This is a genomic window from Sunxiuqinia indica (assembly GCF_009847015.1).
Classification (GTDB): domain Bacteria; phylum Bacteroidota; class Bacteroidia; order Bacteroidales; family Prolixibacteraceae; genus Sunxiuqinia; species Sunxiuqinia indica.
In genome coordinates this window covers 230,687-346,029 of sequence record NZ_WVEM01000003.1, presented here as the reverse complement: position 1 = coordinate 346,029, position 115,343 = coordinate 230,687, and the positions used below count along the sequence as shown (strand labels likewise).

Below are 115,343 nucleotides of genomic sequence, written 5' to 3'. Positions count from 1 at the left end.
GTCAATGGCTTTGTACCAACTTGGTGTCCACCATTTCAATTCAGGATCATACGCTTTCGTTCTCAATTCCTGAGAATAATCCATTGGCCATTGCTGAGCATTCGGGCGCAATGACTTAACAAATGTGTATGGACCGACAGCATTGTCGCTCACTGCCAAAGCTGTTCTTGCAGCGCCGTAGCCCTGGCCCTTCAACTCAAGGTGAAACCACATCACAAACTTACCCGTCTTCTCATTGTAAATCACTTTCGGACGTTCAATCACACTTCCCTTCTCAATATCAGATCCGGCTTCATTAGAGACAGGTAAAACAATACCTTCATTCTCCCAATTATACAGGTCGGTTGATGAATAGCAGCTTACACCTACCTGTGCCGAGTTTCCATCAGGCCCGGCAGTCTTAAACTCTCCGAACCAATAGTAGGTATTGTCATAATACAAAATACCTCCACCATGGGCATTAATGTGAAGACTGTCTGTGTCAACCCAAATCTTGCCAGGCTTGAAACTATGGTTGTATTTCGCTTCCTGTTCTTTGAATTTACAACTAGCTAGTGCAACTATGGCTAATAGTGACAGTGACAGATATAATTTCTTTGATGTTACTGCTGGTTTCTTCTTCATCTTCGTTCTATCTCTTTTTTTGTTTGACTTAAGGGAGAATATTGCTTGATGTGATTTTCGATCAACTAAATATTCTCTTCGCTCTCTTTCAGAACAAACATAGTATCAAAAGAGGAAGTATGGCTTGCCGAAATTCGAAACTTGCTTGCACAAATTCGATTAAAAAACAACAAACACGCTTATCAAGGCTGGAAGTGCGCATTTTTTTAAATGCAAAAGCTAGCTTCATTATTAAAACCTTAACCCTTTTCGGAGTTTTTATCAATATATTCTTTGGGTGTACAGCCGTAGAATTCTTTAAAACATCTTGTGAAGTAGGACGGACTGGTAAAACCAACCATGTAAATTACCTCCGAAATAGATCTCTTACGTTGCACAAGCATATTTGCCGCAATTTTGAGACGTTGACTCCGAATAAATTCTTTTGCTGTTTGACCTGTTAGTGCTTTTATTTTTCGGTAAACCTGATTTGCACTCATTTTCAAATCATTGCTAAAAGCTTCAACATCAAAATTAGAATTATCTAAGTTTTTTTGTACCGAATCAACAGCCTCTTTCAAGAAGATTTCGTCTAATGACGATAATTGAATCTTCTCGGGTTGGAGAATCTGGTCTTTACGAATACGCTCCCGTATCTGTTTTTGAGCCGAAAGAATATTTTGAATTTTCAGTTTTAAGGAAACCAGGTTAAACGGTTTATAGATATAATCTACAGCTCCCAGTCTAAGTCCTCTAATTTCATCTTCCTGCATCGTTTTCGCAGTCAGAAAGACTACCGGAATATGTGAGATATTGATATCATTGCGCATGATTTTGCAAAACTCAAAACCATCCATTTCTGGCATCATAATATCTGACAGAATCAAATCAGGATTCTCGCTTCTTGCTTTTTCCAATGCTTCCTTTCCGTTAAACGCTCGGTTAACCTTAAAATCAGAAATCAAGCCAGACACCAAAAAATCGTTCAATTCGCCATCGTCTTCGACAATCAGAACGCTTGTTTTCTTGGCATCACTCTGCGGACTTTCAATCTCCTTTTTTATCGCTTCCGATAAATTCGTATTAACCATTCGTTCTTCAGTCGCATCCAGAGCTTTTATACTTGTTGATGCATTTTTTAGCAGACTTGGATTTATAGGGATGGTTACCTTAAAACAACTACCTCTCCCCACTGTGCTTTCAACAGCTATCGTCCCACCGTGCTGTTCAACCAGAGCTTTCGCCATATAAAGGCCAATTCCTCCGGTACTTTGAGTCCTAATTTGATTGACTTGATAAAAGCGTTCAAATATTTTATCCATGTGCTCTTCAGCAATCCCGATACCACTGTCTTCTACTTCAATAACAACCGACTTATTACTGCCATCGGGTTCCAATTTAGTACGAACGCTTATTGTACTATTGTCTTTGTTGTATTTAAAAGCATTCGAAACGAGGTTGAACATAACTTTCTCCAGTTTATCAGGATCTACATAAGCAACAATAGGCTCCTCGCTTGCTTCCATAGAAAGATTGACGTTTTGGGACTCGGCCATCGGCTTAAAGAAACGAAACACTTCTTGAATCATTTGGTTAATGTCGCAGCGTTGCACAAAAAAATCATCCATGATACCTTTCTCAATTTTTCGGAATTCCATGAGCTGATTGACCAGCCTAAGCAGCTTGTAAGCACTGTTTTTGATTAATTCCACTTGTTTCACCGCATAAGAACTTAGCTCCTTATTGGTTGCCAAATCCTGAGCCGGACCAAGAATAAGAGTTAAAGGAGTTTTTAGCTCGTGCGTAATGTCTGTAAAAAAGAAGGAGCGGAGTTCATTTAATCGGGTCATCTCCTCTGTTTTCAATTTTTCAAACTCAAGGTTACTCTTTTCCTGAGCTTTGATGAACGAGTACTTATTAAAAAAGAAAAGTATCCCGGCAACAAAAATACCATAAAACAAATAAGCCCAAATAGTTTTCCACCAGGGTGGCGAAATGGATAAGTTGAGTTGTGCTTCCTCTTTGCTCCAGAATCCATCACTGTTTCGAGCTTTAACCTTGAAAATATAATCCCCCGGAGGTAGATTGGTATAGGTGGCAGAATTTCTCGCTCCAATATCGTTCCATTGATCGTCAAAGCCTTCCAGTTTATAGAAATAGGAATTTTTGTTAGGATTTTTATAATCCATTGCAGAAAAGACAAATGTTATCATTTTATCTCTATAAGATAAGGCTAGTCTATCGGAAAAGGGAATGGTCTTGGTCAGTTTATTCTTTGAAAAGACTGCCGACTTATCACTTATACTTTCGTTGAAAATCTGAAAGTCCGTAATCACAACTTTCGGGGCGATAGAGGTTTTTAAGATACTGTCCGGGAAAAAAGTCAGGAATCCGGTTTGGCCATCAAGAACAAATTGACCGCTGTTAAGTTTTAATGCTGAATTTCGTTCGAAACGAATGTTTTCGTAATCTTTAGTAAAATATTTTCCTAAAATACTATCGGTTTCGATATTGAGTTTTACAAATCCGCGATACAAACGAACCCACAGGTGACCAGCTCCGTCTTCGAGCAGGTTTGTGACAATTTCATTACTTAAGTGATTGACATCTGGGTAACCTACAAATGCGCTTCTTTGCTTTCCATTTTGAGTTGCAATTGTTATTCTTTTGTTGAGTCCGGAATTCGTGCCAACCCATATATTTCCATAGCTATCCTGGCTAATTGTATTGATTACATTGTCATTAATAGAACTGGCGTTCGAAGAAGAATAGAAATAGTGTTCGAACAGGTGGCTGTCAGGATCAAAGCGATTGAGGCCGTGTTGTGTTCCAATCCAAACTTTTCCCGAATGATCCTCGAAAATCGCACGAATATTATTGTCAGTACTATATTGGGGTGAATTTCCAGAATAGTAAATTTCAGTACTATAATTTCCATCTTCTTTTTGAAACAGCTTGGCAAAACCGCTTTGCAAAGTTCCTAACCAAACGACTCCCGGATATTTATCTGAAACAGAGAGACTCGATACTTTATTTCCAGGAATTGCCGGCGTTGTTTGTTGGTTAAAAAATAACTTTTTGTTTTGATCAAGCAAGTAATCCGAGGTAAAAGAATAGCGAATCACCCCGGCATCTTCGGTACCTATCCATAAGCCCGTTGAATCAGCAGCTAAATCAAGAATGGAATTCGGGAAATAAGTTATCTGGTCGATTTTATATTCGAGACGACCATATTTTTTTCGGAGAACGTATTCCCCCTTTATAAGCTCATATTGAAACAGCGTGCTGTTTGCTCCAATCCAGAGCTGATTGCCAAATTCCGCAAAAGCTTTTACAAATAATTTTGTTGACGAATCATCTTGATCGGTCGGAAGTGAATAACGGCTAATCCCCGTTTCAACAATTGGCGTCAGGTCAATGGTTGATGCCCCCACCCATAAAATACCACCTCGGTCGACAAAGATTGATGAAATGCCATCACCGGACAAACTTGTTGGATTGTCCGGCTCTTCCATGTAACTTATGAAATGAGCCCGTTCCGGAGCTAAGTTTTGTTGATCTGCTTTTAGTAAGCGTAATCCATCGTTCCACGTGCCAATCCAAAGGTTATCAAATTGATCGTAGTAAAGTTTTGAAATGACGTTTGCATCGGGACTCCCCTCTCCGATCCGGGTCGGATAGCGGGTAATATGAATTTCATTCCCGTCATCAGAAACATCTAACCTATTGAGCCCGCCTCCCCAGGTACCCACCCAAAGTTGCCCTGAATGTGACTCCGTGATTTGTGTGATTGTTGAATTACTTAGCGAATTTGCGGATGCACCGGGCAAATAGCGCTGGAAAGCTCCATTCTCACGGTTCACCGTTACCAGACCATAGTAGGTCGCTGCCCACAAAATTCCGCGGGAGTCAACATGAACATCGCTAACAATATCGCTTGCTAAATAGTGTTTCGTTTCGCCGGTCGAAGGAATTAGGTTGAACAATCCCCCATTCCATGTCCCAATCCAAATACTGTTGTCAAGATCTTCACACAATGAAAGAATACGGCTTCCAAATGGAAAATTTCTCAAATGCCCTGTTTTCGGATTCAGGCAATTTAAGCCGCTTGAAGTTCCAATCCAGATATTACCCTTTGAATCTTCCATTAATTCCACAATCTCCCGATTTGAAATCGCAGTTGAATCGTGAAAAATTGGTTGAAAAGTGGTACAGGTGTATCCATCGTACCGATTCAATCCATTCCATGTTCCAACCCAAATAAAGCCTTTTCTATCTTGAATAATTGTATTTGCTTTGCTGTTGGTGAAACCGTCCTCCATCCCCAGATGCGAAAAATGGACTTGGTTTTGCGCAACCAACAGGCTAGGAACAACAACTAACAATAATAATAACAGGATATTAACTCGCATCGTCAAAGCTTTTATCTGATTCTTGTTTATTTATTCCTTCATCAAAGTAACAAATCCTTTTCTAACATTACATATGGCTAACAATTTTCAGATCTGCTCGCTTTCGTGGTTCATTTCCTCCTCAATACCTATTACACACTCACCTACAGCAATTTATCACAAATCCATAGATTTACAATCTACTATCTCTTGAAATAAAATTTTGAATTTGTGCTACTATTTTTCAAGTGTGTACTAGTCATTGTGATTTATTAACAGTCAAAATCGAATTTATTCAAGCGTCTCAACTTAATGTAAGTCAAATTTGTATTGTGCCTTTCTTATATAAAACGTACACTTGAACTCCGATTCCAAAACAAACTAAGTTTATGCAAAAAAACGCTGGTCTATACCGATTCCAGAAACTGGATTTCTTCCTTTGCCGATTTCTTCTGGTTTTCTGTTTTGTTCTCCTATTAGGGCACCGAAATATCCGGGCAATGAGCATTAGCCACAAAAAAAGCTTCAAGTCAGAACAAATAGTTCCTCAGAAGAAAAAGGGGCTTGTTCTGATTTGGAATGATGAATTTTCAGAAGATGGTGCCCCAAACGCTGAAAATTGGAATTACGAATATGGCTTTGTCCGAAATCAGGAGTTACAGTGGTACCAATCTCAAAACGCCATTTGTAAAAACGGACGACTGATTATTGAAGGGAAACGGGAGACCGTTGAGAACCCAAACTATAGTCCCGCGAGTTCCGATTGGCGAAATATACGAGAGGTTGCATCCTATACTTCTTCTTGTTTAATCACAAGAGGCTTGCAGGAGTGGTCCACCGGAGGCTACTATGAAGTTCGTGCCCGAATTGATGTAACCAAAGGAGCCTGGCCAGCTATCTGGCTATTAGGAACAGAAGGATCGTGGCCGGAAAATGGAGAAATTGATATGATGGAATATTACCCAATCGACGACGAACCATACTTATTGGCAAACGTTGCCTGGGGGACAGCGAAGAAACATAACGCAGCCTGGGATGGTGCAAAGAAATTATACTCAGATCTCACCTCTCAAGATCCTGATTGGTCAAACAAATTTCATCTCTGGTCGATGATGTGGAATGAAGACTATATACGACTTTATGTCGATGATGAATTATTGAACGAAGTTGACCTCCGTAAAACCTTGAATGCAGACAAGCACAATCCGTTTGTCGGTTCTCAAAAGTTTTATCTTCTCTTAAATCTGGCGATTGGTTCGAATGGCGGAATCCCATATGATCCTGATTTCCCAATCACTTTCGAAGTTGATTATGTCAGGATATACCAATAACAAAACATAATAACAACAGCTATCGCGAAGCTCTTTACCTGAGAGCTAATCTGTGAAATTGTAAACATAAAAACAAATTTAATCTATGAAAGAAAAATGCACAAGGAAGTGCTTTCCGCCGGAAAGCTTTGCTAAGTCCTTATTGCGCATGACCTTGCTTTGCCTGTTTGTCATGAGCAATATGGTTACATCTTGGGCTTCTGAAGATTTGCCCGGGAGTAAGATGACCGAAAATCAGCTCGATGCTGTTAACCTCAAAAGTTCAGAACCTAATCAAATTCAACAAAAAAGAACTATTAACGGGAAGGTTACTGATCAAACAGGCATGGGAATTCCAGGAGCAACGGTTGTGATTAAAGGTGTCAATGCCGGGACAGTGACCGACATTGACGGAAACTACTCCCTTTCGGCCCCCATCGATGCAGAAGCTTTATTGTTTTCATTTGTGGGATTAGGAACAAAAGAAGTTCCAATTGATGACCAAACAGTGATTAATGTCGTTCTTGAAGAATCATCTATCGGTCTGGATGAGATCGTAGCGGTGGCATATGGAGCTCAAAAGAAGGTGACAGTTACCGGAGCGATTTCTTCCATCGGTGGTGATGAATTATTGAAAACACCAACCGGTTCCATCTCGAACGCTCTGTCGGGAGCTGTATCCGGATTATCATCAGTACAATATTCGGGAGAGCCCGGAGCCGATGCTGCAAACATTTATATTCGTGGTATGGCTTCTTTAAATAGCACTTCTCCGCTGATTCAGGTTGATGGTGTTGAACGGGACTTCACTCAAATCGATCCCAATGAAATTGAAAGTGTTACCATATTAAAGGATGCCTCGGCTACAGCAGTTTTCGGGGTTCGAGGGGCTAACGGTGTCATCTTAATTACGACAAAACGAGGAAAAGAAGGTCAGGCTAAAATTTCAGCTTCAACTTCTTTCGGCGTGCAGGTGCCGACTAAACTGTTGGAATTTGCCGACAGCTACCAGTATGCCTCCTTCTACAACGAGTCGCAAGCCAACGATGGCGTCGATGCCTCAAGTTACAAATTTAAGCCAGAGGTTTTAGAAGCCTTTAGAACGCATTCGAATCCGATCTTATACCCAGACGTAGACTGGATGGACTATCTGTTGAAGAATGGTGCCAAGCAAACCCAGCATAACGTGAATATTTCCGGGGGTGTTGAAAAGATTCGGTATTTCGTCTCTTTAGGTGTTTATACACAGGAGGGGCTTTTTAAAACATTTTAATGCAGGTTACGATTTTAACTTTAACTACAATCGTTATAATTACCGTTCGAATCTTGATTTTGATGTTTCAGAATCAACTTTACTATCGATTAATCTAGGTGGACGTATTGAAGCCAAAAATACTCCGATTTCAAACGAAGACCAAAACCAGCTTTTCCGTCAGCTTTATTGGGCCACTCCTTTTGGTGGTGCAGGTATTATTGATGGAAATCGGGTTGTAACAAATCCTGAAGATATTAACGATCCAGGGGTTGATGGACTTTATCCTTTTTACGGAAAAGGTTATAATGCAAGATCTACGAATGTGTTAAACCTTGACCTGATCCTAAACCAAAAACTGGATTTTGTGACAGAGGGATTATCGTTTAAAATAAAAGGTTCGTACAATAGTAGCTATGACCATACGAAAACACGAAGTTCAACCCTACCTTATTACACTCCAATTTTAACAGGCTCAGGCGCAATTGAGTATCGGAAAAGTGGTGATGACTCCCAACTAGGATATGGCGAAAGCTACGGTAGAGGCCGTAACTGGTATGCGGAAGCAAGTTTTAACTACGGTCGCAAATTTGGAGATCATACCATTGGTGGTTTAGCATTGTACACCCAGTCCAAAACGTATTATCCGAAACAATATACTGATATTCCATCAGGGTATGTGGGAATGGTCGGACGTATTACCTATGATTATAAGACACGTTATATGGCCGAGTTCAACATGGGATACAACGGATCTGAAAACTTTGCTCCGGGAAAACGATATGGCTTTTTCCCGGCGGGGTCTTTGGGATGGGTTATTTCTGAAGAACCGTTCATGGCTAATCTGAAAAATGTGATTAATTACATGAAGGTAAGAGTCTCTTATGGTGTGGTTGGAAATGACAAATATGGAGACTCACGTTTCTTGTATTTACCGGATTCATATGTTCTGGGAGGATCCGGCTATAACTTCGGCACCAATGTCGGATCTGATCAACCAGGAGCTTATGAAAGCGCTAAATCAAACCCAAATGTGACCTGGGAAAAAGCTTACAAACAAAATTACGGTGTCGATTTTGCCTTTTTGAGGGAACGTTTCAAATTGACTGTGGATGTGTTTAAAGAACATCGTGAAGATATCTTAGTCCAGTCCAAAACCGTCCCCGCAATTGTTGGCGCGAGCCTCCCGGTAATTAATCTTGGTGTTGTAGACAACCACGGTTACGAATTCTCAATGGAGTGGAATGAACAGCTGACCGATGAGTTTAGATACTGGGTTAAAGGAAACTTCTCTTTTGCACGAAACAAAATTGTGGAAATGGGAGAGGTTGCTCCAAACGAAGATTATATGTGGCAAACTGGTCGTCCGATTGGTTCTCGAATTATCAGCCAGTTTTGGGGATTCTATGACGAAACAGCGAATGACAGATACAAGGCACAGTACGGTCAGGATATTGCTGAACATGCCGGGGGACTTTTACCTGGGGATGCAGTTTATGTCGACTTGAATAAAGATGGGGTAATCGACAATGACGATGTTACCAAGTCTGGATTTACCGACACCCCCGAATATGTGGTCGGAGCAAACATGGGATTGTCATGGAAAAACCTCGACTTCAGCATGCAATGGACCGGTGCATGGAATACTTCCCGCTTGCTCGAAGAAACCTTCAGAGAGCCAATGGGCGATACCTACACAAAAGGTTTATTACTCTATCAGTATGAACAAAGATGGACTCCCGAGACCGCCTCAACTGCGAAGTTACCTCGAGCCTCTCTGGATCATAGAAGCAATAATTATAAGAGTTCTAATCTATTCCTGAAAGACGCGAGCTACCTGCGCCTAAAGAATATTGAAGTAGGCTACAAGTTGAATATTCCTGCCTTTGACACCATTGGTGTTGACAACTGCCGTGTTTACGTTAGTGGATACAACCTACTGACTTTTACAAGCTTTAAATATGGCGATCCTGAATCACGAACCAGCTCTCGTCCTCAGTATCCCCTCACAAGAGTCTTCAACATAGGACTGAAAGTAGGATTTTAATCTAATTCAAAGAAGCGATTAATTATGAAAAAAATTAATATTTATATACTATCATTTTTAATAGGAGGTGCTGTTTGGACTTCTTGTGTGGATGATATTGCAGTGGGTGACAGTTTCCTGGAAAAACAGCCGGGAGTTGATGTAACTCAGGACACTGTTTTTAGCAATGCCGAATACACCCGTAGGTTTCTATGGAACGATTACAGTAAACTCTACTACGGACTACCCGTATATTGGAACAGCATCGATAACCGCATGAACATGGGGGTTTTTGAAACCCTGTCGGATTGTTGGCATAGTCACTTAAGTTGGGATGGTGTTAATCGCCACTATTATTCAGGCAGCTACAGCGCCGGAGTAGAAGAATCATCGGATGCAACCAAATTTGGTTACACCAAAGAAGAAGTTTGGGAAGCTGTTCGTCAATCATGGATTTTTATTGAAAATGTAGATCGTGTTCCTGATATGGAGGATAGCGAAAAGGAACGGCTAAAAGCAGAAGCCAAAGTCATTATTGCTTCGCGTTATTTTGATCTTTTCCGTCACTTCGGTGGTTTGCCAATCGTCGACCATGCTTTTGAAGTAAGCAACGATGCTAATGCCTACTATACTGAACGTGCGACTGTTGATTCAACAGTAATCTTCATAACAAACCTCCTGGATGAAGCAGCTGCCGATTTACCTTGGTCGCTAAGTGCCGCCGACATTTCAAACTGGGACGGGCGTTTCACAAAAGCCGCTGCAATGGGATTAAAATGTAAAGTTCTGCTTTTTGCTGCCAGTCCCTTGTTTAACGATAGCGATCCCTACAGCACTGCCAGCCCTCAGGATGCAGTAACAAACCATCAGGTTTGGTACGGTGGTTACAAGCCTGAGCTTTGGGACGAGTGCTTGCAAGCATGTGAAGAGTTTTTCACCGCATTAAATGCCAATGGTATTTATGGACTAGTTCAAGCTGCCGGATCAACAACCAGCGACTACCGCGATGCTTATAGAAAAGCCTATTTTACGCGTGGTAGCGGAGGTGCTAACACAGAACTGCTTATTTCAACCCGCGTGCGTTATACTTACGGTTACAATGGTCAGTGGAACTACTATTTTCCGCAATCATGTGCAAATGGAGCAATTACACCAACTCAAGAATATGTTGAAATGTTCCCGATGGCTGATGGTACTCCTTTTGATTGGAATGATCCTGACGATGTTGCCAAAATGTTTACTGACCGTGACCCTCGCTTATTCGAGACTATTTTGGTGAATGGTGCCAACTATCAGGGCCGTCAGGCTGAGCTATGGGTTGGAGGACGGGAAGCCCAACAAAACCCGGCACAGGAAACTGGCGAATTTGCCACAGGATATGCTAATTTCAAATACATTCTTGACAGGTCGGCTAACTTAAACCAACCAACGCTATGGCCTTATTTGCGAATTTCTGAGATCTACCTCATTTATGCTGAAGCACTAATGAAAAAAGGACGCATGGCCGATGCTATCGCTCAGGTAGATGCAATCCGTGCTCGTGTTGGCATGATGGGGTTGGTAGAAAGTAATCCGGATAAAGACATGTTAGACGAAGACATACTGATGGAAGAAATTCTGCGGGAACGTGCTTGTGAACTCGGATTAGAAGATGTTCGCTTTTTTGATATGGTTCGAAATAAAAGAGCCGATCTTTTCCAGAGACAACTTCATGGTTTGAGGATTTACCGCGCTGACGGAAAAGATGGTTCGTGGTCGGACAAAGATCCTGCAACAAGAGGAGATCACCCAACGGATTTTACCTATGAAATATTCAAACTGACAAATTCGTCCAGAACATGGTGGACCAGCTTCGATCCAAAATGGTATCTGTCAGCATTTCCGCCCGTCGAGGTCAATAAAGGATATGGATTAACTCAGAATCCAGGATGGTAACAGGCAAACAACATTTAAAAAGATTACTATGCATATCATACATAAAATAACAGTTTTGACCCTGTTTATGCTTTTCAGCTTAAGCGGTTGGTCTCAGAACAAGGAAATAAAGGGAACGGTTATCAACCACAAGGGCGAACCTGTTTCCGGAGCTTTGATATCCGTTGTTGAGCATCCGGATCAGATAGCTATAACGGCCTCGGATGGTACATTTCAGATTTCTGCATCGGAGGAGAGTCTGTTGAAAATTGCAACAACCGATGAGGGAATCAAAACGATTCAGTTGAATGCATCGGAAGACCCGGTGACCGTTGTCATGGATTTTGTTTCACAAACGCGCGATATGGGCTTTGGATTTAAGCAACCATTATCCGAATCAACAGGTGCTATTTCATACTCCTCATCTGAGGATGTGAATAAGCGATCTTCGTTTAGCGTGGCAAACTCACTTTTCGGGAATGCGCTGGGCTTAACAGCATTACAAAACAGTGGTGCTGTTTGGGATGCCTCAGCTACCATGATTATCCGCGGATTACAAACAACATCCAATAACAGCATTTTGGTTTTAGTTGATGGCCTCGAACGGGATATTAGATATATTACACCCGAAGAAGTTGCTTCGGTGTCTGTTTTACGCGATGCTGCAGCAGTAGCATTATATGGATATCGAGGGATCAACGGCATTCTTTCGATTACGACAAAACGTGGTAAATACAAAACCAGCGAAATCAATGTTAGTTACGATCATGCGATCAATTGGCAAACACGGAAGCCCGAATTTGTCGGTAGCTATACTTATGCAAATGCAGTGAATGAGGCATTAACGAATGATGGCATAGATACGCGTTATTCTCAAAATGACCTGAATGCATTTAAAAGCGGAAACTATCCCAATTTATATCCGAATGTCGATTGGGTTAACGAAGTTTTCCGCGATCATGGATCATCCAATATCTATAACGTGAACTTCCGTGGTGGTGGCGAAAAAATGCGCTACTTTACAATGTTCAACCTACAGGGAAACGAAGGGTTCATTCGGAATTCGGAAATGAATGAAGGCTATTCAACCCAAGAGAAATATTCAAAAGCCAACATCCGAACGAATTTGGATATTGATGTGACTTCAACGACAACTGCGCAAGTTAACCTGATGGGAGTTTTGAATGAGTTTTCCAGACCGGGACTTTTATCAGACAACTTGATGAATAAACTGTATACTGTTCCGGCAGCGGCATTCCCAATTAAAACCAGCGATGGTATTTGGGGAGGCAATGAAACCTGGGGAGCAAATATGAACCCTGTTGCGTTAACGCAGGCCAGAGGTTACTCAACCGGACACACCCGGTCGTTATATGCCGACTTCAAACTGACTCAAAAACTGGATGTTATTACAGAAGGCTTGAGTGCCTCTTTGCATTTGGGCTACGATAACATTGCAGCATACTGGGAAGGACATAATCGCGATTATGCTTATGCCAGCGATGTAGTTACTTCATGGGAAAATGGCGAACCGGTCGAAATTAACAGATACACCGCCGGAGCAGATAGTGAACTGGGATATGGTGATAAACTGGATTGGCAAGATCGGCATATGAATTTCATCGGGAGTGTTGACTATGAAACAGCTTTTGAAAAAAGCAAACTGCTAACTTCATTGATCTATTCATATGATAACCATATACTAAACAACCAGAACAACACCTACTATCGTCAGAATATCGCTGCATATGGGCACTATGTGTACAACAGAAAATATATTGCAGACTTGACGCTTGTTGCAAGCGGATCGAATAAATTGGCTCCGGGCCATAAATGGAATTATTCACCAACAGTATCAGCTGCATGGATCTTGTCTGAAGAAGATTTTATGGCTTCAGCTAATTTCATTGATTTCTTAAAAATGAGGGCATCATTTGGCATAATCAACTCCGACAACATTCCGGCCGAAGACTACTGGGAACAAAGTTTTAGTGATGGAGGCGGTTATTTTTTAGGAGGTAACTACGACTGGTATGGAGGTACCATGGAAGGGCAACTCGCCAGCATGAATTCGACTAACGAAAAAGCGTTTAAGTATAACTTCGGTATCGATGCTTCTATGCTTAAGGGTTTAAACATTACTGTTGATACCTACTACGAAAAACGCAAAGACATCTGGGTGTCAGCAGGAGGTGCGAACTCGGCTGTTCTTGGAGCATCTTCACCATATGCAAACGGTGGAATTGTAAATAGCTGGGGGATTGAAACCGGCCTGAACTACAACAAGCAAATTGGCGATTTGGCAATGTCGGTAGGTGGTAAATTTACACTATCGAAAAACGAAATCGAAGAAATGTTGGAAACGCCGCGTGCCTACGACTACTTGCGAAGAACAGGGAATCCCGTTGGACAAATATTCGGCTATCAGGCTTCAGGATTTTTTATTGATGAAGCAGATATTGCCAATAGTCCGGCTCAACAGTTTAGCGAGGTAAAACCTGGTGACATTAAGTATAAAGATCAAAATGGCGATGGCATTGTTAATGAATATGACCAGGTTGCGTTGGGCTATAACACCGAGGTTCCCGAGGTATATTATTCATTCAACTTAGGGCTGGAATGGAAAGGGCTTGGAGTAAATGCCCTCTTTCAAGGAGTAACAAACTATACTGCTGTTCTGGGTACTCAAAGTATTTACATCCCGTTAATTGGCGATGCGAACATCTCAGAACACTACTACAACAATCGTTGGACTCCTGAAACTCCGTTTGCCAGATACCCCCGATTGACAACTGAAGTTAACGACAATAACTTTAAAACCAATTCGGTTTGGTTGGCTGATGCTTCCTATCTGAAATTACGAAATTGTGAAGTGTACTATAAACTGCCGGTTAACTTCCTTTCTAAAATCAGAATGAAAAACGGTAAAGTGTATGTCAGAGGCGTTGACTTGTTAAGCTTTGACCATATCGATATATCCGATCCTGAATCAATTGGCGTAGGCTATCCAATGACCCGCTCCTTGAATATTGGTTTTGCTTTTGGATTTTGATGAATTCTTAAATTTAACATCTACAGAATCATGAAAATAAAGAATATAATAATAAGCTCATTTCTTCTCTTATCGGTCTCCGCTTGTGAGGAAGACATGAATTACAATGAATTTGTTAGCTACAATCAGGAGCAGGTATTTTCCAGCTTCGACCGAACAATGAACTATGTAACTAACATTTACAGCTATTTGGATAGCGACTTTGGAAATTATAGTGGAGCGATGTTGGCGTCGGCAACCGATGAAGCCGATTACGTTTGGTCCTGGTCGGGCATTCACGACTTCTACAATGGAGCTTGGAGTGCAACGAATCCAAAGGCAGCTATGTGGTCTAACATGTATGCCGGAATTCGTGCTGCAAATTTTTTCCTGGAAGCATCGCAAGGGCAAACGTACGATGATTTTAAGTACAATAAGGATTACAACGAACAAATGGAGCGTTTTAGCCGCTACCAGCACGAAGTGCGCTTTTTAAGAGCATACTTCTATTTCAACCTGGTACGTCAATATGGCGATGTGCCGTTTACAACGTCGGCACTGACCGAAGAAGAGGCAAATTCATTGTCTAGAACGCCTGCCAGCGATGTATTCGATTTCATCATCACCGAATGCAATGATATTGTCAATCGCTTACCTTCATCCTATAGTGATTTAGCCTACTCTGAAACCGGACGTATCAACCGCGCCGCGGTCTTAGCTTTAAAAGGGCGAACTCTATTGTATCAGGCGAGCCCCTTATTCAATACTGCAAATAGCAGTGAGCTATGGAAAGAAGCTGCTTTGGCTAATAAAGCAGTCATTGATTCGTGTGCTGAATATGGTATAACACTCGGGGCTTACACTGATCTGTGGGGAACCGATAATTACAAAGCCGCCGAAATAATTCTTACTCGACGCCTTGGGGATTTAAATGCTTTGGAAACACTTAATTATCCTGTCGGTGTTGAAGGAGGACATTCCGGTAACTGCCCGACTCAAACGTTGGTTGATGCCTATGAAATGAAAGCAACAGGCTTGTTATGGAATGAACCAGGCAGCGGATATGATCCGAACAGTCCCTATGAAGGCAAAGATCCTCGTTTTGCAATGACAATCGTTAAAAACGGTGACCTGGGGTGGCCCGGTTACAACTCCAATGAGATTCAAACTTATGTTGGCGGACTAAACGGTGCACCACTTTCGGGAGCTACGCAAACCGGTTACTATTTGAAAAAGTACTTAGACCCTTCGGTAGATTTGCGTCCGAACAGTTCAAATAGCAAAAGACATTCTTGGATAACTTATCGTTTAGGTGAGTTTTACCTGAACTATGCTGAAGCTGTTTTCAACTACCTGGGTTCCGCCGATGCTACGAATGCCGACTTTCCGATGTCGGCTACAGAAGCCGTAAATGTTATTCGTCAGCGTTCTGATGTAGCAATGCCGGCACTCGAGATAGGATTGAGCAACGATGATTTTGCCAAGAAATACGAAAATGAGCGTATGGTTGAGTTAGCATTTGAAGGACATCGCTTCTGGGATGTCAGACGCTGGAAAGAAGGCGATAAATTTAGCAGCATCACCGGAATGAAGATTAGGAAAATCGGTGATGAGTCGTATAGTTACACACGTATTACGATACCGAGATCATGGGATGACAAAATGTACTTCTTCCCGATTCCGGACAGCGAAATACGCAAAAATCCGAACCTGACTCAAAATACAGGTTGGTAATTGGTAACCTTTAAAATTGAATTTATGAAACGTTTATTGATATATGTCGCCGTTGCAATAGTTACAATTGCAGCAGCAAGTTGCGATAAAAACTTTGAAGTGATTGAGGAGTCCGGCGCAACTACCGGAACACCGTCACAAGTTGAATCAATTACCGCTGATTCATTGCCCGGACAAATCGTATTACATTGGAAAGTACCCAGTGATTCGAATTACTATCTTTTAAAAATTAATTACTACGATTACCTAACGGAAAGAGAAGTTTTTAAAGTCGCTTCGGTTTATGAAGACTCTTTGGTGATTGATAATACACGCGCCAAGTTCGGAGAGTATGAATTTACTTTTCAAACATTTAACCAGAACAACAAGGCTAGCGCTGCGTCGACAATACAAGCGTTGTCGGGCATTACCCCGGCAACCGAGACCATTACAACGACTGAGATTGCCTTAACTGCCGATCAACTGAGCACAAACAACCAGGAACCGTCAGAAGGACCAATTGCGAACTTGATTGACGGAAATAACAGCAGCTTTTTTCATACCCGCTGGAGTTCTCCGCAAATTCCAATGCCACAATATATCCAGATCGACTTGAATGAGCCAATAGACAATTTTCAGTTCTATTTTGTGAACAGAGAATGGTCGCAGGTTGGTGCCGAGATTGCCGAAGTGCAAATTAGCAACGATGGAGAAAGCTGGGAAACAGTTCAAACAATTAGTGCCGGACTACCATCAGGTGGTGGCGCCGATTATACATCTCAAATTTTCCGAATGAATCACTCATTTACGTATTTCAGATACAATGTTGTCCAAACTTATGGGAGTAAAAATTACTTCAATATGGCGGAGTTCCGTTTGTATGACATCGAAATTGAAACTTATGATCCGGAGTTATAAAACAACTAAATAGCTTTTTTTAGAAATGGGAGAAGACCGCATTGGCCATTCTCCCATTTTTTTTACGTTTTTTATAAGGTATTCTAAGAAATATTGCTTTTTTTTTGAGGGTAGACAAGGCTTTTATACGTCATAAAATATATAGGTTTAAAAAACTAGATTAATCAAAAGGCATGTGTAATTTTGAAACACATGAATTTTACCATTCCTTAGAAATCAGTGTTGTCCGGGAAAAAGAAAAACTTGGGTGATGCGAGAAACGAATGAAAATAGAACAGTTGATATTCTACAAGATGGAATTATGGGCTAAAGCCCGGACGCTCTGGTGCGATGACTAGTGAATGCCAGATATGACGCGGGCTTTAGCCCATCATTTAAGATTTTAACCGGACACTAATGATTCTTTAGAAATAATAAATCGAAAAAATGAATAAAAATATTTTGAGCTTGTTGGTCGCAACTTTCATTCTGGTAAGTTGTTCAAAAACCACAGAAAAGCAGGAGAAGCAACAAACAACACCATACGTAGTAGCCGAAGAAGGAGCCTGGTGCTGGTTTGCCGATCCGCGTGCCATCCACTATGAAAATGAAGCGGGAACGATTAATAAAACGTTTATCGGCTATATCGATATTCATGGCAACATTAAAGCAACGCAGCACGATTTTATAAGCAAGCAAACACAAGAGGTATTAATCCGATCCTGGTTTCAGCCGGACGATCATAACAATCCAACCTTTTTAATACTGCCCGATGAGCGGGTGATGGTCTTCTACTCCCGACATACTGATGAGCCTTGCTTTTACTATCGGGTATCCAACAATCCCGGAGATATCACTGATCTGGGCCCGGAACTAAAAATTGAAACAAAATACAACACCACCTACCCCTCCCCTTTTATCCTTTCCGACGATCCGGAACATTTTTACTTATGCTGGCGGGGCATTAGCTGGCATCCAACCATCGCCAAATTATCGATCCCCGACCAGGAAGGACAGGTTGAACTAGTCGACGGGCCAACCCAAATCGTTCAGTCCACTGCTTCCAGGCCTTATGCCAAGTATGTCAGCAACGGCAAAGATAAAATTTACATGGCCTATACCACCGGGCATCCTGATCCGACGATGCCAAACTACCTGTATCTGAACTACATCGACATTGATAAAATGGAGCTCAAGGACATCAATGGTAAAGTACTCGCAAAAATTGGGGATGAGCTGCACCAGGTTGCCGCAACAGAAGCCTATCAACAAAAATATGGTCAGGCTGTAGTTGATCAGACACAACTTCGGGACTGGCTTTGGCAAGTAGTGCTGGACGAAAATGAACACCCGGGAGTCGCCATGGTGCAGATCAGTGAGGACAAAAGCTCACATGACTATTACTATGCCAAGTGGACCGGATCGGAATGGCGGAAGACGTTCCTAAGCAATGGCGGCGGGCATTTTCACCAATCGCCGGACATTGAAAAGTGCTACAGTGGGGGCATGGCTATTGATGATCAAAATCCGAACGAAATTTATTGCTCCGTGCCCGTTGATGGTAAACACGGCGAAGTTTACGAGTTGATCAAATACACCATCGACGAATCGGGTGCCATCAGTCACACCGATACATTAACCAACGATTCGGAGTTAAATAATGTACGCCCGTTTATTGTTTCCAACAGGGCCGATTCTCCATTGAAATTGACGTGGATGAACGGTAACTATTACGATTGGATTGTAAGCAAAAAGCGCCCGTTGGGATTCTGCACATCTATTTTTGCAGACTATAACCTGACCCAGGATGTTGCGTTGAACAAGGGTTTAGTCTCTGATGATTCGCTAACCAACCAAACAGTTAAACTCCCGGATTCGAAGGAGTTTTCCGTTTTTCTGAACATCAGCTTGGATACAGCGAATTACTCCGGAGCATTGCTGACAAGCAACAAATTTGAGTACGGATTGAGTACCGAAACCGCGAAACCATACCTTCGTTATGACGAACAAGTAGCCAGCAGTAACAATATACTGGGTAACTCCGATCGCTGGAAAACAGCTAATCGCTCAACAGGCGGTGTTTGGTATAATCCGGTGAAGTACACCTCCATTCGCTTGACATTGGTTTTTGCAAATGGGACATTAATCACTTATATCAATGGACTAATCGATCAGGTGATGGAACTGGATGAGTGGTCTGTGAAGCAAGTAAACCTTGAGAAGCTGATCCTGAAAACCAACGATTACAAAGTCTATAACCGCAAGTTGAATTACACCGAAATCAAAAAGCTCTCTGAAAAATAATACATCTATAAATCAAACACACAAACATCAACAAATCATGCTTAAACAACTATCGATCGTAATACTAGCCCTGGCAACCCTGTTTGCCTGTACGGCTCCTGAACCGAAAGAAAAAGCGTTGGAACAAGTCATTAATGAGTCGCTCGACTTTGCCACCCACCAAAGTTTATTGATGGCCGAATCACTGAAAGATCAGCCGGATCGTTTACCACAAACGATCGACGACGAAGGCAAGCTGGTCACCTGCAGCTCCGACTGGTGGGTAAGTGGTTTTTTTCCGGGCGTACTTTGGTATTTGTACGAAAACAATCCTTCTGACTCCTTGAAAAACTGGGCCATCAACTACACGCTGCGTGTAGAAGATCAAAAATATACGACTGACAACCACGATGTTGGATTTATGATCTTCTGTAGCTTTGGTAATGCCTTTCGGTTGACCGGTGATTCAGCATACAAAGAAGTCATCCACACCGCTTCCAATTCCTTGATCACCCGTTTCAATCCCACCGTCGGCTGTATTCGTTCGTGGGATTCGGCCCCCTGGAGTAAGCAATGGCAGTTTCCGGTCATCATCGATAACATGATGAACCTTGAAATGCTGGAATGGTCAGCGAAAACCTTTGAAGACACAACCTACAGTCATATCGCCGAAACACATGCCAATACCACCATGGAAAATCATTTTCGCGATGATTACAGCAGTTACCATGTGGTTTCCTATGACACCATCACCGGTGAAGTGGAACGTAAAAATACGGCACAGGGCTATTCCGACGACTCGGCCTGGGCTCGCGGGCAGGGATGGGGACTGTATGGCTACACCATGATGTACCGCGAGACCGGAAATGAAGCCTATCTGAAACAAGCTGAGGGAATCGCTGATTTTATCTTAACTCATCCCAACCTCCCAGCTGACAAAATTCCTTATTGGGATTTTAATGCACCGAACATTCCTGATGCCAAACGCGATGCATCAGCCGGAGCGTTGATATGTTCTGCTTTGATTGAGTTGAGCGGTTATGTTCCGGCAGAAAAAGCAAAAGAATATCTAGCCGTTGCCGAAACGCAATTGCGTAGTTTAAGTTCGCCCGCTTACCGGGCCGAATTGGGTGAAAACGGCAACTTCATTCTGGAACACAGTGTTGGGCACATGCCAAACGGCACCGAAATCGATGTGCCGCTAACTTATGCTGATTACTATTATGTAGAAGCATTGATGCGGATGAAAAAGAAATTGGCAACGAACTAGTTGGGAAATGGCACATTTTAAAAACCTCAACATGAAACGACTAATCGGAATTTATTGCATAATAAGTATTGCGACGCTGCTTGCATCATGCGCACAAAAGAGCCAGCCTGCAATAACACCCAAAACACAACTTTCAACAATTGGAAATGGGTGGGCCGAAAATAGCATCAATGCCACTGTATTCCGAAAAAACTCAGTCGTCTCCTCCGACAATTATCAGTTTGTGGCTTATTACGACAGCTCTGCGCATGTTGTGTTGGCTCGTCGTAAACATGGCAGTAACAATTGGACAATGAAACAAACACGCTATACCGGGAATATTCGCGATGCCCATAACGTCATCAGCATTATGGTCGATGGTGATGGCTACCTGCACATGAGCTGGGATCATCACAACAATCCACTGCATTATTGCCGAAGTTTGCAAGCAGAAGGGTTAGAACTGGGAGAAATGATGCCAATGGTTGGAGAGGACGAGCAGGTGGTCTCCTACCCTGAGTTTTATGCCATGGCCGATGGAGGTCTGCTTTTCGCCTATCGTGATGGTGGTTCGGGAAACGGAAACCTCGTACTAAACCGCTACGATCAGCACACCCAAACCTGGTCGCGTCTTCAAACGAATTTAATTGACGGCGAAGGTCAGCGCAACGCCTACTGGCAAATGCATGTCGACCAACATGGAACCATTCATGCTTCATGGGTATGGCGCGAAACACCTGATGTGCACTCCAATAACGACATGTGTTATGCCTGCTCGAAAGATGGCGGACAAAATTGGGAAAAATCGACCGGTGAAAAGTATGAACTTCCGATTCGAAAAGCCACCGCTGAAGTCGTCAAAAAAATACCCCAAGGAAGCAACCTGATCAACCAAACGTCAATGACTGCGGATGAAGACAGCAATCCCTACATCGCAACTTATTATAAGGAAGCAGGCGATTCATGCACCCAGTTCCATGTCATTTATTTACACGAAGGACAATGGAAATCGTCAACCGCAACATCGCGCACGCTGGATTTTGAATTGGGCGGTGTTGGCTCGCGGAGTATTCCCATTAGCCGCCCCCAGCTAGTGATTCTGAAAAACGGAAACTCAAAGCAGTTGGCACTGGTATACCGGGATGAAGAGGTTGAAAACAATATCGTGCTGGCAACTTCATCATTAAGCAATAAATTGAATTGGACTTCTCAGCTGATCAGTCCTCACCCTGTTGACCGCTGGGAACCTTCCTACGACAGCGAGTTGCTAAAAAAACAAAACAAGCTTCATTTGTATTTTCAGCGCGTGGCGCAAGGGCAGGCAGAAACAACCATTTCGCTGCCACCTCAACCCGTCGGAATATTGGAGGTCGGATTATAAAACTAAAAAGGATGGCCTTTGCCAAAGAGGCCATCCTTTTTTTTTTGACAACAGATTCGGTCAACAATAAGTAAAAGCATTCGTTGTAAGAGAATAAAATTTTCTATTCTTTTGCACACCCCATAAAAATGCCAGGATGAATCGACAAAAAAACGACTGGTTCCAACAACGGTTGCTTCTGATTGCCGGAATTATCTTCCTGGCTTTTAACCTGCGCCCTGCGATTACCTCAGTTGGGCCATTGATTGCCACCATTCAGGAAAGCCTGGGTATTAACAACCTGAAAGCAGGATTCATTACAACCATCCCGCTAATCGCCTTTGCTGTGTTTTCTCCGTTTGTCGCCAGGATTAGTCAACGCTGGGGAAACGAACGAACCTTATTCTTTTCGCTGCTCGCTTTGCTCATCGGAATCCTGGTTCGCTTTTCTGATAACCTTTGGATTTTCTATTTCGGAACGCTCATCATTGGCTCCGGAATTGCTTTTATGAATGTCTTACTCCCAAGCATTATTAAAGCTGATTTTCCGAAACGTATCGGGTTAATGACCAGCGTATACACCACCGCCATGTGTAGCATGGCCGGCTTGGCTTCTGGAGTTAGCGTACCCCTGGCCAACGGAGCCGGTTTGGGATGGGAAAAAGCACTGGCAGTATGGGGACTCTTAGCACTGATCGGTCTTTTGCTCTGGATTCCACAACTAAAACATCGTCACCAGCCCGCAACAGTTAACGCTGAAACTCCTCCTGTAAGTTCGATCTGGAAATCAAATGCAGCCTGGGCAGTCAGTATCTTCTTTGGCTTTCAGTCATTCATTTTCTACTGTGTCGTGGCTTGGCTTCCCGCCATCCTGCTCAATAAAGGAATGAATGAACAAACGGCAGGTTGGATGCTGCTATTCGTACAGATCATCGGGCTGCCAGCAACTTTCCTCTCGCCAATCGTCGCCTTAAAATTAAAACGAATGTGGATGTCTGTCGCGGTCATCGGACTGATTAATCTGTTGGGATTTGCCGGACTAATCGTCTTTCATCAAACAAGCTTGCTGATTAGCTCCATTGCATTGATCGGTTTATCAACCGGAGGAAGTATCAGCCTGGCCTACCTGATTATCAGCTTAAAATCGAAAGACCCGGAGCAAGCCACGCAATTATCAGGAATGGCGCAAGCCGCAGGATATTCTCTCGCAGCCATAGGACCAGTATTCCTGGGGTTTACTTACGACCATACAGGTTCGTGGATTTATCCGATCCTGATTATCCATTTGGCAAACCTTCTCATGCTGAGCTTTGGTATCCGTTCAGTCCTGCCAAAGACCTGAATTTAACCGGCAACACACTAACCGGCAACTGATATCCGGTTTCACATTTCAATACACATCCAAGTTGACTTCCGTTTGCAATAACCTCTACCGATCCGTCATTCCCCTACTTCTCAAAAATATACCGAACAACTGTTTCTTCTCCGGCTTTAACCATTACATCCGCCCGCTCTGTATCGGGTCCAATAAACAATGCTCAGAAACCAACTAAAAACAGGGTGATTCTTGTTATTATTTCAAATCGTTATTCAGAGTGATTATAAACGACAAAGCCAGAGTCAAAATCAACACACATCAGTCCCCACTAATCGTGATTTCAGAATCATTAGCTGCCACTTCATACTAAAAAGATAAATACGAACCCATGACATCTTCCAATCGGTATTCAGTCTTAAAAAATAAAACCCAAAAAACACCGTTCATGAGCTAAAAAGGCTTGTTTATGTAGAAAAACAAGCAACTCATCAAACTTTACACTCTCCTAACATTAACTTAATATAATTAAGTACTTTTGTTCGCTGGTTCTTGCAGCTGTATCAATCTCAATAGATGATAAAAAAAACGAACTCTGCAATTGGGTCTTCAGGAAGCACAGTTTTGAAAAGTTAACATCTGCGAATATGAAAAGTAAAACACACAAATCGGTTGAAAACAACAGAAACCTCCAAAAAGGCAAACAGATATCTATTTTTCACCACGAAAGAGCAACCTTTATCGGTTAAAAACATCATACACTGTAATACAAACAACAACGTTGCGCAGCTTCATTTCACACGAACAATAAATAAGTCAATTTTACACGATTAACACACATAGAAAAAGGGACATAATGCATCTAAAACAAACCTGTAAAGCAACCATTACGCTCACGCTACTACTCATTCACCTATTATCAACGGCACAAGTTCAGCCCAATATTCAGGTTGATAAATTAAGCGATAAACAAGTAGAGCAAATTGTAGAAGAAATAAACAGCCGTGGCTTAACGATGGAGCAAGCGATACAGTTAGCTAAAGCACGCGGAGCCTCCTCCCTTCAAATCGACCAGTTACAGTCCCGGATTCAAAAACTACAAATGGGTGGCAGCGAACTGACAGAACCATCGACCAACCAGGCGAGTGATCATACAACATACAGTTCCGATAGCATTTCAACGAAAACGAACATTCAGGCGACGGATAAAAACAAAAAGATCTATGGTTTTAACTTGTTCAACGCGAACAACCTGACCTTTGAACCTTCAATAAACATACCGGCACCCGACAATTATGTGGTTGGCAATAGCGACCAACTGACCATCAACATCTGGGGAGCAAGTCAGCAAACCTACCAACTTCGGGTTGATGGCAACGGAAACATCCAAATTCCCGACCTCGGCCCCGTGCATGTTGGCGGAATGAACTTCAACCAGGCCGAAAGAAAGATCATCCAACGCTTACAAGCCATTTATAGTGGGATGAGCGGTGAAAACCCGAATACCTTTGCCAGCGTAAGTATCAATAACCTGCGCTCGATAAAGGTCAACGTTGTTGGCGAAGTTAATGCTCCCGGAACCTATACGCTTCCTGCTACTGCAAGTGCTTTTAATGCGCTATACCTTTCCGGTGGACCGAACGAGAACGGGTCATTTCGCCAAATTAAAGTGCTGCGTCAAAATAAGGAGGTAGCCACTATCGATGTATACAACTTTCTGATTCATGGCAAAATCAGCAACAATGTTTCTCTACGTGATCAGGATCTGATTTTAATTCCAACCTATGAAAAGCGGGTTGAACTATCGGGTGCCTTTAAACGGGAAGGCTACTTTGAGCTTACTGAACAGGAGACTTTGGCCGACCTGATTAGCTATGCCGGCGGGTTTACTGACCAGGCCTACCAGGAACGACTGACCATTACCCGAACAACGGGTCGCGAACTAAAAGTAGTGGATGTAACCCGCGATAATTTTGATCATTTCATCCTTCAGAATGGAGACCTGATTGAAGCCGGAGAAATTATCGATCGCTATGAAAACAGGGTGAGCATCGAAGGGGCTGTTTTCCGTCCCGGCACTTATGCCCTTACCGATGGCATGCAGCTGTCTGACCTAATCAGAAAAGCTGACGGCGTAAAAGAAAATGTATTCAGCAACCGTGGAGTACTTCTGCGTTTGGGAGCCGACCTCACGCCACAAACCACCGCCTTCAACGTTTCAGAGATCGTCAGTGGTGATACTGACATCGCGCTAAAGCGTGAAGACCAGGTGATCATCAAGGATATTTTCAGTATGCGCGAAAGCCGTTTTGTCCGGATCTTTGGGCAAGTGCAAAATCCGGGCGAATACGAATACCTGGAGCAAATGAGCTTGAAAGATCTCATCTTTTTATCAGGAGGCTTTACCGAAGCGGCCAGTTCATCTTTCATCGAGCTGGCACGTCGCCACGATCACGAAACCGCGGCAACGGTAACCAACCAGCTGTCATCGCTCTTCCAGTTCGACATTAGCCGGGATTTGGAGCTCGACCAGGATGATGCCACTTTCGAATTAAAGCCTTTCGATTACATCTACGTACGTAAAGCTCCTTCGTACAACCAACAACGAACCGTCACAATTCAGGGCGAAGTTGTTTATCCCGGCCCCTATAGTCTCCGCAGCAAAACAGAACGAATTTCCGATTTGATTAAGCGTTCGGGAGGATTAACACCGCAAGCGTTTAGCAAAGGGGCGATATTACAGCGGCAGCAAATGGAAGAAGAGATTGTCAAGCAGTCGATCCATGCGGCTCTGGACGACAGCCTGACTGAAAAAGCACAGGAACAACTCACTGGCTACCGGAAACTGGAACTCCGTTTAGCAGACATCATGGCAAATCCGGGATCATTGTACGATTATATTTTGCGTGAAGGCGACCAGATCATTGTCCCTGAGGAAGTGCAGGAAGTAAGCATTTCGGGCGAAGTGCTCAATCCGATTGGGCTGGCCTATCAACCCAACAAATCGCTGAAATATTACATCAACCGATCAGGCGGATTTAGCAGCGATGCAAAAAAAGGAAAGGTATTCGTTATTTATAGCGATGGAACAACCAAGGTCACCAAAGGACTGTTTAACAGAAGTTACCCCAAACCGGAGCCCGGCAGCCAGATTGTTGTTCCCTCAAAACCCGAACGACCACAAGGAGACAACACCTCAAAATGGCTGGCTATTGCCAGTACGTTTTCATCACTTGCCGTAGCCGTAGCCGCTTTATTACGATAAAACCTGACCGAATTCAACCACCGAATAAAATCAAATTCGGTTAAAAAACGAAGAAATAAAACCCCAAAATGTTCGTTCATGAGTGGAGCACTTCGTTCATAAAAAAAAATGAATCGTTCATTAAATTTTACGTTAAGCTAACATACATTTAAACATATTGAGTAATTTTGCTACTCATTAACGTCTGTTTTCTTATAGGCGTTGTCTATTTTCAATCGAAGCCAAACTCAGCAAATTGGGACTGAGGAGGCGGAGCTGTGAAACGTCGGCACATCACAAAGACAAGAACTTACGAACGCACGAGAACTGAAAACCAATAACCAACATTCACACCCCAGCGATCTTAGCCGACCCTAAAGTCCCCCCTCAGGAGATATCGGGATGAAAACGAAAGAACAAAATCACGAACGTACGAGATTATCGACAATTATTAACTGATAACCGAAAACCGGCAACCAAAGACCAACGCTCATTACCCCTAATAACACACGCACATGCTCGAAGCCTTAATCACCTCAAAAACAAGAATTAAAATATTACTCAAGTTCTTCCTGAACAAGACGAACAAGAGTTACTTGCGAAGCATGGAACAAGAGTTCGGTGAATCATCCAATGCCATCCGAATTGAGCTAAACCGTTTTGAAAAAGCGGGGTTGCTAAAAAGCTATTTTGATGGTAATAAAAAGTATTTTCAGGCAAATACAGAGCACCCTTTGTTTAATGATATCAATAGTATCATTTTAAAAATGGTGGGAATTGATACCATCATTGAAAACATTGCACAACGGTTAAAAAATGTTGATGCTGCATACCTGTCCGGTAATTTTGCACAGGGCATCGACTCCAAAATAATCGATATCATACTGATTGGAAATCAGATCGACAGCAACTTGATTAACAACTACATCAACAAGGCAGAGAAAATAATAGACCGAAAAATACGTTACATTACCATTCAGAAAGAGGAAATGAATGATTACCTGAAAAACACCCCAACGCTATTGATATGGACCAATGATCAATCAATTCCTAAAGAATAAAAGTAGATTTAGAGAAAAAGAAGCCAAATTAGTTGACGCGAGCACAAAGTCCGATCTGAAAATCAATCCAATTTCATACTCAATCAATATGTTTCCAATCAATCCGACGAGGATCAAAATAAGAATGCTATTAACCGGCTTAATCCTTTGCTGCTCAGGAATAGCAAAAAGCAATCCACCCGGAGAAATCGGCCAAAACCAATGGATCATTTCTTTCCAACCGGGCATAAATAGAATTTTCACTGAGTTTACACCATCCCTTAGCTTTCTCGAAAATGAATTTAGTCATGATCCGACGTTTTCGTTTGATCTTGCACTTTCTCACACATTGGGAAAACACTGGGAAACAGGAGCCAATCTCACACTTAGCAAGCTAAAAGGCTCCAGCGAGCTTCCTGATTTTTCAGCATTTGGAAATCATGCTGCGTTTTTAAGCTTATACCAGGCACCCGTAAACTACGAAACCGAAAGCAAATCGCTCTACGCATTCATCCGTTATTATTTCAGGGAGTTTATCAGCCTGAGCAAAAACAACATCCGCATTGACCCCTTTGTCGAAATGGGTATTGGAGGAAACCAATTCAAAACCCAGTTAAATTATGACGAAGTTCCGGCGGGGGAAGATTCACCGAACATTTTCAAGAAAGGACAAGGCTATAACCCGCTGCCCGGCAGTTCGGCCCAATATACGACAGGAGCAGGAACATTAATTAATTTCAAACACAACTGGAACCTTTTTTTATCCTTCAACCTGGACCTGATCAATTCGGATGTAATGGATGCCGTGCATAATTACACAAGCAAAGGTGATCGCAACCATGCGAAAACATTGATTACCCGACTCAAAGTAGGCGTGACAGTTCCGCTATCGAACCCGGTACAACAAAGCAACTATTATATGCCATGGGCACCCGGACGTTAAAGGAAAAATACACCGCATGAAAAAACCGGATGTTTATTTTCAGATTTTCACAAGCTGCGTCATTAATTTTCAGTCAGGATTAACTTGCATTCGTTTATAATTTATATCTTTCAATTGAAAGACAGGAAACTCAGGTATAATCGTTCCGTATGTGTCCGGTTTTACCCGCTCGTTTCACACAATAAAAAAGCAACAAAGTAAACTCATAAAAGATATCGAATCGAAACTTTATCAATATACTATTCACGTCCCCTTAAATTAACACCATCATGAAATTCTTGTCATCTCTCCTATTTCTGGTATTTATCTGCTTTGCTATTCAATTGAAAGGGCAAGAGGTTCCTCAAAATATTAATGTGAAGGAGCTGAGCAATGACCAAGTCAAGAAAGCCAAAGAAACGCTTGATCAGAGTGGATTGTCGCGCGAAGCCGCTATTGAGGTGGCCCGACAAAAAGGAGCCAGTGAGCAACAGATTCAGGATATGCTCAACAGGATGGACGGTCTGGACAACCAACAATCACCGATGGACGACTCGCAAATGCTGGAAGAAGGTGTAGAAGAAAACACGGCAGATGAAGAGACAACAACCACCCAAAAGGCTGCGATCAACACTCCCCGGAACACCCGGTTTGGTGCGTTCCTTTTCAGGAGAAGTAATGTTAGTTTTGAGCCCAACCCCAATCTGCCGACTCCAAAAAACTATCGCATTAACATTGGGGATCAAATCCTGATTGTCATTTGGGGCAACTCGCAAGCATCCTATCAACTGATTGTAAATAGAAACGGGCAGGTCATTATCCCCGATATTGGCCCGGTTAATATTGCCGGACTCCCTTTTGCCGATGCAGAACAAAAATTAACCGGCAAGCTATCGACCATTTATGCTGATATGAAAGGCCAAAAGCCCAGTACCTTTGCACAGATCGACTTAGGCAAAATGCGCTCCATCAAAGTCAACATCATTGGTGAAGCGCAAACCCCCGGTTCATATACACTACCGGCAACAGCCAGTATTTTCAATGCCTTGTACCTCTCGGGCGGCCCCAACAGCATTGGTTCATTTCGCGAAATCCAACTGTTACGAAACAACCAGCTTTTTAAAACCATCGACATCTACAAATACCTGCTTGGTGGCGACCTGTCAGAAAATATCATTTTACAGGATGAAGATATTATCTTTATTCCAACCACTCTCAAGCAAGTTCAGGTGGATGGGGCTTTTAAAAGAACCGGTCAGTTTGAGCTCAAAGAAAATGAAAAACTGTCACAGCTAATCACCTATGCCGGAGGTTATACAGATGAAACCTATACCCACCGCATGAAGCTTTACCGGAAAACACAGGAAGGAATGGAAATCAAAGACTTTACAGAAGATCAGATTTCATCCATGAAACTTAAAAACGGCGACCGGTTAATCGCATCAAAAATTCTGAATTCTTTTGCCAACCGGGTAACCATCAGCGGTTCCGTCCTACGTCCCGGAGAATATGAGCTGACCAACAACTTCAAACTCTCGGAGTTAATCTCCAGGGCCGACAGCATTACACCCGATGCCTATTTAAAAGGTGGGCATCTTATTCGTTATAATGACGACCTGTCGACCAAGCTGATTACTTTTGAACTCAAAGATATCCTCAACGGCACACAGGACATTTTTCTTCAACCCGAAGATGAGATCCGGATAAAGTCACACTTCCAACTGGAAGAGCCGGAGACCGTGCGCGTTTCAGGCCAGGTCAACAACCCGGGATCTTTCTCCTATATGGATGGGATGACCTTGCGCGACGTCATTTACCTGGCCGACGGATTTAGAGAAGGAGCCGACAGCACCGCCATTGAAGTATCGCGTCGCTTAGGTCCCGAAAAAGAAGCTGAGTACGGTGATACCCTGCGTTACACCTTCTATTTCTCCTTAGACCGCAAGCTGAACATGGATTCACCAACCGGCCGGTTTCTGATCCAGCCGTCCGACCGCATCTCAGTGCCAACAGCTCCCGGATACATGCAACCCGGGGAAGTATACATTCAGGGCGAAGTAATACGGGCCGGCGAATATGCCCTAAACACCCGGGGCATGAGAATTACCGACCTGCTAAGTAAAGCGGGAGGACTTACACCCGATGCATTTCCACAAGGAGCTATCTTCAGGCGCAACAACGAGACCCTGGGCAGCGAGGTTGTTGGCATTGAGCTGCAAGAGATTATCAACAACCCGAATAGCCGAAACGATCTTTTTTTGATGAACGGGGATGTACTCAGTATACCCAAACGCTTACAAACTGTAAAAGTGAGTGGTAATGTCCTGAATCCACTATCGCTGACTTTTGAACCCGGCAAATCAGTATTGTATTATGTCGATAAAGCAGGTGGCTTCGACGAAGATACACGCAAGCGGAAAGTTTACGTAAAGTACCCTAATGGAACAACAGCCTCCACCCATGGATTTTTGTTTAAAAATTATCCGGAGGTCAACGCTGGAACAGAAATCATTGTTCCCCGAAAACCCGAAAACAATCGCCCGGATCAAACCGGAAAATGGATTTCAATTACCAGTGCCCTATCCTCTCTGGCCATTGCCATTACAGCGGTGCTGAGATAAAACAACAGAAGCCGGATATTCAGATTTAAGATATTAGACCAAGATGCTGGAATCAAGATTTATAGACAATCAGATTTTCGGATGACCAGAGGGTTGGATGGTGAGATGGTGAGATAGCGGCAATCCGCTAAAAGATCCGGAAACAAGTTCAGGATGAAGACTCTATCGCTTGGGACAGCCAAGTCCCCCACTTCGCCAACAGGCGAAAAGCCCGGCCTACGAAGGTTTTGATCTAGAAAACAAGGGAAGGAAACAGCAATGGCACTCGCTAAGAAAACCCTGTTTGACGACTGCAAGGAGGAGTTTGGTTTTCGGGAAGTGACTGACCCGCCGGTTTTCATCCGTTTATATTTTTTATTTTCAATGGTAACGTATGGAACTCCCGATGAAATTTAATCATGCTTGTTTGTGAAATATCGCAGATTAAATTTCATGTTCGTTTCGTTCAAAAGCATCGTCAGCCTTGACTTTTTTTCCTGGTTTTTGTGTCAAGACAAAAATCAGGTCCCGTCTGGAAAGACAAAAACATAACCGGGGTTTGGGGAAACGGCCCAACACAAGGAAACAACCACCTCCCCCGGCGCTACGCTTGGGTACTCCTCCTTAAATAGGAGGAGAAAGGGCCCGGCACTATAATCTTGGGGCAGTCAATCCCCCACTTCGCCGCAAGGCGAAAAGCGCGAGGGCCTTCAAAACGCCCGGCCGAGGGTTCGGTTTGACTTGATTTTTCTTTGTTTCATCTCATTAAAATTGCTTATTTCATTTGCATTCGATGTAACTCACGATGAATTTTAATATGCTTGTTTGTGAAATATCGCAGATTAAAATTCATGTTCGTTTCGTTTCTTTTCATATAATTCTATTGTTTATTTTAATGGCATTATATGGATCTTTCGATTCATCGGAAAAGAAATGAAATGGGTTTTGGGGCAACGTCCCAACAACAGCAAACAACAGACATCAAATAACCAACATGACAACAAATCAAGAAAACACGCCCACACAACAGTCAGCTGCCAACAACGACGAAATCGACTTGATTGCTCTGGTAAAAGACCTTTGGGATGGCCGCCGTACCATCATCACGTATATCCTTATTGGTGCGGTACTGGGACTGCTTATTGCCATACTCACACCCAAGGAGTACACGGTACAAACCACCATGGTTCCGCAAAGTGCCCAGTCCGGAGGATCAAAATTAGGAGGCCTGTCCTCGCTAGCTGCAATGGCCGGATTTAACATGGATATGAGCAGCGGTACAGAAACGCTCTCCCCCATGGTCTATCCGAAAATCATGCAGTCCGTTCCTTTTCGACTCGAATTAATGAACAGCAGCTTTCAAATTGACGGCATCGATCAACCGGTTACCTTATTCGAATACTACACCGAATACAAAAAGGCAGGCGTATTGAGCAATGTCAAGAAATATACAATCGGTTTACCCGGAGTCATCATCGGCGCTCTAAAACCAACAACCGACGACCAACAACCAATAACCGATAACCAGCTTATTACATTATCCGAAGAGGAAGACGAAGTCATCAAATCTCTCAATGAACAATTGTCATTAGAGGTCAATGATAAAGAAGGGATACTGACCCTTTCGTCCAACTTTCCTGATGCCCGGTTGGCAGCTCAGGTAGCCCATAAAGCGCAAGTTCTTTTGCAAAAATACATCACCACCTACCGAATCCAAAAAGCACAGGAGCAGCTCGACTTCATCAAAGATCGTTACCAGGAAAAGAAAGAAGAGTTTTTAGAGGCTCAAAAACGGTTGGCCCGCTTTCGCGATCAAAATAAAAACGTATCCTCGGCCATGGCGCAAACAGAAGTCGAACGCCTGCAAAGTGAATACAACATTGCCTTTTCGGTATATTCTGAACTGGCCAAACAATTGGAGCAAGCACAAATTAAGGTGAAAGAAGATGCGCCGGTACTCACCATCGTAGAACCGGTACGTGTTCCTCTCGAGAAGTCAAAACCAAACCGACCACTCATCCTGTTCATCTGGATCTTCCTGGGAGGCATCATTGGTGTTGGCATCGTCTTCGGACGACAATTTATGAGCACCATCAAACAACGCTGGAACGAGTAAGGAGAATTAGATCCAAGATACCAGAATCAAGATTTATAGACAATCAGATTTTCGGATGACCAGAGGGTTGGATGGTGAGATAACGGCAATCCGCTAAAAGATCCGGAAACAAGTTCAGGATGACGACTCTATCGCTTGGGACAGCCAAGTCCCCCACTTCGCCAACAGGCGAAAAGTGCGGCCTACGAGGGTTTTGATTAGAAAACAAGGGAAGGAAACAGCAATGGCACTTGCTAAGAAAACCTTGTTTGACGACTGAAAGGAGGAGTTTGGTTTTCGGGAGGTGACTGACCCGTAGTTTTCATACGTTTATATTTTTTATTTTCAATGGTAACGTATGGAACTCCCGATGAAATTTAATCATGCTTGTTTGTGAAATATCGCAGATTAAATTTCATGTTCGTTTCTTTCAAAAGCATCGTCTGCCTTGACCTTTTTTCCTGGTTTTTGTGTCAAGACAAAAATCAGGTTCCGCCTGAAAAGACAAAAACATAACCGGGGTTTAGGGCAACGCCCCAACACAAGCATTAAGAACGATGGCATGAGTTTACTAACTCACGCAAGTAAACAAACAAATAAACAAATGACGACTGCAAGGAGGAGTTTGGTTTTCGGGAAGTGACTGACCCGCCGGTTTTCATCCGTTTATATTTTTTATTTTCAATGGTAACGTATGGAACTCCCGATGAAATTTAATCATGCTTGTTTGTGAAATATCGCAGATTAAATTTCATGTTCGTTTCTTTCAAAAGCATCGTCAGCCTTGACTTTTTTTCCTGGTTTTTGTGTCAAGACAAAAATCAGGTTCCGCCTGAAAAGACAACTTTGACTTGATCTTTTTTGATTACTTTTTGGTATCAAGACAAAAAAGTAATTGGGGTTTGGGGAAAAGAGAACAAGACATTAGACATTAGATATTAGAACCAAGATTTTCAGACGATCGGATTTTTCAGATCGACGCTAAGTCCCCTTCAGGAAATACAGGGGCTAAAAACAAAAGAACAAACAACCAACAACCGATAATCAAAAGCAAACAACCCAAAACCCGAAACTCAAAACTCGAAACTCGAAAACTCAACTCAAAACACACAAATATGTTTCCAACTGAAATAACAAAAATTGCCTGCATTGGTGCAGGATACGTCGGAGGGCCAACCATGGCGGTCATCGCCCAACAATGCCCACACATTAAAGTAACAGTCGTTGATATCAACCCACAACGCATAGCCGACTGGAATGATGAAGACCTCAGCAAGCTGCCGGTATACGAACCCGGGCTTCCCGAGGTGGTCGCTGAAGCACGGGGCCGCAACCTGTTCTTCTCCACCGATGTGGAAGGAGCCATCAAAGAGTCGCAAATGATCTTTATATCGGTGAACACCCCCACCAAAACCTATGGCGTAGGTAAAGGCATGGCTGCCGACCTGAAGTTCGTGGAGCTCTGCGCCCGTCAGATCGCCGAAGTATCTACCGGCAATAAGATTGTGGTCGAGAAATCCACCTTGCCCGTTCGTACTGCCCAGGCCATCCGTACCATCTTAGACAATGCCAAGGGAAAACAAGGAACACCTCCACAATTTGCGGTGCTGTCCAACCCCGAGTTTTTAGCCGAGGGAACAGCTATTCCCGACCTGCACAATGCCGACCGGGTACTCATTGGCAGCGAAGACACCGAAGCCGGGAAACAAGCCGAGCGGGCTTTAGCCAACATCTATGCCAACTGGATTCCGCGCGAAAAGATCCTGACCACCCGCATCTGGTCGTCCGAACTATCGAAACTAACAGCCAACGCCTTTTTGGCACAACGCATCTCCAGCATCAACTCCATCTCCGCCCTGTGCGAACGTACCGGAGCCGATGTCGATGAAGTAGCCCGTGCCATTGGAATGGATACCCGTATCGGTTCTAAATTCCTGAAATCATCGGTGGGCTTTGGGGGCTCTTGTTTTCAGAAAGACATTTTAAACCTCGTATACCTCTGTCATCATTTTAACCTGCCCGAGGTAGCCGAATATTGGGAACAGGTGGTTAAGCTCAACGACTACCAAAAACACCGTTTTGCCAAGCAAATTATCGACAGCCTGTTCAACACCGTGTCCGGAAAGAAAATCGCTTTTCTGGGTTGGGCCTTTAAAAAAGACACCAACGACACCCGCGAATCAGCCGCCATTTATGTCGCTGACGAGCTCCTGCAAGATCGCGCCGAAATTCACGTGTACGACCCACAAGTAACCCAAGCACGTATCATTGCAGATATCGAGTACCTGCAGAGCCACAGACGTACTGACACCCTACAGGACGTCTCTCCGCTAACAACTAAAGAGATTGAAAATCTCGTCACCGTTCACAACGATCCCTACGAAGCCATCACCAACGCCCATGCCGTAGCCATCCTCACCGAATGGGACGAGTTTAAAACATACGACTGGCAACAAGTGTACAACCAAATGCTGAAACCTGCCTTTATCTTTGACGGACGGAATATCCTCGATCGGGAAACACTGGCAGAAATCGGTTTTGAATTGAAGAGCATCGGGAAAGGCTAGCCGTGTAGCAACAAGAGTCCGGATGATCGGATGATCGGATAGCCGGATAGCCCGATGATTGGATTATCGGATTTTCGGTTATTCAGACGATCAGCGATTTTCAGATGTTCAGATCGACGCTAAGTCCCCCACTTCGCCGAAAGGCGAAAAGCGCGGTCTACGAGGGTTATGATTAGAAAACAAGGGAATAGAGTTCCGCCTAAGTGATAAAAGCGTGAAGAAAATTAACCAAGATACTAGAACCAAGATCCAAGATAAGAAAGAGTAATCCGCTGAAAGATCCTGAAACAAGTTCAGGATGACGAGCCATTTGCAAGGGGCAGTCAATCCCCCCAACTTCGCCAACAGGCGAAAAGTGCGATGGCCGTCAAAACGCCCGGCGTGAACGGTTTAAACCGCCACACCCAAGCTACCAGCTAAGCGGCTCAGCCCCCAAAACGGCCTACGAAAAACTCAATGACTGGATCCCTCAGCATAAGCAGGAAGACGGACTAAAAAAGACAATCGACTTTTTTAAAACAGGTATCGGAGAGGAGTAACTCAACCGACAGTTGAAGAGATTTAAAACCTCATCACCGTTTACAACAAGCCATAAACGGAAGCAGCATCCTCTTCCTGGCATGGCCTACAAACCCAACATCGATGACGCGCGCGAATCACCGACCCTGGAGATCATGCAAACGGTAACGCACAAAGGTGGAGCGATCATCACGATCCTTAAATCTCTACGGTACAAACACAACAGGGGGCAACGCTGGATTCAATCCCCCTGACTGCCGAAACGCTGGCACAAGCCGACTGCGTTGTTTTAACAACCAACCTACTGCCTTTGACATCGCTTTTTATAAAACAACACGTACACCTCATTGTCGACCTCCGAAATATGATTGAAGAGGGTGATGAAAAGGTGTATAAATTATAAAAATAACTCACCTCCTTCATTCTCGACAGTTTAGCACAAAATGCAAATAAAATCCTCTCAATACATCTCGACCAGCAACCAACGCATAGCCAAAAATACAATCATGCTATACATTCGTATGATGTTAATTATGGCTGTATCCCTTTACACTTCACGCATTATCCTTCGAATTCTTGGCGTAGAAGATTTTGGCATTTATAATGTGGTCGGAGGAATGGTTAGTATGTTTGTATTTCTGAATGGAGCATTGAGCGCCGCAAGCTCCCGCTTTTTAGCATACGAACTTGGTAAAAATAAGGACAGCCGTCTAAATGAAATTTACAAAACCCTCATAACAATCAACTTGCTAATTGCCGTATTGGTTCTCGTTTTGCTCGAAACGATAGGATTATGGTTCCTAAACAACAAAATGGTAATACCTACTGATAGGCTTGTTGCTGCTAACTGGGTGTTTCAATTCTCGGTCTTTAGTTCGTTACTTATGTTACTGCAAATACCTCTAACATCCTCAATAATAGCGCACGAAAAGATGAGCATTTATGCCTACCTTGGAATATATGATGTTTGCATGAAGTTGATTATTGTCTTTACCTTGGACTACATTAATTCTGATAAACTAGTTATCTATGGTGCACTTCTATCACTTAATAGCATTTTAGTCTTTTTGGCCTACAATATTTATTGCAAAGTAAATTTCAATGAATATTCCTGGAAGTTTTTATTCCATCCAAGGCTTTTCAGAGAGATATTAAGCTACTCCGGCTGGAGTTTTATTGGGAGTTTTTCCAATATAATGAAACTACAAGGAGTTAACCTCTTATTAAATATATTTTTCGGACCTGCAGTTAATGCGGCCAGAGGAGTTGCCTTTCAAGTAAATATCGCGGTAAATAGTTTTACACAAAATTTTACGATAGCGATGAATCCGCAAATCATTAAAAATTATGCCAGTGGGAAATATGAAGAGATGCTTTCTCTGATAATGAAAGGCTCTAAACTTTCCTATTTCTTACTTCTCTTTTTAGGCATGCCTCTAATTTTAGAAACAGAGTTTATACTTAACCTTTGGTTAGTTGATGTTCCTCAGTATACTATTATATTTACCCGACTGGTGATTATAAACTCTCTAATTGAATCATTTACGTTTGTGCTCGGTTCAGCAATCCAGTCAACTGGGAAAATAAAATGGTACCAAATAAGCGTTGGTGGATTTTTGATACTGAATCTGCCTATTTCCTTTTGGGTACTAAAAATGGGATATCCCCCTCAAAGCACTTTATTTGTTTCAATTTCACTTGCAGTTATTGCACTTATTATTCGCCTTGCAATAATTAAGAAGGAGTTGAGCTTTTTCCCGGTAAAAGAATTCATTTTAAAAGTGTTCGTCAATGCCACCATAGTCCTAATAACATCTATGGCTGCACCAATTTATTTCGTTCTATCAATAGAAAGTGGGTGGGAACGTTTTATACTTGTATCTACCATTGGAATAATTACTTGTTTAGGAAGTATCTATTTTATTGGGTTGAACAAGAGTGACCAAAATTATATACTTACTTATATACGCAATAAAATTCAATCAAACTAGTTACCTTAATTCATGAAAAGATTTATTGAATGTCTAATTCCTGTAACAGCCTGCAATATTAAATGCAGTTACTGTTACGTTATTCAAGAAGGAAGAAGAAGTGGAGAATCTGCCAAATTTCATTACTCCCCAATACATATCGCAAATGCACTTAGTATTGAAAGACTAGGAGGTCAGTCTCTGATAAGCATCACAGGGTCAGGTGAAACAATGATCCCAAAAGAACTACCTGATATTGTCACTCAAATATTAGGACAGGGGCACTTTGTAAACATCACCACAAACGGAACACTTACTAAACGTTTTCAAAAGCTGATTGAATTAGCCAAAGAGGATATTGAAAGACTACATATTTCTTTTTCTTTTCACTATGATGAATTAGTAAAAAAGAACTTACTGAACGATTTTTTTAACAATGTAAAACTCTGCAGAGACGCTGGCGCTTCAATTTTAGTACAAATCAATTTAAGCGATGAGTATATGCCAGTTTGGGCAAAAATAAAGGAATTAGTAAAAAAAAATACAGGGGCGCTGCCACAAGTTGCCCTAACCCGAGACGAAAGTACATACCCGTTCAAAATAATGACAAAGGGTTCCAATGAAGAGTACATTAAAGTTGGAAATGAAATGGCATCGCCGTTGTTTGACTTCACGTTATCTAATTTTAATAAAAAGCAACCTGGGTTCTGTTATGCAGGAGATTGGTCTGCCAAGTTGAATTTAGTTACTGGTGAGATGACAGGCTGTTATGGTCTAGGTATTCACCAGAACATTTTCAACGATCTATCAAAACCAATAAAATTTGAAGCCATTGGAAAAAACTGCAAGTTTGGCTATTGTTTTAATTCCAGCCACTTTCTATCCTTGGGCAACATTCCCTCACAAGAAACCCCTTCATATGGAAAGTTAAGAAACAGAGAGGAAGCACATTGGTACTCCGAGACGATGAAAAAATTTTTAAATGAAAAGTTATACGATGACAATAAACAATATTCCACCATTCGACAAAGCTATGTCAATTACAAATACTCTGTAATTCATTTCCGAAGAGCTGTTCAAAACAAGATAAAATCACTTTTATAAAACTATAAATCATTTTAGGATGGACAGACAACTTTCCAAAATTGTCATACAAAAGATCAAACCTCTTATCAATTCCAATTACATTTTTCTCGACCTCCCCTACTACACAAATATTGGAGACACATTAATATGGAAAGGAACTGAAGAGTTTTTAAAGAAAATGCCCTACAAGTGTTTGTACAGAGCATCGATTGAAACCTATAATAAGCCCTCGATATCAAAAGATACAACCATACTATTACAAGGAGGTGGTAATTTTGGCGATATATGGCGTCGGCATACCGAGTTTTGCATCCGTGTAATGAAAGACTTTCCGGAGAATCCTATAATTATTCTTCCTCAAACTGTCTATTACGTAAATAACAAAATTCTTAAGCAAGATGCTTTGGAAATGGGGAAACACAAAAATGTATCGATTTGTGCCAGAGATCACATTTCGTACAAGCTACTGGTTAATAATTTCTCAAAAAATAATATTCTCTTGGCTCCCGATATGGCTTTCTGTATCTCTAATCAATTTCTTAATCGCTACGCAAAAAGAGAACAAAACAAAGTCCTATTTTTCAAACGCAAAGATAAGGAACTTCAGGATTACGATTTTAAGAGATACCTCCCTGAGAGGGAAACTATAGACCAAAGAGAATGGCCAAGTATGGACCAAAGCTTAGTCCCCACCAAAATCTTAAATGCACTATTTCGTGGACTTTGCATATCGAGAAAAATAGGATTTGGACACAAACAAATATCACAACTCATTGACCTATATGCCAATGAAGTCTATATGCCCTTCTTACTAAAAATAGGTATTCGTTTTCTCAGCCAATACAAATATGTCTATACAACCCGCTTACATGGAGCAATACTATCCATTCTTCTTAAAAAACCGCTTACTTTTTTTGACAACTCCTACGGAAAAAATAGTACATTCTTTGATAGTTGGTTGAAAGACTTTAAAAATATCAAATTAATAAAAACAGAAAACTAGATCGACTCATCATGAAAGTATCTATTATCGTTCCGGTATATAATGTTGAACAATACATCGATCGATGCTTTGAATCTATCTGCACTCAAACATTTGATAATGAAGAAATAGAATGTTTATTTATTGATGACTCTTCTCCTGATGATAGCTACAGTATTTTAAAAAGAAGAATACTAAAATATTCTGGAAAAATCAATTATAAAATTATTCGCCATAAAGAGAATAAGGGCCTTGCTGGCGCAAGAAACACAGGAATTGAAGCGTCAACAGGAGAATACATATATTTTCTCGATAGTGATGATGAGATTCTCCCGAATTGTATAAAATTCCTGGTTAAAACCGCTTCTACAAATCCAGATTGTGATTATATACAAGGGAGTGCACTCCGAATAAATCATCTTGGAGAAAAGTTCGATAACTATGTAATAAGAAAAGATTTCCCTAACTATTCAGACAATAAAAGGTGGCTGACAAGAAATATATTAGGAAGAAGGACCATACCAGTAACTGCTTGGAATAAATTGATAAAAAAAGATTTCATTGTTTCAAATTCTTTGAGTTTTAAAGAAGGCATTTTACATGAAGATGAGCATTGGAACTATAAAGCCACCCTTTATATAAAAAAAATTGCATTTTGTAAAAACCCAACATACTTGCATTACTTAAATGATGGTACAATTATGACTAATTCAGATAAGACTAAAAGTCTTACTTCATGGGGCCTAATTATCTCAGATGCCTCCTGTCAAACCAACAAAAACATATCTGTGTTCCATCGTAAGTTTGTTTACCAAATCTCCTTTAATGCTCTTAAAAGTTATTTCTTTGAGCGACATACATTAGATGATACATTTATAAAGTCACTACAAAGAGGTATTGTTAAGTTTCAGGAAACAATTCCCCAAAAAGGAATACTCCAGATTGTCGAACAGATTTTACGTTCCATTTTTTTCTGTCCTGGTAAATTACAAAAACTGATAGTCACTACTCCTTTAAGGGTTCCATACCCCTTACTTCTAAAACTATTTCGTTAAGACCCAGACCTTAAAACTGCAATCCTGTTGAACTTACTTCTCAAAGCCCAAAAGCCTATGCCAAAAAAAATTATCATTTGTACCCATGGTTTTTCTAAAGACGTGTATAAAGTAGGAAGTCATCACTATGCTCACCAACTAAGTAAACTTGGTTATGAAGTGCTTGTAATTTCTACTCCAATTTCTATTTTCCACTTTATAAATCTATTCAAGAGTGCATTCCGAAAAAGATTCGCACTAAAGCTTTCATCCTCACTAAAAGGCATTTACAAGACCGATTATTTATACAAGGAATTTATTCCTTTTTCTATATTTCCGTATGCTATAGGGAAATTCATCAATAGAAACTATACGCTAAAAAAACAGAACAACTTAATTCCAATTTTTCATCATCAATTACAAAAGCATAAGTTTAACTCTGTTGATTTTCTCATTGTAGAAAATCCTGTTTTTAGTTTCATGGCAAATTCTATTGCTTACAAGAAGTTATTTTATAGAGCAACTGATATCTATCCAGAGTTCTCAACAGAGCGAACTTCCATATTTGAAAAAGCGATAGTACAAAAGGCAGATACTGTTATAGTCACATCAACTGCTTTAAAAAACTACTTAGAGAAATCCAGAGTTGGGCAAAGTGCAATAAGAGTAATTGAAAATGGAGTAGATAGCGATTTTTACCTATCAGAAGACCCCTCAGAGCTAAAAAGAAAGGAATTAAATGATAAGCTCTCAGAGAAATCTCTTCAAATTGTCTATGTTGGAGCTATTGATAATCGCATAGACTATGAGATAATTAAACAAATAACTTCACGGTTTCCCAATTATAATTTTCATTTTTTTGGAACAGTATCAAATTCAAAGTTCTATTCTGCGATTGGCAATAAGACCAACTGTTTTTTTTGGGGGCCAATAGAGTATAAATTTTTACCACAAGTTCTAAAGAAGTGTCACGTTGGCCTATTACCTTTTATTCGCAATGAGATTAACGATTCGCGAAGCCCCATGAAACTATATGAGTACGGAATATGCGGACTCACCGTAATTGCAACACGCACCATTGATCTAGAAAAGAAAAATGAACCGTTTGTCATTTTATGCGAAAGAAGTGAATTTATTACCGCTCTATCTAATGCAGAATTGGCTGAAAAACCAAATAAAAGTCAAGCCATTAAGAAGTCGAAACTACATTCATGGAAGAGTAACAGTCTGTTGTTGATTAAAATCATGGAGCATGCCTAAATATTTGAAATATCTAAATCCCTCACTCTTAGTATTCTCGATTAACACCATTGCTCTATCGGCTTTTGTACTGACATCTAGCACTTTGATGATGGATTTTGCCAAAGTTCCAAAACATTCATCAGGTCTGGGAATACTACTCTATTTTATTTTTACGGCAGCATTCGTTATTGGAAGTTTGAACTATAAATCTTCAGTCTATAGAACCCCTGAAGAAATCAATTCAATCAACACTAGGTATCGGCAGATAATTGTTATCACATTAACTGTTTTTGGATTTCTTACTGTTTTTGGATATTTATTTTGGTTTAAGGATGTAATCCTTAACCTGAAAGCCTATATTCTTAAATTAATAACTTCTGGAATGCTAAGTAGTAGTCAAAGCCTGAAAGAAGAAACAAGCATTAAAACTTTAACAAACTTCGGAATTGGCACGGTTATTTTGTCATTTCTTTCTTATAAGTTCTACTCTAAGATTAAATATAAAAGACTCACAATATTAATTGTACTTCTATCAGTTTTTAGGGTTGTCTTTACAGCAGAACGAATTGCACTAATAGAGCTCATTATTCCTATAGCTATCATCGTTGTCCGTTTTGATCCTATACTAATCAAAAAAATGATGTTTGCAGGACTAGTTATATTAATTATTGTTTGGTCCTCCGAACTCCTTAGATCCTATATGAGCCCTGTTTATAACGAGAAATATGAACCTGTAGAATACCTCTTCTATAGATTTTCCATGTATTTTTCAACATCAATCAATAACTTTCAGATATTGCTTTATGAGAGCTTTCCCAAAGATTTCCTCCCCATCTCTGGAAGAACATTTTACAAGTTTTTTGCACCAAATTCTGAAACAGGTGTAGCTCTAGGAAATTTGCTAAGTAGGTATGGAAGTAAGGAATATAATAATTTCACAGCTTGGGGGGAGCTTTTCATAGATTTTGGATATTTCGGTATTTTAATTGCTGCCTTGCTGGGTAGAATCTCAAGGTTAGCTTATAATAGTTTTATTGCGGGCAAAATAATTGGACTATATATCTATCCTTTACTTGTTCTTTTCTTCATTCAAAGTTTTCGAACCCTATTATTAGTCAATATACGATTCTATGCATCGTACGTAGTAATCCTTTTCTTCATTTTTCTCTTAAGTATTGCTCGATCACAAAAGAAACTCCAAAAATCCGAACAATTATGATTTATATAAATGGCAAATTTCTCACCCAACAAATTACAGGAGTTCAAAAATTTGCACTTCAAATAACAAAGCACTTAATACAAATAGACGATGATATTCGTATACTTGTCCCATTGAATTGCGCGATTTCCAATACTGAAAAGGTTATCCTCAGTCATATTGTGCGGATAGGTTCCGGCACCCCATTGCGATGGGAACAAATCACAATTCCAACATTTTTAAAATCAAAAGGCAATCCAATTTTACTAAATTTTTCAGGCTTAGGTCCTGTCTTCTATAAAAACAAAATCACAACGATTCATGACCTTTCATTCTGGGAACATCCAGAATGGTTTAGTAAAAAATACTACTTATTTTACCGCATACTTATACCGTTTACAGCTAAAAATAGCCGTTTTATATTGACGGTAAGCAATTATTCAAAGGAAATCATTACTAAGAAATTAAAAATCGATCCCTCAATAATAGAAGTAATCTATAATGCCGTAGAACCGTGTAGGTGTGACTTAGTTAAAAACAAACGTTATAAACATATTTTAGCCGTAGGCTCATTAGACCCAAGGAAAAATCTAAAGCGACTTATCAATGCATTTATTCTATGGAATAACAAAGATTACAGGCTTATTGTCGTTGGAGGAAAACAAAATTCATTTTCGAAACTTGATTTACCAACTAACAACAACGTTGTTTTCACAGGTTACGTTGCAGATGAAACTCTACACAAATATTATAGCGAATCTGAGATTTTCGTTTACCCTTCCCTTTACGAAGGTTTTGGAATACCTCCATTAGAAGCAATGGCACACGGACTCCCGGTTATCGCTTCTAATGTAACAAGTCTACCCGAAGCCTGTGGCAAAGCAGCTGAGTACATCGACCCCAATTCGGTTAAAAGCATTATTCATGCTCTGGACAAAGTTTCGTCTAATACAAAACTCCGAGATGAGATGATACGAAAAGGATACGAAAATATCCAACGTTTCTCATGGAAAAAATCAGCTCAAAAGATAAATGATTTCATCTGTAAACTCTAAACATCATATGAAGGTATTACATATAGGGAAATATTTTCCGCCATACTGGGGTGGTATCGAGAAGGTAAATTTCGACATCGTTGAAACCCTGAACAAATTCGGTTATAGAAATGATGTATTATGCTTTAATGACAAACGCAATTCAATAACTGAAGAAAAGGAATACTGCATTTATCGTTCATCAACTGTTACTTCTGCCTTTTCGTCACCACTGTCTTTTTCCATCTTCCAACAATTGAGAAAGATCTACAAAAAATACGACATCATCCATCTTCATGTCCCAAACCCAATGGGAGCTATTGCACTACAGTCGGTTCCATTTAAAGGCAAAATTATTGTCCATTGGCATAGTGATATCATAAAACAAAAGACACTTAAGAAGCTTTATGGTCCCTTTCAATCCGCCCTATTGAAGAGAGCTGACAAAATCATTGTCACCACACCAAACTACCTCGAAGGATCCGAAGTATTAGCACCGTATCGAGATAAATGTACTGTAATCCCAATTGGAATCGCAAACAGTGAATTCCCTTCAAATAAAGATTTCAGAGAACAACTGGAAGAAAAATACCGGGATAAAAAAGTAATTTTCAGCATCGGTCGACTAATCTACTACAAAGGATTTGATTATTTGATCAACGCAGCAAAATCACTACCTGATAACTATGTCGTTTTAATTGGAGGAACAGGAATACTTCGCAAAAAACTCGAACAGCAAATCACCAACAACAGGTTAGAACATAAAGTAAAGCTTTTAGGAAATATTCCGTTTGATCAACTTGGCGAATATTACCGCAGAGCAAATATTTATTGCCTCCCCTCAACGGAACGTTCAGAAGCTTTTGGAGTCGTGTTGATTGAAGCTATGTCGTTTGGTTGCCCTATTGTAGCAACCAATATAAACGGATCCGGAGTGCCTTGGGTAACACAAGATAATATAACAGGTATCACTGTTGAACCTAAAAATTCAGCCGCTTTGGCCCAAGCATTAATAAGAATGGGCAGAGACGACGTTCTAACAAAGAAATTTGGAGAGAACGCTCAGCAAAGATATCAGACCGTATTTAAGAAAAGCGTTATGGCACAAAACATAATCCGCTTATACCAAGAATTAATGAATTAATATTCCAACTCCCCCTCGTCACCGCTGGCGCTAAGACGAGGGGGAAGCTGGTTGTCGTTTGTAACGACAATAAACATGCGTATTGTTCAAAAAACCATTTTAAAAATGATTGAAACAGAACCGGGAAGTCGAAAAGAATGGATGTTATACCGTTTCAGGTATGCAGGCAAGTTCGACAACCGGGTGAAAACCTATAAATTCTGGCAGGAAACAAACCGGGCTGGTCAGGATTTGTAATCCTGACCATTTAACCTGGGATTTGTAATCCCATTACCGATGCTGAGTGGATTTGCAATCCGCATCTTTCCACCTTGAAATTTATAATCCGCTCCTGGTTGACGTTTTCCATTATGGCGCATGAAACCTCTGCACATTTCAACACCTATTGGTTGCGCCATCTCAACGACTAACGCATTTTTCCCCGGGGCGTTGTCCGGGGCTATTATCGTATAACCCCTTCAGGATAAGGAAAAAAATACTTAACAAGCAGTGAGGAATCCCCAGAAAGATCCGGAAACAAGTTCACGATGACGAGATCATGACTTGGGGCGCTTAATTCCCCACTTCGCCGAAAGGCGAAAAGGCGATGGCCTGTCAAAGTAGCCCGGGCCGGCGGTGGAGGGAAGGATTTTTGGCGGGTATCCAGGGCAGTGCGCCGGAAAGAAAAAATCCTGACGCGCGTGGAAGGATAACTTTGACTTGATCTTTTTTGAATACTTTTTGGTATCAAGACAAAAAAGTAGTTGGGGTTTGGGGCAAAGAGAACAAGATTTTAGATAGTAGATAGTAGAACCAAGATTTTTAGATATTCGGATTTTCGGACGATCGGATTTTTCAGATCGACGCTAAGTCCCCCACTTCGCCGAAAGGCGAAAAGCGCAAAGGCCGTCAAAACGCCCGGCCGAGGGTTCGGTTTGACTTGATTTTTCTTTGTTTCATCTCATTAAAATTGCTTATTTCATTTGCATTCGATGTAACTCACGATGAATTTTTAATATGCTTGTTTGTGAATTTTCACATCTTAAAATTCATGTTCGTTTCGTTTCTTTTCATATAATTCTATTGTTTATTTTAATGGCATTATATGGATCTCTCGATTCATCGGAAAAGAAATGAAATGGGGTTTGGGGCAACGCCCCAACATAAGCTGCAAGAACCAGGCACTTGATATTAAAAAATAGAATCAAGAGTTTGGATGATGAAATGGTGAGATAGCGGCAATCCGCTGAAAGATCCTGAAACAAGTTCAGGATGACGAACTCATAGCTTGAGCCAGTCAAGTCCTCCACTTCGCCGAAAGGCGAAAAGCGCGATGGCCAGTCAAAGTAGCCCAGGCCAGCGGTGGAGGGAAGGATTTTTGGCGGGTATCCCGGGCAGTGCGCCGGAAAGAAAAAATCCTGACGCGCGTGGAAGGATAACTTTGACTTGATCTTTTTTGAATACTTTTTGGTATCAAGACAAAAAAGTAGTTGGGGTTTGGGGCAAAGAGAACAAGATTTTAGATAGTAGATAGTAGAACCAAGATTTTTAGATATTCGGATTTTCGGACGATCAGATTGCAGTAGACCCTAATCCGCTGAAAGATCCTGAAACAAGTTCACGATGACGAGCTCATAGCTTGAGCCAGTCAAATCCCCCACTTCGCCGAAAGGCGAAAAGCGCGATGGCCAGTCAAAGTAGCCCGGGCCGGCGGTGGAGGGAAGGATTTTTGGCGGGTATCCCGGGCAGTGCACCGGAAAGAAAAAATCCTTACGCGCGTGGAAGGATAACTTTGACTTGATCTTTTTTGAATACTTTTTGGTATCAAGACAAAAAAGTAGTTGGGGTTTGGGGCAACGTCCCAACAACAGCATGCAACCACCTCCCCCGGTGCTGCGCTTGGGTACTCCTTTAAAAGGAGGAGAAAGGGTTCAGAGCTTTTGGCTTTGGCAGATGAGAAAATGCCCCGGGAAAGGTCATGCTTCACCGTGGACACGACAAGTTACATTGTGGGCGGTCAATTTTTGCTATGGATGGGAGAAATCCCGTTGGGGAGGATCAAATCTCGCTGTGGCCAAGAAAAAACGTATTGTGGACGGTCAATTTTCATTGTGGCTAGGAGAAATCCCGCTATGGACGGTCAACTTTTGCTGTGGATAGGAGAATTCACGTTGGGGAGGGTCAAATCCCGCTGGGGACGGTGAAAAGCCCCCGGGGAGGGTCAAATCCGCCCGGGGACCAATAGAATCAAGCATAATACCGTTTCTTTCGGTCTTCGTCTTTCCAAAAGACATACTGTCCAAAATCACGGATAATACGGGTTTTTTCAAACAATAAAGTAAACGCCTTGTCACGCATCTGTTTGGTTTCGCTACTTTCACCTGCGGCACCATTGGCTGCGGCCAACAACTCGGACATAGCATGCGATACCGTGCGTGCTTGCTCCAGCAAGTTCAACTCAAAATTGATGGCGTTGAGTGGCTCCGGATACTTTTCGCCCAGGGTGGCAATCTCCACCAGGTCTTGAACCATATCGGCATGACTGCCCCCTTCGCGAATACGCATCACCTTATTCTGAATATCGTCATAATCACGATAGGCAAACGAAAAGTGGTGCAGCAGCTGATCACGAAGTTCATAAGCTTGCGGCGACTGTTCAATCCATTCTCTTTGGGCATCTTCGCGGGCACGGTATTCGCTCATCCATTTGGCCTGGCAATAACGTAAAGCGCCACTTAGGGGCACCAAATCATCAATAAGCGTAGGATCCATGCCTGCAGCGATTAAAGCATCCCGATCCTTATTGGCTTCAACAGCCAGGGCTTCGGTACTCGCCACAAAATCGTCAATGGGCTGGTTAGGTAACTTAACCTCATCTAAAGCGAGGTTTTCAATTTGTTCTTTCCAGAGTTCAAAATCTTCTTGGTAACTCATGGTAAAATTAAATTTTGTGATATATTGCAAAAGATCCGCCAGCCTCTTCTTCCGATCCGGCCGGCTATGCAGGAATGGTTGATGACCAGCTGGCGGTTTACTTTCAACAATCTTATGTTCCAAGTTACGACACATCACCGGATATCTCCAAAATTCATTTATCGAAATACATAATATAGAATGATTATTAATAAGCAACTGCAAATTACTCATTACTATAGAATCATAGAACATATCAACAAGGGGCCAAATTGATATGTTATGTCATATTTTTGACTGTCAAGGGTTTCATCTCCACACAGCTCAAGCATGCAATACGCAAAATTCGGATACCTCTTGCTTAACAGAAAACAGATCACCGGATACAAGTATCAAGATTAGCAACAGCAACACGCTGAAAGATTGCTTCGCCTTGCTCACAATAACGAGCCTATCGCCTGGGGCTGCCAAGTCCCACACTTCGTCAACAGGCGAAAAGCGCGATGGCCAGTCAAAGTAGCCCGGGCCGGCGATGGAGGGACGGATTTTTGGCGGGTATCCCGGGCAGTGCGCCGGAAAGAAAAAATCCTGACGCGCGTGGAAGGATAACTTTGACTTGATCTTTTTTGAATACTTTTTGGTATCAAGACAAAAAAGTAGTTGGGGTTTGGGGCAAAGAGAACAAGACATTAGATAGTAGATAGTAGATAGTAGAACCAAGAATTTCAGATATTCGGATTTTCAGCCGATCGGATTTTTCAGATCGACGCCAAATCCCCCACTTCGCCGCAAGGCGAAAAGCGCAAAGGCCGTCAAAACGCCCGGCCGAAGGTTCGGTTTAACAAGCCAAACAGAATTGACAATTCGGAAACCACCAGACCAAAGTCCCCTTCATAGGATTTAGGGTAAAAGCAATAACTTTAAAGCCAAAATAAAAACAACTAACCACCATTATGTGTTAAATAACATCAAATAACTCGATATCCAAACTATTTAAACAATATCCAATGACACAAAAAGTAGCTTTAATTACCGGTATTACCGGACAAGACGGTGCTTACCTTGCCGAGTATCTTTTAAAAAAAGGGTATATCGTACACGGTATCAAACGACGTTCATCCCTGTTTAACACCGACCGCATCGATCACCTGTACCAGGATCCTCACGTAGAGAACCGCAACTTGTTTCTGCATTATGGCGACATGACCGACAGTATGAACATCACACGGATTGTTCAGGAAACAAAGCCCGATGAGATCTACAACCTGGCCGCTATGAGCCACGTAAAGGTAAGTTTCGACACGCCGGAATACACTGCCAATGCCGATGGAATTGGTACACTTCGTCTGTTAGAAGCAATTCGTTTGTTGGGCTTGACCGAAAAAACCCGTATCTACCAGGCATCAACCAGTGAATTGTATGGTTTGGTGCAGGAGGTGCCACAAAAGGAAACCACTCCGTTCTACCCGCGCTCACCTTATGCCGTTGCCAAGATGTATGCCTACTGGATTACGGTCAACTACCGTGAAGCTTATAAGATGCATGCCAGCAATGGGATTCTGTTTAACCACGAGTCACCCATTCGCGGGGAAACTTTTGTAACCCGTAAAATCACCCGTGCCATTGCACGTATTGTTCTCGGACAACAGGATCAGCTCTTCCTCGGTAACCTCTCATCGAAGCGAGATTGGGGACATGCCAAAGACTATATCAAAGCGATGTACCTGATTCTGCAACAGGAAAAAGCTGACGACTATGTAATAGCTACCGGCATTACCACCACAATCCGCGACTTTGTGAAACTGACCGCTCAGGAAGTTGGACTGGAAATCACATTCAAAGGCGAAGGAAGTGACGAAAAAGGCCACATCACTTCCATCGATGAAAAAATATTTATTGAGAAAGTTGGAGCGAAATATTTGCAACTGGTAAAAGCGAAAGCTGAAAGCTCCATTCCTCTTGTTGCTGTCGATCCCGCTTACTTCCGTCCAACCGAAGTGGATCTCTTGATTGGCGATCCGACCAAATCACAAACTGTATTGGGCTGGAAACCGGAGTATGACTTAGCGAGTTTGATTAAAGACATGATCAAGTCTGACATCAAACTCATGCAAAAAGATGCCTGGTTGCGTGAAGGTGGTTACCGCACCCTCAATTACTTTGAGTAAGTTCAGTCAGCCAGATTGCTTCACGTTGTTGGTAATGACGCAAGCGAAAAACGTCATTGCCAAGAGGAACGACGAAGTAATCTGTTGCAAACAATATTGGAGCAATCCACTAACAAACCCTGAAACAAGTTCAGGATGACGAGCTCATTGCATGTGACAACCGAGTCCCCCACTTCGCCGACAGGCGAAAAGTGCGAAGGCCTGTCAAAGTAGCCCGGGTCGGCGGTGGTGGGAAAGATTTTTGGCGGATATCCCGGCTAGTGTGCCGGAAAGAAAAAATCCTGACGCGCGGAGAAGGATAACTTTGACCTGATCTTTTTTGAATACTTTTTGGTATCAAGACAAAAAAGTATTTGAGGCTTGGGGCAACGCCCCAACACATGCAATAAGAACAAGACCTTAGATCGTAGTAATCAGCTTAACGATTGCTTCACTCTGCTGACAATAGCGCAAAAGCAAAACCATATCAGGAGATAGGAATAAAAACAAAAACAGAACACAAACAACCATGCAAAAAACAGCAAAAATATACATTGCCGGACACCGGGGACTGGTGGGATCAGCCATTTGGAAAATTCTACAAACGAAAGGCTACACCAATCTGATTGGTCGCACCCATAAAGAACTGGATTTGCAAAGCCAACCGGCAGTAGCCGACTTCTTTAAAACTGAGAAACCGGAATATGTCATCCTTGCAGCAGCCAAGGTAGGCGGTATTGTAGCGAACAGCACGTATCGTGGTCAGTTCATCTACGAAAATATGCAAATCCAGAACAACGTCATTCACCAATCGTATGTGCATGGAGTGAAAAAGCTTTTGTTTTTGGGATCGACCTGTATCTACCCCAAAAATGCGCCGCAGCCCATGCCCGAAGATTGCCTGCTGACCGATGTGCTGGAATACACCAATGAGCCCTATGCCATTGCCAAAATTGCCGGGCTTAAAATGTGCGAGTCCTACAACCTGCAATATGGTACCAACTTTATTTCCGTAATGCCGACCAACCTGTATGGTCCCAACGACAATTTCAACCTGGAGACCTCCCACGTGTTACCGGCAATGATTCGTAAAATCCACCTGTCCAAATGCCTCGAAGACGGGCACTGGGATGCGATTCGAAAAGACCTTAATCTCCGCCCCATTGAAGGAATTAGCGGTGAAGCCGCTGAAGAGGAAATCCTTGCAATCCTGAACAAATACGGCATCCAACAACCGAATAACGACCACAAAAAAGTAAGTCTGGACCTTTGGGGAAGCGGAAAGCCGCTGCGTGAGTTTCTCTGGTCAGAAGACATGGCCGAAGCCTGCATTTTCATATTGGAGAACCGTGATTTTGAGGATGTCAAGGCCGACTGTGGAGATGAAATTCGTAATACCCACATCAATATCGGTACTGGCAAAGAGATTTCAATCCGTCTTTTAGCAGAAACCATTCAAAAAGAAATTGACTTCAAAGGAACGATTCAATTCGATACGTCCAAACCGGATGGCACCATGCGTAAGCTGACCGATCCTTCCAAGCTTCACCGCCTGGGATGGAAACATAAAATAGAGCTGGAGGAAGGTATCAAACTGATGTATCAACACTATTTAGCCACCTAAGATGTGATCATAATAGCCCTTCCAGTATAAAGAAGGGAATTCAAATAGCATCTGAGCAACTTGCCAACAGATCCTGAAACAAGTTCAGGATGAGGTGCATTCAAATGGGACAGTTAAGTCCCCAACTTCACCGACAGGTGAAAAGGCGATGGCCTGTCAAAGTAGCCAGGGCCAGCGAAGGAGGGAAGGACTTTTGGCGGGTATCCCGGGCAGTGCGCCGGAAAGAAAAAATCCTGACGCGCGAGGAAGGATAACTTTGACTTGATCTTTTTTGAATACTTTTTGGTATCAAGACAAAAAAGTATTTGGGGTTTGGGGCAAAGAGAACAAGATTTTAGATAGTAGATAGTAGAACCAAGATTTTTAGATATTCGGATTTTCAGCCGATCGGATTTTTCAGATCGACGCCAAATCCCCCACTTCGCCGCAAGGCGAAAAGCGCAAAGGCCGTCAAAACGCCCGGCCGAGGGTTCGGTTTGACTTGATTTTTCTTTGTTTCATTTCTTTTCATATAATTCTATTGTTTATTTTAATGGCATTATATGGATCTCTCGATTCATCGGAAAAGAAATGAAATGGGGTTTGGGGCAACGCCCCAACATAAGCAATAAGAACAATGGCACGAGCTTACTAACTCACGGAAGTAAACAAACAAATGACGACTGCAAGGAGGAGTTTGGTTTTCGGGAAGTGACTGACCCGCCGGTTTTCATCCGTTTATATTTTTTATTTTCAATGGTAACGTATGGAACTCCCGATGAAATTTAATCATGCTTGTTTGTGAAATATCGCAGATTAAATTTCATGTTCGTTTCTTTCAAAAGCATCGTCAGCCTTGACTTTTTTTCCTGGTTTTTGTGTCAAGACAAAAATCAGGTCCCGTCTGGAAAGACAACTTTGACTTGATCTTTTTTGAATACTTTTTGGTATCAAGACAAAAAAAGTATTTGGGGTTTGGGGCAACGCCCCAACATAAGCAAAAAGAACAAGATATTAGATATTAGAACCAAGAGTCAAGATATCGTAACCCGCTGAAAGATCCTGAAACAAGTTCAGGATGAGGTGCATTCAAATGGGACAGTTAAGTCCCCAACTTCACCGACAGGTGAAAAGGCGATGGCCTGTCAAAGTAGCCAGGGCCAGCGAAGGAGGGAAGGACTTTTGGCGGGTATCCCGGGCAGTGCGCCGGAAAGAAAAAATCCTGACGCGCGAGGAAGGATAACTTTGACTTGATCTTTTTTGAATACTTTTTGGTATCAAGACAAAAAAGTATTTGGGGTTTGGGGCAACGACCCAACATAAGCAAAGAGAACAAGATATTAGATATTAGAACCAAGAGTCAAGATATCGTAACCCGCTGAAAGATCCTGAAACAAGTTCAGGATGAGGTGCATTCAAATGGGACAGTTAAGTCCCCAACTTCGCCGAAAGGTGAAAAGGCGATGGCCTGTCAAAGTAGCCCGGGCCAGCGAAGGAGGGAAGGATTTTTGGCGGGTATCCGGGGTAGTGCACCGGAAAGAAAAAATCCTGACGCGCTTGGAAGGATAACTTTGACTTGATCTTTTTTGAATACTTTTTGGTATCAAGACAAAAAAGTAGTTGGGGTTTGGGGCAACGCCCCAACATAAGCAAAAAGAACAAGATATTAGATATTAGAACCAAGAGTCAAGATATCGTAACCCGCTGAAAGATCCTGAAACAAGTTCAGGATGACCAGCCTTCTATTGGAATTAGGGATAAAAAAAGAAGGTCGGATTTACAATTCCATTTCAAAAACATTTATTCTATATCTACGGTTATTATCTTTATCAAAAACCAGAGCACAATCTTACAGACATAAAATAACTATGAAAAAAGCGATCAAGCACCTGCTGTCATTGCCGCCCAACCTGGCAACAACCTTTCATACCATCACCCAACACAACACAACCGATTTTTATTGCACCTCCGACCCTATTGAGAACCGGGTTGGATCAGGCGGTGGGACCTCATGGCTGTTATCACAATGCTGGCAGAATCAGGCTACAGATCAATCTTTTGAAGAATGGTTAGGTGGTGAAAAAAGAATCTTAATTCACGCTGGAGGACAAAGTAGACGACTACCATCTTATGCGCCATCGGGCAAGTTGTTAGCGCCTATTCCGGTGTTTCGCTGGAGCCGTGGACAAAAGCTCGATCAAACCCTGCTTGACCTGCAATCACCCCTTTACGAAAAGATTATCCAATCAGCTCCGGCAAAAGTCAACACACTTATTGCCAGCGGCGATGTACTGATTTTAAATAACCAGCCCCTAGCCCCGCTGCCTGAAGCCGATGTGATTTGTTATGGCCTATGGTCGCGCCCCGAGTTGGCATCGAGGCATGGCGTATTTGTATGCCCCAAAAATAATCCGGAACGTTTAAGCTCGATGTTGCAAAAGCCATCGGTTCACGAATTGCAGGAACTGGGGCAAAGCCACCTCTTTTTGATGGACATTGGCATTTGGCTGTTGAGTGACCGCGCTGTTGAACTGTTGATGAAAAAATCGGGCTACAAAAATGGACAGTCACCCAGCACGCCCCCATTCTACGATCTGTACTCGGAGTTTGGACTGGCAATGGGTGAAACCCCAACACTGGAGGATGATGAAATTAGCAAACTCAGCGTAGCGATTATACCACTCGAGGGTGGTGAATTTTATCATTATGGGACCAGCAAAGAGCTGATATCATCTACATTGGCAATTCAAAACCGGGTAATTGATCCTCGCTCAATACTGCATAAAGACCGGAAGCCACATCCCAGCATGTTTATCCAAAATGCTCATTCGGAAATCCACTTAAGTGGACAGATGGAGAATCTGTGGATTGAAAACAGCCATATCAGTCAAGGGTGGCAGCTCTCCAGCAACCATATTGTAACCGGGATTCCGGAGAACGACTGGAACCTGAATTTACCTTCAGGGGTTTGCCTTGATATTGTTCCGGTGGGTAAAACCGAATACTGTGTTCGTCCTTATCACATCAACGACCAGTTTAAAGGTGCTCTTGGAAATGATTCAACCAGCTGGCTGGAAAAGCCATTTAAACACTGGTTGCAAGAACGAGGATTGAGCTTTGAGTCAACAGCACTGGATCCGGATACCGACATTCAGGATTCTCCGATTTTCCCGATTTGTACAAAAGAAGAACTAAGCTCATCATGGATCAACTGGTTGCTTGATTCAAGTACAAATGAAACTTTCACCACACTCTGGGCTAACAAAAAAAGACTTTCAGCCAACCAACTATCTGAGAAAGCTAATCTTTCGCGACTTTTGGAACAGCGAAAATCATTCCGGTTAAAAAACTGGCCGGGCATCCGCAATAACTTTAAGCACAGTGTCTTCTTTCAACTCAACCTGGATCAGGCAGCGAAGGAATTTGCAGAACAAGAATTAGCAGTTCAACCGTTGGATAACCAGCTGGTAGATCCTCAATCCCGTTTGGCTGAGAAAATGTTCCAGGCAAGAGTATTGCAATACCGGGGGCAGGACTTTAGTCATACCGAAGAAGAAGCTTTTAGCATTCTTCGTGAAACCATTCTGGAGGCGGTGAGTCGACAAACAACCATTCCCCAACTTAACATCCATCATGATCAGATTGTATGGGGAAGAAGCCCTGCCCGAATTGATCTGGCCGGTGGCTGGACCGATACACCCCCCTACTGTTTATTTCAGGGTGGGAAAGTAGTCAATATGGCGATCAACCTGAATGGGCAGCCTCCTTTGCAATGCTATATCCGCCCGACAGACGAATACCAAATAGTCATTCGGTCCATTGACCTTGGCAAGCGGGAGTCCATTACCACTTACAATGAACTGGACAACTATAACCAAATTGGTTCAGCTTTCTCAATCCCCAAAGCAGCACTTTGTCTGGCCGGCTTTCACCCCGACTTTACGCCTCAGCATTTCAAATCGCTGGAGGAGCAACTCAAAGCATTCGGCAGTGGGCTTGAAATCACAATGCTGGCAGCTATTCCCAAAGGATCCGGATTAGGAACCAGCTCGGCACTGGCGGCCACCGTACTGGGCACTTTATCTGATTTCTGCGGATTGAACTGGAGCCATACCCAAATCAGTATGAACACACTCATATTGGAGCAACTATTAACCACTGGGGGTGGTTGGCAAGATCAGTTTGGAGCCATTTTGCCGGGCGTCAAACTCCTGGAAACAAACGCCGGATTTAACCAGGAGCCTGCCGTAAGATGGGCACCCGATTACCTGTTTACCAAGCCGGAATTTCATTCCTGCATGCTTCTTTATTATACAGGCATCACCCGGACTGCGAAAAACATACTGGCAGAAATCGTTCGTGGCATGTTTTTAAATGGAACACAACATCTGGATATTCTGGAAGATATGAAACAACATGCTGTGCACACGTTCAACACCCTTCAAAAAAATGACTACAACGAACTGGCAGCTTGCATTGCTAAAACCTGGCAACAAAAACAACGAATTGACCATGGTACCAACCCGCCGGCAATACAACAACTCATTCATTTAATTGAAGACCTGACAGCTGCTTATAAGCTACCCGGAGCTGGCGGTGGCGGCTATCTGTTTATTTTAGCAAAAGATCCGCAGGCAGCTCTTAAAATAAAAAAGCGCCTGAGTGAAAATCCACCAAACCTAAACGCCCGCTTTGTTGATCTGGAGCTGTCAACAACAGGCTTTCAACTCACGCGATCATAAAGAAAAATCTTAAAACTGCTTATCTCCATCACAGAACCACAGGGTATTCTATCAGCGTTTAAGCTAAATTCCATTGAAGAATGGTAAAATGAGCTTGCATTCATAGCTCGAGTGCTTATAAACGCTTGAAAATTGAGCACATAAAAATGAGTCAGGCCGTTTTTAATGAGAAAATAAAAGCTTAAATTCACAAACATATTCGATACCTAAAAAAGAGAGGTAAATAAAACAATGAAAACACGAAACAATAAAGTAGAAATAAAACTAATTTCTCCAAAAGCGGAAGAAGCGCTTAACAAATTAGTTCACAAGGGGTATATTGAATTTATTGGTTTTAAAAAAGCACCAACATATGTGGCTCTGAAACCTTCAGATGATAAACCCAAAGTTCCACTGAATTTTGCGAAATCGTCGAACGAAGAAATTTTAAAAAGGATGAATCTGAAGCAATATGGCAGTAACACACTGGCACAGGCTCGACAGATCATTGATTCGACCCGCAAAAACAATTCCGGCAAACAAGATTAATCCAATTGTTTTTTCACGAAACCAAAGAGCGCCGACCTAATCATTTTAGGCCGGCGCTCTTTGCTTATTGATGTTTTTTATTTTTCTTAATCTGCAACAAGGGTTGTTCCACCTTTCTCCAGCCCTTCAATATTGGTAATCCGAATTTGGCTTACCCCTTTCTGAATCGCATTGAAGCTGTTATCCAACTTAGGAATCATTCCCGCATGAATGGCTCCGGAAACCTGAAGAGCTTTAAATCCGGAATGAGTCAGCGATTTAATGACCGAATTATCATTCTCGGCATCTTCCAACACACCCGGTTTTTCGAAGCAAAAAACCAATTCCACATCAAAATACGGACTAAATCCGATTGCTGCTTCTGCTGCAATGGTGTCGGCATTGGTGTTTAATAGCTGACCTTTTTTATCGTGAGTCAACGGTGCCAAAACCGGTACCACCTTCTTTTCAACCAGCAGTTTCAGCTCATCAACATGCACCGAAACCACATCACCCACAAAACCGTAATCAATATCTTTTACAGGCCGTTTTACCGCTTGCATATAATTCAGATCCGTGCCCGTTAAGCCAATAGCGTTAATTCCGTTAGCCTGCAATTGAGCCACAATATTTTTATTGACCAACCCACCATACACCATGGTTACCACTTCAAGCATGTTGCTATCGGTAATGCGACGGCCATCCACCATGTTGGTTTCAATGCCCATGCGTTGTGCCATAGCTGTTGCCGATCGACCTCCGCCATGCACCAGTACTTTCAGCCCTTCGAGCTTCGAAAAATGATCCAGCAATTCTTGAAGCGATTCCTTCTCCTCAACAACCTTACCTCCAACTTTAACTATCGTAAGTTTTTCCATCTTTTTATACTTTTTTTCATGCTGAACTGCTTCAGCCTCTTTAGCAAAGAAATCCTGAGACAAGTTCAGGAAGACGATCTATTGGGGAACTACTTTAGCTGATCCAGCATCATCTTCAAAACAGCCTGTGCCGAGAACAACCGGTTTTCGGCTTCGGGAACAACAATTGAATTGGCACTATCGATAACAGAATCAGTTACAATCATATTTCGTCGTACAGGCAGGCAATGCATAAACTTGGCTTTGTTGGTCACCGCCATGTGCTTGTCCGAAACGGTCCAGCTACGATCGGTTGAAAGGACTTTGCCATAATCGTTATAAGAAGCCCAGCTTTTCGCATAAATAAAGTCGGCACCTTCAAAAGCTTTCATTTGGTCGTACTCCGGTTTTAAATCACCCATAAATTCAGGTGCCAGCTCATAACCTTCGGGATGAGTAACGACCAATTCATAGTCTGTTTCACGCATCCACTCAACAAATGAGTTGGGTACAGCCTGTGGCAATGCACGTGGATGCGGAGCCCAGGTCATCACCACTTTGGGACGTTCCTTGGTTTTATGCTCTTCGATAGTCAGGTGGTCAGCAAACGACTGCAAAGGGTGACGGGTAGCTGCTTCCATACTAACGACAGGTACTCCGGCATAATCGATAAACTGCTGGATAATTTTTTCCTGATAATCATCTTCGCGATTCTCAAATTTGGCAAAAGCTCGTACTCCAATAATATCACAATATTTTCCAATAACCGGCACGGCTTCCCGAATATGTTCCGGTTTATCGCTATCCATGATTACACCAAGCTCGGTCTCCAGTTTCCAACCTCCTTCATTAATATCGAACACGATGACATTCATTCCCAGGTTTAAACCCGCCTTTTGTGTACTCAGCCGAGTTCTTAAACTCGAATTGAAGAAAACCAACAAGAGGGTTTTATTCTTTCCCAAATCCTGAAATTGATAGGGATCTTTCTTTAGCTCCAGAGCCAGTTTTATCGCTTCGTCTAAATTGTCTAAATCGTGTACTGTTGTAAAGTGCTTCATATTGTATGGGTTTCGAGTTGTAAGTGTTAAGTTTCTGGTTATTTCATTGCAGATCAGTTTCTATTATTCAACTGCCTCAATGTTATTAAGGCCTAACCTGACCATCACCTTCAATAAGGTACTTGTAACTGGTTAGCTCTTCCAGAGCCATTGGTCCGCGAGCATGCAGCTTTTGGGTTGAAATTCCAATTTCAGCTCCCAAACCAAACTGGGCTCCATCGGTAAATGCCGTTGAGACATTGCAATAAACAGAAGAAGCATCCACCATCTTACGAAATAAATCCAGTCGTTCGTCATTCTCCGAGATAATGGCTTCGCTATGTTTTGAGCTATAGGTTGCAATATGGTCTAAAGCATCAAAAAACGTTGGAACAGTTTTTACCGACATTTCATAGCCCAAAAACTCGGTTCCAAAAGACTCCTTGTTTGCTTTCTTCAATAACTTGGCCGGATAGTTGCCTTCCAACATCGCATACGACTGCTCATCGGCATGAATAACAACATCACTCTTAGGAAGATCGGCGCAGAGTTGTGCTAAATCGCTCAACCGTTTTTCGTGAAGCACCAAACAATCCAGCGCATTACAAACACTTGGGCGGCGTGTTTTGGCATTCTCAACAATCGCTTGTCCTTTCACGGCATCACCATATTCATCAAAATAAGTATGGCAAATTCCGGCTCCGGTTTCAATTACCGGAATGGTTGCATTCTCGCGCACAAAATTGATCAGCCCCTGAGAACCACGTGGTATAATTAAATCAACATATCCCCGGGCGTTCAGGATTTCGGCTGTTGCTGCCCGGTCAGCCGGCAGCAAGGTCAGGATATCCTGATCAACACCGTGCTTCTCCAGTACCTGATGAATAATTTTTACGATTACTGTATTGGAATCAATGGCATCGCTTCCACCTTTTAACACACAGGCATTACCCGATTTCAGGCAAAGTGAAAACACATCGAAGGTTACGTTTGGGCGTGCTTCATAGATGATACCAATCACCCCAAAAGCCACGGTAACCTTTTTAATGATCATGCCATTTGGTCGTGTCGTTTCGCTCAACACTTTATTTAACGGAGTTGGCAAATTAGCTACATTTCGAATATCGGCCGCAATGCTTTCAATTCGTTCCGAAGTCAACTTTAAGCGATCGAATTTCGGATCAGCAGGGTCCATCCGGGCTAAATCCTTCTGGTTTTCGACCAGGATCGCTTCGGTATGTTCAACCGCTGCATCAGCCAAGTCAAGCAACAGGTCATTAATTTTTGTTTCGCTCAGCAAGGCTAAGCTCCTGCTGGCTTTCAAAGTCAATTCCAATTGTTCTTTTACCTTCATGGTTTCTCTCTTGTTTATTAGATAAAAGTCCCCTTCCCTGGGGGAGGAAGGGGACAGACTCAGAATGTTTTGATTTTGTTGAAGTCAACAAAAAGGGGGTTGATGTAGAAAAGGGTATAAATAACGATTCTGAGTCAGTATTTTAATATTTTATTCTTCGCTTAAATATAAATAATCATAATGAACCACCGGTTTTTGTCGGGGAGACTGGCCTTCAACTTTTACTTTTTCAGCTGAATATTGCGATTTTCCCCAGCCTACCAGCTGTCCTTTTTCATCAATAATTTTTACAATGTCGCCGCGCTTAAATATCCCTTTAACTTCCATCACACCAATGGGTAATAAGCTGGTTGCCTTTGATGAGAAGAGTGCTTCCTTAGCCCCCTGATTAATGACCAACTCACCTTTGGCAAAGCTATCGGAATAGGCGATCCACTTCTTCACATTGGATGACTTCCGACCATCATGATCAAAATAGGTATGTTTCACCTCTTTATCTTTGCTCAGGATATCAGTAATAATAAAATCGCGCGAACCATTGGCAATGTGAACAGCAATACCCTCTTTAGCAGCTTTACGTGCTATTGAGCTTTTTGTTAGCATGCCTCCCCTGCCAAATCCTGATTTTTGAGTAGAAATATTTTTCATCCACTCCCGCTCATTCAGACCGATTTTTTCAATGATCTTAGAATCGGTAGAATTCGGATCTCCATCATAAATCCCGTCAATATTGCTAAGAATAATCAGTGCTTCCGAGTTTTGCATGGAAGCAATCAAGCCCGACAACTCATCATTATCGGTAAACATCAGCTCGCTAACCGAAATGGTATCATTTTCATTTACAATCGGCACCACCCCATTATCAAGCAAGGTGGTGAAGCAGTTTTTCATATTCAGGTAATGATTCCGATCACTAAAATTATCTTTTGTGGTCAGCACCTGCGCACAGGTAATATCATGCTTATTGAAAAATTCAGCATAATAATTGATCATTTTCACCTGACCAACAGCCGACCACAATTGCCTCGAAGAAACAGTGTCCAGCTTCTTCGTAAGTTTTATCTCCCGGCGTCCGGCTGCCACCGCACCCGACGACACCAAAATCACTTCAACACCCTTTTTATATAGGGTTGCAATTTGGTCTACCAAATGCTCCATGCGGGCAACATTCAATGTTCCATCAGACTTTGTTAGAACGTTACTACCTACCTTTATGGTAATTTTTTTATAGTTGTAACTCATTCCTATCCGGTTCTATCCGCGATCAATTTTATTAAACGATGCGATAAGCCCCTGGATAACGGAAGAGCTAAATCCTTTGTGTTCCATTTCATTAATTCCGGTAATGGTCACTCCCCGTGGGGTAGTCACTTTATCAATCTCGCGTTCGGGATGATGACCGGTATTCATAATCAGCTGAACAGCCCCTTTTACGGTTTGAGCCGTAATAAACTGTGCCATCTCTGCACCAAATCCCATCTCCACACCACCTTGCATTGCTGCACGTACATAACGCAAAGCGAAGGCTGTTCCACACGAAGCCAACACGGTGGCCGCAGCCATTAGTTCTTCTGTTATCACTACCGTTTGTCCTAACTGATCAAACAATTCTTTTACAGCTCCCAAACTCTCTTTTGTGTTACCATTTCCTGAAATACAGGTCATCGATTCCTGTAAGGAGATTGCGGTGTTCGGCATTACCCGAAAAATTTGCGAATCCTTGCCAACAAGTTCTTCCAAATCAGCCAGGCTCACTCCCGCTGCAATAGAAACAAGTAATTTATCGAGGGTTAGTGCCGGCTTTATTCCGTTAATCACCTTTTCAATGTGGTACGGTTTTACTGCAAGCACAACCATATCAGCGTTTTTTACTGCTTCTATATTCTCCACATACGTTTTAACGCCCTTGGCTTTAAAACCTTCCAGAACCGACTCCCGAGGATCAGTTATTGAAATTGATGATGCCTCAATGTATCCCGACTTCAATAAGCCGTTAACAATGGCACCGCCCATATTTCCTGCTCCAATGATGGCAACTTTTCCAACTTTCATTTTTTGTATCTTTTAGTTTGAATGAACAGTTAATTCATTCAATACTTTTGCAAATTTTTCTAAAAAGTAATCCGCCTGTTTCATTGTTAAATTCAACGGAGGAAGTAAACGAATAATATGTGCTCCCGAAACTCCCGTAAATATTTTTTCTTCGAACAGTAATTTTTGGCGAATAGGCTTTATTTCTGCTTCAAACTCCATCCCAATCATCAAGCCTTTTCCGCGTACTTCTTTAATTTCCTCAAATTGAGCCAATTTTTCAATCAGAAAGGCACCAACTTTCGCTGCGTTTTCAACCAACTGTTCCTGTTTCATGATTTCTAAAACAGCACTGCCGGCAGCACAAGCCAAATAATTGCCGCCAAAGGTAGTTCCTAACATACCAAACCAGGGTTTATATTCAGGGCTAATCAACACTCCCCCAATTGGAAATCCATTTCCCATTCCCTTAGCCATGGTAATAATATCCGGTTGGACATCAGTATATTGAAATGCAAAAAACTTTCCGCTCCGTCCATAGCCTGATTGAATTTCATCCAAAATAAGCAAAGACCCGAATTGAGTGCAAAGGTCGGACAATTTTTGAATAAAATCAGGGTCGGGCACATGAATACCCCCAATTCCTTGGATTCCTTCCACAATAACAGCAGCTACATCTTTCGCTTTTAAGTGTTGCTCAACTTGTTCAATATCGTTTAGCGGTAAAATCACCGCATTTTCATTCTCATTAATCGGCGCAATAATCTTTGGATTATCGGTTACCGAAACCACCGCCGAAGTACGTCCGTGAAAGCCTTTTTTAAAGCTAATCACTTTTTTACGCTCAGTTACGAATGAAGCAAGTTTCAGTGCATTTTCATTTGCCTCAGCTCCCGAGTTACACAAAAACAGCTGATAATCGTCGAAACCTGAAAGCTCACCCAGCTGGTCGGCCAACTGCTTTTGTTGTGGAATTTTTACCGAATTGCTGTAAAAACCAATTTGCTCCAGTTGCTTACTAATTTTAGAAACATAAACCGGATGACTATGCCCAACAGAAATAACCGCATGTCCCCCATATAGATCGAGGTACTTGTTGCCGGCATCGTCCCATACATAGCACCCTTCGGCTTTCACCGGAGTAATGTCAAATAATGGATATACGTCGAATAAATTCATGCTAAGCGTATTTTAAAATGAAACCGGTTTTAAACTCAATCCTGCTTTCTCATCGAGGCCAAACATCAGGTTCATATTCTGAACAGCTTGTCCGGATGCACCTTTCAACAAGTTATCGGTAACACTCAATATTAGCAATTTGCTACCATGTTTTTCAATATGAAGCACGGCCTTGTTGGTGTTAACCACTTGCTTCACATCCGGATTCTCATGGGTCACAAATACAAACGGATGATCGGCATAAAAATCTTCGTATAATGTTACAGCTTCTTCAACTGTTCCTTTATAATCAGTGTAAACAGAAGCAAAAATACCTCTTGTATGATTTCCGCGAACCGGGACAAAATTGATATCAAAATCAAACGATTCCTGTAGCTGCTTAAAGCTTTGCCCAATTTCGCCCAAATGCTGATGCTGGAATGCTTTATAAACCGAAACATTACTGTTCCGCCAGCTGAAATGTGAGGTGCGGCTAGGTGCTTGCCCGGCTCCGGTTGATCCGGTAATGGCAGTCACATGCACTTCATTTTGCAATAATCCGGCAGAGGCCAGAGGCAACACGGCCAACTGAATGCCCGTTGCGAAACAGCCGGGATTAGCAATTCGTTTCGATGAACGAATTGCCTCCCGGTTGATTTCAGGTAATCCATAAATAAAGTCATTTCCTTCAGCCTTTAACCGGTAGTCATGACTCAAATCGATAATTCGAATTGATGCTGGTATTGAATTATTTTCTATGAATTCTTTCGATTTTCCGTGTCCCATACACAGGAAGATAACATCAGCTTTGTCAAAGTCAGGTTCTGCAATAAACCTTAAGGTCGACTCCCCGATCAAATCGCGATGTACTTCTTCGATTGGGTTTCCTGCATTGCTGCTACTTTGAACAAAAGCGATTTCTGCTTCCGGATGGTTCACTAAAATTCGGATCAGCTCACCAGCTGTATATCCTGCTCCTCCTATTATTCCTACTTGAATCATGTGTTCTACTCCGAATTAAAATTTCTTATTCACTGAGTTGTATATTTTCAGCGATGTTCCTAATATCTTGGTAAAGCCTTTTACATCTTGACTTGTCCAGGCTTTGTTCATTTCGCCATATTCGCCAAAGTCTGATTTCATCAAATCGTATTCTGATTCAACACCGACTAACACAAATTGGTATGGTTTCAGCTTAATGATCACCTTTCCGGTTACTGTTTGCTGTGTATTTTCGAGAAATTTTTCGATGTCGCGCATCACCGGATCAAGGTAAAGCGACTCGTGTAAAAACATACCGTACCAATTGGACAACTGTTCTTTCCAATACATTTGCCATTTCGTTAGTGTATGCTTTTCGAGCATTTGGTGTGCCTTAATGATCAACATTGGTGCCGCAGCCTCAAAGCCAACGCGCCCTTTGATACCGATAATCGTGTCACCAATATGCATGTCGCGACCAATCGCGTATGGTCCGGCAATAGCCTCCAACGCACGAATGGCATCTACAGTATTGTAATATTTTTTGCCGTCAACGCCCTTTAGTTCACCTTCAACAAAATCAAGCGTAATTTCTTTTTCCTCTTTTTCTTTTAATTGCGACGGGTACGCATCTTCTGGCAGCGTTTGCTCTGAAGTCAGCGTTTCTTTTCCACCAATACTTGTTCCCCACAGTCCTTTATTAATCGAGTAAGCCATCTTACTCCAATCAGCTTCAACACCGTGTTCTTTCAGATAATTAATCTCGGCTTCGCGTGTTAGTTGCAAATCACGTGTTGGAGTCAATATTTCAATATCGGGAGCCAATACTTCAAAAGTCAGGTCAAAACGAACCTGATCGTTTCCAGCTCCGGTGCTACCATGAGCCACATATTTTGCTCCTATTTTTTTGGCATATTCAATAATGGCAATGGCTTGAAAAACACGCTCCGAGCTCACAGAGATAGGATAGGTATTGTTACGCAGCACATTTCCATATACCATGTAGCGAATACATTTGCTGTAATACGTATCGGTAACATCCAGCGTCACGTGCTTCGCTGAGCCTAACTCATAAGCCTTCTTTTCAATATCTTTTAGTTCTTCGGTTCCAAAACCACCGGTATTAGCAATTGCCGTGTAGACTTCTAAGTTTTTTTCTACTGACAAATACTTCGCACAAAAGGAAGTATCCAAACCGCCACTGTATGCTAATACTACTTTTTCTTTCATCTTATTTTATTGTTTTAAAAAGTGATGACACCAAATCAGCATTTCTACTGAAAACTTACAACTTTACTAACCTTATTTTCCCTCGACTATTTACAATCTTCGGGTTTATCATTTAAAGAAAATTAATCCTGAAATGACTGCCGAAACAGTGCCATCACTAATATTTTGTTTTATTCGTTTAAACATGCTAACTCCAGAGTCCTTGCCGTTTGATTTTGGCTTTAACTTGCCTATCATCTCCATTAGAGAACTCCTCTTGGGTTTCTCTTCTTTCTGCTCCTTTTCTTCCTTTGGTTTCTTTTCCCAAGCCGGATCGAACAACATCCCTGTACACAAACACTTTGAACGACCTGTTCGGGTTAAAATATCATAATTCACACAACTCTGACATCCTTTCCAGAAACTCTCGTCTGTCGTTAACTCCGAGAAAGTTACCGGACGATAACCCAATTCATGGTTAATCTTCATTACAGCAAGCCCCGTTGTCAATCCAAAGATTTTCGCATCAGGAAATTTCGTGCGCGATAACTCAAACGCCTTCTTTTTAATTTCCCTAGCCAATCCAATTCCACGGTAATCATTCACCACAATTAGCCCTGAGTTGGCAACAAATCGGTTGTGCCCCCACGACTCGATGTAGCAAAACCCGGCAAACAACTCTCCCTCTAAAGCAATAATTGCTTTACCTTCCATAATCTTATTGGTAATATATTCGTCTGACCGACGAGCAATACCGGTTCCCCGCTCTTTCGAAGCCAGATCAATGCTATCATTAATCCGGGAAACATATGGTAAGTGAGCAACATTAGCTGCTGAAACTATAATATTTTTAATGTCTTTCATTTAGTCAATTTCCATCCTCTATCCTAACTTGTCTTCCAGCTTTGGCATCACCAGTATCAAACTATTAATTAAATCGCTTGAAGTCACTCCTTCTCTCATCACCAACAAAATCGTGTCATCTCCAGCAATGGTTCCAATAATCTCATACGGATCGGCATTATCTAAAACGGCAGCCAAACTACTGGCATATCCGGGGCGAGTTCTTAAAACGGCCAAATTACCGGAAAATCGTAAATCCCGAAATCCATCCACCAAAAAGTTCACCCGTGTATTTTCATGTTGTGGCTCCACACTCACCCCTTCAGGAATAACATACACATATCCCCTTTGGGAATGTGAAACTTTCGCCACTTTCAAAATTTTTAAATCGCGCGACAAAGTGGCTTGTGTCAAATCAAAGTCTTCTTCTTTTAATTTTCCAAGCAACTCTTCCTGACTACTAATTTCATTGGTTGTAATGATTTTTTTTATAGCCAATTGCCTTTTCGTGCGATTCTTCATTTTGTATATATATTCAATACTCTTGCAAAAATATGCATTTTTTATAAAAAACAAATTCTAATTCCAGAATTATTTCTATTTTTGTACCCGAATTGTTCAAGAGGAAACATTTAACCGAAATGAACGTTCTCGAAGTATTAAAATATGACGGAGAAGAATAGATATTTTATAAACGAAATAAGCACAATGCGTTTGCCCTACTTTTGGTAGTCAGACGCATTTTTTTTAATCAATAAGCGATTATTACAATGACACAGGCAAAGAAAGTCAGTTTGGTTTTAGAGGATGGGACCAGGTTTGAAGGAAAATCTTTCGGATACGATCAATCGATAGCAGGGGAAGTGGTTTTTTACACCGCCATGACTGGTTATCCTGAAAGTTTAACAGATCCTTCATATACCGGTCAGATTTTAGTTTCTACTTATCCGATGATTGGAAATTATGGCGTTCCAAAGAACATGCAAAACGATGGAATCCATGCACACTATGAATCACACAAAGTGCATATCAGTGGATTAATCATTTCAGATTACTCTTCAGAATATAGTCACTGGAATGCCGAGAAAAGCTTGGGCGAGTGGTTAAAAGAATCGAAGGTTCCGGGACTTTACGGTATTGACACACGCGCTTTAACGAAGATTTTACGTGTAAAAGGCTCCATGTTAGGAAAAATTGAGTTCGAAGACGAACCGATTGACTTTTACGATCCGAATAAAGAAAACCTGGTTGCTGTTGCCAGCACAAAAACGAAGGAAGTATACGGAAACGGGGAATACAAAGTCGCGTTGATCGACTGCGGTGTGAAAAACAACATCATCCGCTGTTTGCTCGAACGAAATACCACCGTCATTCGCGTGCCTTGGGATTACGACCTGTCAGATGAAGAATTCGATGGTGTATTCATTTCCAATGGACCCGGTGATCCTGCTCGCTGCGACGAAACAGTTAAAAACATACAAAAGGTGATGGACGACGAAAAGCCCATTATGGGAATTTGTCTGGGAAATCAACTTCTTGCTCGTGCCGCAGGAGCTGAAACCTACAAATTAAAATTCGGACACCGCAGCCACAATCAACCGGTTTTACTAAATGGTACTGATCGTTGTTTTATTACATCGCAAAATCACGGGTATGTCATTGACCCTAAAACACTTTCTGCTGACTGGGAAGTTCTTTTTACTAATGTAAACGACAACACCAACGAAGGGATCAAGCACAAAACCAAGCCTTTCTTCTCAACCCAATTTCATCCGGAAGCATCGAGCGGACCGGTTGATACGGAATATTTGTTTGATGAGTTTATCCAGAATATTGTTGAATTTAAGCAGAAAGCCTAATTAAATAACACAGCTTAAGATGAGTAACCAGATAAATAAAAGAATAAAAAAAGCAATCGTCCTTGGGTCAGGAGCATTGAAAATTGGTGAAGCCGGCGAGTTTGACTATTCCGGATCACAAGCACTGAAAGCCCTAAAAGAAGAAGGTGTTGAAACAGTACTGATCAACCCGAATATTGCGACCATTCAAACATCGCAGGAAATTGCTGACAAAATATATTTTCTACCGGTAACCGCTTTCTTTGTTGAGCAAGTAATTAAGAAAGAAAATCCTGATGGTATTCTTCTGGCCTTTGGTGGTCAAACTGCACTAAACTGTGGTGTTGATTTATTTCGGAATGGAATTCTTGAAAAATACAACCTGGAAGTTGTTGGAACTCCGGTTCAGTCGATTATTGATACGGAAGATCGCCAGATTTTTGCGGGCAAGCTTGGTGAGATTGAAGTAAAAACACCACGAAGCTTGGCTTGCGTCAATATGACTGAAACCATGGAAGCCGCCAGGAAATTGGGTTATCCAATCATCATTCGGGCTGCCTATACGCTTGGAGGACTTGGAAGTGGTTTTTGCAAAAATGATCAAGAGCTGAAGGAACTCGCATCAAGCGCATTTTCTTACTCTCCACAAATCCTGGTTGAAGAATCATTAAAAGGATGGAAAGAAGTAGAATATGAGGTTGTTCGCGACCAATACGACAACTGTATTACCGTTTGTAACATGGAAAACTTTGACCCGCTGGGAATTCACACCGGGGAAAGCATTGTCGTTGCTCCATCACAAACCATGTCGAATCGAGAGTATCACAAGCTACGTGCAATCTCAATCAAAATTATTCGCCACATTGGTGTCATTGGAGAATGTAATGTTCAGTTCGCGCTCGATCCATTCTCCGAGGATTACCGCGTCATTGAAGTCAATGCCCGTTTGTCTCGTTCATCTGCATTGGCATCGAAAGCCACCGGATATCCACTGGCATTTGTTGCAGCAAAGTTGGGACTGGGTTACGGCTTGCACGAACTAAGTAACTCTGTTACCAAAGTTACAACCGCCTGCTTTGAACCTGCACTGGATTATGTGGTTTGTAAAATACCGCGTTGGGATTTGACCAAGTTTAGTGGTGTTTCAAAACAAATCGGTAGCTCGATGAAATCGGTTGGCGAGATCATGGCTATTGGACGAAGCTTTGAGGAAGCCATTCAGAAAGGAATTCGGATGGTTGGAATCGGCATGCATGGGTTTGTTGCGAACAACGAAGAAATTACAATAGAAGCAATTGACGAGGAACTGACACGTCCGACCGACCGTCGGATATTCGCGATTGCAGCTGCGTTTGCAAAAGGATACTCGATTGAAGATATCTACCAGAAGACAAAAATTGACCGTTGGTTTTTGCAGAAACTGTATAAAATACACCTGTTAAAAGAAGAACTTAAAGAACCAAAAAGCTTAAAAGAGCTAAGCGACGAATTGTTGCTCTCTGCTAAGAAAGCAGGGTTTTCAGATTTTCAAATAGCACGTTTGGTTTTAGAAGCTCCAAACAACGAGATGAATGCGAAATTGGTGGAGGTTCGCGAACACCGGAAAGCAAGAAATATCAAGCCGGTTGTCAAACAAATTGACACGCTGGCCGGTGAATATCCTGCGCAAACCAACTACCTGTACATGACCTACAATGGAACTGAGCACGATATTGAGTTCCCCAAAGATAATAAATCAGTCATTGTACTTGGCTCCGGAGCTTACCGCATTGGTAGTTCTGTTGAGTTCGACTGGTGTTCGGTAAATGCCATTAGCACCATTCGCAAAGAAGGTTACCGTTCGATCATGATCAACTACAATCCGGAAACAGTAAGTACAGATTATGACACCTGCGATCGCCTGTTTTTTGACGAGTTAACCTTCGAACGTGTGATGGATGTGATCGACCTGGAAAACCCGAAAGGAGTTATTCTTTCGGTAGGCGGACAAATACCAAACAACCTGGCAATGAAACTGGCCGGGCAAAACGTTCCAATTCTGGGTACTTCGGCACAAAAAATTGACAATGCAGAGGACCGTAAAAAGTTCAGTTCGCTGTTGGATGAGCTAGGTGTTGACCAGCCAAGATGGAACGAACTAACGAGCATTGATGATATTTACAAATTTGTTGAAGAAGTCGGGTATCCGCTACTCATTCGCCCTTCATACGTACTCTCCGGAGCTGCAATGAATGTTGTTTCAAACGAGGAACAACTGGAGCATTTCTTGCAACTAGCTGCTGACGTTTCAAAAGAGCATCCGGTCGTTGTTTCAGAATTTATCGAGCTGGCCAAGGAAATTGAAATTGACGCTGTTGCTGACAAAGGAGAGATGGTAGCTTATGCTATTTCGGAGCACGTGGAGTTTGCCGGTGTTCACTCCGGAGATGCAACCATCGTTTTCCCTCCACAGAAATTGTATGTGGAAACCATTCGCCGCATCAAGAAGATTTCAAGGGAGATTGCGAAAGCGCTTGAAATCTCAGGTCCTTTTAACATGCAATTCCTGGCAAAAGACAACGACATTAAAGTAATCGAATGTAACCTTCGTGCTTCACGGAGTTTCCCATTCGTATCGAAGGTTATGAAGTTTAACCTGATTGAACTTGCAACACAAGTCATGCTGGGAGTTCCATATCAGACACCAGACAAATCATTATTTGAACTTGATTACGTTGGGGTGAAAGCGCCACAATTTTCGTTTGCGCGTTTGCTGAATGCCGATCCCGTTTTGGGAGTTGACATGTCGTCGACCGGAGAGGTAGCATGTATTGGTGAGAATTTCTACGAAGCCATTTTAAAATCAATGCTTTCGGTTGGATATAATTTCCCAAAGAAGAACGTCTTGATATCATCAGGACCTGCGCGCTCGAAACTGGAAATGCTGAACAGCGCGCGCTTGTTGGTGAAAAAAGGGTACAATGTTTTTGCAACAGAGGGAACCCATCGCTTCCTACGTGAAAATAAAGTAGAATCGACCATGCTGCACTGGCCGGACGAAGAGGATCAACACCCGAATACCGTTGAATATCTTCGTGAAAAGAAAATTGACCTTGTCGTTAATATTCCGAAGAATTACTCGAAACGAGAACTGAGCAACGGTTACAAAATACGTCGTAATTCGATCGACTACAACGTACCACTAATTACCAATGCTCGCGTGGCAAGTGCATTTATTCATGCCTTCTGCAATCAAACACTGGAAGACATCACCATCAAACATTGGGGTGAATACTAGAAAGATTTACAAATCTAGAATATCAAACAAAGCCGGCTCAAAATTTTTGAGTCGGCTTTGTTTGTTTTATTTAGTCTAATTCAATCTCCTAATTGACTAAGTTTGGAATAAGCTTTAAAGTAAAACACAGTATTTCAATCTGATTCCTGAGGTAACAAAGGTTTAGAAACGATGGTAGTCAACTGTTTTCTGATCAATCCAAACTCATAGAAATCTATCGAATTAACAACACATCATTTTACTGATCGCAATTTCAGGTTAATTAGCCCGGGGCAACTCAACAAAGAATGAGGAGCCTTCGCCCTTTTCACTTTTCGCCCATATCTTTCCATCGTGTCTTTCGATAAATTCTTTGCACACAATCAATCCTAAACCACTTCCTTTTTCATTATCGGTGCCGAAGGTTGATTCGTGACTTTGCATACTGAATAACCTGTCCAGTTTTTCCTGAGTTATTCCAATGCCATTATCCTTTATTTCAATAACTATCGATTGATTATCTTTCTCTGGTAATGCACATAGCTCAATACGTCCGTTTCTTGGAGTAAATTTGATCGCATTCGCTGTAAGATTGCGAATTACTGTTCGCAACATGTTCTGATCAGCATACACGGCAAGCTCTTCTCCCACCTGCCCGGTCAATTTTATCTTTTTAATATGTGCTGTTCCACTCAGGGTATCAATAACTTGATTTACCAACTTACTTAGCTGAATATGAACAGGATTAAATGATGCCATTTCTTTTTGCATCATCGCCCAATCCAACAAATTTTCGAGCAAACTATAAGTTTCATTTGCAGTTAAATTTACTTCCGCAGCATATTGAAGCAATGTTCTACGTTCCAATTGTTCCCCATCTTCCTGGATCAAATCGCAATAACCCAAAATAGCATTAAATTGGTTTTTAAGATCGTGTGCAATAATAGAGAGAATTTTATCTTTTGCGATGTTCAAATCCCTCAATTTGGCTTCGCTTTTCTTTAAAGCTTCCTCAATCTTTTTCTTTTCGGTATTATCTTTCACATAAGCGATTAAACGCCGCTCTCCATCAAGAGTGATAAATTTGGTATTTATTTCAGTTGGGAAAACGGTCCCATCCTTTTTGACATTCTCTCGCTCCAAATAAACATCTTCTGTAGCCATTTCATCCGGAATAAGGTCTGGAATAAGGTCTCTGAATTCAGAGGAAACCAGATCCCGAAGCGACAACTTCAGCATTTCCTCCTTTGTGTAGCCAAACATCCTATGCCCCTGGGTATTACATTCCAAAATATTTCCACGCTCATCTTCGATATAAATTCCATCCAGAGATTGATTAATCAGCGTTTGGTATTTTTTTTCACTTTCTTTAAGTGCAGTTGTCTTTTTCGTATTTCTGTCTAACAAATAGCCAATCAGACCTCCGGTTATTCCACCGAGGCAAAGAATAAGCAAAATACCATCCCAAGAGACAGAACTAACTTTCAGGACAAATTCCCTAAAAATCATTAACAGCATTAAAATTATCCCCCCAAGCAAGGATCCAACGATGACCTTACTAATCGAACGCACATATCCGGATCTCATAAACAACAAATTTGAATAGACCTTTCCAAGTCTAATGATCAAAGAGAAAAATCACATTACTAGTTCCGTCGATTTCCAAGTTAAGGAAAAATCTGTTTGAAAATTTCAGTAAAAAAGTATTACACAACACAAAATAAAAAGCTTCGAATACACCTTAAAACGTGACGAAAAAGCATAAAAAATCCCAGTCAAAACTACTGACCGGGATTACAATATTGAGTGGCAAATATCCTTAGTCCAATTTATGAATGACCAACCCGGAGCGTAATTTTGGTTCGAACCAGGTCGTTTTTGGCGGCATGATGTTTCCACTATCTGCAATGTCAATCAACTGTTGCATTGAAACCGGATAAAGCGCAAAGGCAACTTTCATCTCGCCACAATCCACCCGTTTCTTAAGCTCTTCCAGTCCGCGAATTCCGCCAACAAAATCAATTCGTTTTGAAGTCCGCAGATCCTGAATATCAAAAATTGGCTCCAACACTTGACTCGACAAAATCGTTACATCCAGCACTCCGATTGGATCATTATCATCATAAGTTCCTTCTTTGGCTGTCAGTTTATACCAATCGCCGGCGAGGTACATGCTCATTTCGTGCAGCGTAGTTGGCTTGTATATTTCCGAACCTATTTTCTCAATTTCAAAGCCCGCACTTAATTTGTCAACAAGTTGTTCTTCGCTGAGGCCATTTAAGTCTTTAACAACCCGGTTATAGTCAATAATCGCCAGTTGGTCATCAGGAAAATGAACAGCCATAAAATAATTGTACGACTCATCTCCTGTATGATTTGGATTTTGAGCCTTCTTTTCCAAGCCAATGCGGGCAGCAGCAGCGGTTCGATGATGTCCATCAGCAACATAAGTCGCAGCTACCTTAGTCGCAAACAACTCCTCAATTTGTTGATTTACACCATTCTCGTTGATTGTCCAAAACTGATGTCCAAAGCCATCTTCGGCAACAAAACTGTAATCCGGCTCTTTATTTTTCACGATCGAAGCTACAATCTTATCAATTTCAGGCACGGCTTTGTATGAAAAAAATACCGGTTCAATATTCGCATTTAAATAACGCGTCAAAATCATGCGATCTTCCTCTTTATCCGGTCGGGTGAGCTCATGTTTCTTAATCACTCCATCGTGATAGTCATTGCAGGCAGCAGCACCAACAATTCCATATTGCGTGCGCCCGTCCATGGTTTGCGCATAAATATAGTACTTGTCGTTTTCATCTTGTTTTAGCCAACCTTTGTCCTGAAATTTCTTAAAATTTTCAACCGACTTATTATATACTTCTTCCGAGTGAACATCGGTTCCTTCAGGGCAGTCAATTTCGGCACGGGTGATGTGCAACAGCGAGTTCTCCTTGCCCTCTGCCATGCGTGTTGCCTCTTCCGAGTTCATCACATCATAAGGCAAACATGCTAAATCTGCAGCAATCTCCCGAGGTGGTCTTAGTCCTTTAAACGGTTTTATCGTAGCCATTTTTTCAAATTTTCGAGTTTATCTTGACGGATATCAAATTGTAACGAAAATACAATTGATATTTCAAATACACACAAAATGAGTGTAAAAGTCTGTTTTTTTATTCCGATTTTGAAATAGTTTGTTGCTACTTGTTGACCTGAAAGGTTCGATCATTGTTTTCGAAAAACCCAACAATTTGTTCTGCAGCTGCAACTCCTGCATTTACATTTGCTTCTGATGTTTGTGCACCAATCTTTTTAGGGCTGAAAAAATATCGCCCGCTGAATTCACTTTGAAAATGATCCACACAGTCAGGAGCAATATCCGACAAGTATTTCACATCTTTTCGTTTAGTCATAAATTCACAAAGATCTTCCTCATGAATTACTTCTTTACGAGCCGTATTTACGATTAAGGCATTTTTCTTGAGATGCTTTAAAACTGGCATGCTTACCGACTTGATGTGTTCTCCACGGGCCGGCACATGAATCGAAATGACATCAGAAACCGCATAAAGCTCTTCAAGCGATTTAGTAACCTCCAACCCTTCGGAAGAGGCCTGAGCCTTACTGAATCGGGTAAACACTTTTACATCCATACCAAACCCACGGGCAATTCGGTGTACGTTGCGGGCAACATATCCATATCCATGTAACCCAAGGGTTCGTCCGCGTAATTCTCCACCTGAAGTTCCATCGAAAAAATTACGCAAGCCATAAATGGCTAACCCAATCGCTAGTTCAGCAACGGCATTGGAGTTTTGCCCGGGCGTGTTCATCACACAAACATCCTTTTCTTTGGCGTAAGCAGAATCAACATTATCGTAGCCTGCTCCTGCCCGAACAATTAATTGAAGCTTTTCTGCGGCGTCAAGCACTTCCCGGTCAACTTTATCACTGCGAACAATTAAAGCATGAGTAGTTTTGACTGCTTCAAGCAAATCTTGTTTTTGCTGATACTTTTCAAGGAGTTGAACCTGGTAGCCCGTCTTCTCGAAAATTTCACTCATTTGAGCAACCGCAGCCGGCGCAAACGGTTTCTCGGTTGCAATTAATACGTTTGTCATTTTATTCAATTTTTAAGGTTAAAATAAAATGTCATTGCAAGCCAAATCGAAGTAACTCAGCAGTTACTTTAGCCGTTCCTCATGCTTTAATGACTTCAAAAAAACAAAAGGTGGAAATCAATCCACCTTTCTATATAAAAGAACTTATTTTACATGTGTTTTTTCGAACTCCTGCATGCAATCGATCAATGCCTGAATGCTCTCTTTAGGCATGGCATTGTAAATTGATGCACGGAAACCACCTACAGATCGATGACCTTTGATGGCCGACATTCCTTTTGCGGTAGCAAATTCAAGGAAGTCTTTTTCCAATTCCTGGTAACCGTCATTCATAATAAAGCAAACATTCATCAACGAACGATCTTCTTTATTCAATACGGTTCCTTTGAATACTGGATTGCGATCAATTTCGTCATAAAGCAAAGCTGCTTTTTCCTCGTTGATTTTCTCCATTGCAGCAACTCCACCTTTTTCTTTCAACCACTTGAGGGTTTGCAGGGCCGCATAAATTGGCGTTACAGGTGGTGTATTAAACATGGAACCACCATCAATATGTGTTTGGTAATTCAACATGGTTGGAATCGGACGATCTACTTTTCCTAAAATGTCGTTTCGAACAATTACAAAAGCTAATCCTGCCGGAGCCAGATTTTTCTGCGCTCCACCGTATATAATTCCATATTTGGAAACATCGATCTGACGAGAAAAAATATCAGAAGACATATCGCAAACAACCGGAATATCCAGGTCAAAATCTTTACGAATTTGAGTTCCGTAAATGGTGTTGTTCGATGTATAGTGGAAATAATCGGCATCAGCCGGAATTTCATATCCTTTTGGAATGTAATTGTAAACGGTGTCTTTCGATGAAGCAACTTCAACAACCTCTCCAAAGAATTTTCCTTCTTTGATTGCTTTTGACGACCACGAACCTGTATTTAGGTAGGCAGCTTTAGTTTTCATCAGGTTGTACGGTACCATGCAGAATTGCAAGGAAGCACCTCCGCCAAGGAATAACACAGAATAATTATCAGGAATATTCAGTAGTTCGCGAAACAACGCTTGTGTTTCTTCCATAACAGCGACAAATTCTTTTCCGCGATGCGATACTTCCATCACAGAAAGACCAGTGCCTGCAAAATCTTTAATGGCTTCAGCCGTTTTCTCAATCGTAAATTGTGGTAAAATTGAAGGTCCAGCTGAAAAATTATGCTTCTTCATGTTGGTATAATTTTTTAAGGGTTAAAATTATTTCTATGTTATATGTGTTGTTCATTCAAATTAACTGAAAATTACCTTTTTTATCTGTGAGAAATATCAGTCAAATGAAAACAGGCGCAAGTTATAAAACATTAATTTACAACAGGCTGTCTTCGTGATAGAAATCATCAAAAAGTTGACTACTTTTTATTTGTTCCGTTCGTTTTCGAAAGCAAACGGCCATCAGAATAATAAGGGATTAAATCAGTAAAATCCAATTGATGGCAAAACTCAATGCAGTCATCAAGGCCTTTACTGGCCAAACGTCCTTTTTGAGCTGTCTTCAAACTATATTGGTTTAAATCGTTTTTTGCGATCGACCATAAATCCGTAGAAGCCGTCACCGCATCGCAAATACTATCATAGTTGCCCGAAGCCAATAAACGTTCCGCCAAAGCGCCGGCACAAACCGTATCTTCCAAGCTAAAACGATCTTTCCACGATGCACAAAAAAGAAGTACCGGCGCATCTTGTTCAATCAAATACCCGGCAAGCGCCGACAGGTTAAGAAACGAGCCAATAAGCACCTCTTTGGAATGACTGGCCATATGAATGCAACGCGTACCATTTGTGGTTGAGTAAACAATGTCTTTATCCTTAACTTTATCTACACTAAAATTGAATGGCGAATTCCCGAAGTCGGCAAAGTCGAGCACATAGCCATCGCGCTCGGAAGCAACGGTGTACCCTTCTTCCTTTTTTTGCCTCGCTTCTTCAACCGTAGCAACCGGAATAATTTGTCGTACTCCATTCGCAAAAGCTGTGCAAATTGTGGATGTTGCCCGCAGTACATCAATTACCACCACAATATTTTCGTTGTTGGCATGTTTATCGTAAATCGCCGGTGATAAACAAACCTCCAACTGACGTTTTTTCTTATTCATAAATGTCGGTAAACTTTCGAGCAGCAAAGATAAGCCTCTATTCAGAAATACTTCGATTATTTCGTACGATTTGTACAATTGTTAAGCTTTTGTAATGACGGTATTCAAATGAATTGTTCTCAGTGAGTCTTTGAACCTGTTTTCGACCAATCAGAATCTCGTTCTGTTAATAACAAATGTATGCTCAACACTCAACTAAGCACGCAGAATAATGGAACATTAATCCTTCGGGTTACGGTGATAAGCAAAAAAAGCCTGCTGATATCAGCAGGCTTTCCAGATTAGAAAAGTTGTAAGTCAACCCCCTTAAAGAAGACTCACAAAAGGTACTTTTACTACCTTTGCTTTCAATAGTCTATTTCTAATTTTCACATAGATTTCTGTTCCAAATGCGGAATATTCTTTATCCAAATATCCCATTCCAATCCCTTTATTTAACATCGGCGATTGTGTACCTGAAGTGACTTTACCGATAACATGCCCATCCTTATCAGCCAATTCGTAATCGTGACGAGGAATACCGCGATCAATCATTTCAAATCCTCGCAGCTTACGAGTCACGCCTTCGCTTTTTTGCACCAACAACAAATCTTTGTCAATGAAATCATTGTTATCATTAAACTTAGTAATCCATCCAAGTCCGGCCTCAATCGGTGACGTTGTATCATCAATATCGTTTCCATAAAGACAAAAGCCCATTTCCAGACGTAAGGTATCGCGAGCTCCTAAACCAATTGGTTTAATGCCAAATTCTTGCCCCGCTTCAAAAATGGCTTTATAAATCTTTTCAGCATGTTCATTTCTGAAATACAACTCAAAGCCACCCGATCCGGTGTAGCCTGTTGCTGAAATAATAACGTCATCAACTCCTGCAAACTGATCGGTTACAAAAGTGTAATATGGTATTTCATTCAGATTTATTTTAGTGAGCTTTTGCAGTGTTGTGGTAGCTTTTGGCCCTTGTATTGCCAATTGACTAATGTCGTCTGACGCATTTTCAAGCTCGGCTCCAACACTATTTTGCGAAACCAGCCATTTCCAATCCTTCTCTATATTCGACGCATTTACAACCAGCATATATTTTTCAGGCTCGTAATAATAGACCAACAAATCGTCTACAATACCGCCTTTGCCATTCGGGAAACAAGTGTATTGTGCCTGTCCCTTGCTCAATTTAGATACATCGTTGGTTGTAAGCTTTTGCACTAATTTTGCAGCATTCGGTCCTTTCACCCAAAATTCGCCCATATGCGAAACATCGAAAACACCAACGCCTTTTCGTACCGTAAGGTGTTCGTCTTTTATACCACTAAACTCGACTGGCATTTCAAAACCAACAAAATCTACCATTTTGCCTCCGGCATCTTTATGCAGCTGATTAAAGGAAGTTTTCTTCATCAATTCTAAATTAAGCTAGCAAATGTAATGGTTAAAAGAATCTTTTTCCATGAATAATATCAGAATTTTTGACCCATTTTACAATTTTTTCAATTCTCAAAATATCACGTTTCTCAATAGAATCATCTGTCTGGCTGATTTTGCACACGGGCATCCGTCACAATAAAATAGACCAGACTCAAAATATCCCATCCGCTTCCTCGTTGGCATTATAAAAGTTTTTTAACTACTTTTGAATGATAAAATTTATCAACATTATCAACAAACGAATGGCTGAGCAAAAGTATACCGATCTAAACTACCTGAAAGAAATTACAGGTGGCGAAGACGAAATTCTAAAGGAGTTTATCAACATGTTTTTTGATCAAATTCCTGAGTTTAAAGATGGATTGCACGAGCATCTGAAAAATAAACGATACAAGGAATTAGGAGAACTAGCACACAAAGCGAAATCATCGGTTATGACTTTTGGCATGGACGATTTAGGTCACCAACTGAAAGAACTCCAGTTAAAAACTCAGAAGCTTGCCGATATTGATACTTACCCGGCATACGTTCAAGAGTTTGATACAGTCGTTGCACATGCAGAAAAAGAACTACAGGAAGTTTTGGATTCACTAAAATAGAAAAGGGTACTTATCGCACCCTTTCTCTTGACTATAATCGGTTGTTTCTTAGGGGTGTTGCATCAACGTGCATTTCATTTATTTACTTACGAATTTTAATTCATCGTCTTCAAGAACAATCTGAATCGTTTGATCAAGATTAACATCTCCGGCAAGTATCTTTTTCGACAGTTCATTCAATACATGCTTTTGCAATAGCCGGTTAACAGGACGAGCACCATATTGGGGGTCGTATCCGATAGCAGCTAACCAATCAACTGCTTCATCACTAATTTCAATCTTCAGATCCTGATTGCTCATTCGTTTCACAATTCGGTTAAACTGGATTCGAACAATTTGTTTGATGTCTTCTCGTGACAATGGCGTGAACATGATTGTTTCGTCAATCCGATTCAGAAACTCAGGTCGAATCGTTTTTCTCAACAGATTGAAAACGGCCTTCTGAGTTTCTTCATAAACCTCCCCCTTATTGCCTGCTTTCATTCGTTCAAAACCTTCCTGTATAATTTGAGATCCAAGATTTGAAGTCATGATAATAATGGTGTTTTTGAAATTAACAACTCGCCCTTTATTATCGGTCAACCGACCATCATCCAGGACTTGCAGCAAGACATTAAACACATCCGGATGTGCTTTTTCAATTTCATCAAACAAGACAACCGAATAGGGCTTCCGGCGAACCGCTTCACTTAACTGCCCGCCTTCATCGTACCCAATATATCCGGGAGGCGACCCAATCAACCGAGTGACCGAGAATTTTTCCTGATATTCCGACATATCAATGCGGGTAACCATATTCTCATCATTAAAAAGGTACTCGGCCAATGCCTTCGCCAATTCGGTTTTACCAACTCCTGTTGTGCCTAAAAAGATAAACGAACCGATCGGTCTCTTTTCATCTTGTAGTCCCGCACGGCTTCGGCGCACCGCATCAGCCACCGCATGAATGGCCTCTTTTTGACCAACAACACGGTTGTGTAATTCATCCTCCAGGTGAAGTAACTTTTCACGTTCACTTTGCATCATTCTGGAAACAGGAATTCCCGTCCAGCGAGCAACGACGTCTGCAATATCTTCAGCATCCACTTCTTCTTTTATTAAAGAATCTCCCTGGACTTCGTGCAATTCTTGCTCCAACCGGATGATTTGCTCTTCAGCTTCTTTGATTTTACCATACCGAAATTCAGCCACTTTGCCATAATCTCCTGATCGCTCGGCTTGTTCTGCCTCAAACTTAAAGCTTTCTATGTTGGTTTTATTTTGCTGAATTTGGTCAATCAACGATTTTTCCATTTCCCACTGTGCACGATACCTCGACTGCTCCTCTTTCAGGTTGGCAATCTCTTCGCCAAGCAAAGCCAGCTTGCTTTCATCTTTTTCTCGTTTAATGGCTTCCCGCTCGATCTCCAACTGCTTCATACGGCGTTCGATTTCATCCAATTCCTCTGGCACCGAATCCATCTCCAAACGCAACTTGGCAGCTGCCTCGTCCATCAAATCAATAGCTTTGTCGGGCAAGAATCGGTCAGAAATATATCGCTGAGATAGCTCCACCGCTGCAATAATTGCATTGTCCAAAATGCGAACCTTGTGGTGACCTTCGTAGCGTTCTTTCAGTCCACGTAAAATAGATATCGCACTCAACGCGTCCGGCTCATTCACCATCACAATCTGAAAACGACGTTCCAATGCTTTATCCTTTTCAAAGTACTTTTGATATTCATTTAATGTGGTGGCTCCAATCGAACGTAGTTCGCCACGGGCTAACGCAGGCTTCAGAATATTGGCAGCATCCATAGCACCTTCTCCCTTTCCTGCGCCCACCAATGTGTGAATTTCGTCAATAAACAAGATAATTTCACCATCCGATTTCACCACTTCATTGACCACCGCCTTCAGGCGCTCTTCAAACTCACCTTTGTATTTGGCTCCGGCAACAAGCGCTCCCATGTCCAGCGAGAACAGCTGCTTTGACTTCAGGTTTTCGGGTACATCTCCCCGCACAATTCGATGAGCCAAACCTTCGGCAATAGCCGTTTTTCCTGTTCCGGGTTCACCAATCAAAACCGGGTTATTTTTTGTTCTACGAGAGAGAATCTGCAAAATTCTGCGAATTTCATCATCGCGACCAATGACAGGATCAAGTTTCCCGCTTCGGGCTCTCTCATTCAGGTTAACTGCAAAACGGTTCAACGAGTTAAACTGGTCTTCAGCTGTCTGACTTTGCACTTTCGCTCCTTTACGCAATTCTTCGACGGCCGCGTTTAGCTCTTTTTTCCCTACTCCGTTATCCTTTAGCAAAGTAGAAATCGTATCACCAGTCTCCAGTAGGGACATTAACACATGCTCAACCGAGACAAAATCATCTCCCATTTTTTTGGAGATATCAATTGACTTCTGCAATGCTTTATTGGTATTACCCGAAAGGTATTGTTCTCCCCCGGTAACTTTAGGATACGATTGGATGATTTGCTCCAGCGCTTGTTGAAAAATGCCCGTATTTACTCCTAGTTTTTTTAATAGAAAACCGGTTACATTTTCAGCCGCATGTAATAAGCCTTTCAAGACATGACCGTTTTCAACGGCCTGCTGATTATTCGCTTGCGCAATTTCAAACGCATGCTGCAATGCCTCCTGCGATTTAATTGTAAAGTTGTTAAAATTCATGGTTTCCTCCTTTATTCATTTCTACCCGCTGCTCTTCAAAAAGTTAGCCAAAACGACTCGTTAGAGAAATACAGACATTTTGTCTTTCCAAATTATGAAAAGCAGAAGCGTTTTCAGGAAGAATTTTAAAAGGATGGAATTTTTGACAGTTGGTAAAAATAATAAAAGGATGGTTGCAACCATCCTTTTAAACTAATTTAACCAAACCTATCTATGAAAAAAAATTACTTGTCTTTTTGCTAAATCTTACAATACAAATGTACGTCAGATTCTAGTTAACAACATTCAACTAACGTTAATAAATGTGAAAAATGTTCTTTCTGAAAAAATTTGTCGGAAGCTACAAATTCAACAAAATAATAGAAGGATGGTTAGAACCATCCTTCTATTATAACTTAACCAAACCTATCTCTATGAAAAAAATTAATTGTCTTTTTACTAAATCTTACAATACAAATGTACGTCAGATTATAGTTAAGAACACTCAAACAACGTTAATAAATGTTAAGAACTATCAGATTCTGATATTCGTATTTAAATAGCCCTTGAAACTGCCAAGCCCGATATTAAACGAACATTCAGGAAGTCTTTAAGGTGCCGGAAAGTTACCACTTAACTAAAAGTGGCTATATAACACGCTAATTGATTGGTTTTTTAGAATTCATTTTTTCAATTTTATAACGTTCTAAAAAGAACAGACTTAAACTGATTTTTTATTACTAATCTACAAAAAACGCTTTATGACAAAGTATGTTTATACGTTCGGTAACGGTAAAGCAGAAGGCAAAGCCGATATGAAAAACCTCCTTGGAGGTAAAGGAGCTAACCTGGCAGAGATGAACCTGATTGGTGTGCCAGTCCCCCCTGGTTTTACGATTACAACCGAAGTTTGTACCCTCTATACGCAACAGGGACACCACGCTGCTGTTTCATCCATAAAAGATGAAGTTGAAAAAGCAGTGGCCCTTATTGAAGAATTAACCAACACAAAATTTGGAGACAAAGATAATCCGTGCCTTGTTTCCGTGCGTTCCGGGGCTAGAGTATCAATGCCCGGTATGATGGATACTGTTTTAAATCTTGGATTGAACGATTTAGCAGTACAGGGAATTGCAAAAAAATCAGGGAACGAACGTTTTGCATGGGATTCGTATCGTCGTTTTGTACAAATGTATGGCGATGTTGTTTTAGGTCTGAAACCCGAAAGCAAGGAAGATATTGATCCTTTTGAGGAAATCATGGAAAGCCTGAAAGAAGAAAAAGGCATTGAGTTGGATACCGACTTCACAACTGACGACTTAAAGGTGCTGGTTACCCGCTTTAAAGAAGCTGTACTAAAAGTAACCGGGAAAAGTTTCCCGGACGACCCATGGCAACAACTATGGGGAGCGATATCCGCTGTTTTCGATAGCTGGATGAATGAACGCGCTATCTATTATCGCAAGATCAACAATATCCCGGTTGAATGGGGAACAGCAGTAAACGTGCAAGCGATGGTCTATGGAAACATGGGTGACACGTCTGCAACAGGAGTTGCCTTTACCCGCGATGCCGGAACAGGCGAAGATATTTTCAACGGCGAATACCTGATTAATGCGCAAGGGGAAGATGTTGTTGCCGGCACCCGAACTCCGCAACAGATTACCCTGGAAGGCAGTAAGCGCTGGGCCGAACTAGCTGAAGTTAGTGAGGAAATGCGTAAAGACGAATTTCCTTCGCTGGAAGAAACCATGCCTGCTATTTATAAAGAATTAATGGAAACCCAGGAAAAACTGGAAAACCACTACAAGGATATGCAGGATTTGGAGTTTACCATCCAGGACGGCAAGCTGTGGCTTCTACAAACCCGAAACGGAAAACGAACCGGAGCAGCGATGGTTAAAATTGCTGTTGACATGCTGGAGCAAGGTATGATTGATAACAAAACCGCGTTATTAAGAATAGAACCTAACAAGCTGGACGAATTACTCCACCCTATTTTTGATACCGATGCACTTGAGAGCGCAAAAATTGTTGCCAAAGGGCTACCAGCATCTCCCGGAGCTGCAACAGGTCAAGTGGTATTCTTTGCCGACGAAGCTAACAAATACGAAAATTCAATTCTCGTACGAATTGAAACTTCTCCCGAAGATTTAGAAGGAATGAATATTGCCCGTGGTATTTTAACCGCCAGAGGAGGAATGACCTCGCATGCCGCAGTAGTTGCACGCGGCATGGGTAAATGCTGCGTTTCCGGTGCAGGAGCCATTAAAATTAACTACAAAACAAGAGTAATGACCGTTGCCGGAAAAGAAATCAAGGAAGGCGACTGGATTTCACTGAATGGTACGACCGGCCAAGTTCTTGAAGGCAAAGTAAAAACAAAGAATCCTGACCTTGGAGGTGACTTTGCCAAAATAATGGACTTGTCTGATCAGTTTGCTCGAATGACAGTTCGCACCAATGCTGATACGCCAAATGATGCAAAGGTTGCACGCAAGTTTGGAGCGCAGGGAATTGGACTCTGCCGAACAGAACACATGTTCTTCGAGGGTCATCGAATTAAAGCAATGCGCGAAATGATATTGTCATCAACTCTGGAAGGGCGAGAAAAAGCACTCGCGAAACTACTCCCCTACCAGCGAGAAGATTTTGAAGGTATATTCGAAGCAATGGAAGGCTATGGAGTTACGGTGCGGTTATTGGACCCACCATTGCATGAATTTGTACCTCACCAACAAGCAACTCAAAAAGAACTTGCTGATGAAATGGGAATCTCAATTGATGCTGTCAAGTCCAAAATTTCAGATTTAGAAGAGTTTAACCCCATGTTGGGACACCGCGGTTGCCGATTAGGTATTACCTATCCTGAGATTACAGCCATGCAGGCACGAGCAATTATTGAAGCAGCACTTAACCTGAAAGCAAAAGGAGTTGATGCACGTCCTGAGATCATGGTTCCTTTGGTGGGCACAGTTGCCGAGCTAAAAAACCAGACCAAAATCATCCGATCCACTGCAGAGTCAGTATTTAAAGAAAAAGGCGATCGCATCGACTATTTAGTTGGAACAATGATTGAAATTCCACGAGCGGCACTAACTGCTGACCATATTGCTGCAGAAGCTGATTTCTTTTCGTTCGGAACAAATGACTTAACCCAAATGACACTGGGATATTCACGCGACGATGCCGGTAAATTTCTACCAGTTTATTTAGAAAATGGTATTTTGCAACAGGATCCATTCCAGGTACTCGACCAAAATGGAGTTGGTCAATTGGTGAAAATGGGGGTTGAAAAGGGCCGTTCAGCCAAACCAAAATTGAAAGTTGGTATTTGTGGTGAACACGGTGGAGAACCGAGCTCTGTCGAGTTTTGCGACAGTGTCAATTTAGACTATGTGAGTTGCTCTCCTTATCGTGTTCCTATTGCCCGGATAGCAGCCGCTCTAGCAAATGTCAAACACAGTAGCTAGTTTTACTACGATCGGAAAATAAAAAACGCCGTTTTTGGAAATCCAAAGACGGCGTTTTCGTCTCAAAGGTCTGTTATTGAAATAAAGGAACTGAAAAAAAACTTCCTGTTCCACTGCTATTTTTTATACGATAATTTTTTAACTCTTCAATTTAGCATCCATCGTTATCTTAATGGCCGAAAGTGCTTGAGAAACGGGGCAGTTTTCTTTAGCCTTAGTCGCAAGTTCCTGAAACTTATCGTCGTCAATATCCGGAATTTTTGCCTCTACATCCAGGTGGCTTTCTGTTATTTTAAAACCACCATCAACCTGATCTAACTTGATACTAGCAACTGCTTTTACTTCTTTCGGGTCAAAACCTTCACCATCTAAAATATTCGAAAAAGCCATTGAAAAACAACCTGCATGAGCTGATCCAATCAACATTTCAGGATTTGCACCCACTCCATCTTCAAATCTTGATTTAAAACTAAACGGAAATTCAGTGTCGCTTTTCTCGAATTGCATGCGACCGTTTCCATCTTTCAAATTCCCTTTCCAATATGCATGTGCTTTATTAACTTTCATGAAATGTTTTTTTTTGATTATAAATAATGTAACTATCCTTCTTTTTGCAAACCAAGTGCCGAAAACAAAGCTCAACCGCAACAAAACAACAAAACAAGCTAATAATCAACCACACAGACAACCATTAAAAAACCTGATCTTCGAAAAAAAACAAGAAAAAAGTGTGCTGAAAAATCTACCACTGAGGTGAAAAATACACACTTCGAGAATTCTAAATCCGGTGTTTTGCTCAAATCAACCAACTGAATGATAATCAAAAACTCTTTTATCAAAATTTAGTTGGTAATTTGCAAGGTATTTGTAACATGCTAGCCAAAATTTAGACAATGATATTTCCACTTCAACAAAGCACCGGGCTCTACACCGACCATTATGAATTAACAATGGCACAAGGCTATTTTTTATGCGGACTCCATAAACAGCCGGCCAATTTTGACTATTTCTTCCGCAAATGCCCTTTCAACGGGAGCTATGTTGTCTTCTCCGGTTTATCATCCGTGCTTTCAATTATCGAAAATTTCAACTATTCTGATAAGGATTGTGAGTATCTTTTGTCGATTGGATTCAACAGCAAGTTTGTTGAGTTTTTGGGAGACTTTCGTTTCAAGGGTGACATGTACGCTGCAAAGGAAGGTGAGCTTATTTTTCCTTATGAGCCGGCACTTCGCGTTGAGGGAAGCATTTTAGAATGTCAGTTAATTGAAACCCTTCTCTTGAATATTCTGAATTTTGAATCGTTGATCGCCACAAAAGCAAGTCGAATTCGCTTAGCCGCCGGCAAAAAAGCGTTAATGGAATTTGGACTAAGACGCGCTCAAGGGCTGGGAGGTATTAACGCCAGCAAAGCAGCTATTAGCGGAGGTTTCGACAAAACGTCCAACGTATACAGCGCCCATCATTTCAATATTGAAAGTACTGGAACGATGGCCCACTCATGGATACAGAGTTTTGACAATGAGTTGGAAGCTTTTCGTAGTTACGCCAGAATTTTTCCCGATTCGTGCACGCTGCTGGTTGACACATACGACACCTTGAAAAGCGGCGTCCCAAATGCTATGAAAATAGCGCATGAGTTAAAACAAAAAGGGCATGAATTAGCCGGAATTCGACTCGACAGTGGTGACTTGACTTTCCTGAGCAAAAAAGCCCGAAAGATGCTGGATGATGAAGGCTTGCAACATGTAAAGATTGTTGCCTCAAACCAACTGGATGAGAACATCATTCAAAGTCTTGAATTGCAAGGAGCCCCCATTGACATATACGGAGTGGGCACCGCACTGGCAACCGGCAAAGATGATGCAGCTCTGGATGGTGTTTTTAAGCTATCCATGATTAATGAAAAGCCATCGATAAAAGTGTCAGAAAATATTTCGAAGATGACTCTACCAGGAATAAAAACCATCCATCGATATATTGATGACGACAATCAGTTTTGTGCCGATGGTATTTCAATGGAATCGGAAGTTGAGTATGAAAAAATTTACCACATCACTCTGCCTGAAAAACAAAAACAAATAAATTCGTGTAGAAAAGAATCGCTTGTACATCAAGTAATGAAAGGAGGCCAAACAATAATACCACAACAAACGCCTTCAGAATTAGCTCTGTATACGCAGTCCCGTTTAAAGCAACTTCCGGATGAGCATAAACGATTTTTAAATCCACATGTTTATAAAGTTGGAATCAGCGAACAACTATTATCTATAAGGAATGACCTTGCCCGAAAATACCTGAAAAAAGATCCTTTTTAGAATATCAATAAAATACAGCAATATGAAACAAGCATGGAAAAGTCTTTCCACAGAGGAAAATCACGATATTCGAGTTACATATAAATGAGCTTGAAGATTTTATTGAATACTTGTTAAGCAAACGGCTAAACAAGCTAAATAATATTGATATATTAAAATTGCAGAACAGATGAAAGCACTACTAATCGTTGATCTTCAAAATGACTTTCTTCCGGGAGGAGCACTGCCGGCGCCACAAGGAAATCAAATCATACCTGTCATTAATCAGTTGATGAACCAGTTTTCATTGGTGATCGCATCAAGAGATTGGCACCCCAAGGACACCGTTCATTTTGATAAATGGCCAGTGCATTGTGTCGCAGAAACCAAAGGAGCCGATTTTCCGGCACAACTGGATCAATCAAATATCGAACAAGTTGTACAAAAAGGAACCAAGGATAGTGATGATGGCTATTCCGCCTTTGAAGCAACCAACCTAAACTTAGATAATTACCTTAAAAAAAATCAGGTTAGTGAATTATTTATTTGTGGTTTAACAACTGAATATTGTGTAAAAACAACTGTTTTGGATGCGTTAAAGCTTGGATACAAAACCGTAGTAATAAAGAACGCAGTTGCAGGCGTACATGCACAACCGGGTGATGAAGACAGAGCCTGGGAAGAAATGAAAAATCAGGGAGCAACACTTGTTGAGCTTGCATAATATCAAGAAGATCACCAACCCAGTTGCTTAAAAGTAAGGAGAATATATTTTTTCCTTTGAAAAGATGTGAAACTGGCTTATTTTTGCTTCCTGTTGAAACAAAAAAAATGGATCCTACAGAAATTTTAATCACCATCCGTAAAATTGTACGGTCAATCAATCTGGAATCGAAAAAGATCCAAAAAGAATATGGCGTCAGTATTCCTCAGATACTATGTCTTAGTTACTTGCATGCCTCAAAAAACTACCAATCAACGCAAGGTGAAATTCGCAAGTTCCTGAATTTAAACTCCAGCACAACAAGTGGAATTATTGATCGTCTTGAAAGCAAAAGCTATCTAGTTCGTCTTCCAAAACAAGGAGACCGAAGGGTTGTTAATATCGCTTTATCTTCAAAAGGCGCTGATCTATTAAAAAGAATTCCGCCACTAATGCACGACCGCCTAACATCGAAACTAACCACATTGCCCAACATCGAACTACAACAGATACAAGACAACCTGCAGACATTGGTCAGTCTTCTTGACATTGAGAACGTTGAAGCTTCACCAATGATCACGATTGAAGAACCAATTAACCCAAACAAACCGGAAAAAAACTAATCTTCGTTTCCACACAACACAACCTATACGCGTATAAAATATACATTCATAACTTTAACTGATTGTTAAGCCGCCTCTCTTTAGCATCATTCTAAATAAGGAGTTTATAAGACTGCATTTCAGCGCGGTACACATGAATAGCCTATCAATTAGACAAATGAAGATAGTTACATATTTTGCCAACGAAGCCTAAATGTCGTATTTTTGTTCGCATAGAAACAAACAGACTTTATTATGGAGATCTTTAATGGCATTCAGCAAGCAATTGCATCCAAGATTAACAACCAATCTACCATTTCGAACTGGAAAGACTGGAAGTGGCAACTGAAGCATTCAATCAGTACGATTGAACAATTCGAAAAATTGACCGGAATCGATTTCAGTGAAGAAGAAAAAGGAAAACTTGAAAGAACACTGGATAAATTTCCGCTATCCATCACCCCTTACTACGCATCGTTAATCTCGAAAGAGAACTACAAGAATGATCCTGTATTCATCCAATCATTCGCAAATGTTAACGAACTCAATGTTCTAAATACAGACCTTGCAGACCCGTTGTCAGAAGATAGAGACAGTCCTGAAGTAGGAATTACACACCGCTATCCAGACCGAGTATTATTTCACGTAAGTAATGTTTGTGCAATGTATTGCAGGCACTGTACCCGAAAACGCAAGGTGGGTGACGTCGACTTTGTTCCTTCAAAAGAACAGCTACAAAAAGGAATTGAATATATCAAAAAAACACCACAAGTTCGCGACGTATTACTGTCTGGTGGTGATCCACTTATGCTTCCCGATAGTAAAATTGACTGGCTTTTGAGTGAACTATCAGCTATTCCACATGTTGAGGTTGTTCGTATAGGAACTAGAATGCCAGTTGTTCTTCCGTACAGAATCACGGATAACTTGATTAATATTTTGAAAAAATATCAGCCACTATGGATCAATACTCATTTCAACCATCCGCGTGAAATGACAAGCTCGGCCAAAGAAGCAGTCAGGAAACTTGCTGACGGAGGATTTCCTGTTGGTAATCAAACTGTATTGCTGGCAAATGTTAATGATTGTCCGCGGATTATGAAACACCTGGTTCACAAACTTGTGCAAAACAGGGTACGCCCCTATTATTTGTACCAATGTGATTTATCTGAAGGGTTGTCGCATTTCCGCACCCCAGTTGGAAAAGGTATCGAAATCATGGAAAGTTTGATTGGACATACCAGTGGATTCTCAGTTCCGACATATGTCATTGATGCTCCTGGAGGAGGTGGCAAAATTCCGGTTATGCCAAACTATATCATTTCGTGGTCGACCGACAAAGTAGTACTTCGAAACTACGAAGGAGTTATTACCACTTACAAAGAACCAGATCATTACGAGAATAAATTTTGTGATCGCGACTGCGAAAACTGTAATTTGGAACTAAACCTTCAGGAAAGCGATGAGATGAAATCATTGGGAATCGAAAAACTATTATCGGATTCAGATACGTCAATTTCATTAATCCCTGAAGATAATGAACGATATAACAGAAGAGAAGAATAAAATGGATCGTATTGAAAAAATTGGCCACTCAGTTGTACATCATGGAAAATTTAACAACCGTATTTTCCTACTGAAATACAGCGATAAGGATAGGCAAAACATAACACAACTATTAAATAGCTTAGCGGCCACCAATGGGTACACGAAAATAATTGCCAAAGTGCCCGCTGCCGCACAACCTGTTTTCCTGATCGATGGATATAGGCAGGAAGCTTTTATTCCTGCGTTTTACAAAGGCGAAGAGGATGTATTTTTCATGTCGAAATTTTTAAGCGATGAACGCGATGCTACGCCGGAAGCTTCACTTTCAACTTTAATTGATTTGTTGGCAGCCGATGCAAGCATTAATGGCGTAGCACTGAACAAACAGTTCACCTTAGATATGGCAACGATGGAGGACGCAGCAGAAATGTCGGAGATATTCAAGCAGGTTTTTGCTACCTACCCCTTCCCTGTTACCAATCCTGAATACATCAAGGAAACCATGAATGATGGTTCAGTGATTTATTTTGGTGTTTGGGATAAGGGCAAATTGGTAGGTATTTCCTCAGCCGAAGTCGATCCGAAAAACAAGAATGCAGAAATGACCGACTTCGCAGTATTACCGGAATATCGGGGACATAAGCTGGCCTACTTTTTACTAGAAAAAATGGAAGCAAAGTTGCAAGAACTAAACTATAAAACTGCCTATACAATTGCCCGATTAAATTCGCCGGGAATGAACAAAACTTTCATTAACCATGGGTATCATTTTTCTGGAGTACTAAAAAACAACACCAACATTTCCGGGCAAATCGAAAGCATGAACGTTTATTACAAAACACTTTAGCTATGGTTAATCAAAGACATTTAGGACATCTGTGCCCCTATGCAAAAGAATGTCCTGTTTTTCAGGAGGAGTTGATCGTTAAGGACGTCATTCCTTTCCTGATCAAAAACGTATTTTGCAACCGAGGACAAAAAGGATGGAAAAATTGTGAGCGGTTTAAATTAGCAGAAACCGGACAAGAGATTCCAAAAACAGCAACCCCTTATAAACAGAAATAGATAATGAGAAAAGAAATTGAATTAGAAAAAATTAAAGACAACACAGAAAGAGAAATTATTAAATTACTTAGCGAGCACGACAAATTCATGATGGGAGATATCGTTATGAAACTTAGATTGAGTTATCAGCGTGGTCATGAATATCTAAACTCGCTATTGGATAAAAACTGGGTTAGCAATACCGAGCAGCCCCCCTATTACACCCTGAAAATTGATTTAAAATAATGCATTGGATTGATCTGACTATTTTCACGGTCTACCTCATTTTTATGCTTGGCGTTGGATTTTTTTTCCTGCGCAAAAACAAAGACACTGACGATTATTTTGTTGGTGGCCGACGAATGAGCAGCCTGCACATCGGCCTTTCGGTTGTTGCAACCGACGTTGGCGGAGGCTTCTCCATTGGATTGGGAGGGCTGGGATTTGTCATGGGAGTATCGGGTAGCTGGCTGCTATTTAGCGGACTTATTGGAGCTTGGCTAACCGCAGTTGTTCTGGTTCCAAAAGTTCACCGGCTGTCGCAACGCCAGAACCTGTTGTCGTTTCCTCAGTTTTTGGAAAACAGCTACAGCAAGCAAGTTGCTTTAATTGCGGGCATCATTTCAGCCATCGGATACCTCGGCTTTACCAGTTCCCAAATTTTAGCCGGAGCAAAATTAGCGGCTGCAACATTTCCATCACTCTCATTCACCACGGCACTGCTTGTCATGGGAGTAATAGCTGTGTTTTACACTGTGCTCGGTGGACTTAAAGCCGTCATTTACACCGATACGATCCAATGGATTATATTGATGGGAGGATTAATCTTTGTGGCATTACCACTCTGTTACTTCGCCGTAGGAGGCTTCGACGCTATTCGGGAAACCCTGCCTGCCTCATACCTGAGTTTTACCAACATTAGCTGGCAGCAATTCTTAAACTGGATGATTACCGTTATTCCTATCTGGTTTATCGGAATGACGTTATATCAGCGGATTTATGCATCGCGCACTCCAAAATCAGCCCAGCGAGCCTGGTTTATTGCCGGACTATTCGAATACCCTTTAATGGCGTTCACGGGTGTACTGTTAGGCCTACTGGCCAAGGTCGCCTATGAAAATGGGATGCTCGCAGTTTCGGGCTTTCCTATTGGAAGTGAGATTGATTCGGAAATGGGATTGCCGGTGCTATTAAAAACAGTGCTGCCCGTAGGGCTAACCGGCATCGTTCTTTCAGCTTACTTTTCAGCAATTATGTCCACTGCCGACAGTTGCCTTATGGCCGCTTCAGGAAATGTACTAACCGACATCATTAAAGGACACAATCACCCTTCGGGATTGCGCATATCGCAACTATTAACCTTTGCAATTGGAGCAATCGCTCTGCTGCTAGCCTTTAAAATGCCCAATGTACTCGATCTTATGCTTCACTCATACACATTCATGGTTTCCGGGCTATTTATTCCGGTAATAGCAGCACTAATAAAAACGAATAATAATCCGCTAGCTGCCTTCTGGTCGATGATTGTAGGTGGATGTACATCATTAACTTTGATTATTCTTAATCTTGATCTTCCTTTTGGCCTGGATCCTATCATTTTTGGCATCGCAAGCTCTTTAGCTGTTTTTGTTTTGCTTTCTTTTACAAAAAAGACTCCGCAAGTTTCAATTTAGACACGGTCTTTAAAGGGCAAAATTATACCTACTTTTGCTTTTCAAACCAGCAAAGGGATAACCGATGGAGTCGATCTGCTATTACAAGCCGGAAGAGCTAAAACAAATGACTGCGAATCGCAAACAAGAGTTTTCGGCCTTATTTCAAAAATTGAAAAAGAAGAAGCCGAAAAATCTGGACACGGTTGTCCATGCGCTTCACGAAGAAGCCTTTAACAAATTCGATTGTTTAGACTGTGCAAATTGCTGCTCAAGCATCAGCCCTATTGTAACAGACAAAGATGTTGACCGCTTGGCTAAAAGTCAAAAAATGAAAGCTGCTGACTTCATCGAACAACACCTGTATCTTGATGAAGATCAGGATTACGTCTTTCAGCAAAGCCCTTGTCCTTTTTTGATGCACGACAACTACTGCTGTGTTTACAACAACCGACCGCGTGCCTGTCGCGAATATCCGCACACCGACCGCAAACGCTTTTATCAAATTTTGAACCTCACCCGGAAAAATTGTGAAATTTGTCCTATCGTTTATGCAATTACCAACGAATTAATAAAGCTTGATCTGTAAACACTACAAGCGACAATAAACCCCCTTTAAATCAAACAAGATAACAATTTGATAATTTATAGAATTATTAAAGTATAGGTGGTCGCTAAAGGAATTTAAAATACGCAGATACTGCTGGATTTGTGTTCATTAAGATCAAATAGAACAAACAGCTAAATCTTAAAAACATAATTTAAAGTTTTTTGTTGCAATAGCTCGGGCACCCAATTTCGGATATCAATAACACGATTCAGTGAATAATGATCTTGATAAATATCGCTATTGAAAATTATTGTCTATTTTTATAAAAGAATTATGGTAAGAATATAAATCAAATGTTCTAACTTGTATTTTGGTTTCTAATTCTCATTTTATCGATACTCAGCAAGCATGGACTATTCATCTCCTCAAAATATTGGACAGATAATAAGCTCACTCTCTCATGAATTGAGAACCCCTATCACGATCCTTAGCTCCAACCTGCAACTACTAAAGAATAAGCATTTGCTAATGGATGAAGAGATGCGTAGTGAATCCTTTATGCTATGTGAAGAAGCCCTGAGATCGGTTACCGGATTTTTGGAAGGTATTCATTTTATCAATCTGGCGAATAAAAACGAAGTCAAAAAAAACGTTTCTATTATAAAAACTGATGAGTTCATCGAGAAAATAACCAACAATAAATCGGCATTATTTTATAAATCCGACAGAATAAAAATTAATGCACATTCGCCCCATACCACATTCAACTCCGACGAACATTTGCTTATCATGGCTGTCACACAATTATTAGATAATGCCTATAAATTCTCAGCAAAAGATGTCATACTTACTATTTTTACTGATGACGAATTTGTAAATGTAACGATTGAAGATAGTGGCGTCGGAATTCCAGAGGACAAGCTCGAATCTATTTTCCTCCCGTTTTATCGTTGTGAAGAAGTGAAGATGATTAGCGGCATTGGTCTGGGATTACCCATCGCACAAAAAGCGATTGAACGCCTGAATGGAACAACTGAGATTAAAAGTTCCCTCTCAAAAGGAACAAAAGTAGAAATAAAAGTACCGGTAAATGAGTGATAAAAAGATATTGATTATTGAAGATGATTTAGCATTGGGCAAGACATTGAGAAATGTATTGATGCTGAATAATTATCAAGCTGATATTGCTAGCTCCGGAGCGGAAGGTATTCAAAAAGCTTATGAATATTGCCCTGATTTGATTTTGTGTGATATAAACATGAAACCAATAGACGGATATCAGGTTTTCAACATTCTTAAAGACAGCATACTGACCAGTAGGATACCTTTCATCTTCATTACCGGAAGATCGGAATTAAACGATATTCGGATGGGGCTTGAGTTAGGAGTTGATGACTATATTGTCAAACCTTTTGAGAACGAAGATTTACTGAAATCGATTAAAGTCAGGCTCGATAAATATGAAAAGCTGGTAAATATTGGAAAAAATAATTACAAAGCTTTACTCAATCTTTCGCCATACGGTGTCTTTGTTTTTGATGGAGAAACGATTTATGAAACAAACAAAGCTTTTCTGGAAGTTACAGGTTTGTCGGACGCTGAGATTAAAGATACTACATTCGAAGATCTCTTAACGCCAAAGCAATATAACAAGATTGAAGGTCCGATTTTAAAGTGTATAAATGGGTTGAGTGATAATTTTCAGGAAGACATAAAAATAAAAAACGCTGATGGCGACACCGAGAAATTTAGGTTGCATGTAACCCCCAGCCAAAAATATAGTGGGTTCACTTTGCTGATTGGGTTACTATCCCCTCTCGAACACAAAACTGAATCAACAGCTCCTCCTGTAGAATATAAAAAACTAGTTAATATTCTGGAAGAAGAAAAAATTACGATTTCGGGAGATCTTGCCCATAAGCTTCACAAAGCCTTTACACCATCGCAATTGAAATATCACCAAGATCAATCAGACGTATTGGTTGGTAAAAATATTTTTTCAAAACGGGAACAGGAAGTTCTTACACTTTCGTGCAAAGGTCTTCCCATTAAAATGATTGCCGATCAACTAAACATTTCGGATCGAACAGTTGAAAAACATCGTGCAAACCTCATGGAAAAAACAGGCGCAAAAAATATTGTGGAGGTTATCATTTACGCCCTGAAGAATGATTTGGTAGATATCTAAAGTTTTCGGTTTGCTTATCGGCAACTTTGAAAAACGATTTCCTTCCCCATTATTTTACGACCACATCCCAAACTTTTGCCAAACGGGATTTTCCTTGCGGACCTTCGATCCAAAGTACGACAACATATTTACCGGCTTCTTCATACTGGTGAACAGGGTTTTGTTCGGTCGAAGTTTTTCCGTCACCGAAATCCCATTTCCAGGATTGGATGTCACCCTCTGACTCGTCTTGAAAAGCGACCAACCTTCGATCCATATCAATCACTTGAAAATCCCAACTGGCTTCAACAGGCTCTTTAAACGACTCCTCTATAGGCATCAATTTGAAAGGCAAAGCATAGGAAGCATTGCCATACATGGTGTGTTCTTTCGACAAATTCCAAAAGCCATTGTTACTTTCCTTGTTTACGTCATCATAGTCTATTACTGCCCAACACAGATTGACCAATTTATTTTCATTGAGGATTGACTTCACTGCCCTGGATGGATCATTCCCGGCATAGTCAAAAGGAGTAATCCAAAATTCCAGCACTAAGTTCCCCGATTCACCCGGTTCAAAATCATATTGATAGGCTGCATTCGCATAAGGCAATTCCTTAATCCAGGGCTGACTTCCCCAAACCAGTGTCCAATCCTTCCCTTCGGCCGGAGTAAAAATATGGTAATTCTGAGCATGCACCCCGTGAAATGAAAAGTAAGCATCCATTGGATCCATTGACTTATTGGGGTGAAAACGATCGATGAACGGCCCGCCGGATTGATCGGCATCCACGATCAGCTCAAAGGTGTCATTGTGCAGTCCGGGACGAGAAAAATCCCAGTAGTTGTCGTAAGCTTCATACAAAAAATAAAGCCGGTTGAGCCCTTTCACCCATCCCACCTTTACGCTAAAGGTCAGGTTTCCTGGGTCAGCCTTTTCATGTTTTTGGCTGTCATCCCACACTTGATCCATCCCAACAGTATAGCTATCGGGAACCAGATCCCAGTCATCAACCAGACCGTTGATGACCGGGATTTGGTCTTTGGGAAACTGAAATATTTTAAACTCCCTGTTATCCTGCGACCAGCAACTAAAAGCTCCTGCAAACAAGAGAAAGAAGGTAATGATTGAATGTTTCATCCATCAATTTTTTTCGCTATTCTTTTATCATCTGCAATGAACTGTCATTAATTTCAAACGCATGACTTTTCAGTAGATTGATGACTTCGGCGCCCGCAAGTAAAACCGGACCATACCCATGTGCTGCATACACATTGATCGGTCGGTAGTAGTAGAAAGCAGGATCGAATCCCATGCCGGTTCCTACACATGTACCTTCAACCTGCCCTTTGTCGTTTACCATCGTTGTAACAGCATTCCAACCGAGCATAGCAACCGGTGCATAAGCGTACTTGTCAATCCAACCCCGATTGATTGCCTTAGCAATGGAATAGGTATAAATTGCTGTTGCAGAAGTTTCTAAATACGTGTCATTACGATCAATTAGCTGATGCCAGAAACCAGTTCCATGCTGGTATTTAGACAATCCTTTAATATGGGCTTGCAACTGTTCCAACACAGCGTCAAAGCCCTCATGGTTTTCAGGCAGTACATCCAACAATTCAACCAAGGTCATGACCGCCCAACCATTCGCACGCGCCCAATGAAATTGTGGATGAATGTCCATGTGCTGTACCCACCCGTGCATGTATAATCCTTTTTCAGCATTAAACATGCGCTCGGAGAATTGAAGGACTTGCTTTACAGCGTCATCGTAGTACTTTGAATCGCCAGTCAATTTTCCCATTTGTGCCAAAGCTGGTACACTCATAAACAAATCATCCAGCCACAAGGTGTTTGGTTGCGGACGATTACGAGCCAGTGTTCCGTCGGGTAAACGAAACTGCTTATTATGAATGTATTCTGCAAAATTATCAATCATCGGACGCAAACTTTCCATCGTTTCCAACCGCTCTGTTTTAATCATTGCAGCGCAAATTGCTCCGGCATCATCCAAAGCTCCCGGATGCAATACCGAATGAATCAACGAATGGGTCTCTGCATCAACATCTCCGAGGCTCCAATAGTAATTAGCCAGTTTGTTAATTAAGCCCAAGCGCTCTTTGGTATAATCGGCGTAACGTGAATCTCCAGTCATTTCAGTAGCCAGCAACATTCCGGCGTAAGTTACTCCCCATTCATAACTTGTCAGGCGAAAATCTCCCTGAACAAAAACAGCCTCTTCCGGTAGCGAAGTAAAATCGCTCACTTCTTCTTTGGTCTCGCCATCAATCACTTTTGCTGGTGTTGATTCATCCAAATAAGTATAAACGCGATCAATTACTTTGGTTACTTCATCAATCGTCGGTGCACCATAGGGTGTAGGGTAATCGGGCTGAAGTAAATGCAACGGTGTTGTTGTATCAGTTGCCGGCTCCGTTTTTTGTGTTTGTTCTGTTTGATTGGTGCAAGCACCCAGTAAAAAAGGCAAGACGAAGCTCGCCATTAAAGTCAATCGATCCATTTTTTTCATGTCAAATTTATTTATTCGTTAGTTGTCTTTATTTTCGTGTTCTTCAATTTTAATTGCCTTATCACGTTCGGGATGAGCAGCAGTTCCTTTAAACCCTTTTAATTGGATGTTGGAAACATCATGAGCCTCTATGGCATGAGTAAAATTATCGGGAATATTCTCACCCCATTGCATGCTGCAATTAAGTAACTCAACATTATCGGCAAATCGGATGTAATAGCCGGGGTTATCACGGTATTCAATAGCCGGATAGGATTTTGTCGGGCGGTTATCCATCAGGTTGCCGGGATAATCAGTCCAGCGATCCATCGTGATATGTACATCTTCCAAACGGATGTTGCTGATACGGCTTTCCTTTGTTCCGTTGATACGCACGCTATTCTCTGATTTTCCGGTAACATTTTTAACTATCACATTATGAATCGTACCGATTTCACTGCCCGGATTTCTGGGAATTGCTGTAAATGAGATTGCTTCACCTCTTCCCCACCAAGGCGCTGAATGATAACGCGAAACAAAATCGATATCTTTAAATAAGATGTTGTAGACACTCCCTTCGTCGCGCAGCTGAATGGTTAATCCCCGACAACTGGTTGTTATTTTGCAACGCTCAAAAACGATATCAAAAATATCCTGAGTTGTTTCAGTTCCAATTTTGACTCCGGAGTCTTGTGTTTCCAATACACAGTCATGCACCCAAATATTTGCTGACGGTCCATAATCTTTCTCTTGCCGGGTTGCTTTAACGACAATGGCATCGTCGCCACAAGAGATTTGGCAATTTCTAATTTCGACATTGCGGCAATGATCCGGATCAATGCCATCACAGTTCGGAACATCGAGGTTATTGTTGATCTTGATTCCCTCGATTAATACATCTTCGCAACCAAGCATATGTAATGTCCAATGAGGTGCCTTTTCGATGGTGATATCCTGAATGTGTAGATCCTTACATTCTGTCAGGATAAATAACTTCGGACGCCATTCCTTCGGGATCCACCATTCATTTTCTTCTTCGTAGTGTGACATAAATTCCAAAGCACGGCCCTGCACACTTCCGGTTCCTGAAATAGTCAATTGATTAGCTCCATTGGCTATAATTGCTGCTTCTCCGGAATAATCTTCCTTTTGATCGCTAACGATTAACTGAGCATCACCTTCTAAATGAAAATTGATGTCGCTTTTCAACACTAAAGTTCCAATCAAAAACTGGTGGCCTTTGGGGACCAACACCTTTGCTCCATTTCCAACTTTCTCTGCTTCGTCAATTGCTTTTTGAATTGCGTCAGTATCCAACACGTTTCCATCTCCAACCGCACCATAATCCAGCACGTTGAAAACAGTTGCATCCTGTTTGGCAACACTTGCAGCCAATTGCCCCTGAACCAAAACCAACGCAAGTAGGAATGAGCTTAAGAAGACAGTTTTTTTCATCGTTTTATTTTTTAGTTTGGTTTGTCAATGCAATTATTTCAACTGGTAAATCTTTAAATCATCTATTTCCTGATGCGACTTGACCGTTCTAAATCCAAAATAACCTTCCTTCAAGGGGCTTGGATCAGTGTATGAAAAATACAAATCGCCATCTACAAATAATTTGGTTGTGCCATCATTCACCAATATCTGGATGTGGTATGTGTGATTTGGTTTCAACAAGTGATGCTTGTCGTTTTTCTCCTGAAGCAAAATGCGCTCGCCCGTTCCATCATATTTCCGGAAACGAGTGGTTGAGTTGTAATTACCTCCAATGCCTGCATAATAAAGACTCAGTGGATGATAAGAAGCAAAAACACCGTCGCGGGTGAACAGGTTTTCATTTTCAGGATCAGTAGCCATCCAAAACTGATTTAAATCTGATAACCGATCGTTTGGGCCATCATTCATGATAACCGTCCGTTTGTATTCAATGAGAATGTTGCCGGAAAGCTTTTTATTCAGCCAAACTGTGGCACCGCCTCCAACATCAATGACCAGTTTTTCATCCTCAATAAAAGCCCGGCTATCTGGAGTTGACTCGACTTCTGCAATCCAGTTTCTCAGGCCCTGATCAAAACTATCCTGATAAAGAAGCCGACCTTTTTGATATTGTTCAACGCAAGCTTGGCCCGTTTTAGACTGTGCCGTTGCAGCGTTTTGAATTCCGGACAGGAGCAAAAAACTAACTGCCAGAATACAAATGATGTGTCGCATGTGAGAATGATTTTGTTAATTCATTTTAATACCTACTATTCGATTGTCATTCGGTGCCATTGATTGATTTTGGACACACCGAAATGACTATAAACGACTGCGCTATTTAATAGTCACTTCAACTGTTGCCGAAAGCTGACTCACTAAATTCTCCAAATAACTTTTGAAATAAGCCGGATCTTTAAAAAGTTCGTCGCTCATTTCCCATCCTGCTACCGCATAATAAGTTACCGGCTTTCCATTTTCCACTTTCAATTTTGCTAAAAAAGATTTCGACAACTGTCCTGTTTCAGGTGCTTCGCCATATCCCTCATACAAATCACGTGGAACAATTAGTGCCAGACCAAGCCACCACTGTCGGTCGTATGTTTGCATATCGTGGGTTGACAAAACCACCCACTCATCATTCATTTCAATTTCCTCCAAAGGGTTCTGGTTATTGATATTGACCAAGCCGATCACTAGAGTTTCATCCCCTTGCAGACCTGAAAACTTCACCGAATTTTGGTAAGCATACATACCGGGCCAAATACTGGTGGTTTCCTCCACGTTGTAATTCCGGTTGTTCGGATGCCAGTTTTCATAATGATAGCTCAACACCGACTTCACCGGCCCTTCAGCCATGATCTGAAAAGTTGTTTTTTCGACATTATTGACAGAATCATCCACCGTCACACCCAAGCGCATTAACTGGTCATCAACCTGCAAGGCATAACCTCCTATGCCAACCGAATTGCCAACCGATAAAATATCGCGTCCCCAGTCAGCCATAACATGATAAGTGTCTTCCACCGCACCTTCATCATTAATCCCAACATTTTCAGGCGACATGAACGATGCTGTTTTGCCGAAAAGATCTTTGGCATTGCGGCCATCCAAATAATCACGGAAGCCCACTTTGTCGTTTTCCCATGAAGGGCCATCTGTTTGATACCGCTGAAAACCAAGGCTCTTTGGGAGTTCGTTGGCATACAATATTTCGGTCGTCGCGGGTTCAACAGGAGTGTCAGCCGAACTACGTTTGCCAAAACGGGCGCTTGTACGCACGACATATTGAGGCTTCTCATTTACCCACTGCAAAGTATAGCTTTCCGATGCTGTTGAAGGCAGGTTAACGACAAAGAACAGTTCATCCCACTTCTTGTCATTATTCAGATCATTCAATTGCGATGGGATTGTGTCTCCTTCTACAGAAATAATCAAGGGAAAAACATCACCTTCGGGAAGATCCGAAATCTGTGACCGATCAATAGAAATGGCTTTATCAGTCAAATCGATGGTGGTAGTATTCGTTAATGCAATCTTAGTCTCTTTTGTTGCCGTTTGGCATTGACTAAAAAGAAGTGTTAAAAATGCTGCTCCTGCGGAAGCAAATAAGGTGTATCGTTTCATTTCATTGGTATTTATTTGTTTTTCTAATCTTCAAAATAAACAGAATTATCTTCTCTTTCACCTTCCCTTATCTACTCAACAATTGTCAAGGTAGTTTCTGAAGGTTCTCTGTCTTTACTTTCCAAGTCCCATCTTTAGGAAAACCAGGAGCATGAACATCCGGAGCTCCATCCCATCCACCTGCCATTAACCCGATGGCAGCAAGAAAAGAACCATTGACAGGCAGGTAAGCCGGATTTTTAATCCCCTCTTTTGGGCGGCACACATAGCCGCTTTTATTAAATTTCGCTTTTGGCACATCATTACAAACAATGTCGATCGCCTTTTTGGTATCGCCGAGGCGGGCAGCAGTCAGCGCTCCTTTTCCCTGGCTCCAGCTCACAAAACTCTCCAAGCCGTTTCGTTCATATATAGCCTCAAAGGTATTTCGCATAATTTGCTCATCAATCATGGGTGTTTTTGGCAAATAGCCGAGTGCCATCAACATGGCTGATGAGTAATTCCCATCCCGGTCATACATTGAAGGATCGGATTCTAACTCCACATATTTCCCATTCTGCATGGTTGGGCGAGCCAATTTATCCAAAATGTCATCCCACAACGAGTCCCTTTCCATATTCAATCGTTCCCTCCACTGCTGGGCTATGGACAATCCATGATACCATTGCGTTAATTCAAAGGTTGGGTTCATGGTTGTATTTTCTTCGGTACTTTCGTTCACACTTTTGATTGGCGGTCCTAAAATATAACGGTCAGTCTCGGGGTCGTAATAAGCATAGGAAGCCAGAAATTTAGCCGATTCAAAAACGATATCCTTGTAACGATGAAGCGTTACCGAATCTTTATGTGCCCGGTAGACCAACTCAGAAAGATAGATTGGGTTTGGATGATTCCAGATAATAAACGGATTGATTGTACCGGGGCTTACACGCCCGTCAATCCCTGACATTTTAGGCCAGCGAGCTCCTTCGAATCCTTTGCTTTGTGCATCAGCCTGAGCTGCCGGAAGGATTTTTCCATACCACGAAAGTCCCTTTTCCAGCAACTCTGTATGATTCCACTGGTAAAACTGGGCGGCATGTATCCAATAAACTTCGGAGTTATGCTTTCCGTACCAACTGATGTTTGACAGTCCGGACTCCTGAGGAGGAAAACTCCCGGAATAATTGACCTTCATCAAATATTGAGACAGCACAATCCGGCGTTCCAGCTCATCAGCTCGTGGATCTGTACTTTCACTCAAGTCAACCGCGGCTCCTTCTGTCCAGAACGTTTGCCAGGAATCAGCGCTCATCTGTTTGATATCATCAAATGAAAGATGCTGAGCGCCAGCTTTCGTTGGTAAAAATTCGCAGACCAATACCAAGTGATCTGAGCCTTTCGCATCAATGGTAAACTCATGGGAGCCCACTTTATTCCATTCCCCGGAATTCTCCCAACGAATGTCAATCCAATAGGAAGTGCTATCGATCGCGCGTTTCAATAAGACATGATTGTCTGACTTCTCAGCCACCTCAGTTAGATGCTTATTCGTGCTCTTCCAGTCAAAAGCCGGTTTGTTTTTTAGCGAAAAATCATATGAATAAGGGAAGTGGAACGAGGGTCTTAATTTGCCGGATTCGATTAACGAAGACTCAATCCTGAATGCGATAATACTTTTGGTGGGGTGACATACAGTTTCTACAGAAACAGGCTGCCCGTCAACCTGATATTGACTATTGGCAAGTCCCTGCCATAAATCAAGCACCTGGTCAATTTGCTTGATCGAGCTTCGCTCAAGCGATTGATTATTTTCATCGACCAACCCTATTTTTCCCATGGGCACCGGGTGCGGATTGATTCGAAAATAATCACCCGCAGGGCTGTTCTGATTACTGGCATACTTTATTTTCCGCCCATGAAAATCCGACTCCTTCATGGCATCCTCGAGCGTCAGATTATTCGTGTTTGGGAAAGCATGCCATGTCCAGGTTGTTCTCGTTTCCAAAGGCACTCCATTTTCGTAATAATAATTCTCAAAGGATTGGAGCCCGGTTACATCCAACGTATACGCAAAGTCGCCATTTCCCAAAGTTAATGGTGCCAACGGATCGATTTCCTGCAAATGCACGTTATGGCGGGTAACTAAAGCAAATCGGTCAATGGAGTCGGATTTTAATGAACTTCCATTATTACAACTCCACAAGAAAAGTAGGAGCAAATAAAGGGATGACTGTATTAGTTGTTTCATTGGTGTTAGCCTTTAAGCAAGTTAACTACGTTTGAGTATTCGACTCAAAAAAAAGAACAATAAACAAAGTTAATCGATCAAACCTATTTTGCATCCTGTACTCTCGGGTTATCTTCCGGAAGTTGATCGCCAATTAATTCCAACAATTCAATAGCATTCAAACACCACTGTGCGGTATTGTTGGTTGATACCCCTTTAACTTCATAGATTGGCTCCAGACTTTGTATACCAGTAAACTTTTCCATTTTAAAGCTTGTAACTCCCCACTTCGAATCAGCATTGAAAAACATTTCCCAAGCCATTTTTGCATAATCCTGGTTTCCTGTTCTTTTTGCATAATAGGCCGGCAACCTCGAATACCAGGGAGCAGGATCTCCAAGTTTCACCTCGACTCCAAACGCTTTCTCTACTGAATCAACAGGCTGAGCATACAACTTGCAAAACTGCATCCAGCGTTTGTCCCATGTCGAATTATCAATCAAATTTGTTAATTCAAATGCGATCTCCGGGCCTCCCATCAACACGGATAAATGGCTATACCCGATATCCTGGGGATGCAACTGGTATAGCTTGTAGGTTTCCGGATCATATCCCATTGCAGCACCTTTTCCGGAGAAAAAACCATAAGGCATTTTATCCAAACTTTTCACTCCGGTCAAAATTCTTTCTTTGTATTGATCATTACCGGTGCGTTCCCAGGCAGTCATCCAGTTGCCGACTAACGCCAACCAGTCGGGGCCAAAACGTGCATGAGTGGGATATTCACTTTTATCCAGAATCAGACGTAAGGGATCAAGATTTCCGATGGCCCGGTTTGAAGCTTCAACCGATGCCTGCATCAAATCTCCGGTTCGTTCATCGGTAGTCAGGTAATAATAAAAGCGGCCAAGGGCAGCCTGAGCAATTCGGACTTCTTTCGCACCACATCCCCAATGACGCACATTATGCCGGGATCCCAAACCTTCAAATTCACCCAAATGATAGACATCCACCTCTCCGGTATGGCGGGTCATCGCTTCAGCCGTTCTAAAAATATCTTCTCTGCCAGATCGCAAATAACTGTACCAAAGCCACATGTTGGGCATGAGTTCCGTGTTATCCCAAGCAAAACCTCCGATATCGTACATCCATACATGGCGATCTGAGTCATAAGCATGCATGACATCACCATAGTCCCAGAATCCATACCAATGGCGTTGTTCAACTTCCAATTGATAATATTCAAAAGCATTATCTAACTGATTTTCAATCCAAAGTTTACCTTTTGTACTTCTATCAGGCAAACTCCAAACACCAAAAACAGAAGTTTGATGAATATACTCGGGAGTAGCCGTTAATAAAGGTGGATTGTTGACTTGTTCAGCCAAATCACTCAAGGTCTCATACGATGGAACATCCGATGATGCAAATAGCACAAGTTCAGTCGTTCGACCGACTCCCGTTGGCGTACTATGCCCAGGCTGAACATCTTCATAACTGGCGTTGAGGTTGTGCCCCCACTGCAAAGTATCATAGTGGCGCATGTCCATTGCTTCAGCTTCAGGAGACCAAAGCCAGGCTCGCAACTCGGCCTGATCGGTAGTGGCATCTCTCACTTCCAAAGACGAAGGAAACGATTGCCAGAAATCGCGCATACAAATCGCCAATCCGCCAGAAACATCACCAACGAAAGCTAACCCGTTGGATCTTCCTCCAGCCCCTGCATCAATCCAGGCACTTTGGTCGTTCGTACGCTTTTTCACTCGAAAACCCTCGGCGTTATGCTGAACCAACTGAAAATCGTTCCACGAAGCCCAGTGTTTCACCAAAAACTGGTTGCCCTTGTCAAGCGCATCTATTTCAGGGATTCGCTCTCCCCTCAACTGCTTTTCATACAAATTCTCCTGGTTATGAATAAACGGACGTCGTCCTTTTAATGGCTGAACCGGCTCATCCCATAATCTACCATCTTCACCTGAAAATCGAACATGACGGTTATACCATGTTTCGTTTAGCGGCACATCAAAAAAGACACCCAATCCCCGGATAAAATCCTCGTGCTGATCACCATCATAAATGATGGTATGTACCATGCGAACAGCTTGTTGCCCTTGGTAAAAATAAAGTCGAACGATAAAAGGCAACCACTGTTTTGTTCCGTTTTTAGCCACATGTTTACCTTCAATCTTTACCACTGCTCTCACAGGACCATTTTGCTCCAGTTCTACTTTCTCAATCTTTCCTATAAACTGATTAATTGTAGGTTGATTTCCCAACTCAACGCCTGGTCCTTCCTGTGCGAAACAGATTAGTTGACCAGCGGAGGCGGCTTCCTGATGATTAACTGACAATGACTGAATGATTTTCGATCCTTCTTTTGGAATGACGCATTGAATCAAACCGTTATTGATTTGCAATTCATTCGGATTATTCAGAACTATCGGTTCTTCCGAAGAAGAAGCTTCTGCATCATTCGATTGAAGGTTGAAAGTTGAACCGCCACCTTTTGATGCTACTGTACTTAACCCAATCCATTTGATACTGCCATCAGGCCAATAAGCCAGGGGCCAGGATTGTACCGGCAATTGTTGATCTTGTGTGTTTGTTAAAACGAACTGATCGGATTTCTTAATTGCTCCTTCAGAAAATGGAACTCCCCAGCTAACTCCGGTTGATAATTTAGGAGGATGATCTCCAAGCCATTTTAGTTTAACAACCGACGCCTCCTGAGACATAACCACGATATGTCCAGAACCTAGAACCAAAAGAATCAATGCGAATATTATCTTCCAAATTTTACCCATTTCTAGTTAATTTATATCAATTTAAAATGAACTAAGGTCATTTAATTAGTGCTAGTTAAAATCAAGAATGATTTCCTGATCATCTTTATTGATTTTAATAATACCGCTTCCGTATTTTGATTTGATAAAGGGACTATCAAATAGCATTTCCGGCGAATAATCAATCCTCTCGCCATCAATCATCGATATTTCATTGTTTGCCAGATTGAAATATAACTCGCTGGCATCTTTGCCACACCCTAGATAATGCAAAATATTAAACCCAGCCACCACGGTTTTATCCAGCACTAATGGGTTATTCAAAACATCCTCCATAAATGCTTCCAATGTTTGATGAAGAACACGTCGTGATGCTTCAAATATCATCCCTGCATATTTGTCTTTGAGATAGATCATATTTCTATTTGGGCTCCAAACATAGCTGTTCTCAACCAATTCACTATGTACTCCCGGAACACTGTCATCGCCAATGACAACCCGCACGGCTAAAAATGCATCTCCATTTTCTACGAATATCCAGCCATCCTTTTCTACCAAACGATCATGGTTCTGTCCAAAATAAATACCATAATCGTTGCCTATCATTGTTTTAGAAGGATACCAGTCTGGATTAACTTGAAAAAAACGTCGGGTCTGTTGAACTAGCATCACACGTTCAGTTTGCACGGCCCTGCACAATGCATGTTCATTTGTCCAGCCTCGTGTATTCACTGAAACATCAGTTGGATAAACCCTGGGACTATTTTCTCCTTTAAAAATAATGCCCAACCATCGGGCTTGAACACTTAAATGACTATGAACAGCAGCCGGATGATCCATTTGACAACCCAAAATATAATCAGGTGTGATCCAACTATATCGCACAAAACGAGCCTCCGTATCGCACAACATGGTGCGTTCGGTTCCTAAAGGCCTTGGCCATTTATTTTCCTCTTCACCTGGTTTACGCGACAGATAGGCAAATTCGCCAAGCCCTTGGCGATCCAGGGCAATCTTCCAAATAATTGGATTCAACTGGTACTTGCTTATTAACTGTGTAAAATAATGATCGCTGGCGCTACCTTCACCACCAAAATAGAAACGGCTTTGATTATACATTGCTCCGTCCCACTTATTTCCATCCTTAACCCGCGTTTTGGCACCTCCTCGCACACCATTCAGTTGATCCAGCGCCCAGTCTGCCCATACTGCATCGAGAAATTTCCCTGCCTTTTGAACCAGCACACTGTCGCCACAAAGATCAAATATATCCGTCAGATAAGGAACGCTCACCGCCATATAATGGGGAGAGGCTACTTCAAGAAAAAATCCTTTCTTCGCCCTTTCCAGAAAATACTTGTTAAAATAGGAAACCCATTCCTTATAATGATCAGCCGCAGTGTACTTTTCCCCATCTTTATAGTTTCCACGCGGTTTCGGACCGTCATCAGTTCCACCGCCATACATACGATGAAACCAGAACTTATAACCACCGCCATTGCCTAAATCAGGATAAATGCGATCCTTAAATTCCGCCTCATTCATGAAAATTTGAGAAGTAACTAAACTACTAACCTTAGCAACAATATCATGATTTTCGCTGCCTTCCATCCACCATGTACTCCATCGAGCTAAAAGGATATCATCTTTATACTCCATCCGCTGCCAAAGCATTTCTAAAAGTGCTTTTTCTGTTTTAGGATATAACCGTCCGGGCGAAATAGTCCCCTTGGCTCCAAAAGCGTAATATAAATGATAAAGCCATTGATTTAGAGATAGATTCCAGTAGTCGCTCAGCCCATTTATCTGAGAGTCCTCGCTCGTAAAGATGGCAAACAAGGCGTCATTCACCTGATCAAGTTCTCTGCCAAGCCACAACGATGCGAAATAAGAACTGTAAGGTATTCTCCGATTATCGCCGATTTTTAAAGCAGCTCGCTCAAATGCCTGCTGAATACGAATTGGTTTCGTATCATGAGCCTTTTGTATGTATTCCTGAACGTTTTCTTCTGAATAAACAAAATTCTGGTCATCGAGAGGATTTTCAAACTTGTCTGCTAAGCAGGCCAACCGGGAAATCAAACATATTGCGATTAAAAGAAGCGTCCTTTTGTCCATTTCTCATTATTTTAAATTATTCGGGCGTGTAGCTGTTTGCTCCTATTTTTCGGGGAATAATGGCAAAAGCAAAACATCGCTATCAGTAAACAAACTGGAATTAATCAACACCCATTTACCATCTGGACTGACTGATGGATGAAGATGTGCTTCATCTGTAAACGGGCTGATGCTATTTTTTCGATGTCCTTGGGTGAGTAACACCACATCGTTATTATCTTCTGCGTTAATTCGATAGAGTTTTCCATCAAAGGTGTCGGCAACAATCCACTTTCGATCGGGTGTTGCGTTACAATGCCAATACCCTCCCATACCGGTCTGTCCATGAAAAGCTGGTTCATTAGTCCGAATATTCAAAGAATAAAGTCCCGTTTGATTGGTTTGCAGACGATCAAGATGTCCCATGAGGTGAAACAAAATATGGTTGGGCCCCATAAAAACTTCATGTGTTACCCAATCGTTGTCGTCTTCATTGTAAATGGGATTATTGGTTACGTTCCCATCATCATCGACGGTCATGTACCACATGCGTTGCGGAGAATCACCTCCCGTTTCCCAGCAATACATCACTTCACCTGTGACAAACGGATTAGATTGCAAATGACCGATTCGGAAGGGAACCTCTAAAACTTTTTGTGTTATACCTGAATCAAACCCGACACTATAAATAGCCGAAGTTTGTGGATTGATTCTCGAAGAGAAAAATACTCGATTTTCTTTGGCGTCCAATCCTAAGCCGGAAGGGCGAATCGAGTCGGGAACAGTTGCTAAAACCACTTCGTATTCCTCGGGGGCACCTACATTATCCTGCTTGCTATCTTCCAATAGCTTTTCAAGCTGAAGTTCAATCAACTGATTTCCCCGGAATAAATAAGCTGAGTTTTTATGCCACCCTAAGTGCAAGTCGCTTCCTCTGTCGCCTGTTGTAATTTGTACTATCTCAAAGTTATCCATCGAAATAGCATAGGCCTGCCGATCTCTTTTTTCACGCGAGGAAGTTCGGTTTGATGTGATCACCACATATTTCCCATCAGCAGTCCATTGTGGATGAGTTTGGTACATTTTGGAGTTGTTGTGGCGTGAAGTGGTCAAGGCGTTAACTGTTGTTCCAGTCACGTCATCAACATAGGTAAAATTTTCGGAAGGGAAACGTTGTCCAAAAACATCATCACCAGCCATATCAAATGTGTGATAAACTCCCGATAGATGAGAGCAATCAACACCATTTACCGTCTGGCTTCGGCTTGCTACTGCAATGAACATAAAACAACTAATCAAAAGTATTTTCCTAAACGAAAGATTTGCCAGGGTTCTGACTTGATAGGCTGGAGTAATGCAATAATTCTTCATTTGGTTAGGTTTAAGTAAGATACAAACATGAACGTTCTATTCCGGTGTATCGGCAACACCACCCAAAATATTATTTTGGATATTTAAGGATATATAGATAGCAGGAACTAAAGAAGCTAAAACAGCCCGGAATAAATTCCGAGCTGTTTTTTTTAATAAGATTAAGATTAATAGCCAGGATTTTGTTGCAATTTATTATTTGCATCAATGGCTCTTTTAGGTATTGGAAACAGGTTCCAGTGATCGTCAGATGCGGCGGCCTTAAACTCCCACGCATCGTTAAATTTACCAAAACGAATCAAGTCATTTCTGCGCTTCATTTCAAAAGCCAGTTCACGACCGCGTTCCTCAAAAATATCGTTTAACGTAACTGAAGTTAATTTACTCGCATGGCTTCGTTCCCGAACTTGATTGACCAAAGGTAAAGCCTCACCAAATTTATTTTGACGAGCCAATGCTTCAGCTTTCATGAGAATAATATCAGCTAAACGAAACCAGGCAATATCGTTTCCTGCATTTCCGCCATTTGTATTTGGGTCAAGTCCCCACTTGATCCATTTGATTCCAGCATTCATTGGCTGATTTCTAATTCCAGTTGCTTCAATAATCACATAAGGAACGGGACCTTTAGTTGACACACCTTCTTCATACAAGAAAGAGTTTCCATCCGGGACAATTTCTTCAACCATGACTGTTTCACCATTACGAGGATCCTTTAATTCGCCAGGCATTAGGAACAATCCCTTTCGATCATCTTGCTCTTCATACAAAGCAGCAACTGATGGTCTGGTTCCAAAACCATTTTGAGGAGTATAAGGTAGCCCAAACAAACCGCCTCCAATTCCAGGAAGTACTTTTTGTACAATTGGGTGTCCAATTCCGCCGGTAATATCAGGTGTATACACACCTGCCCAAATCATTTCTTCGTTTTCCTCATTGTTGTATACGAAGTTATCGAAATAGTCATCCAATAATCTAAAAGCACCAGAGTTAATAACCAGATCAGCATTTGTAATTACTTTATCCCACTGCGCTGTTCCTGTATAAACTTCGGCATTTAAATAAACCATAGCCAATAGACTGTAAACGGCTTCTTTGGTTAATCTTCCATAGTACTCACTTCCAACATCGTTTTGTGAAGGCAATTCAACAACAGCTTCACCAAGCTCCGAAATCACAAAATCGAAAACTTGTTGTCTCGAATTTTGATCCGGCAAGTTATTGGGATCAACTTTAGGTTCAGTAAAAATTGGAACGCTACCAAACAGATCCATCAAATAGAAATAGGCGTAAGCTCTTAAAGCTCTCAATTCAGCTTTTGCTCCTGCAACATTATCCAACCCGGCAGCGTCAAGTGAAGCAATCAGGGCGTTGGCCTGGCCAACGGTCAGGAACAAGGTGTTCCACATGCTCCAAAGATAACCATGATCTGCATCCCACTGATGTTCGGCCAATTGCTCAAAACTACTATTGGCCCACCAGCCTTGAATTTTACCATGTACGACTACTTGATCAGTGCAACACTCCAGCACTCGATATGGAGCACCAAAAGTTGGGATTCCCGCAAAATTTCTGTAGGCTCCAGATAATGATGAAAGGACCTGCGCATCGTTCGCGTAAAAGTTGTCAGGAGTATAGATTGAATAAACGTCTTCTTCAAGCTCACAACTCGAAAACATGATAAGCAAGAAGGAGAGACAAACAATAAATTGCTTATTTATAAGTAATTTGAAAAATTTCATAATCTTAAATTTTAATAGTTATTCACCCTTCTGTTTAAAAAGACAAACTTGCTCCAAGCATGAAAACACGAGGTCTTGGATAAGATAAGTAGTCAATACCAATCGGCGCTACACCTCCACGGTTTGTATTCGTTCTCACTTCAGGATCAAAGCCAGAGTAATTGGTAATTACAAATAAGTTTTGCCCAGTCAGATAAAGTCGTGCTTTTGATAAAAAGGTCAAACGACTGGTGTCAAAGGTATACCCGATACTCATGTTATCTAAACGCAGGTAACTGCCATCTTCCAACCACTGAGAAGAGAACTGAGAAATCTGATCACGACTCATTCCGAGGTCAAGTGCTGATTTAAGAATATTAACACCAGGAGCAGCATTTACGTATGAAAACTCAGCTGCTGTGTTGTTATATATTTTATTTCCGGAAACACCCCTGAAAGAAATAGACATATCGAAGTTCTTCCAGAAAAAGCTATTGCTAAATCCAAATGTGAAATCAGGATTAGCAGATCCCAAAACGACCATGTCAGCTCCATCCACTCCATCTTCATCAAGATAAGTTTCCATGCCGTCAGCGTCCAAACCGGTAAATTGCCGCCCATAAAAAGTACCCAACTCATACCCGGGTTTTATAATTTGTGTTGAACTTCCGTTACTAACAACTCCTGAAGTTGCATTCGTTAGGATTTCATCTCTCGAAAAATTCTCATTCGAGAGCGTAATAACTTCATTTTTATTGGTAGAGAAGTTGAAATTCGCATTCCATTGGAATTCATTTTTGCGTATAATCTTACCATCCAGCGACAATTCGAAACCGGTATTGTCAACTTCACCAACATTGGCCCACTGACTAGTAACCACGGATGGAGATGCAGTTGAGAACTCCAATAGTAGATCAGTAGTATGTTTCTTATAAAAGTCTAACGTACCAGCTAAGCGCTGATCCCACAATCCAAAGTCGATTCCAATATTGGTTTGGCTGGTTGTTTCCCACTTCAAATCCGGATTTGGGTAGTTACTTGGTAGCACACTTGGAATAGCGGTTCCACCTAAAACGTAAACATTAGAACCTGAAATGGATAACTGCTCACGAAACAGATCATTCGGAATTTCCTGATTACCAGTCACACCATAACCCACGCGAACTTTCATATTACTGATTTTTGAGCTGTTGAAAAATGGCTCATCAGACAATTTCCAGGCAAATGCACCTGACGGGAAAAGTCCATACTGGTTGTTGCCCCCAAAGCGACTGGAACCATCTCGACGTAATGTCGCAGTAAATATGTAACGATCCAGTAGTTTATAATTTGCGCGGGCATACATTGAGGCTAAACGATTAGCAGACTTGTATGAAGTATTAGAAACCAGGCTTCCTGATTGCATCAAATTCCATTTAACTGAAGATGCAACAAACTGGTTGGCAGCGGTAAACGTATTTTCGGTCACAAATCGTTGAAAAGAATATCCTGCCAGAACTGTTAATGAACTGCTGTTTTCAAATTCTTCGTTATACGTTAGGTTTGTTTCAATCAACGAACTTGAGTTTTGTATTTTACTAATTGAGGCACGACCATTTT

Annotated in this window: 83 protein-coding genes (2 of these 83 running past the window's edge); 50 read left to right on the top strand and 33 right to left on the bottom strand. The window is 41.6% G+C overall.

Annotated features, from left to right (window positions below):
* On the bottom strand, positions 1-624 hold the 5' portion of the coding sequence (locus GR929_RS06645) for a glycoside hydrolase family 43 protein (protein WP_159518155.1). 549 nt of this gene lie to the left of the window's left edge; the window shows 624 of its 1,173 coding nt (coding positions 1-624); the start codon lies at positions 622-624; its stop codon lies beyond the left edge, outside the window.
* A gap of 239 nt (positions 625-863) precedes the next feature.
* Positions 864-5,015: a hybrid sensor histidine kinase/response regulator transcription factor gene (locus tag GR929_RS06640; protein WP_159518154.1), complete on the bottom strand. Its 4,152-nt coding sequence runs from the start codon at positions 5,013-5,015 to the stop codon at positions 864-866.
* A gap of 479 nt (positions 5,016-5,494) precedes the next feature.
* Here GR929_RS06640 and GR929_RS06635 point away from each other — a divergent pair, with 479 nt between their 5' ends.
* From GR929_RS06635 to GR929_RS21985, 27 genes are all read left to right on the top strand, one after another.
* Positions 5,495-6,325 (top strand): glycoside hydrolase family 16 protein, encoded by an 831-nt coding sequence (locus tag GR929_RS06635; RefSeq protein ID WP_159518153.1) that lies wholly within the window; start codon positions 5,495-5,497, stop codon positions 6,323-6,325.
* Positions 6,326-6,410: 85 nt separating this feature from the next.
* Entirely contained in the window at positions 6,411-7,577 is a 1,167-nt protein-coding gene (locus GR929_RS21740) for a SusC/RagA family TonB-linked outer membrane protein (RefSeq protein ID WP_201300923.1), read from the top strand.
* Positions 7,540-9,603 (top strand): SusC/RagA family TonB-linked outer membrane protein, encoded by a 2,064-nt coding sequence (locus GR929_RS06630; RefSeq protein ID WP_201300922.1) that lies wholly within the window; start codon positions 7,540-7,542, stop codon positions 9,601-9,603. Before GR929_RS21740 ends, GR929_RS06630 begins: the two co-directional genes overlap by 38 nt.
* Before the next feature lie 24 nt (positions 9,604-9,627).
* Complete coding sequence (locus tag GR929_RS06625; protein WP_159518152.1) at positions 9,628-11,517, top strand: RagB/SusD family nutrient uptake outer membrane protein; 1,890 nt, start codon at positions 9,628-9,630, stop codon at positions 11,515-11,517.
* Between the two features lie 28 nt (positions 11,518-11,545).
* The gene (locus GR929_RS06620) at positions 11,546-14,548 is read left to right on the top strand and encodes a SusC/RagA family TonB-linked outer membrane protein (RefSeq protein ID WP_159518151.1); all 3,003 of its coding nucleotides are present in this window, start codon (positions 11,546-11,548) and stop codon (positions 14,546-14,548) included.
* Between the two features lie 30 nt (positions 14,549-14,578).
* Positions 14,579-16,261, top strand: a complete 1,683-nt coding sequence (locus GR929_RS06615; protein ID WP_159518150.1) for a RagB/SusD family nutrient uptake outer membrane protein — start codon at positions 14,579-14,581, stop codon at positions 16,259-16,261.
* A 24-nt stretch (positions 16,262-16,285) separates the two neighbouring features.
* On the top strand, positions 16,286-17,158 hold the full coding sequence (locus GR929_RS06610) for a discoidin domain-containing protein (RefSeq protein WP_159518149.1): 873 nt from the start codon (positions 16,286-16,288) through the stop codon (positions 17,156-17,158).
* 426 nt (positions 17,159-17,584) lie between these two features.
* Entirely contained in the window at positions 17,585-19,441 is a 1,857-nt protein-coding gene (locus tag GR929_RS06605) for a BNR repeat-containing protein (protein WP_159518148.1), read from the top strand.
* A gap of 37 nt (positions 19,442-19,478) precedes the next feature.
* On the top strand, positions 19,479-20,690 hold the full coding sequence (locus GR929_RS06600) for a glycoside hydrolase family 88 protein (RefSeq protein ID WP_159518147.1): 1,212 nt from the start codon (positions 19,479-19,481) through the stop codon (positions 20,688-20,690).
* 31 nt (positions 20,691-20,721) lie between these two features.
* Positions 20,722-22,050, top strand: coding sequence for a BNR repeat-containing protein (locus GR929_RS06595; protein ID WP_159518146.1), 1,329 nt, complete (start codon positions 20,722-20,724; stop codon positions 22,048-22,050).
* Positions 22,051-22,186: 136 nt separating this feature from the next.
* A complete protein-coding gene (locus GR929_RS06590) occupies positions 22,187-23,371 on the top strand; it encodes a CynX/NimT family MFS transporter (RefSeq protein WP_159518145.1) in 1,185 nt (394 codons plus the stop codon).
* Positions 23,372-24,200: 829 nt separating this feature from the next.
* Entirely contained in the window at positions 24,201-26,609 is a 2,409-nt protein-coding gene (locus tag GR929_RS06585) for an SLBB domain-containing protein (RefSeq protein ID WP_159518144.1), read from the top strand.
* A gap of 494 nt (positions 26,610-27,103) precedes the next feature.
* Positions 27,104-27,649: a helix-turn-helix domain-containing protein gene (locus GR929_RS06580; protein WP_201300921.1), complete on the top strand. Its 546-nt coding sequence runs from the start codon at positions 27,104-27,106 to the stop codon at positions 27,647-27,649.
* Positions 27,624-28,571 (top strand): hypothetical protein, encoded by a 948-nt coding sequence (locus GR929_RS06575; RefSeq protein ID WP_159518143.1) that lies wholly within the window; start codon positions 27,624-27,626, stop codon positions 28,569-28,571. Before GR929_RS06580 ends, GR929_RS06575 begins: the two co-directional genes overlap by 26 nt.
* A gap of 269 nt (positions 28,572-28,840) precedes the next feature.
* On the top strand, positions 28,841-31,171 hold the full coding sequence (locus GR929_RS06570; protein WP_159518142.1) for an SLBB domain-containing protein: 2,331 nt from the start codon (positions 28,841-28,843) through the stop codon (positions 31,169-31,171).
* Positions 31,172-32,144: 973 nt separating this feature from the next.
* Positions 32,145-33,266 carry a Wzz/FepE/Etk N-terminal domain-containing protein gene (locus GR929_RS06565; RefSeq protein ID WP_159518141.1) on the top strand — a complete coding sequence of 374 codons (1,122 nt, stop codon included), beginning with the start codon at positions 32,145-32,147 and terminating at the stop codon, positions 33,264-33,266.
* A 1,094-nt stretch (positions 33,267-34,360) separates the two neighbouring features.
* Positions 34,361-35,812: a UDP-glucose 6-dehydrogenase gene (locus GR929_RS06560; protein ID WP_159518140.1), complete on the top strand. Its 1,452-nt coding sequence runs from the start codon at positions 34,361-34,363 to the stop codon at positions 35,810-35,812.
* A 620-nt stretch (positions 35,813-36,432) separates the two neighbouring features.
* Entirely contained in the window at positions 36,433-36,585 is a 153-nt protein-coding gene (locus GR929_RS22130; RefSeq protein WP_394366232.1) for a Rossmann-fold NAD(P)-binding domain-containing protein, read from the top strand.
* A gap of 252 nt (positions 36,586-36,837) precedes the next feature.
* Positions 36,838-38,322, top strand: a complete 1,485-nt coding sequence (locus GR929_RS06550) for a lipopolysaccharide biosynthesis protein (protein ID WP_201300920.1) — start codon at positions 36,838-36,840, stop codon at positions 38,320-38,322.
* Between the two features lie 12 nt (positions 38,323-38,334).
* Positions 38,335-39,405, top strand: coding sequence for a radical SAM protein (locus GR929_RS06545; RefSeq protein ID WP_159518137.1), 1,071 nt, complete (start codon positions 38,335-38,337; stop codon positions 39,403-39,405).
* A gap of 19 nt (positions 39,406-39,424) precedes the next feature.
* Positions 39,425-40,390 (top strand): polysaccharide pyruvyl transferase family protein, encoded by a 966-nt coding sequence (locus GR929_RS06540; protein WP_159518136.1) that lies wholly within the window; start codon positions 39,425-39,427, stop codon positions 40,388-40,390.
* Between the two features lie 11 nt (positions 40,391-40,401).
* Positions 40,402-41,424 carry a glycosyltransferase family 2 protein gene (locus tag GR929_RS06535; protein WP_159518135.1) on the top strand — a complete coding sequence of 341 codons (1,023 nt, stop codon included), beginning with the start codon at positions 40,402-40,404 and terminating at the stop codon, positions 41,422-41,424.
* 57 nt (positions 41,425-41,481) lie between these two features.
* Positions 41,482-42,663 (top strand): glycosyltransferase, encoded by a 1,182-nt coding sequence (locus tag GR929_RS06530; RefSeq protein ID WP_159518134.1) that lies wholly within the window; start codon positions 41,482-41,484, stop codon positions 42,661-42,663.
* Positions 42,656-43,864, top strand: coding sequence for an O-antigen polymerase (locus tag GR929_RS06525; RefSeq protein WP_159518133.1), 1,209 nt, complete (start codon positions 42,656-42,658; stop codon positions 43,862-43,864). The genes GR929_RS06530 and GR929_RS06525 overlap by 8 nt, the downstream gene beginning before the upstream one ends.
* Entirely contained in the window at positions 43,861-44,898 is a 1,038-nt protein-coding gene (locus GR929_RS06520; protein WP_159518132.1) for a glycosyltransferase family 4 protein, read from the top strand. The genes GR929_RS06525 and GR929_RS06520 overlap by 4 nt, the downstream gene beginning before the upstream one ends.
* A gap of 7 nt (positions 44,899-44,905) precedes the next feature.
* Positions 44,906-46,021: a glycosyltransferase gene (locus GR929_RS06515; protein WP_159518131.1), complete on the top strand. Its 1,116-nt coding sequence runs from the start codon at positions 44,906-44,908 to the stop codon at positions 46,019-46,021.
* A gap of 105 nt (positions 46,022-46,126) precedes the next feature.
* Entirely contained in the window at positions 46,127-46,258 is a 132-nt protein-coding gene (locus GR929_RS21985) for a hypothetical protein (RefSeq protein ID WP_262886039.1), read from the top strand.
* A 1,989-nt stretch (positions 46,259-48,247) separates the two neighbouring features.
* Here GR929_RS21985 and GR929_RS06510 read toward each other — a convergent pair.
* The gene (locus GR929_RS06510; RefSeq protein WP_159518130.1) at positions 48,248-48,934 is read right to left on the bottom strand and encodes a hypothetical protein; all 687 of its coding nucleotides are present in this window, start codon (positions 48,932-48,934) and stop codon (positions 48,248-48,250) included.
* A gap of 986 nt (positions 48,935-49,920) precedes the next feature.
* Between GR929_RS06510 and gmd the strand changes: the two genes are divergently transcribed.
* The 3 genes from gmd to GR929_RS06495 all read left to right on the top strand — a co-directional run bounded on the left by gmd (position 49,921) and on the right by GR929_RS06495 (position 52,938).
* Positions 49,921-51,081 (top strand): GDP-mannose 4,6-dehydratase, encoded by a 1,161-nt coding sequence (gmd, locus tag GR929_RS06505; protein ID WP_159518129.1) that lies wholly within the window; start codon positions 49,921-49,923, stop codon positions 51,079-51,081.
* Between the two features lie 508 nt (positions 51,082-51,589).
* Positions 51,590-52,684: a GDP-L-fucose synthase family protein gene (locus GR929_RS06500; protein ID WP_159518128.1), complete on the top strand. Its 1,095-nt coding sequence runs from the start codon at positions 51,590-51,592 to the stop codon at positions 52,682-52,684.
* An 89-nt stretch (positions 52,685-52,773) separates the two neighbouring features.
* Positions 52,774-52,938 (top strand): hypothetical protein, encoded by a 165-nt coding sequence (locus GR929_RS06495; protein WP_159518126.1) that lies wholly within the window; start codon positions 52,774-52,776, stop codon positions 52,936-52,938.
* A 125-nt stretch (positions 52,939-53,063) separates the two neighbouring features.
* Here the strand turns inward: GR929_RS06495 and GR929_RS21980 are convergent, their stop codons facing one another.
* Entirely contained in the window at positions 53,064-53,195 is a 132-nt protein-coding gene (locus GR929_RS21980; RefSeq protein WP_262886038.1) for a hypothetical protein, read from the bottom strand.
* Positions 53,196-53,254: 59 nt separating this feature from the next.
* Between GR929_RS21980 and GR929_RS06490 the strand changes: the two genes are divergently transcribed.
* From GR929_RS06490 to GR929_RS06470, 5 genes are all read left to right on the top strand, one after another.
* Positions 53,255-53,452: a hypothetical protein gene (locus GR929_RS06490; protein WP_159518127.1), complete on the top strand. Its 198-nt coding sequence runs from the start codon at positions 53,255-53,257 to the stop codon at positions 53,450-53,452.
* 289 nt (positions 53,453-53,741) lie between these two features.
* Complete coding sequence (locus GR929_RS06485; protein WP_159518126.1) at positions 53,742-53,906, top strand: hypothetical protein; 165 nt, start codon at positions 53,742-53,744, stop codon at positions 53,904-53,906.
* Positions 53,907-54,067: 161 nt separating this feature from the next.
* Positions 54,068-54,232 (top strand): hypothetical protein, encoded by a 165-nt coding sequence (locus tag GR929_RS06480; RefSeq protein ID WP_159518125.1) that lies wholly within the window; start codon positions 54,068-54,070, stop codon positions 54,230-54,232.
* A gap of 161 nt (positions 54,233-54,393) precedes the next feature.
* Positions 54,394-57,405 (top strand): bifunctional fucokinase/fucose-1-phosphate guanylyltransferase, encoded by a 3,012-nt coding sequence (locus tag GR929_RS06475; protein ID WP_159518124.1) that lies wholly within the window; start codon positions 54,394-54,396, stop codon positions 57,403-57,405.
* 231 nt (positions 57,406-57,636) lie between these two features.
* On the top strand, positions 57,637-57,933 hold the full coding sequence (locus GR929_RS06470) for a hypothetical protein (RefSeq protein WP_159518123.1): 297 nt from the start codon (positions 57,637-57,639) through the stop codon (positions 57,931-57,933).
* 86 nt (positions 57,934-58,019) lie between these two features.
* On the opposite strand, the gene argB is transcribed toward GR929_RS06470, so the two are convergent.
* From argB to argR, 10 genes are all read right to left on the bottom strand, one after another.
* Positions 58,020-58,790 carry an acetylglutamate kinase gene (gene argB / locus GR929_RS06465; protein ID WP_159518122.1) on the bottom strand — a complete coding sequence of 257 codons (771 nt, stop codon included), beginning with the start codon at positions 58,788-58,790 and terminating at the stop codon, positions 58,020-58,022.
* Positions 58,791-58,879: 89 nt separating this feature from the next.
* Positions 58,880-59,830: an N-acetylornithine carbamoyltransferase gene (locus tag GR929_RS06460; protein WP_159518121.1), complete on the bottom strand. Its 951-nt coding sequence runs from the start codon at positions 59,828-59,830 to the stop codon at positions 58,880-58,882.
* Between the two features lie 85 nt (positions 59,831-59,915).
* Positions 59,916-61,163 (bottom strand): glutamate-5-semialdehyde dehydrogenase, encoded by a 1,248-nt coding sequence (locus tag GR929_RS06455; protein ID WP_159518120.1) that lies wholly within the window; start codon positions 61,161-61,163, stop codon positions 59,916-59,918.
* A 150-nt stretch (positions 61,164-61,313) separates the two neighbouring features.
* A complete protein-coding gene (gene proB, locus GR929_RS06450) occupies positions 61,314-62,405 on the bottom strand; it encodes a glutamate 5-kinase (protein ID WP_159518119.1) in 1,092 nt (363 codons plus the stop codon).
* Between the two features lie 12 nt (positions 62,406-62,417).
* Positions 62,418-63,215 (bottom strand): pyrroline-5-carboxylate reductase, encoded by a 798-nt coding sequence (gene proC / locus GR929_RS06445; RefSeq protein WP_159518118.1) that lies wholly within the window; start codon positions 63,213-63,215, stop codon positions 62,418-62,420.
* Between the two features lie 12 nt (positions 63,216-63,227).
* Positions 63,228-64,373: an aspartate aminotransferase family protein gene (locus GR929_RS06440; RefSeq protein WP_159518117.1), complete on the bottom strand. Its 1,146-nt coding sequence runs from the start codon at positions 64,371-64,373 to the stop codon at positions 63,228-63,230.
* A gap of 12 nt (positions 64,374-64,385) precedes the next feature.
* On the bottom strand, positions 64,386-65,354 hold the full coding sequence (argC, locus tag GR929_RS06435; protein ID WP_159518116.1) for an N-acetyl-gamma-glutamyl-phosphate reductase: 969 nt from the start codon (positions 65,352-65,354) through the stop codon (positions 64,386-64,388).
* Positions 65,355-65,369: 15 nt separating this feature from the next.
* Positions 65,370-66,563: an argininosuccinate synthase gene (locus GR929_RS06430; protein ID WP_159518115.1), complete on the bottom strand. Its 1,194-nt coding sequence runs from the start codon at positions 66,561-66,563 to the stop codon at positions 65,370-65,372.
* 108 nt (positions 66,564-66,671) lie between these two features.
* On the bottom strand, positions 66,672-67,406 hold the full coding sequence (locus tag GR929_RS06425; protein WP_235934111.1) for a GNAT family N-acetyltransferase: 735 nt from the start codon (positions 67,404-67,406) through the stop codon (positions 66,672-66,674).
* An 18-nt stretch (positions 67,407-67,424) separates the two neighbouring features.
* Positions 67,425-67,907: an arginine repressor gene (gene argR, locus GR929_RS06420; RefSeq protein ID WP_159518114.1), complete on the bottom strand. Its 483-nt coding sequence runs from the start codon at positions 67,905-67,907 to the stop codon at positions 67,425-67,427.
* Positions 67,908-68,155: 248 nt separating this feature from the next.
* Between argR and carA the strand changes: the two genes are divergently transcribed.
* Complete coding sequence (gene carA, locus GR929_RS06415) at positions 68,156-69,244, top strand: glutamine-hydrolyzing carbamoyl-phosphate synthase small subunit (RefSeq protein ID WP_159518113.1); 1,089 nt, start codon at positions 68,156-68,158, stop codon at positions 69,242-69,244.
* A 19-nt stretch (positions 69,245-69,263) separates the two neighbouring features.
* The gene (gene carB, locus GR929_RS06410; protein ID WP_235934108.1) at positions 69,264-72,500 is read left to right on the top strand and encodes a carbamoyl-phosphate synthase (glutamine-hydrolyzing) large subunit; all 3,237 of its coding nucleotides are present in this window, start codon (positions 69,264-69,266) and stop codon (positions 72,498-72,500) included.
* 258 nt (positions 72,501-72,758) lie between these two features.
* Here the strand turns inward: carB and GR929_RS06405 are convergent, their stop codons facing one another.
* The 6 genes from GR929_RS06405 to gcvT all read right to left on the bottom strand — a co-directional run bounded on the left by GR929_RS06405 (position 72,759) and on the right by gcvT (position 80,139).
* Positions 72,759-74,066, bottom strand: coding sequence for a PAS domain-containing sensor histidine kinase (locus GR929_RS06405; protein WP_159518112.1), 1,308 nt, complete (start codon positions 74,064-74,066; stop codon positions 72,759-72,761).
* A 232-nt stretch (positions 74,067-74,298) separates the two neighbouring features.
* The gene (locus tag GR929_RS06400) at positions 74,299-75,549 is read right to left on the bottom strand and encodes a DUF1015 domain-containing protein (RefSeq protein WP_159518111.1); all 1,251 of its coding nucleotides are present in this window, start codon (positions 75,547-75,549) and stop codon (positions 74,299-74,301) included.
* A 127-nt stretch (positions 75,550-75,676) separates the two neighbouring features.
* The gene (locus tag GR929_RS06395) at positions 75,677-76,597 is read right to left on the bottom strand and encodes an NAD(P)-dependent oxidoreductase (protein ID WP_159518110.1); all 921 of its coding nucleotides are present in this window, start codon (positions 76,595-76,597) and stop codon (positions 75,677-75,679) included.
* A 144-nt stretch (positions 76,598-76,741) separates the two neighbouring features.
* Positions 76,742-77,818, bottom strand: a complete 1,077-nt coding sequence (serC, locus tag GR929_RS06390; protein WP_159518109.1) for a 3-phosphoserine/phosphohydroxythreonine transaminase — start codon at positions 77,816-77,818, stop codon at positions 76,742-76,744.
* A 179-nt stretch (positions 77,819-77,997) separates the two neighbouring features.
* Entirely contained in the window at positions 77,998-78,741 is a 744-nt protein-coding gene (locus tag GR929_RS06385; RefSeq protein ID WP_159518108.1) for a 2-phosphosulfolactate phosphatase, read from the bottom strand.
* Positions 78,742-79,047: 306 nt separating this feature from the next.
* Positions 79,048-80,139 carry a glycine cleavage system aminomethyltransferase GcvT gene (gene gcvT, locus GR929_RS06380; protein WP_159518107.1) on the bottom strand — a complete coding sequence of 364 codons (1,092 nt, stop codon included), beginning with the start codon at positions 80,137-80,139 and terminating at the stop codon, positions 79,048-79,050.
* Positions 80,140-80,375: 236 nt separating this feature from the next.
* Here gcvT and GR929_RS06375 point away from each other — a divergent pair, with 236 nt between their 5' ends.
* Positions 80,376-80,765: an Hpt domain-containing protein gene (locus GR929_RS06375; RefSeq protein ID WP_159518106.1), complete on the top strand. Its 390-nt coding sequence runs from the start codon at positions 80,376-80,378 to the stop codon at positions 80,763-80,765.
* 78 nt (positions 80,766-80,843) lie between these two features.
* Here GR929_RS06375 and clpB read toward each other — a convergent pair whose 3' ends face one another.
* Positions 80,844-83,432: an ATP-dependent chaperone ClpB gene (gene clpB, locus GR929_RS06370; RefSeq protein ID WP_159518105.1), complete on the bottom strand. Its 2,589-nt coding sequence runs from the start codon at positions 83,430-83,432 to the stop codon at positions 80,844-80,846.
* Positions 83,433-84,172: 740 nt separating this feature from the next.
* Between clpB and ppdK the strand changes: the two genes are divergently transcribed.
* A complete protein-coding gene (ppdK, locus tag GR929_RS06365; protein ID WP_159518104.1) occupies positions 84,173-86,884 on the top strand; it encodes a pyruvate, phosphate dikinase in 2,712 nt (903 codons plus the stop codon).
* A 138-nt stretch (positions 86,885-87,022) separates the two neighbouring features.
* On the opposite strand, the gene GR929_RS06360 is transcribed toward ppdK, so the two are convergent.
* A complete protein-coding gene (locus GR929_RS06360) occupies positions 87,023-87,451 on the bottom strand; it encodes an OsmC family protein (RefSeq protein WP_159518103.1) in 429 nt (142 codons plus the stop codon).
* 326 nt (positions 87,452-87,777) lie between these two features.
* Here GR929_RS06360 and GR929_RS06355 point away from each other — a divergent pair, with 326 nt between their 5' ends.
* From GR929_RS06355 to GR929_RS06305, 11 genes are all read left to right on the top strand, one after another.
* A complete protein-coding gene (locus GR929_RS06355; RefSeq protein ID WP_159518102.1) occupies positions 87,778-89,202 on the top strand; it encodes a nicotinate phosphoribosyltransferase in 1,425 nt (474 codons plus the stop codon).
* A gap of 169 nt (positions 89,203-89,371) precedes the next feature.
* On the top strand, positions 89,372-89,905 hold the full coding sequence (locus GR929_RS06350) for a nicotinamidase (RefSeq protein WP_159518101.1): 534 nt from the start codon (positions 89,372-89,374) through the stop codon (positions 89,903-89,905).
* Positions 89,906-90,012: 107 nt separating this feature from the next.
* Complete coding sequence (locus GR929_RS06345; protein ID WP_159518100.1) at positions 90,013-90,507, top strand: MarR family winged helix-turn-helix transcriptional regulator; 495 nt, start codon at positions 90,013-90,015, stop codon at positions 90,505-90,507.
* A 234-nt stretch (positions 90,508-90,741) separates the two neighbouring features.
* On the top strand, positions 90,742-92,052 hold the full coding sequence (kamA, locus tag GR929_RS06340) for a lysine 2,3-aminomutase (RefSeq protein WP_159518099.1): 1,311 nt from the start codon (positions 90,742-90,744) through the stop codon (positions 92,050-92,052).
* Positions 92,024-92,881 (top strand): putative beta-lysine N-acetyltransferase, encoded by an 858-nt coding sequence (gene ablB, locus GR929_RS06335; RefSeq protein ID WP_159518098.1) that lies wholly within the window; start codon positions 92,024-92,026, stop codon positions 92,879-92,881. Before kamA ends, ablB begins: the two co-directional genes overlap by 29 nt.
* Positions 92,882-92,883: 2 nt before the next feature.
* Entirely contained in the window at positions 92,884-93,099 is a 216-nt protein-coding gene (locus tag GR929_RS06330; protein WP_159518097.1) for a hypothetical protein, read from the top strand.
* 3 nt (positions 93,100-93,102) lie between these two features.
* On the top strand, positions 93,103-93,324 hold the full coding sequence (locus GR929_RS06325) for a hypothetical protein (RefSeq protein WP_159518096.1): 222 nt from the start codon (positions 93,103-93,105) through the stop codon (positions 93,322-93,324).
* The gene (locus GR929_RS06320; protein ID WP_159518095.1) at positions 93,324-94,751 is read left to right on the top strand and encodes a sodium:solute symporter family protein; all 1,428 of its coding nucleotides are present in this window, start codon (positions 93,324-93,326) and stop codon (positions 94,749-94,751) included. The genes GR929_RS06325 and GR929_RS06320 overlap by 1 nt, the downstream gene beginning before the upstream one ends.
* Before the next feature lie 64 nt (positions 94,752-94,815).
* Complete coding sequence (locus tag GR929_RS06315) at positions 94,816-95,319, top strand: YkgJ family cysteine cluster protein (RefSeq protein ID WP_159518094.1); 504 nt, start codon at positions 94,816-94,818, stop codon at positions 95,317-95,319.
* 369 nt (positions 95,320-95,688) lie between these two features.
* Entirely contained in the window at positions 95,689-96,378 is a 690-nt protein-coding gene (locus tag GR929_RS06310) for a sensor histidine kinase (protein WP_159518093.1), read from the top strand.
* Positions 96,371-97,468 carry a response regulator gene (locus GR929_RS06305; RefSeq protein WP_159518092.1) on the top strand — a complete coding sequence of 366 codons (1,098 nt, stop codon included), beginning with the start codon at positions 96,371-96,373 and terminating at the stop codon, positions 97,466-97,468. Before GR929_RS06310 ends, GR929_RS06305 begins: the two co-directional genes overlap by 8 nt.
* Before the next feature lie 49 nt (positions 97,469-97,517).
* On the opposite strand, the gene GR929_RS06300 is transcribed toward GR929_RS06305, so the two are convergent.
* From GR929_RS06300 to GR929_RS06250, 11 genes are all read right to left on the bottom strand, one after another.
* Positions 97,518-98,588, bottom strand: coding sequence for a PKD domain-containing protein (locus GR929_RS06300; RefSeq protein ID WP_159518091.1), 1,071 nt, complete (start codon positions 98,586-98,588; stop codon positions 97,518-97,520).
* Between the two features lie 16 nt (positions 98,589-98,604).
* A complete protein-coding gene (locus tag GR929_RS06295) occupies positions 98,605-99,981 on the bottom strand; it encodes a glycoside hydrolase family 88/105 protein (RefSeq protein ID WP_159518090.1) in 1,377 nt (458 codons plus the stop codon).
* Between the two features lie 18 nt (positions 99,982-99,999).
* Positions 100,000-101,415 carry a glycoside hydrolase family 28 protein gene (locus GR929_RS06290; RefSeq protein ID WP_159518089.1) on the bottom strand — a complete coding sequence of 472 codons (1,416 nt, stop codon included), beginning with the start codon at positions 101,413-101,415 and terminating at the stop codon, positions 100,000-100,002.
* 33 nt (positions 101,416-101,448) lie between these two features.
* Positions 101,449-102,171, bottom strand: coding sequence for a DUF6250 domain-containing protein (locus tag GR929_RS06285; RefSeq protein WP_159518088.1), 723 nt, complete (start codon positions 102,169-102,171; stop codon positions 101,449-101,451).
* A 102-nt stretch (positions 102,172-102,273) separates the two neighbouring features.
* On the bottom strand, positions 102,274-103,563 hold the full coding sequence (locus GR929_RS06280; RefSeq protein WP_159518087.1) for a DUF4861 domain-containing protein: 1,290 nt from the start codon (positions 103,561-103,563) through the stop codon (positions 102,274-102,276).
* An 85-nt stretch (positions 103,564-103,648) separates the two neighbouring features.
* Positions 103,649-105,793, bottom strand: a complete 2,145-nt coding sequence (locus tag GR929_RS06275; RefSeq protein WP_159518086.1) for a glycoside hydrolase family 65 protein — start codon at positions 105,791-105,793, stop codon at positions 103,649-103,651.
* Between the two features lie 83 nt (positions 105,794-105,876).
* Positions 105,877-108,576: an exo-rhamnogalacturonan lyase family protein gene (locus tag GR929_RS06270; RefSeq protein ID WP_159518085.1), complete on the bottom strand. Its 2,700-nt coding sequence runs from the start codon at positions 108,574-108,576 to the stop codon at positions 105,877-105,879.
* A gap of 51 nt (positions 108,577-108,627) precedes the next feature.
* Positions 108,628-110,673 (bottom strand): hypothetical protein, encoded by a 2,046-nt coding sequence (locus tag GR929_RS06265; RefSeq protein WP_159518084.1) that lies wholly within the window; start codon positions 110,671-110,673, stop codon positions 108,628-108,630.
* 42 nt (positions 110,674-110,715) lie between these two features.
* Positions 110,716-112,023 (bottom strand): TolB family protein, encoded by a 1,308-nt coding sequence (locus GR929_RS06260; protein ID WP_201300919.1) that lies wholly within the window; start codon positions 112,021-112,023, stop codon positions 110,716-110,718.
* A 167-nt stretch (positions 112,024-112,190) separates the two neighbouring features.
* Positions 112,191-113,765: a RagB/SusD family nutrient uptake outer membrane protein gene (locus tag GR929_RS06255; protein ID WP_159518083.1), complete on the bottom strand. Its 1,575-nt coding sequence runs from the start codon at positions 113,763-113,765 to the stop codon at positions 112,191-112,193.
* Between the two features lie 34 nt (positions 113,766-113,799).
* Positions 113,800-115,343, bottom strand: partial view of a TonB-dependent receptor gene (locus GR929_RS06250; protein WP_201300918.1) — the final stretch only. 1,774 nt of this gene lie beyond the right edge of the window; 1,544 of the gene's 3,318 nt are visible here — the last part of the coding sequence; its start codon lies beyond the right edge, outside the window — the gene reads right to left on this strand; the stop codon is at positions 113,800-113,802.

Excerpts from the sequence above, each read along its gene's own strand:
- GR929_RS06350 (WP_159518101.1), top strand. The coding sequence starts at position 89,372 with ATGAAAGCACTACTAATCGTTGATCTTCAAAATGACTTTCTTCCGGGA.
- GR929_RS06610 (WP_159518149.1), top strand. The coding sequence starts at position 16,286 with ATGAAACGTTTATTGATATATGTCGCCGTTGCAATAGTTACAATTGCA.
- GR929_RS06255 (WP_159518083.1), bottom strand. The coding sequence starts at position 113,765 with ATGAAATTTTTCAAATTACTTATAAATAAGCAATTTATTGTTTGTCTC.
- GR929_RS06495 (WP_159518126.1), top strand. The coding sequence starts at position 52,774 with ATGAGGTGCATTCAAATGGGACAGTTAAGTCCCCAACTTCACCGACAG.
- GR929_RS06525 (WP_159518133.1), top strand. The coding sequence starts at position 42,656 with ATGCCTAAATATTTGAAATATCTAAATCCCTCACTCTTAGTATTCTCG.
- GR929_RS06275 (WP_159518086.1), bottom strand. The coding sequence starts at position 105,793 with ATGAAACAACTAATACAGTCATCCCTTTATTTGCTCCTACTTTTCTTG.
- GR929_RS06440 (WP_159518117.1), bottom strand. The coding sequence starts at position 64,373 with ATGAATTTATTCGACGTATATCCATTATTTGACATTACTCCGGTGAAA.
- GR929_RS06425 (WP_235934111.1), bottom strand. The coding sequence starts at position 67,406 with ATGAAAGACATTAAAAATATTATAGTTTCAGCAGCTAATGTTGCTCAC.
- GR929_RS06540 (WP_159518136.1), top strand. The coding sequence starts at position 39,425 with ATGGACAGACAACTTTCCAAAATTGTCATACAAAAGATCAAACCTCTT.
- GR929_RS06360 (WP_159518103.1), bottom strand. The coding sequence starts at position 87,451 with ATGAAAGTTAATAAAGCACATGCATATTGGAAAGGGAATTTGAAAGAT.
- GR929_RS06500 (WP_159518128.1), top strand. The coding sequence starts at position 51,590 with ATGCAAAAAACAGCAAAAATATACATTGCCGGACACCGGGGACTGGTG.
- gmd (WP_159518129.1), top strand. The coding sequence starts at position 49,921 with ATGACACAAAAAGTAGCTTTAATTACCGGTATTACCGGACAAGACGGT.
- GR929_RS06330 (WP_159518097.1), top strand. The coding sequence starts at position 92,884 with ATGGTTAATCAAAGACATTTAGGACATCTGTGCCCCTATGCAAAAGAA.
- GR929_RS06600 (WP_159518147.1), top strand. The coding sequence starts at position 19,479 with ATGCTTAAACAACTATCGATCGTAATACTAGCCCTGGCAACCCTGTTT.
- GR929_RS06620 (WP_159518151.1), top strand. The coding sequence starts at position 11,546 with ATGCATATCATACATAAAATAACAGTTTTGACCCTGTTTATGCTTTTC.
- GR929_RS06455 (WP_159518120.1), bottom strand. The coding sequence starts at position 61,163 with ATGAAGGTAAAAGAACAATTGGAATTGACTTTGAAAGCCAGCAGGAGC.
- GR929_RS06485 (WP_159518126.1), top strand. The coding sequence starts at position 53,742 with ATGAGGTGCATTCAAATGGGACAGTTAAGTCCCCAACTTCACCGACAG.
- GR929_RS06590 (WP_159518145.1), top strand. The coding sequence starts at position 22,187 with ATGAATCGACAAAAAAACGACTGGTTCCAACAACGGTTGCTTCTGATT.
- GR929_RS06280 (WP_159518087.1), bottom strand. The coding sequence starts at position 103,563 with ATGAAACGATACACCTTATTTGCTTCCGCAGGAGCAGCATTTTTAACA.
- GR929_RS06575 (WP_159518143.1), top strand. The coding sequence starts at position 27,624 with ATGATCAATCAATTCCTAAAGAATAAAAGTAGATTTAGAGAAAAAGAA.
- GR929_RS06545 (WP_159518137.1), top strand. The coding sequence starts at position 38,335 with ATGAAAAGATTTATTGAATGTCTAATTCCTGTAACAGCCTGCAATATT.
- GR929_RS06325 (WP_159518096.1), top strand. The coding sequence starts at position 93,103 with ATGAGAAAAGAAATTGAATTAGAAAAAATTAAAGACAACACAGAAAGA.
- GR929_RS06635 (WP_159518153.1), top strand. The coding sequence starts at position 5,495 with ATGAGCATTAGCCACAAAAAAAGCTTCAAGTCAGAACAAATAGTTCCT.
- GR929_RS06515 (WP_159518131.1), top strand. The coding sequence starts at position 44,906 with ATGAAGGTATTACATATAGGGAAATATTTTCCGCCATACTGGGGTGGT.
- GR929_RS06290 (WP_159518089.1), bottom strand. The coding sequence starts at position 101,415 with ATGAAAAAAACTGTCTTCTTAAGCTCATTCCTACTTGCGTTGGTTTTG.
- GR929_RS06315 (WP_159518094.1), top strand. The coding sequence starts at position 94,816 with ATGGAGTCGATCTGCTATTACAAGCCGGAAGAGCTAAAACAAATGACT.
- GR929_RS06460 (WP_159518121.1), bottom strand. The coding sequence starts at position 59,830 with ATGAAGCACTTTACAACAGTACACGATTTAGACAATTTAGACGAAGCG.
- GR929_RS06580 (WP_201300921.1), top strand. The coding sequence starts at position 27,104 with ATGCTCGAAGCCTTAATCACCTCAAAAACAAGAATTAAAATATTACTC.
- GR929_RS06395 (WP_159518110.1), bottom strand. The coding sequence starts at position 76,597 with ATGACAAACGTATTAATTGCAACCGAGAAACCGTTTGCGCCGGCTGCG.
- argR (WP_159518114.1), bottom strand. The coding sequence starts at position 67,907 with ATGAAGAATCGCACGAAAAGGCAATTGGCTATAAAAAAAATCATTACA.
- GR929_RS06615 (WP_159518150.1), top strand. The coding sequence starts at position 14,579 with ATGAAAATAAAGAATATAATAATAAGCTCATTTCTTCTCTTATCGGTC.
- gcvT (WP_159518107.1), bottom strand. The coding sequence starts at position 80,139 with ATGAAGAAAACTTCCTTTAATCAGCTGCATAAAGATGCCGGAGGCAAA.
- GR929_RS06530 (WP_159518134.1), top strand. The coding sequence starts at position 41,482 with ATGCCAAAAAAAATTATCATTTGTACCCATGGTTTTTCTAAAGACGTG.
- GR929_RS06585 (WP_159518144.1), top strand. The coding sequence starts at position 24,201 with ATGCATCTAAAACAAACCTGTAAAGCAACCATTACGCTCACGCTACTA.
- kamA (WP_159518099.1), top strand. The coding sequence starts at position 90,742 with ATGGAGATCTTTAATGGCATTCAGCAAGCAATTGCATCCAAGATTAAC.
- GR929_RS06595 (WP_159518146.1), top strand. The coding sequence starts at position 20,722 with ATGAAACGACTAATCGGAATTTATTGCATAATAAGTATTGCGACGCTG.
- argC (WP_159518116.1), bottom strand. The coding sequence starts at position 65,354 with ATGATTCAAGTAGGAATAATAGGAGGAGCAGGATATACAGCTGGTGAG.
- GR929_RS22130 (WP_394366232.1), top strand. The coding sequence starts at position 36,433 with ATGGCCTACAAACCCAACATCGATGACGCGCGCGAATCACCGACCCTG.
- GR929_RS06430 (WP_159518115.1), bottom strand. The coding sequence starts at position 66,563 with ATGAAAGAAAAAGTAGTATTAGCATACAGTGGCGGTTTGGATACTTCC.
- GR929_RS06310 (WP_159518093.1), top strand. The coding sequence starts at position 95,689 with ATGGACTATTCATCTCCTCAAAATATTGGACAGATAATAAGCTCACTC.
- GR929_RS06470 (WP_159518123.1), top strand. The coding sequence starts at position 57,637 with ATGAAAACACGAAACAATAAAGTAGAAATAAAACTAATTTCTCCAAAA.
- GR929_RS06535 (WP_159518135.1), top strand. The coding sequence starts at position 40,402 with ATGAAAGTATCTATTATCGTTCCGGTATATAATGTTGAACAATACATC.
- GR929_RS06605 (WP_159518148.1), top strand. The coding sequence starts at position 17,585 with ATGAATAAAAATATTTTGAGCTTGTTGGTCGCAACTTTCATTCTGGTA.
- ppdK (WP_159518104.1), top strand. The coding sequence starts at position 84,173 with ATGACAAAGTATGTTTATACGTTCGGTAACGGTAAAGCAGAAGGCAAA.
- GR929_RS06345 (WP_159518100.1), top strand. The coding sequence starts at position 90,013 with ATGGATCCTACAGAAATTTTAATCACCATCCGTAAAATTGTACGGTCA.
- GR929_RS06405 (WP_159518112.1), bottom strand. The coding sequence starts at position 74,066 with ATGAGATCCGGATATGTGCGTTCGATTAGTAAGGTCATCGTTGGATCC.
- GR929_RS06305 (WP_159518092.1), top strand. The coding sequence starts at position 96,371 with ATGAGTGATAAAAAGATATTGATTATTGAAGATGATTTAGCATTGGGC.
- GR929_RS06270 (WP_159518085.1), bottom strand. The coding sequence starts at position 108,576 with ATGGGTAAAATTTGGAAGATAATATTCGCATTGATTCTTTTGGTTCTA.
- proB (WP_159518119.1), bottom strand. The coding sequence starts at position 62,405 with ATGAGTTACAACTATAAAAAAATTACCATAAAGGTAGGTAGTAACGTT.
- GR929_RS06320 (WP_159518095.1), top strand. The coding sequence starts at position 93,324 with ATGCATTGGATTGATCTGACTATTTTCACGGTCTACCTCATTTTTATG.
- ablB (WP_159518098.1), top strand. The coding sequence starts at position 92,024 with ATGAACGATATAACAGAAGAGAAGAATAAAATGGATCGTATTGAAAAA.
- GR929_RS06265 (WP_159518084.1), bottom strand. The coding sequence starts at position 110,673 with ATGGACAAAAGGACGCTTCTTTTAATCGCAATATGTTTGATTTCCCGG.
- GR929_RS06560 (WP_159518140.1), top strand. The coding sequence starts at position 34,361 with ATGTTTCCAACTGAAATAACAAAAATTGCCTGCATTGGTGCAGGATAC.
- GR929_RS06400 (WP_159518111.1), bottom strand. The coding sequence starts at position 75,549 with ATGGCTACGATAAAACCGTTTAAAGGACTAAGACCACCTCGGGAGATT.
- GR929_RS21980 (WP_262886038.1), bottom strand. The coding sequence starts at position 53,195 with ATGAAAAGAAATGAAACAAAGAAAAATCAAGTCAAACCGAACCCTCGG.
- GR929_RS06570 (WP_159518142.1), top strand. The coding sequence starts at position 28,841 with ATGAAATTCTTGTCATCTCTCCTATTTCTGGTATTTATCTGCTTTGCT.
- carB (WP_235934108.1), top strand. The coding sequence starts at position 69,264 with ATGAGTAACCAGATAAATAAAAGAATAAAAAAAGCAATCGTCCTTGGG.
- GR929_RS06625 (WP_159518152.1), top strand. The coding sequence starts at position 9,628 with ATGAAAAAAATTAATATTTATATACTATCATTTTTAATAGGAGGTGCT.
- clpB (WP_159518105.1), bottom strand. The coding sequence starts at position 83,432 with ATGAATTTTAACAACTTTACAATTAAATCGCAGGAGGCATTGCAGCAT.
- GR929_RS06375 (WP_159518106.1), top strand. The coding sequence starts at position 80,376 with ATGATAAAATTTATCAACATTATCAACAAACGAATGGCTGAGCAAAAG.
- argB (WP_159518122.1), bottom strand. The coding sequence starts at position 58,790 with ATGGAAAAACTTACGATAGTTAAAGTTGGAGGTAAGGTTGTTGAGGAG.
- GR929_RS06480 (WP_159518125.1), top strand. The coding sequence starts at position 54,068 with ATGAGGTGCATTCAAATGGGACAGTTAAGTCCCCAACTTCGCCGAAAG.
- serC (WP_159518109.1), bottom strand. The coding sequence starts at position 77,818 with ATGAAGAAGCATAATTTTTCAGCTGGACCTTCAATTTTACCACAATTT.
- GR929_RS06355 (WP_159518102.1), top strand. The coding sequence starts at position 87,778 with ATGATATTTCCACTTCAACAAAGCACCGGGCTCTACACCGACCATTAT.
- GR929_RS06260 (WP_201300919.1), bottom strand. The coding sequence starts at position 112,023 with ATGAAGAATTATTGCATTACTCCAGCCTATCAAGTCAGAACCCTGGCA.
- carA (WP_159518113.1), top strand. The coding sequence starts at position 68,156 with ATGACACAGGCAAAGAAAGTCAGTTTGGTTTTAGAGGATGGGACCAGG.
- GR929_RS06565 (WP_159518141.1), top strand. The coding sequence starts at position 32,145 with ATGACAACAAATCAAGAAAACACGCCCACACAACAGTCAGCTGCCAAC.
- GR929_RS06490 (WP_159518127.1), top strand. The coding sequence starts at position 53,255 with ATGAAATGGGGTTTGGGGCAACGCCCCAACATAAGCAATAAGAACAAT.
- GR929_RS06520 (WP_159518132.1), top strand. The coding sequence starts at position 43,861 with ATGATTTATATAAATGGCAAATTTCTCACCCAACAAATTACAGGAGTT.
- GR929_RS06300 (WP_159518091.1), bottom strand. The coding sequence starts at position 98,588 with ATGAAACATTCAATCATTACCTTCTTTCTCTTGTTTGCAGGAGCTTTT.
- GR929_RS06385 (WP_159518108.1), bottom strand. The coding sequence starts at position 78,741 with ATGAATAAGAAAAAACGTCAGTTGGAGGTTTGTTTATCACCGGCGATT.
- GR929_RS06550 (WP_201300920.1), top strand. The coding sequence starts at position 36,838 with ATGCTATACATTCGTATGATGTTAATTATGGCTGTATCCCTTTACACT.
- GR929_RS21985 (WP_262886039.1), top strand. The coding sequence starts at position 46,127 with ATGATTGAAACAGAACCGGGAAGTCGAAAAGAATGGATGTTATACCGT.
- GR929_RS21740 (WP_201300923.1), top strand. The coding sequence starts at position 6,411 with ATGAAAGAAAAATGCACAAGGAAGTGCTTTCCGCCGGAAAGCTTTGCT.
- proC (WP_159518118.1), bottom strand. The coding sequence starts at position 63,215 with ATGAAAGTTGGAAAAGTTGCCATCATTGGAGCAGGAAATATGGGCGGT.
- GR929_RS06640 (WP_159518154.1), bottom strand. The coding sequence starts at position 5,015 with ATGCGAGTTAATATCCTGTTATTATTATTGTTAGTTGTTGTTCCTAGC.
- GR929_RS06510 (WP_159518130.1), bottom strand. The coding sequence starts at position 48,934 with ATGAGTTACCAAGAAGATTTTGAACTCTGGAAAGAACAAATTGAAAAC.
- GR929_RS06285 (WP_159518088.1), bottom strand. The coding sequence starts at position 102,171 with ATGCGACACATCATTTGTATTCTGGCAGTTAGTTTTTTGCTCCTGTCC.
- GR929_RS06295 (WP_159518090.1), bottom strand. The coding sequence starts at position 99,981 with ATGAAAAAAATGGATCGATTGACTTTAATGGCGAGCTTCGTCTTGCCT.
- GR929_RS06475 (WP_159518124.1), top strand. The coding sequence starts at position 54,394 with ATGACCAGCCTTCTATTGGAATTAGGGATAAAAAAAGAAGGTCGGATT.